General features: G+C 54.2%; 104 protein-coding genes and 1 pseudogene (1 of these 105 running past the window's edge). 62 read left to right on the top strand and 43 right to left on the bottom strand.

The genetic code is table 11. The features are described from left to right. Nucleotides 1–417: the 5' portion of a leucine-responsive transcriptional regulator Lrp gene (gene lrp, locus KP80_RS14395; RefSeq protein ID WP_000228473.1), read on the bottom strand. The gene continues 78 nt to the left of window position 1, outside the view; only the first 417 of its 495 coding nucleotides appear in the window; the start codon lies at nucleotides 415–417; its stop codon lies beyond the left edge, outside the window. Between the two features lie 551 nt (nucleotides 418–968). On the opposite strand from lrp, the gene trxB reads away from it, so the two are divergent. The 5 genes from trxB (at nucleotide 969) to infA (ending at nucleotide 6,790) form a co-directional block, all read left to right on the top strand. Next, entirely contained in the window at nucleotides 969–1,937 is a 969-nt protein-coding gene (gene trxB / locus KP80_RS14390) for a thioredoxin-disulfide reductase (protein ID WP_052284340.1), read from the top strand. Nucleotides 1,938–2,053: 116 nt separating this feature from the next. Then, complete coding sequence (gene cydD / locus KP80_RS14385) at nucleotides 2,054–3,820, top strand: heme ABC transporter permease/ATP-binding protein CydD (RefSeq protein ID WP_052284339.1); 1,767 nt, start codon at nucleotides 2,054–2,056, stop codon at nucleotides 3,818–3,820. Further along, the gene (gene cydC / locus KP80_RS14380; RefSeq protein ID WP_052284338.1) at nucleotides 3,821–5,542 is read left to right on the top strand and encodes a heme ABC transporter ATP-binding protein/permease CydC; all 1,722 of its coding nucleotides are present in this window, start codon (nucleotides 3,821–3,823) and stop codon (nucleotides 5,540–5,542) included. It begins immediately after the preceding gene. A 40-nt stretch (nucleotides 5,543–5,582) separates the two neighbouring features. Then, the gene (aat, locus tag KP80_RS14375) at nucleotides 5,583–6,287 is read left to right on the top strand and encodes a leucyl/phenylalanyl-tRNA--protein transferase (RefSeq protein ID WP_052284337.1); all 705 of its coding nucleotides are present in this window, start codon (nucleotides 5,583–5,585) and stop codon (nucleotides 6,285–6,287) included. A gap of 284 nt (nucleotides 6,288–6,571) precedes the next feature. Continuing rightward, entirely contained in the window at nucleotides 6,572–6,790 is a 219-nt protein-coding gene (gene infA / locus KP80_RS14370; RefSeq protein WP_002211347.1) for a translation initiation factor IF-1, read from the top strand. 156 nt (nucleotides 6,791–6,946) lie between these two features. On the opposite strand, the gene clpA is transcribed toward infA, so the two are convergent. Further along, complete coding sequence (clpA, locus tag KP80_RS14365; protein ID WP_052284336.1) at nucleotides 6,947–9,223, bottom strand: ATP-dependent Clp protease ATP-binding subunit ClpA; 2,277 nt, start codon at nucleotides 9,221–9,223, stop codon at nucleotides 6,947–6,949. 29 nt (nucleotides 9,224–9,252) lie between these two features. Further along, the gene (gene clpS, locus KP80_RS14360; RefSeq protein ID WP_052284335.1) at nucleotides 9,253–9,573 is read right to left on the bottom strand and encodes an ATP-dependent Clp protease adapter ClpS; all 321 of its coding nucleotides are present in this window, start codon (nucleotides 9,571–9,573) and stop codon (nucleotides 9,253–9,255) included. A gap of 396 nt (nucleotides 9,574–9,969) precedes the next feature. Here clpS and cspD point away from each other — a divergent pair, with 396 nt between their 5' ends. Beyond that, nucleotides 9,970–10,197, top strand: a complete 228-nt coding sequence (cspD, locus tag KP80_RS14355) for a cold shock-like protein CspD (RefSeq protein WP_052284334.1) — start codon at nucleotides 9,970–9,972, stop codon at nucleotides 10,195–10,197. Nucleotides 10,198–10,276: 79 nt separating this feature from the next. On the opposite strand, the gene macB is transcribed toward cspD, so the two are convergent. Together macB and macA are read right to left on the bottom strand one after the other, a co-directional pair. Next, the gene (gene macB / locus KP80_RS14350) at nucleotides 10,277–12,217 is read right to left on the bottom strand and encodes a macrolide ABC transporter ATP-binding protein/permease MacB (RefSeq protein ID WP_052284333.1); all 1,941 of its coding nucleotides are present in this window, start codon (nucleotides 12,215–12,217) and stop codon (nucleotides 10,277–10,279) included. Further along, complete coding sequence (gene macA / locus KP80_RS14345; protein ID WP_052284332.1) at nucleotides 12,214–13,329, bottom strand: macrolide transporter subunit MacA; 1,116 nt, start codon at nucleotides 13,327–13,329, stop codon at nucleotides 12,214–12,216. Before macA ends, macB begins: the two co-directional genes overlap by 4 nt. A 162-nt stretch (nucleotides 13,330–13,491) precedes the next feature. On the opposite strand from macA, the gene KP80_RS14340 reads away from it, so the two are divergent. After that, the gene (locus tag KP80_RS14340) at nucleotides 13,492–14,445 is read left to right on the top strand and encodes a VirK/YbjX family protein (protein WP_052284331.1); all 954 of its coding nucleotides are present in this window, start codon (nucleotides 13,492–13,494) and stop codon (nucleotides 14,443–14,445) included. A gap of 184 nt (nucleotides 14,446–14,629) precedes the next feature. Continuing rightward, nucleotides 14,630–15,586 carry a VirK/YbjX family protein gene (locus tag KP80_RS14335; RefSeq protein WP_052284330.1) on the top strand — a complete coding sequence of 319 codons (957 nt, stop codon included), beginning with the start codon at nucleotides 14,630–14,632 and terminating at the stop codon, nucleotides 15,584–15,586. Here KP80_RS14335 and KP80_RS14330 read toward each other — a convergent pair. Then, entirely contained in the window at nucleotides 15,583–17,241 is a 1,659-nt protein-coding gene (locus KP80_RS14330) for an ATP-dependent endonuclease (protein ID WP_052284329.1), read from the bottom strand. The genes KP80_RS14335 and KP80_RS14330 overlap by 4 nt on opposite strands. A gap of 372 nt (nucleotides 17,242–17,613) precedes the next feature. On the opposite strand from KP80_RS14330, the gene aqpZ reads away from it, so the two are divergent. The 4 genes from aqpZ to hcr all read left to right on the top strand — a co-directional run bounded on the left by aqpZ (nucleotide 17,614) and on the right by hcr (nucleotide 22,180). Continuing rightward, nucleotides 17,614–18,306 carry an aquaporin Z gene (aqpZ, locus tag KP80_RS14325; RefSeq protein WP_052284328.1) on the top strand — a complete coding sequence of 231 codons (693 nt, stop codon included), beginning with the start codon at nucleotides 17,614–17,616 and terminating at the stop codon, nucleotides 18,304–18,306. 197 nt (nucleotides 18,307–18,503) lie between these two features. After that, nucleotides 18,504–19,403 carry a lysine exporter LysO family protein gene (locus KP80_RS14320; RefSeq protein WP_052284327.1) on the top strand — a complete coding sequence of 300 codons (900 nt, stop codon included), beginning with the start codon at nucleotides 18,504–18,506 and terminating at the stop codon, nucleotides 19,401–19,403. A 145-nt stretch (nucleotides 19,404–19,548) separates the two neighbouring features. Next, nucleotides 19,549–21,201 (top strand): hydroxylamine reductase, encoded by a 1,653-nt coding sequence (gene hcp, locus KP80_RS14315; RefSeq protein ID WP_052284326.1) that lies wholly within the window; start codon nucleotides 19,549–19,551, stop codon nucleotides 21,199–21,201. A gap of 10 nt (nucleotides 21,202–21,211) precedes the next feature. Further along, the gene (gene hcr / locus KP80_RS14310) at nucleotides 21,212–22,180 is read left to right on the top strand and encodes an NADH oxidoreductase (RefSeq protein ID WP_052284325.1); all 969 of its coding nucleotides are present in this window, start codon (nucleotides 21,212–21,214) and stop codon (nucleotides 22,178–22,180) included. A gap of 79 nt (nucleotides 22,181–22,259) precedes the next feature. Here the strand turns inward: hcr and KP80_RS14305 are convergent, their stop codons facing one another. Beyond that, nucleotides 22,260–23,147 carry a LysR family transcriptional regulator gene (locus tag KP80_RS14305; protein WP_052284324.1) on the bottom strand — a complete coding sequence of 296 codons (888 nt, stop codon included), beginning with the start codon at nucleotides 23,145–23,147 and terminating at the stop codon, nucleotides 22,260–22,262. Between the two features lie 102 nt (nucleotides 23,148–23,249). Between KP80_RS14305 and KP80_RS14300 the strand changes: the two genes are divergently transcribed. Beyond that, complete coding sequence (locus KP80_RS14300) at nucleotides 23,250–24,227, top strand: saccharopine dehydrogenase NADP-binding domain-containing protein (protein WP_052284323.1); 978 nt, start codon at nucleotides 23,250–23,252, stop codon at nucleotides 24,225–24,227. A 47-nt stretch (nucleotides 24,228–24,274) separates the two neighbouring features. On the opposite strand, the gene KP80_RS14295 is transcribed toward KP80_RS14300, so the two are convergent. Further along, complete coding sequence (locus KP80_RS14295) at nucleotides 24,275–25,189, bottom strand: DMT family transporter (RefSeq protein WP_052284322.1); 915 nt, start codon at nucleotides 25,187–25,189, stop codon at nucleotides 24,275–24,277. Nucleotides 25,190–25,291: 102 nt separating this feature from the next. Between KP80_RS14295 and KP80_RS14290 the strand changes: the two genes are divergently transcribed. Further along, nucleotides 25,292–26,206: a LysR family transcriptional regulator gene (locus KP80_RS14290; protein WP_052284321.1), complete on the top strand. Its 915-nt coding sequence runs from the start codon at nucleotides 25,292–25,294 to the stop codon at nucleotides 26,204–26,206. Between the two features lie 63 nt (nucleotides 26,207–26,269). Here the strand turns inward: KP80_RS14290 and KP80_RS14285 are convergent, their stop codons facing one another. Further along, complete coding sequence (locus KP80_RS14285; RefSeq protein ID WP_052284320.1) at nucleotides 26,270–27,121, bottom strand: Vmh family MBL fold metallo-hydrolase; 852 nt, start codon at nucleotides 27,119–27,121, stop codon at nucleotides 26,270–26,272. A 124-nt stretch (nucleotides 27,122–27,245) separates the two neighbouring features. On the opposite strand from KP80_RS14285, the gene KP80_RS14280 reads away from it, so the two are divergent. Together KP80_RS14280 and KP80_RS23335 are read left to right on the top strand one after the other, a co-directional pair. Further along, nucleotides 27,246–28,127 carry a LysR family transcriptional regulator gene (locus KP80_RS14280; protein WP_052284319.1) on the top strand — a complete coding sequence of 294 codons (882 nt, stop codon included), beginning with the start codon at nucleotides 27,246–27,248 and terminating at the stop codon, nucleotides 28,125–28,127. A 103-nt stretch (nucleotides 28,128–28,230) separates the two neighbouring features. Continuing rightward, entirely contained in the window at nucleotides 28,231–28,761 is a 531-nt protein-coding gene (locus tag KP80_RS23335) for a hypothetical protein (protein ID WP_231625929.1), read from the top strand. A 209-nt stretch (nucleotides 28,762–28,970) separates the two neighbouring features. Here KP80_RS23335 and KP80_RS14270 read toward each other — a convergent pair whose 3' ends face one another. Then, nucleotides 28,971–29,405 carry a DoxX family protein gene (locus KP80_RS14270; protein ID WP_052284318.1) on the bottom strand — a complete coding sequence of 145 codons (435 nt, stop codon included), beginning with the start codon at nucleotides 29,403–29,405 and terminating at the stop codon, nucleotides 28,971–28,973. Between the two features lie 152 nt (nucleotides 29,406–29,557). On the opposite strand from KP80_RS14270, the gene poxB reads away from it, so the two are divergent. The 4 genes from poxB (at nucleotide 29,558) to KP80_RS14250 (ending at nucleotide 34,871) form a co-directional block, all read left to right on the top strand. Then, nucleotides 29,558–31,276 carry a ubiquinone-dependent pyruvate dehydrogenase gene (gene poxB, locus KP80_RS14265; protein WP_052284317.1) on the top strand — a complete coding sequence of 573 codons (1,719 nt, stop codon included), beginning with the start codon at nucleotides 29,558–29,560 and terminating at the stop codon, nucleotides 31,274–31,276. A gap of 39 nt (nucleotides 31,277–31,315) precedes the next feature. Then, the gene (gene ltaE, locus KP80_RS14260) at nucleotides 31,316–32,317 is read left to right on the top strand and encodes a low-specificity L-threonine aldolase (RefSeq protein ID WP_052284316.1); all 1,002 of its coding nucleotides are present in this window, start codon (nucleotides 31,316–31,318) and stop codon (nucleotides 32,315–32,317) included. A 10-nt stretch (nucleotides 32,318–32,327) separates the two neighbouring features. Next, nucleotides 32,328–33,770, top strand: a complete 1,443-nt coding sequence (locus KP80_RS14255) for an SDR family oxidoreductase (protein WP_052284315.1) — start codon at nucleotides 32,328–32,330, stop codon at nucleotides 33,768–33,770. A gap of 87 nt (nucleotides 33,771–33,857) precedes the next feature. Next, on the top strand, nucleotides 33,858–34,871 hold the full coding sequence (locus KP80_RS14250) for an NAD-dependent epimerase/dehydratase family protein (RefSeq protein WP_052284345.1): 1,014 nt from the start codon (nucleotides 33,858–33,860) through the stop codon (nucleotides 34,869–34,871). A gap of 2 nt (nucleotides 34,872–34,873) precedes the next feature. Here KP80_RS14250 and KP80_RS14245 read toward each other — a convergent pair whose 3' ends face one another. Together KP80_RS14245 and KP80_RS14240 are read right to left on the bottom strand one after the other, a co-directional pair. Next, nucleotides 34,874–35,713, bottom strand: coding sequence for an N-acetylmuramoyl-L-alanine amidase (locus KP80_RS14245; RefSeq protein WP_052284314.1), 840 nt, complete (start codon nucleotides 35,711–35,713; stop codon nucleotides 34,874–34,876). Continuing rightward, nucleotides 35,710–36,033: a heavy metal-binding domain-containing protein gene (locus tag KP80_RS14240; protein WP_052284313.1), complete on the bottom strand. Its 324-nt coding sequence runs from the start codon at nucleotides 36,031–36,033 to the stop codon at nucleotides 35,710–35,712. Before KP80_RS14240 ends, KP80_RS14245 begins: the two co-directional genes overlap by 4 nt. 170 nt (nucleotides 36,034–36,203) lie before the next feature. Between KP80_RS14240 and KP80_RS14235 the strand changes: the two genes are divergently transcribed. From KP80_RS14235 to artJ, 6 genes are all read left to right on the top strand, one after another. Further along, entirely contained in the window at nucleotides 36,204–36,719 is a 516-nt protein-coding gene (locus tag KP80_RS14235; RefSeq protein WP_052284312.1) for a lipoprotein, read from the top strand. 310 nt (nucleotides 36,720–37,029) lie between these two features. Continuing rightward, nucleotides 37,030–37,758 (top strand): arginine ABC transporter ATP-binding protein ArtP, encoded by a 729-nt coding sequence (artP, locus tag KP80_RS14230; protein WP_052284311.1) that lies wholly within the window; start codon nucleotides 37,030–37,032, stop codon nucleotides 37,756–37,758. A gap of 17 nt (nucleotides 37,759–37,775) precedes the next feature. After that, entirely contained in the window at nucleotides 37,776–38,507 is a 732-nt protein-coding gene (gene artI, locus KP80_RS14225; protein ID WP_052284310.1) for an arginine ABC transporter substrate-binding protein ArtI, read from the top strand. A gap of 6 nt (nucleotides 38,508–38,513) precedes the next feature. Further along, complete coding sequence (gene artQ, locus KP80_RS14220) at nucleotides 38,514–39,230, top strand: arginine ABC transporter permease ArtQ (RefSeq protein ID WP_052284309.1); 717 nt, start codon at nucleotides 38,514–38,516, stop codon at nucleotides 39,228–39,230. Beyond that, nucleotides 39,230–39,898, top strand: a complete 669-nt coding sequence (artM, locus tag KP80_RS14215) for an arginine ABC transporter permease ArtM (protein WP_052284308.1) — start codon at nucleotides 39,230–39,232, stop codon at nucleotides 39,896–39,898. The genes artQ and artM overlap by 1 nt, the downstream gene beginning before the upstream one ends. 173 nt (nucleotides 39,899–40,071) lie before the next feature. Next, nucleotides 40,072–40,803 (top strand): arginine ABC transporter substrate-binding protein ArtJ, encoded by a 732-nt coding sequence (artJ, locus tag KP80_RS14210; protein WP_052284307.1) that lies wholly within the window; start codon nucleotides 40,072–40,074, stop codon nucleotides 40,801–40,803. 42 nt (nucleotides 40,804–40,845) lie between these two features. Here the strand turns inward: artJ and KP80_RS14205 are convergent, their stop codons facing one another. Both KP80_RS14205 and KP80_RS14200 read right to left on the bottom strand, forming a co-directional pair. Continuing rightward, nucleotides 40,846–42,318 (bottom strand): sensor histidine kinase, encoded by a 1,473-nt coding sequence (locus KP80_RS14205; RefSeq protein ID WP_052284306.1) that lies wholly within the window; start codon nucleotides 42,316–42,318, stop codon nucleotides 40,846–40,848. Then, a complete protein-coding gene (locus KP80_RS14200) occupies nucleotides 42,315–43,037 on the bottom strand; it encodes a response regulator transcription factor (RefSeq protein WP_052284305.1) in 723 nt (240 codons plus the stop codon). Before KP80_RS14200 ends, KP80_RS14205 begins: the two co-directional genes overlap by 4 nt. Before the next feature lie 138 nt (nucleotides 43,038–43,175). Between KP80_RS14200 and KP80_RS14195 the strand changes: the two genes are divergently transcribed. Genes KP80_RS14195 through KP80_RS14185 form a run of 3 tightly spaced genes read left to right on the top strand, consistent with a single transcriptional unit; the run spans nucleotide 43,176 to nucleotide 44,880 of the window. Next, nucleotides 43,176–43,775, top strand: a complete 600-nt coding sequence (locus KP80_RS14195; RefSeq protein WP_052284304.1) for a cytochrome b/b6 domain-containing protein — start codon at nucleotides 43,176–43,178, stop codon at nucleotides 43,773–43,775. Between the two features lie 10 nt (nucleotides 43,776–43,785). Continuing rightward, nucleotides 43,786–44,556 (top strand): molybdopterin-dependent oxidoreductase, encoded by a 771-nt coding sequence (locus KP80_RS14190; protein ID WP_052284303.1) that lies wholly within the window; start codon nucleotides 43,786–43,788, stop codon nucleotides 44,554–44,556. A 30-nt stretch (nucleotides 44,557–44,586) separates the two neighbouring features. Next, a complete protein-coding gene (locus KP80_RS14185; RefSeq protein ID WP_052284302.1) occupies nucleotides 44,587–44,880 on the top strand; it encodes a pentapeptide MXKDX repeat protein in 294 nt (97 codons plus the stop codon). A 52-nt stretch (nucleotides 44,881–44,932) separates the two neighbouring features. Here the strand turns inward: KP80_RS14185 and rlmC are convergent, their stop codons facing one another. The 10 genes from rlmC to KP80_RS14135 form a co-directional block, all read right to left on the bottom strand. Beyond that, nucleotides 44,933–46,060 (bottom strand): 23S rRNA (uracil(747)-C(5))-methyltransferase RlmC, encoded by a 1,128-nt coding sequence (gene rlmC, locus KP80_RS14180; RefSeq protein ID WP_052284301.1) that lies wholly within the window; start codon nucleotides 46,058–46,060, stop codon nucleotides 44,933–44,935. Between the two features lie 42 nt (nucleotides 46,061–46,102). After that, entirely contained in the window at nucleotides 46,103–46,591 is a 489-nt protein-coding gene (locus tag KP80_RS14175; protein WP_052284300.1) for a YbjO family protein, read from the bottom strand. Nucleotides 46,592–46,651: 60 nt separating this feature from the next. Then, nucleotides 46,652–47,497 carry a putrescine ABC transporter permease PotI gene (gene potI, locus KP80_RS14170; protein WP_052284299.1) on the bottom strand — a complete coding sequence of 282 codons (846 nt, stop codon included), beginning with the start codon at nucleotides 47,495–47,497 and terminating at the stop codon, nucleotides 46,652–46,654. Further along, nucleotides 47,494–48,447 carry a putrescine ABC transporter permease PotH gene (gene potH / locus KP80_RS14165; RefSeq protein WP_052284298.1) on the bottom strand — a complete coding sequence of 318 codons (954 nt, stop codon included), beginning with the start codon at nucleotides 48,445–48,447 and terminating at the stop codon, nucleotides 47,494–47,496. The genes potI and potH overlap by 4 nt, the downstream gene beginning before the upstream one ends. A gap of 9 nt (nucleotides 48,448–48,456) precedes the next feature. Next, nucleotides 48,457–49,590, bottom strand: a complete 1,134-nt coding sequence (gene potG, locus KP80_RS14160; protein WP_052284297.1) for a putrescine ABC transporter ATP-binding subunit PotG — start codon at nucleotides 49,588–49,590, stop codon at nucleotides 48,457–48,459. A gap of 141 nt (nucleotides 49,591–49,731) precedes the next feature. Continuing rightward, nucleotides 49,732–50,844, bottom strand: coding sequence for a spermidine/putrescine ABC transporter substrate-binding protein PotF (gene potF / locus KP80_RS14155; RefSeq protein ID WP_052284296.1), 1,113 nt, complete (start codon nucleotides 50,842–50,844; stop codon nucleotides 49,732–49,734). 529 nt (nucleotides 50,845–51,373) lie between these two features. Further along, a complete protein-coding gene (locus KP80_RS14150) occupies nucleotides 51,374–51,853 on the bottom strand; it encodes a YbjN domain-containing protein (RefSeq protein ID WP_052284295.1) in 480 nt (159 codons plus the stop codon). A gap of 127 nt (nucleotides 51,854–51,980) precedes the next feature. Then, the gene (gene rimK / locus KP80_RS14145; RefSeq protein ID WP_052284294.1) at nucleotides 51,981–52,883 is read right to left on the bottom strand and encodes a 30S ribosomal protein S6--L-glutamate ligase; all 903 of its coding nucleotides are present in this window, start codon (nucleotides 52,881–52,883) and stop codon (nucleotides 51,981–51,983) included. A gap of 117 nt (nucleotides 52,884–53,000) precedes the next feature. Further along, nucleotides 53,001–53,723, bottom strand: a complete 723-nt coding sequence (gene nfsA, locus KP80_RS14140) for an oxygen-insensitive NADPH nitroreductase (RefSeq protein ID WP_052284293.1) — start codon at nucleotides 53,721–53,723, stop codon at nucleotides 53,001–53,003. Beyond that, nucleotides 53,707–53,985, bottom strand: a complete 279-nt coding sequence (locus KP80_RS14135; RefSeq protein ID WP_052284292.1) for a YbjC family protein — start codon at nucleotides 53,983–53,985, stop codon at nucleotides 53,707–53,709. Before KP80_RS14135 ends, nfsA begins: the two co-directional genes overlap by 17 nt. 209 nt (nucleotides 53,986–54,194) lie before the next feature. Here KP80_RS14135 and KP80_RS14130 point away from each other — a divergent pair, with 209 nt between their 5' ends. Continuing rightward, nucleotides 54,195–54,458 (top strand): GrxA family glutaredoxin, encoded by a 264-nt coding sequence (locus KP80_RS14130; RefSeq protein ID WP_052284291.1) that lies wholly within the window; start codon nucleotides 54,195–54,197, stop codon nucleotides 54,456–54,458. 21 nt (nucleotides 54,459–54,479) lie between these two features. Here the strand turns inward: KP80_RS14130 and KP80_RS14125 are convergent, their stop codons facing one another. Next, nucleotides 54,480–54,866 (bottom strand): inner membrane protein YbjM, encoded by a 387-nt coding sequence (locus tag KP80_RS14125; protein WP_052284290.1) that lies wholly within the window; start codon nucleotides 54,864–54,866, stop codon nucleotides 54,480–54,482. A gap of 275 nt (nucleotides 54,867–55,141) precedes the next feature. Between KP80_RS14125 and KP80_RS14120 the strand changes: the two genes are divergently transcribed. The 3 genes from KP80_RS14120 (at nucleotide 55,142) to bamE (ending at nucleotide 58,250) form a co-directional block, all read left to right on the top strand. Continuing rightward, entirely contained in the window at nucleotides 55,142–56,830 is a 1,689-nt protein-coding gene (locus KP80_RS14120; protein ID WP_052284289.1) for an aspartate:alanine antiporter, read from the top strand. Between the two features lie 345 nt (nucleotides 56,831–57,175). Beyond that, nucleotides 57,176–57,781 carry a GIY-YIG nuclease family protein gene (locus KP80_RS23330; protein WP_082221747.1) on the top strand — a complete coding sequence of 202 codons (606 nt, stop codon included), beginning with the start codon at nucleotides 57,176–57,178 and terminating at the stop codon, nucleotides 57,779–57,781. A gap of 157 nt (nucleotides 57,782–57,938) precedes the next feature. Then, nucleotides 57,939–58,250: an outer membrane protein assembly factor BamE domain-containing protein gene (gene bamE, locus KP80_RS14110; RefSeq protein WP_052284288.1), complete on the top strand. Its 312-nt coding sequence runs from the start codon at nucleotides 57,939–57,941 to the stop codon at nucleotides 58,248–58,250. 286 nt (nucleotides 58,251–58,536) lie between these two features. Here the strand turns inward: bamE and KP80_RS14105 are convergent, their stop codons facing one another. Then, entirely contained in the window at nucleotides 58,537–58,923 is a 387-nt protein-coding gene (locus KP80_RS14105) for a GFA family protein (protein WP_052284287.1), read from the bottom strand. A 42-nt stretch (nucleotides 58,924–58,965) separates the two neighbouring features. Then, entirely contained in the window at nucleotides 58,966–59,514 is a 549-nt protein-coding gene (locus KP80_RS14100) for a TetR/AcrR family transcriptional regulator (RefSeq protein ID WP_052284286.1), read from the bottom strand. On the opposite strand from KP80_RS14100, the gene KP80_RS14095 reads away from it, so the two are divergent. Together KP80_RS14095 and KP80_RS14090 are read left to right on the top strand one after the other, a co-directional pair. Next, a complete protein-coding gene (locus KP80_RS14095; protein WP_331456513.1) occupies nucleotides 59,440–60,798 on the top strand; it encodes an MFS transporter in 1,359 nt (452 codons plus the stop codon). The two genes, KP80_RS14100 and KP80_RS14095, sit on opposite strands and share 75 nt — an antisense overlap. Next, nucleotides 60,798–61,610, top strand: coding sequence for a Cof-type HAD-IIB family hydrolase (locus KP80_RS14090; protein ID WP_052284285.1), 813 nt, complete (start codon nucleotides 60,798–60,800; stop codon nucleotides 61,608–61,610). The genes KP80_RS14095 and KP80_RS14090 overlap by 1 nt, the downstream gene beginning before the upstream one ends. Before the next feature lie 51 nt (nucleotides 61,611–61,661). Here KP80_RS14090 and KP80_RS14085 read toward each other — a convergent pair whose 3' ends face one another. Then, nucleotides 61,662–62,897, bottom strand: coding sequence for an MFS transporter (locus tag KP80_RS14085; protein ID WP_052284284.1), 1,236 nt, complete (start codon nucleotides 62,895–62,897; stop codon nucleotides 61,662–61,664). Between the two features lie 273 nt (nucleotides 62,898–63,170). Between KP80_RS14085 and ybjG the strand changes: the two genes are divergently transcribed. From ybjG to KP80_RS14060, 5 genes are all read left to right on the top strand, one after another. Beyond that, entirely contained in the window at nucleotides 63,171–63,779 is a 609-nt protein-coding gene (gene ybjG / locus KP80_RS14080) for an undecaprenyl-diphosphate phosphatase (protein WP_052284283.1), read from the top strand. 325 nt (nucleotides 63,780–64,104) lie between these two features. Continuing rightward, the gene (locus tag KP80_RS14075) at nucleotides 64,105–65,655 is read left to right on the top strand and encodes a PTS sugar transporter subunit IIA (protein ID WP_052284282.1); all 1,551 of its coding nucleotides are present in this window, start codon (nucleotides 64,105–64,107) and stop codon (nucleotides 65,653–65,655) included. A gap of 27 nt (nucleotides 65,656–65,682) precedes the next feature. Then, a complete protein-coding gene (locus KP80_RS14070) occupies nucleotides 65,683–66,708 on the top strand; it encodes a PTS fructose transporter subunit IIC (protein ID WP_052284281.1) in 1,026 nt (341 codons plus the stop codon). 11 nt (nucleotides 66,709–66,719) lie between these two features. Then, nucleotides 66,720–67,577, top strand: coding sequence for a helix-turn-helix transcriptional regulator (locus KP80_RS14065; protein WP_052284280.1), 858 nt, complete (start codon nucleotides 66,720–66,722; stop codon nucleotides 67,575–67,577). Further along, nucleotides 67,574–67,960: a fructose PTS transporter subunit IIB gene (locus KP80_RS14060; RefSeq protein WP_052284279.1), complete on the top strand. Its 387-nt coding sequence runs from the start codon at nucleotides 67,574–67,576 to the stop codon at nucleotides 67,958–67,960. The genes KP80_RS14065 and KP80_RS14060 overlap by 4 nt, the downstream gene beginning before the upstream one ends. Before the next feature lies 1 nt (nucleotide 67,961). Here KP80_RS14060 and KP80_RS14055 read toward each other — a convergent pair whose 3' ends face one another. From KP80_RS14055 to KP80_RS14045, 3 genes are all read right to left on the bottom strand, one after another. Beyond that, nucleotides 67,962–68,696, bottom strand: coding sequence for a phosphatase (locus KP80_RS14055; RefSeq protein ID WP_052284278.1), 735 nt, complete (start codon nucleotides 68,694–68,696; stop codon nucleotides 67,962–67,964). Between the two features lie 169 nt (nucleotides 68,697–68,865). Further along, nucleotides 68,866–70,860 carry a transketolase gene (tkt, locus tag KP80_RS14050; protein WP_052284277.1) on the bottom strand — a complete coding sequence of 665 codons (1,995 nt, stop codon included), beginning with the start codon at nucleotides 70,858–70,860 and terminating at the stop codon, nucleotides 68,866–68,868. 13 nt (nucleotides 70,861–70,873) lie between these two features. Then, a complete protein-coding gene (locus KP80_RS14045) occupies nucleotides 70,874–71,527 on the bottom strand; it encodes an HAD-IA family hydrolase (RefSeq protein WP_052284276.1) in 654 nt (217 codons plus the stop codon). Nucleotides 71,528–71,825: 298 nt separating this feature from the next. On the opposite strand from KP80_RS14045, the gene ptsP reads away from it, so the two are divergent. The 6 genes from ptsP (at nucleotide 71,826) to deoR (ending at nucleotide 79,121) form a co-directional block, all read left to right on the top strand. Further along, the gene (ptsP, locus tag KP80_RS14040) at nucleotides 71,826–74,336 is read left to right on the top strand and encodes a phosphoenolpyruvate--protein phosphotransferase (RefSeq protein ID WP_052284275.1); all 2,511 of its coding nucleotides are present in this window, start codon (nucleotides 71,826–71,828) and stop codon (nucleotides 74,334–74,336) included. Between the two features lie 61 nt (nucleotides 74,337–74,397). After that, nucleotides 74,398–74,718, top strand: coding sequence for a PTS fructose transporter subunit IIB (locus tag KP80_RS14035; RefSeq protein ID WP_052284274.1), 321 nt, complete (start codon nucleotides 74,398–74,400; stop codon nucleotides 74,716–74,718). Nucleotides 74,719–74,886: 168 nt separating this feature from the next. Next, a complete protein-coding gene (locus KP80_RS14030) occupies nucleotides 74,887–75,990 on the top strand; it encodes a PTS fructose transporter subunit IIC (protein WP_052284273.1) in 1,104 nt (367 codons plus the stop codon). 9 nt (nucleotides 75,991–75,999) lie between these two features. Beyond that, nucleotides 76,000–77,253 carry a class II D-tagatose-bisphosphate aldolase non-catalytic subunit gene (locus KP80_RS14025; protein ID WP_052284272.1) on the top strand — a complete coding sequence of 418 codons (1,254 nt, stop codon included), beginning with the start codon at nucleotides 76,000–76,002 and terminating at the stop codon, nucleotides 77,251–77,253. 67 nt (nucleotides 77,254–77,320) lie between these two features. Further along, the gene (gene tal, locus KP80_RS14020) at nucleotides 77,321–78,271 is read left to right on the top strand and encodes a transaldolase (protein ID WP_052284271.1); all 951 of its coding nucleotides are present in this window, start codon (nucleotides 77,321–77,323) and stop codon (nucleotides 78,269–78,271) included. Between the two features lie 91 nt (nucleotides 78,272–78,362). Further along, the gene (gene deoR / locus KP80_RS14015; protein WP_052284270.1) at nucleotides 78,363–79,121 is read left to right on the top strand and encodes a DNA-binding transcriptional repressor DeoR; all 759 of its coding nucleotides are present in this window, start codon (nucleotides 78,363–78,365) and stop codon (nucleotides 79,119–79,121) included. 7 nt (nucleotides 79,122–79,128) lie between these two features. On the opposite strand, the gene dacC is transcribed toward deoR, so the two are convergent. Beyond that, nucleotides 79,129–80,331, bottom strand: coding sequence for a serine-type D-Ala-D-Ala carboxypeptidase (gene dacC / locus KP80_RS14010; protein WP_052284342.1), 1,203 nt, complete (start codon nucleotides 80,329–80,331; stop codon nucleotides 79,129–79,131). Nucleotides 80,332–80,564: 233 nt separating this feature from the next. On the opposite strand from dacC, the gene KP80_RS14005 reads away from it, so the two are divergent. After that, nucleotides 80,565–81,185, top strand: coding sequence for a glutathione S-transferase family protein (locus tag KP80_RS14005; RefSeq protein ID WP_052284269.1), 621 nt, complete (start codon nucleotides 80,565–80,567; stop codon nucleotides 81,183–81,185). Between the two features lie 5 nt (nucleotides 81,186–81,190). Here KP80_RS14005 and KP80_RS14000 read toward each other — a convergent pair whose 3' ends face one another. Further along, the gene (locus KP80_RS14000) at nucleotides 81,191–82,201 is read right to left on the bottom strand and encodes a LacI family DNA-binding transcriptional regulator (protein WP_052284268.1); all 1,011 of its coding nucleotides are present in this window, start codon (nucleotides 82,199–82,201) and stop codon (nucleotides 81,191–81,193) included. A 144-nt stretch (nucleotides 82,202–82,345) separates the two neighbouring features. Between KP80_RS14000 and KP80_RS13995 the strand changes: the two genes are divergently transcribed. Then, on the top strand, nucleotides 82,346–83,425 hold the full coding sequence (locus KP80_RS13995; RefSeq protein WP_052284267.1) for a cellulase family glycosylhydrolase: 1,080 nt from the start codon (nucleotides 82,346–82,348) through the stop codon (nucleotides 83,423–83,425). Between the two features lie 25 nt (nucleotides 83,426–83,450). Further along, nucleotides 83,451–84,737, top strand: coding sequence for an ABC transporter substrate-binding protein (locus tag KP80_RS13990; RefSeq protein ID WP_052284266.1), 1,287 nt, complete (start codon nucleotides 83,451–83,453; stop codon nucleotides 84,735–84,737). A 66-nt stretch (nucleotides 84,738–84,803) separates the two neighbouring features. Here KP80_RS13990 and KP80_RS13985 read toward each other — a convergent pair whose 3' ends face one another. Beyond that, entirely contained in the window at nucleotides 84,804–86,852 is a 2,049-nt protein-coding gene (locus KP80_RS13985; RefSeq protein WP_052284265.1) for a beta-galactosidase, read from the bottom strand. Nucleotides 86,853–87,084: 232 nt separating this feature from the next. Here KP80_RS13985 and KP80_RS13980 point away from each other — a divergent pair, with 232 nt between their 5' ends. Then, entirely contained in the window at nucleotides 87,085–88,167 is a 1,083-nt protein-coding gene (locus KP80_RS13980; RefSeq protein ID WP_052284264.1) for a LacI family DNA-binding transcriptional regulator, read from the top strand. A gap of 254 nt (nucleotides 88,168–88,421) precedes the next feature. After that, a complete protein-coding gene (locus KP80_RS13975) occupies nucleotides 88,422–89,663 on the top strand; it encodes an oligosaccharide MFS transporter (RefSeq protein WP_052284263.1) in 1,242 nt (413 codons plus the stop codon). Nucleotides 89,664–89,696: 33 nt separating this feature from the next. On the opposite strand, the gene KP80_RS13970 is transcribed toward KP80_RS13975, so the two are convergent. Further along, nucleotides 89,697–90,080: a biofilm formation regulator BssR gene (locus KP80_RS13970; protein WP_052284262.1), complete on the bottom strand. Its 384-nt coding sequence runs from the start codon at nucleotides 90,078–90,080 to the stop codon at nucleotides 89,697–89,699. 219 nt (nucleotides 90,081–90,299) lie between these two features. Between KP80_RS13970 and rimO the strand changes: the two genes are divergently transcribed. After that, nucleotides 90,300–91,613, top strand: coding sequence for a 30S ribosomal protein S12 methylthiotransferase RimO (gene rimO, locus KP80_RS13965; protein ID WP_052284261.1), 1,314 nt, complete (start codon nucleotides 90,300–90,302; stop codon nucleotides 91,611–91,613). Between the two features lie 83 nt (nucleotides 91,614–91,696). Here the strand turns inward: rimO and gsiD are convergent, their stop codons facing one another. From gsiD to iaaA, 5 genes are all read right to left on the bottom strand, one after another. Continuing rightward, nucleotides 91,697–92,608 carry a glutathione ABC transporter permease GsiD gene (gsiD, locus tag KP80_RS13960; protein ID WP_052284260.1) on the bottom strand — a complete coding sequence of 304 codons (912 nt, stop codon included), beginning with the start codon at nucleotides 92,606–92,608 and terminating at the stop codon, nucleotides 91,697–91,699. A gap of 1 nt (nucleotide 92,609) precedes the next feature. After that, entirely contained in the window at nucleotides 92,610–93,530 is a 921-nt protein-coding gene (gsiC, locus tag KP80_RS13955; RefSeq protein ID WP_052284259.1) for a glutathione ABC transporter permease GsiC, read from the bottom strand. Between the two features lie 51 nt (nucleotides 93,531–93,581). Next, on the bottom strand, nucleotides 93,582–95,120 hold the full coding sequence (gene gsiB, locus KP80_RS13950; RefSeq protein ID WP_052284258.1) for a glutathione ABC transporter substrate-binding protein GsiB: 1,539 nt from the start codon (nucleotides 95,118–95,120) through the stop codon (nucleotides 93,582–93,584). 91 nt (nucleotides 95,121–95,211) lie between these two features. Further along, nucleotides 95,212–97,074: a glutathione ABC transporter ATP-binding protein GsiA gene (gene gsiA / locus KP80_RS13945; RefSeq protein ID WP_052284257.1), complete on the bottom strand. Its 1,863-nt coding sequence runs from the start codon at nucleotides 97,072–97,074 to the stop codon at nucleotides 95,212–95,214. Nucleotides 97,075–97,085: 11 nt separating this feature from the next. Further along, a complete protein-coding gene (gene iaaA, locus KP80_RS13940; RefSeq protein ID WP_052284256.1) occupies nucleotides 97,086–98,024 on the bottom strand; it encodes a beta-aspartyl-peptidase in 939 nt (312 codons plus the stop codon). Between the two features lie 201 nt (nucleotides 98,025–98,225). On the opposite strand from iaaA, the gene moeA reads away from it, so the two are divergent. Then, nucleotides 98,226–99,461, top strand: a complete 1,236-nt coding sequence (gene moeA / locus KP80_RS13935) for a molybdopterin molybdotransferase MoeA (RefSeq protein ID WP_052284255.1) — start codon at nucleotides 98,226–98,228, stop codon at nucleotides 99,459–99,461. Then, on the top strand, nucleotides 99,461–100,222 hold the full coding sequence (moeB, locus tag KP80_RS13930) for a molybdopterin-synthase adenylyltransferase MoeB (protein WP_052284254.1): 762 nt from the start codon (nucleotides 99,461–99,463) through the stop codon (nucleotides 100,220–100,222). Before moeA ends, moeB begins: the two co-directional genes overlap by 1 nt. 45 nt (nucleotides 100,223–100,267) lie before the next feature. Here the strand turns inward: moeB and fsa are convergent, their stop codons facing one another. Then, entirely contained in the window at nucleotides 100,268–100,930 is a 663-nt protein-coding gene (gene fsa, locus KP80_RS13925) for a fructose-6-phosphate aldolase (RefSeq protein WP_052284253.1), read from the bottom strand. A 133-nt stretch (nucleotides 100,931–101,063) separates the two neighbouring features. Here fsa and KP80_RS13920 point away from each other — a divergent pair, with 133 nt between their 5' ends. The 4 genes from KP80_RS13920 (at nucleotide 101,064) to KP80_RS13905 (ending at nucleotide 106,821) form a co-directional block, all read left to right on the top strand. Next, a complete protein-coding gene (locus tag KP80_RS13920; RefSeq protein ID WP_052284252.1) occupies nucleotides 101,064–101,966 on the top strand; it encodes a glycyl-radical enzyme activating protein in 903 nt (300 codons plus the stop codon). A gap of 5 nt (nucleotides 101,967–101,971) precedes the next feature. Continuing rightward, on the top strand, nucleotides 101,972–104,404 hold the full coding sequence (locus KP80_RS13915) for a formate C-acetyltransferase/glycerol dehydratase family glycyl radical enzyme (protein ID WP_052284251.1): 2,433 nt from the start codon (nucleotides 101,972–101,974) through the stop codon (nucleotides 104,402–104,404). A gap of 141 nt (nucleotides 104,405–104,545) precedes the next feature. Continuing rightward, on the top strand, nucleotides 104,546–105,355 hold the full coding sequence (locus KP80_RS13910; protein ID WP_052284250.1) for a Cof-type HAD-IIB family hydrolase: 810 nt from the start codon (nucleotides 104,546–104,548) through the stop codon (nucleotides 105,353–105,355). A gap of 200 nt (nucleotides 105,356–105,555) precedes the next feature. Beyond that, nucleotides 105,556–106,821 carry a DUF1479 domain-containing protein gene (locus KP80_RS13905; protein ID WP_052284341.1) on the top strand — a complete coding sequence of 422 codons (1,266 nt, stop codon included), beginning with the start codon at nucleotides 105,556–105,558 and terminating at the stop codon, nucleotides 106,819–106,821. Here KP80_RS13905 and KP80_RS13900 read toward each other — a convergent pair. Beyond that, a complete protein-coding gene (locus tag KP80_RS13900) occupies nucleotides 106,788–107,891 on the bottom strand; it encodes a LacI family DNA-binding transcriptional regulator (RefSeq protein ID WP_052284249.1) in 1,104 nt (367 codons plus the stop codon). The genes KP80_RS13905 and KP80_RS13900 overlap by 34 nt on opposite strands. A 299-nt stretch (nucleotides 107,892–108,190) precedes the next feature. Here KP80_RS13900 and KP80_RS13895 point away from each other — a divergent pair, with 299 nt between their 5' ends. The 3 genes from KP80_RS13895 to KP80_RS13885 all read left to right on the top strand — a co-directional run bounded on the left by KP80_RS13895 (nucleotide 108,191) and on the right by KP80_RS13885 (nucleotide 112,254). Beyond that, nucleotides 108,191–109,492: an MFS transporter gene (locus KP80_RS13895; RefSeq protein ID WP_052284248.1), complete on the top strand. Its 1,302-nt coding sequence runs from the start codon at nucleotides 108,191–108,193 to the stop codon at nucleotides 109,490–109,492. A gap of 14 nt (nucleotides 109,493–109,506) precedes the next feature. After that, the gene (locus KP80_RS13890) at nucleotides 109,507–111,873 is read left to right on the top strand and encodes a TIM-barrel domain-containing protein (RefSeq protein WP_052284247.1); all 2,367 of its coding nucleotides are present in this window, start codon (nucleotides 109,507–109,509) and stop codon (nucleotides 111,871–111,873) included. 138 nt (nucleotides 111,874–112,011) lie between these two features. After that, nucleotides 112,012–112,254 (top strand): hypothetical protein, encoded by a 243-nt coding sequence (locus KP80_RS13885; RefSeq protein WP_052284246.1) that lies wholly within the window; start codon nucleotides 112,012–112,014, stop codon nucleotides 112,252–112,254. A gap of 575 nt (nucleotides 112,255–112,829) precedes the next feature. Here the strand turns inward: KP80_RS13885 and KP80_RS13880 are convergent. Further along, entirely contained in the window at nucleotides 112,830–114,425 is a 1,596-nt protein-coding gene (locus KP80_RS13880; protein ID WP_052284245.1) for an ABC-F family ATPase, read from the bottom strand. Nucleotides 114,426–114,642: 217 nt separating this feature from the next. Here KP80_RS13880 and KP80_RS13875 point away from each other — a divergent pair. Further along, nucleotides 114,643–115,284 (top strand): annotated as a pseudogene (locus tag KP80_RS13875) (L,D-transpeptidase family protein); the annotation flags it as partial. Nucleotides 115,285–115,343: the final 59 nt, after the last annotated feature.

Below are 115,343 nucleotides of genomic sequence, written 5' to 3'. Positions count from 1 at the left end.
AGGCAGGCGCAGCAGAGTTTCGCCGAGAAGCTTACGGTAGGCAGACATATCTGGTACACGGGTTTTCAACAGGTAGTCGAAATCACCGGAAACCAGGTGACACTCTTGAATTTCTTCAAGTTTTTGCACAGCGGTGTTAAATTGTTCAAACACATCCGGTGCACCACGATTCAGAGTAATCTCAACAAATACCAGCAGTGATGCGTCCAGATAATGCGGGTTCAGCAGCGCGGTATAGCCCTGAATAAACCCCTGTCGTTCCAGACGACGTACGCGCTCGAGGCACGGGGTCGGAGAAAGTCCTACTCTTTTGGAAAGCTCGACGTTCGAAATACGCCCATCTTTTTGCAGCTCATTCAGAATGTTGCGGTCGATGCGGTCGAGATCTTTGCCAGGGCGTTTTTTACTATCTACCATTATTATTGTCTCTCTGTATTCCTTCCCTACTCCTGTCTTGACTCTGTGTCACTTCACTGTTCAGAGCCTTATCCCTTTTTCAACACGCCGTTGTTGCTGCAACGACGCATATCCCAGGGTATGCGTATGAGAAGCCCCGGCGCCTCGCGGCCACTCTCCGACATCACGTATGATATCTGTCCACACCATACGTAGATTTCAGTGAACCGGGTAAAAATGGCATTTGCGTGCATGAAAATTCACCACACGCGAAACACTGCTTTTCTTCTTCCTTGAATGTTGTCGCAAAAGCACAGGGGATTGTCAAAGCAAAACATCTTTTTTTAGTACAACATGCCAGATATTCATTATCACCCGGGCTTGATTGACATGTAATCGTCTTATAATTCCGCAGCGTGCAGTAGAAATAGTTATATTTTTTGATGTTAAAATAAGCAATCAATCGGTCTATTCTATTACACATATCGTTAACAAAATCGCTGTGCTCTTTTTTTACGTCTACAAATTCCCTACAATCCAGACCAATGACTGCCAACAATTATGGGGATCTCATGGGCACGGCCAAACACAGTAAGCTGCTAATCCTTGGTTCTGGACCTGCGGGATACACCGCTGCGGTCTATGCTGCACGCGCAAACCTGCAACCGGTTCTGATTACCGGGCTGGAAAAAGGCGGTCAGTTGACCACCACGACCGAAGTGGAAAACTGGCCTGGCGATCCAAATGATCTGACCGGTCCACTGCTGATGGAGCGCATGCACGAGCATGCGACCAAATTTGATACCGAAATTATTTTCGATCACATCCACAGCGTTGACCTGCAGAACCGTCCGTTCCGCCTGACTGGCGACAGCGGCGAATACACCTGTGATGCTTTAATCATTGCCACCGGTGCTTCTGCCCGCTATCTGGGCCTGCCGTCTGAAGAAGCCTTTAAGGGCCGCGGCGTTTCCGCCTGCGCAACCTGCGATGGTTTCTTCTACCGCAACCAGAAAGTCGCGGTCATCGGCGGCGGCAACACGGCCGTTGAGGAAGCGCTGTATCTGTCTAACATCGCCTCAGAAGTGCACCTGATTCACCGTCGTGATTCATTCCGTGCGGAAAAAATTCTGATCAAGCGTCTGATGGATAAAGTGGAAAGCGGCAACATCGTCCTGCATACCAACCGTACGTTGGACGAAGTGACCGGCGATCAGATGGGCGTGAGCGGTCTGCGTCTGCGCGATACGCACAACACCGATACCGTTGAGTCTCTGGACGTTGCGGGTCTGTTTGTTGCCATCGGCCACAGCCCGAACACGGCAATTTTCCAGGGCCAACTGGAGCTGGAAAACGGCTACATCAAAGTGCAGTCCGGTATTCACGGTAACGCCACGCAAACCAGCATTCCTGGTGTCTTTGCTGCGGGCGACGTTATGGACCACATTTATCGTCAGGCAATCACCTCTGCGGGCACCGGCTGTATGGCCGCTCTGGACGCAGAACGCTACCTCGACGGTTTAGCTGACGCTTGCAAATAATCTTTACAAGTCAGTAACAAAAGTAAAAAAGGCGACGATAAGTCGCCTTTATTTTTTCTGCGATGTAACATTGCCGCGCCCGTAACTAAAACCATAAGCTACCTGCTAAGCGCCCAATGAATAAAAGTCGCCAACAAGAACTCACCCGCTGGCTCAAACAGCAAAGCGTAATTTCGCGCCGCTGGTTGATGATCTCCCGTCTGCTCGGCTTCGTCAGCGGCGTGCTGATTATTGGCCAGGCCTGGTTCCTCGCCCGAATTCTGCATCATATGATCATGGAGAATATTCCACGCGAAGCGCTGTTGATGCCGTTTATCCAACTGGTACTGATTTTTGTTCTCCGCGCATGGGTCGTTTGGTTACGTGAGCGCGTGGGCTTTCACGCCGGACAACAAATTCGTTTTGAAATTCGCCGTCAGGTGCTGGACCGCCTTCAGCAAGCCGGTCCAGCCTGGATTCAGGGAAAACCTGCCGGTAGCTGGGCGACGCTGATTCTTGAGCAAATTGACGATATGCACGACTACTACGCCCGCTACCTGCCGCAGATGGCGCTGGCTGCGTGCGTACCGCTGCTGATTGTCATGGCCATCTTCCCATCAAACTGGGCGGCTGCACTTATTCTTTTAGTCACTGCACCGCTGATCCCGCTGTTTATGGCGCTGGTTGGCATGGGTGCCGCCGATGCAAACCGCCGTAATTTCCTGGCATTGGCGCGCTTGAGCGGCCATTTCCTCGATCGCCTGCGCGGGATGGATACGCTGCGTATTTTTGGCCGTGGTGAAGCTGAAACAGAAAGCATTCGCGAAGCATCTCAGGATTTTCGTCATCGGACCATGGAAGTGCTGCGTCTTGCCTTCCTCTCCTCCGGCGTACTTGAATTCTTTACTTCGCTCTCTATCGCCCTGGTGGCGGTCTATTTTGGCTTCTCATACTTGGGCGAGCTGAACTTTGGTAGCTACAGTATGGCAGTCACGCTTTCTTCTGGCTTCCTGGCGTTGATTCTGGCTCCTGAGTTCTTCCAGCCGCTGCGTGATTTGGGCACCTTCTATCACGCCAAGGCTCAGGCGGTGGGCGCCGCCGACAGCTTGAAAACCTTTCTCGAAGCGCCGCTGGCGCATCCAGAGCAAGGCGAAAACGTACTGGAAACCAGTGAGCCGGTTACTCTGCGAGCGGAAAACCTGTTTATCACCTCGCCTGAAGGCAAAACACTGGTGGGTCCGCTGAACTTTACGCTCAATGCGGGGCAACGTGCGGTGCTTGTCGGGCAAAGCGGCTCGGGCAAAAGCTCATTACTCAATGCGCTGGCGGGTTTCCTGCCCTATAGCGGTTCTTTACAAATTAACGGCGTTGAACTTCGCCATCTCGACCCTGATAGCTGGCATCGACTGATGAGTTGGGTTGGCCAAAACCCACAGCTTCCGGCTGCGACCCTGCGCGAGAACGTGCTGTTAGGGAATCCAGATGCAAGTGAGCACCAACTGTTCAATGCTCTGGAAAAAGCGTGGGTGAACGAATTCCTGCCGCTACTTTCTGACGGCGTCGATACGGTAGTTGGCGAGCAGGCCGCTCGTTTATCCGTTGGTCAGGCACAGCGCGTGGCCGTTGCACGCGCCCTGATTTCCCCTTGTCGCCTGCTCCTGCTGGACGAACCTGCCGCCAGTCTCGACGCCCATAGCGAACAGCGCGTAATGCAGGCTCTGACCGATGCTTCCACCCAGCAGACTACGCTAATGGTCACCCACCAGTTGGAAGGATTGGCGGATTGGGACGTCATTTGGGTCATGGAGAATGGGCAAATTATCGAGCAAGGAACGTATCAACAGCTGGTCGATGCCAACGGCGTGTTTACCAGCCTGCTGGCCAATCGTCAGGAGGAAATTTAAATGCGCGCACTGTTACCTTATCTGGCGCTCTATAAACGCCATAAATGGCTGCTCAGCCTCGGCGTGATTCTGGCGATTGTCACCCTGTTAGCGAGTATTGGCTTACTAACCCTCTCCGGCTGGTTCTTGTCGGCTTCGGCGGTTGTTGGGTTTGCGGGCGCTTACAGTTTTAACTACATGCTCCCAGCTGCGGGTGTACGCGGCGCGGCAATTATTCGTACTGCGGGCCGCTACTTTGAGCGTCTGGTGAGCCACGACGCAACCTTCCGGGTACTGCAGCATCTGCGCGTCTTTACCTTCAGCAAACTACTGCCGCTCTCCCCCGCTGGGCTCGCCCGTTTTCGTCAGGGTGAACTGCTTAACCGCATGGTGGCGGATGTCGATACTCTCGACCACCTTTACCTGCGGGTCATTTCGCCGCTGATTGGCGCCCTGGTTGTCATTTTGGTTGTGACTGCCGGTCTGAGCATTCTCGATGTGTCTTTAGCGCTGACGCTCGGCGGCATTATGCTGGCCACGTTGTTGCTGTTGCCACCGCTATTTTATCGCGCGGGTAAGCCAACCGGTGAACAGCTCACCACGCTGCGCGGGCAGTATCGCCAACAGCTGACGGGCTGGCTGCAAGGCCAGGCTGAGCTGACTATTTTTAATGCCAGCCAGCGCTACCGTAAACAGATGGAACAGACCGAGCTGAACTGGCACGACGCCCAGCGCCGCCAGTCCGAGCTGACTGCGCTGTCCCAGGCGCTGATGCTGCTCATCGGCGGCGCAGCCGTGGTTGCGATGTTGTGGCTAGCAGCCGGCGGCGTTGGCGATAATATGCAGCCCGGCGCACTAATTGCCCTCTTCGTTTTCTGCGCATTGGCAGCCTTTGAAGCACTCGCTCCAGTAACTGGCGCATTCCAGCATTTAGGCCAGGTTATCGCCTCTGCCCTGCGCGTGAGTCAGATTATTGAACAGCAGCCAGAAGTCACATTCCCAACGCAAACCACCGTTGTACCGCAGCAGGTTGCACTCACTTTAGAGCAGGTCTCGTTCACCTATCCCGAACAATCACAGCCGGCACTGAGTAACCTCTCTCTGCGCATTAATGCGGGTGAGCATATCGCTATTCTTGGCCGCACCGGCTGCGGTAAATCAACGCTATTACAGCTGCTAACCCGCGCCTGGGATCCCCAGCAAGGCACCATTCAACTCAACGATATGTCGTTAAATCATATTGATGAGCCTACCCTGCGTCGCACCATGACTCTGGTTCCCCAGCGTGTACACCTATTCAGTGCCACGCTGCGTGACAACCTGCTGCTCGCAAACCCGCGTGCCAGCGATGAGGCGTTGAGCGACGTGCTCCGCCGCACTGGTCTGGAAAAACTGCTGGAAGATGCCGGCTTAAACAGCTGGCTGGGTGAAGGCGGACGCCAGCTTTCCGGCGGCGAGCTGCGCCGTCTAGGCATCGCCCGCGCGCTGTTGCACGATGCCCCACTGATGCTGCTGGATGAACCGACCGAAGGGTTAGACGCCACCACCGAAAGTCAAATCCTCGAATTGCTGGCGGAAGTCATGCGTGATAAAACGCTGCTGATGGTCACGCATCGCCTGCGTGGACTGGCGCGATTTAATCAGATAATTGTCATGGACAACGGGCAAATTATTGAGCAAGGTAATCATACAGAACTGCTGGCAAAACAAGGTCGTTACTACCAGTTTAAACAGCGTCTGTAGACTATGATTAGTTAACTTTGCTTCGTGAGGTCATCGCGGCATGCGCCTTGTCCAGCTTTCTCGACATTCGATAGCATTTCCCTCCCCCGAGGGCGCATTACGCGAACCAAATGGACTTCTGGCCTTAGGGGGCGATCTCGCCCCTGCACGTCTGCTGATGGCCTATCAGCGAGGGATCTTTCCGTGGTTTTCACCGGGCGACCCGATCCTTTGGTGGTCACCGGATCCCCGCGCGGTGCTGTGGCCCGAACAGTTCCATCTCAGCCGCAGTATGAAACGCTTCCATAAGACCTCTCCGTACCGGGTTACGCTCAACTATGCCTTCAGCCAGGTGATTGACGGCTGCGCGCAGGATCGCAACGAAGGCACCTGGATTACCACTAGCATCAGCCAAGCCTATCACCGCCTACATGAACTGGGTCACGCGCACTCGATCGAGGTGTGGCAAGATGACACGCTCGTAGGCGGCATGTACGGCGTTGCCATGGGCGAGCTGTTTTGCGGTGAGTCGATGTTCAGCCGCGCAGAGAACGCGTCTAAGACTGCGCTGTACGTCTTCTGTGAGGCATTTCGCCAGGCTGGCGGGAAATTAATAGATTGCCAGGTGCTTAATAGCCATACAGCTTCTCTTGGCGCGATGGAAATTCCCCGTCGTGACTATCTGGAATATCTGGATAATCTGAGAACCGGTTCACTCTCTGATAAATTCTGGGTCCCACGGCGCCTGTTTTCAGCCGAAACGTAAATGTTTTCAGCACAATTCCCATCAGGATGATATAATTGCCGACGAGAGTCGCTTCTGCCTTTTGCCCCGCCGCCGTTTGGGAATCATTCGAGTCAGATAACGCCCACGTTTATCCTGCTGTTTCCGGCCTGGTTTGCGCCCATCACATGAGTATCTTGTGTGGTGAAAGGGTGATGCGCAAAAACGACTTTCGCCGATTAAGACGGACAATTCTTTACTTACTTGATGAACTTCGGCATTATCTTGCCGGTTCAAATTACGGTAGTGATACCCCAGAGGATTAGATGGCCAAAGAAGACAATATTGAAATGCAGGGTACCGTACTTGATACGTTACCTAATACCATGTTCCGCGTAGAACTGGAAAACGGACACGTGGTGACTGCACATATCTCCGGTAAAATGCGCAAAAACTATATCCGCATCCTGACGGGCGACAAAGTGACTGTTGAGCTGACCCCGTACGACCTGAGCAAAGGCCGCATTGTCTTCCGTAGTCGCTAATAACCGCAGATAATGAGCGTCTGGCGCAACGTTCGCCGAGCGCTTTTTGCTGAATAATGCCTCGCTTATCGCGGGGCATTTTTTTGCCTGAAAATTGGGCATAAAAAAACCGGGCATTCAGGTGCCCGGTTTTTATTTACATACCGATATCAGCGGTTAATGTGCTGCTTCCGGTTTGTGCTTCTGTGCACTCTGGAAGTCGTAGGTCAGCTCGTTTTTCTCTTTATCGAGCGCTACCGTCACCTGGCCACCATCAACCAGCGAGCCAAACAACAGTTCGTTGGCGAGCGGTTTCTTCAGGTTATCCTGAATGACACGCGCCATTGGACGCGCGCCCATAGCTCGGTCGTAACCTTTTTCTGCCAGCCAATTACGAGCTTCCTGACTCACCTCCAGCGACACACCTTTCTGATCCAGCTGAACCTGCAGCTCGACGATGAATTTATCCACCACCTGATGGATAACGTCGGTCGACAGATGATCGAACCAGATAATGTTGTCCAGACGGTTACGGAACTCCGGCGTAAAGATCTTTTTGATCTCTTCCATCGCGTCGGTACTGTTGTCCTGATGGATAAGACCAATTGATTTACGCTCGGTTTCACGCACGCCGGCGTTGGTGGTCATCACCAGCACCACGTTACGGAAGTCTGCCTTACGCCCGTTGTTGTCGGTCAGCGTGCCGTTGTCCATCACCTGCAACAGCAGGTTAAAGACGTCCGGGTGTGCTTTTTCGATTTCATCCAGCAACAGCACCGCGTGCGGATGCTTGATAACCGCATCAGTTAGCAGACCACCCTGATCAAAACCAACATATCCCGGAGGCGCGCCAATCAGGCGGCTTACCGTATGGCGTTCCATATATTCGGACATATCGAAACGCAGCAGTTCAATGCCCATTGCTTTCGCCAGTTGGACGGTAACCTCCGTTTTACCCACCCCGGTAGGGCCAGCGAACAAGAACGAACCGACTGGACGATGCTCATGGCCAAGACCCGCACGGCTCATTTTGATGGCCTCAGTCAGTGCGTCAATCGCCTTATCCTGCCCGAACACCAGCATTTTCAGACGATTGCCAAGATTTTTCAGCGTATCGCGATCGCTCTGGGAAACGCTTTTCTCCGGAATACGCGCAATACGCGCAACCACGGATTCAATGTCCGCCACGTTGATCGTTTTCTTACGCTTGCTCACCGGCATCAGGCGCGCACGCGCACCCGCTTCGTCGATCACGTCAATCGCTTTATCCGGCAGATGACGGTCGTTGATGTATTTCACCGCCAGCTCAACAGCCGCACGCACCGCTTTCGCGGTATAGCGGACGTCGTGGTGCGCTTCATACTTCGGCTTCAGGCCGTTGAGGATCTGTACGGTCTCATCAACGGACGGTTCGGTAATATCAATTTTCTGGAAACGACGCGCCAGCGCCCTGTCCTTCTCAAAGATATTGCTGAATTCCTGGTAAGTGGTTGAACCCATCACCCGAATTTTGCCGCTGGAAAGCAGCGGTTTAATCAGGTTTGCCGCATCCACCTGACCACCCGACGCCGCGCCCGCACCGATGATAGTGTGGATCTCATCGATGAACAGAATGCTGTTGGTATCCTGTTCAAGCTGTTTGAGCAGCGCTTTAAAACGTTTTTCAAAATCACCGCGATATTTGGTTCCCGCCAGCAGTGAGCCAATATCCAGTGAGTAAATGGTGCAATCAGCCATGATTTCCGGCACGTCACCGCGGACGATACGCCATGCAAGGCCTTCGGCTATCGCTGTTTTCCCGACGCCAGACTCACCGACCAGCAGTGGGTTATTTTTGCGACGACGGCACAGAACCTGAATCGTGCGTTCCAGCTCTTTGTCGCGGCCAATCAGCGGGTCAATTCCCCCGACGCGAGCAAGCTGATTAAGGTTGGTGGTGAAGTTTTCCATACGATCCTCCCCGCCTGCTTGCTCTTCGTTAGACTGCTGGGTTCCGGAATCGGAAGGCTGGCTAGGCTCGTCTTTACGCGTGCCGTGAGAGATGAAGTTCACCACGTCAAGGCGGCTCACTTCATGTTTACGCAGAAGATACGCAGCCTGCGACTCCTGCTCGCTGAAAATCGCCACAAGGACGTTAGCACCGGTCACTTCGCTACGCCCGGATGACTGGACGTGGAAGACCGCGCGCTGAAGAACACGCTGGAAGCTGAGCGTCGGTTGTGTTTCACGCTCTTCTTCACTGACCGGCAGAACCGGCGTGGTTTGTTCGATGAAGGCTTCGAGTTCCTGACGCAGCGCCACCAGATCGACCGAGCACGCTTCCAGCGCTTCACGGGCGGATGGGTTGCTCAGCAGAGCCAGCAACAGATGCTCGACGGTCATAAACTCGTGACGGTGCTCGCGCGCTCTGGCGAAAGCCATGTTTAAACTGAGTTCCAGTTCTTGATTGAGCATTGGCACCTCCCCCAATTTTCATGCCTGTATCAGGCTTGTTCCAGCGTACACAACAGTGGATGCTCGTTATCCTTCGCGTATTGATTCACCATCGCTACTTTGGTTTCGGCGACTTCTGCCGTAAATACACCACAAATAGCTTTACCTTGATAGTGGACCGTTAGCATCAGTTGTGTTGCGCGTTCTACATCATAAGAAAAGAATTTTTGTAACACGTCAATAACAAACTCCATCGGAGTGTAATCATCATTGACCAATATCACTTTATACATCGACGGGGGTTTAAGCCCATCCTGAAGTTTGTCTGCCGTAAGCTGGTCGAAGTCCAGCCAGTCTCTGGTCTTACTCATTGTCAGTCATCATCGTCGGTGTCATCTATTGCTGCTGACGAGCCTGATTGCACGCTGGGATTGCAGGTGATTCACGGGATAGATAATGCTTTTCCCCTACTCCACCTTAACTCCATTCCCTGCGTATACAGCTCTTGAATTTACTGTAGATCATAGATAGCTATCACCTATAGTTGTCATTCGCGAACTCTGTCACATTCCCGTCAATAGCGTTAACTGCTTCAAATTTTGATGCATTTTCCGCCTCTAGCCCCCTTCAAACGCTTGACGCACTGTCCGAAATATCTAAATTGTACTGGCGAGAGTTGGTGAGCTTTTGTACAACTCCTGACTCCACCACCGGTTCATTCCATCTACTTATTAAACGTATAATAGAATTACGAAGGATGTCGAAGTATGGAAATGGGTACTGTTAAGTGGTTCAACAATGCTAAAGGGTTCGGTTTTATTTGCCCGGAAGGCGGTGGCGAGGACATCTTCGCCCATTACTCCACCATCCAGATGGATGGGTACAGAACATTAAAAGCTGGGCAATCCGTCCACTTTGATGTCCACGAGGGGCCGAAAGGCAACCACGCAAGCGTCATCATTCCCGTGGAAGCACAAGCAGAAACGGTCGCCTAGTTTACTGCCCCATTGTGTACATCCCGCTACCAAAATGCCAGTCCTTCTGACCGGCATTTTTTCATTTATTTTGCCGTCATTATTCTCGCGCCAGCGCATCTACCGGATCGAGCCGCGCGGCATTACGTGCCGGTAGCCAGCCGAAGAGTACGCCGGTTAGGGTTGAGCAAATAAACGCCGTCAACAGCGCCAGCGGTGAGAAGCCAATCTCCCAGCCCGGCAGAACCAGCTGCAACAGCAGTGCAATCATTAACGATAGCGTCACACCGAGTGCACCGCCGACCAGACACACGAGAATGGCCTCGATCAAAAACTGTTGTAACACGTTGCTCGCCCTGGCGCCTACCGCCATACGGATACCAATTTCTCGCGTCCGTTCAGTGACCGATACCAGCATGATATTCATCACGCCAATGCCGCCAACCACCAGGGAGATCACCGCCACCAGCGTTAAGAACAGCTGTAATGTATGTGTGGTGCGTTCCGCCGTTTTCAAGACGCTGTCCATGTTCCAGACAAAGAAATCTTTCTTACCGTGGCGAAGACTCAAAAGCCGGGTCAACTGCTGCTCAGCGAGCGCGCTGTCATAGCCCTCTTTAACCCTGACGGTTATTGAGTTCAGCCACGACTGGCCCATCACTCGCCCGGACATCGTTGAGTAAGGCAGCCAAACGCGCAGCACTTTGCTGCTGCCAAACATCGACTGTTTCTCATCCGCGACGCCAATCACCGTGGCGGGCGTATTCCCCACGAGAATAACCTCGCCGACCACACTGACCTTATTCGGAAACAGCTGACGCCGCGTGTTACTGTCCAGTACCACCACCTGCGAGCGTTCCGCAGCCTGAACGTCGTTGAAGGTATTCCCTTCGCTAAAGGTCATGCCATAGACGTTGAAATATTGCTGGCCAATCCCCTGTACGCTCGCGGCAACGTCGATATTGCCTGCGCGAATTCGCAGATTTTTTGACACCGATGGCGTGGCCGAACTGACCCATGACTGCTTTTCAATCGCCAGCAAATCGTCATATTTCAGCGACTGTTGGTACTGCGGATCGTCATCACCAAAGTCTTTCCCTGGATAGACGTCGATAGTGTTAGTACCGATGGCTCGAATATCAGCTAAGACCATCTGCTTCGCCGCATCGCCCACCACCACAATTGATACCACTGACGCGATACCGATAATAATCCCCAGCATGGTGAGCAGCGTACGCATCTTATTCGCCACCATCGCGCGCCACGCCATCGACAGCGCCTCGCGGAAGCTGTTGCTGAACTGCCGCCAACCGGAGACATCCTGAGCCGCAGGCGCTCGCGCCACCACGGCGCTTTCACCCGCTGGAGGATTACAGATAATTTCTCCGTCGCGAATCTCAATCACCCGTTCCGCCTGAGCCGCTACCAGCGGGTCGTGAGTCACGATGATGATCGTGTGTCCCTGCTCTTTGAGCTGATGAAGAATCGCCATCACCTCTTCACCAGAATGACTGTCCAGCGCACCAGTCGGCTCATCCGCCAGAATGACCTGACCGCCGTTCATCAGCGCACGCGCGATACTCACGCGCTGCTGCTGACCACCGGAGAGCTGGGATGGTGCATAATCCACCCGGTCCTGCATGCCCAAACGCTGTAAAAGCTGTTTTGCCCTTTCCAGCCGGGCCTTACGATCCATACCGGCGTATACCGCCGGGACTTCGACGTTTTGCGCGGCCGTCAGATGAGACAACAGGTGATAACGCTGGAAGATAAAACCGAAGTGCTCGCGCCTGAGCGCAGCCAACGCATCGCTATCCAGCGTTGCCACGTCCGTCCCTGCCACCCGGTAAGTGCCGCTGGTGGGTTTATCCAGACAACCGAGGATATTCATCAGCGTCGATTTACCCGAACCCGATGCCCCGACAATGGCCACCATTTCTCCGGCGTTAATCTGTAAGGTGATGCCCTTCAGCACCTCCACGCTGCCATCGCCGGAAGGATAACTACGTCGAATATCCGTTAGTTCAAGCAGTGCGGTCATTTCCCTGCTCCGGCTTTACCTTCACCAGTGATCACCTCATCGCCCGCTTCCAGCCCTTTCGCAATCTCGACGTCCGTATCGTTACGCGCGCCGATGACCACTTCACGCGTTTTCACGTCACCGTTACGCAGCAGACGCACGTTGTAGCGATTGTCGCCGACATTATCACCCAGCGCCGACAGTGGAATCGTCAGCACATCGTTCACGCCAGTCAATTGAATATGTACCTGCGCCGTCATCTCCAGACGCAGCACGCCCGTTGGGTTCGGCACTTCGAAACGCGCGTAATAGAAAATGGCGTCGTTAACCTTCTCCGGCGTCGGCAGAATATCTTTCAGCGTGCCTTCGTAACGCGTTAACGGGTCGCCCAATACGGTGAACCAGGCCTTCTGCCCGGGCTTTAAGAGAATGACGTCAGCCTCTGAAACCTGCGCTTTAACCAGCATCGTGCTGAGATCCGCAAGCGTCAGGATATTGGGTGCCTGTTGGGCGGCGATTACTGTCTGCCCCTGCAGAGTGGTAATTTGCGTCACTTCGCCACGCATAGGTGCAACGATGCGAGTGTAATCAAGGTTAGTTTTGGCCGTATCCAGTGAGGCCTGATTGCGTTTGATTTGCGCGTCGATAGTGCCTATTTGCGCCTTTTTGACCGCCATTTCGGTTGCTGCGGTATCCAGATCCTGACGGGAAACAGCCTGCGTTTTTGCCAGTTGCTGCTGACGAGAATAGGTGACGCTGGCCAGCTTCCATTCAGCTTCAGCCTGCTGGCGCTGCGCGTTGAGCTCCATGAGCGTCGCTTCAACTTCTTTAATCTGGTTCTCTGCTTGTTCGGGATCGATAACCCCCAACAGCTGATCTTTAACCACCTTGTCGCCGATATTGACTGACAGCGTTTTAAGCTGGCCGCTCACCTGTGCGCCGACATCAACTTTTCGCAGGGCATCAAGTTTACCGGTAGCCAGTACGCTTTGTTCAAGGGAACCTTTACGCACAATAAGCGTTTGGTAATTAGGCAACGGCGCATTGAGCGTTCGCCATACCGCAATAACCACAATTATTAAAATGGCAATAGCGAGCACGTACCGCTTTTTAAACTTTCCCTTGATGTTCATAAAAATCCTGAATTCCCCAGTTTATTCGACAGAATGGAAAAACTAACGTCAACAATAAGTAAACACATGAGTAATAATCCCCAGAATCTACCTGGTGATTGATATTTTGTTTAATATTCCGATTGTAAAATTTTGAAAAATTTTATATTTGGATCGTAGACCATGTCACAGCTTAGCGAAAATTCACCTGCGGATTCGCGCCAACTCACCAGCCTTGGGCTCTTTTTTAGCCTGTTTAGCGGCCAATGGCGACCAGGCGAATTCTGGAATAAACGCAGCTTTCGACGGAAGTTTATGCTGCGTTCCCTGCTGATGCCACGTTTAAGCCGTGAATGGATGGCCGAACTGTCCCAATGGTCAAATCTCAATACTCTGCTGGCACGCCAGCCGCGCCTTCCCGTGCGCCTGCATCGCCCGTATCTGGCGGTCAATTTTAGCCGTCACCAGGTGCTAGACGCGTTGCGCTATCACTATACGCTGTTGTCCGAGATCATGTCCGCAGAAGAGTTGTCTACCTACCTGAATACACAGGCTTTGCCGCTGGCTGCAATTGAAGGCAAAAATGGCGACCGGTTTACCTTCGAGCTGACTATGCAGGTCAATCTGGATAAGGAAGGCGATAGTACGATCCTGATGCGTAATAGCGATGGCGACGTTTTGGCAGAAATGACCTTTAGTCTTTTAGCCTTTGAGAGTAAGCGCACGCTGTTTATTGGCGGACTGCAGGGCGGTAAGTCTGACCTACCGCACGAGGCAATCCAAAGCGCCACCAAATCCTGTCATGGCCTGTTCCCTAAACGCTTAGTGATGGAAGCTGTATGTCGTTTTGCCGAGCGCCTGCGGGCGGAACAAATTCTCGCCGTCAGCAACGAGGCACATATTTTCCGCGGTGAACGTTACCAGGATAAGAATAAAAAAATACTGTCTGATTACGATACGTTTTGGACAGCCGTCGGCGGCGAATGCGACAAACAGGGGTATTTCCACCTGCCGATTCACATTGCCCGTAAGGATGAGTCCGAGATCGCCAGTAAAAAACGTGCTGAATATCGCCGCCGTTACCAGCTACTGGATGAGATTCAAAGACAAATGGAGACGCTATTTGCAACAAGATAGTTATCGATGGGCGCCGAGTCATCGGCGCTTAAAAAACAGACAAAAATAGTCATAATGAATTCTAAATAATTCATCAACAGAATGTTTTCTCCACAATTCCTCCACAATCTTTGCATTTGTTGAAATATCGTTGAGAGTACCGTTGATTAAATAGGCAAAACCTTCATTTAATGAGATTTTTCCTATGTCCAGCGTTGCCGAGCTTCAACTCTCTTCTGCCCCACAACCTGAATCGAGCTGGCAGCTTTTTAAACTGCTGACGACCGGCGCATTGAAGCCCGGCCGGGCCTGGAAAAATCCCGCCTATCGCCGTAAGTTCATGCTGCGTACGCTCGGCGCGCCGCGTATGACCAGTAAACTGCTGGCTAGCCTGACCCAACAGCCACAGTTAATGCAAATCCTCAATGTTCAGCCAGGCCTGCCTTGTCGACTGCACCGCCCATGGCTGTCAACGCATATGAGCCCTCAGCAAACAATCGACGCATTGTGCTGCCACTACCAGCAGATGCTCGATAAGCTTCCTGTCAACATTGCCAGTAGCTATCTGTCGGCCAATGGCGCGCAACTGGCGACCATCGAAGGGAAAGAAGGCCAGCGCTATCGCATTTACCTGGGCGCTGACGCGATGCTGGATAAAGAAGGTGAAGCCACGCTGACGTTTCGCGATGAAAACAATATCGTCCTGGCCGAATTAACCTTCACGCTGTGTCAGTATAACGGCCTTAGTACTTTCTTTATTGGTGGCCTACAGGGGGCGAAAGCCGATGTTCCTCATCAGCTTATTCAAGTGGCAACAAAAGCATGCCATGGCCTGTTTCCAAAACGTTTGGTGGTAGATGCGTTACTGACGGTCGGTGAAATGCTGTCGGTCGAACACGTTCGGGCGGTGAGTAATGAAACTCATATTTACCGCAGCCTGCGCTATCGCCGCAAAAAACGCGACAAACTGCATGCGGATTACAATAGCTTCTGGGAGTCACTGAGTGCGACGGTCGACATTGAAGGGGATTACATCCTGCCGTTAGCGCTACCGCGCAAAACAATGGAAGAAATTGCCAGTAAGAAGCGTGCTGAGTACCGCCGACGCTATGAACTGCTGGATGCGCTCCAGCAGCAAGTTGCCTTAACTATTCAGCGTTAATCAGCCTTCCCGCGCGCCAACCAGACGACGCGGGAAAACATCTTTTTCAGCAGTGGTGGCACGGCTTCCAGGCCGCGCCGCCCTGCTTCCATCGCCACCTCAATGGCGAGATCCGGCTTCGACGAACGGTGAATCGCTTTGGTGATCACCCGGCGCATGTTCATCGGTACATTCTCTGGAATCTGCGCAACGCGGTGATACACATTAGCGAATCCCTGCTTATACATGAAGTGCTCCATGTCGAGGGCGGGCAACGTCGTCAAATGATGACGCTCTAGCTCCCGGTCGTTATTGAGCACACCACGAACCGTGGCAGCATACTTTTTACCCGCTTCATCACCATCCACCAGCACGTGCCATTCAATCCCCATTCGCCGAGCAAATTTGATAAGCGGCTTCAGCCCGGATTGCGCAAATTCAATGACCTTAACCCCTTCAGCATCAAAATGATGACCGCATTGCCGGGCCAGCTCGTTGATGACCCAGGTCTCCGTCTCCCCCTCCACCAGCAGCCAGCAGCGGGCAAACAGCGAAGAAGCGCGATTAAAGCGGATATGGAAAGAGATGCGTCGACTATCTTCTGAATTCATCCCTTCCGGCCCGAGACGCCAGGCAGCGACGCGAGAGGACTCGCGCACCAGACGACAGACATTCTGCATCGGGGTCAACGACAACAGCTCACCGGAATTGGTGGTGGCAATGCGCTGGAGCGGCATCAGATTTAGCAGACTCCAGGCCACTGAAAGCATAATAGGATGTAGACGCGTTTCCGGGTCTTCCACCAACAGCAGCGGACGGGCGTCTTTATCCAGCCTGACCGTCCCTTTCGCCTGCAGAAGCGTGGAGAACATACCCAAAAGAATCACCCGATGATTACGTGCGCCAGGCTTATCGATCATCCGGTTGATCAAATCCAGATAGCGCCAGCTGCGCTGCTCATCATGCGATCGGCGACGCATCAAGCGCTGGATCGCAGGACCAGAACCCTGTTCGGAGAAGTAGTGTTCCAGCAGTTGTCCCATGGCTGCCAGCCCTTGACGGATCTGTCCGTCGCTGAGATTTTGCGGGCTGGTCACCAGTTCTCGAGACAAAAAATCCAGCTGGCGGGCGGTAATTTCAACATCCGAGACTGGCGGCACCGTACCGTTGCGAATACGGCGCATAAAACGGGCGTCGCGCAGACGCAGCACCGGCATCAGTCGAATCAACTCTCGCGCTCTGGCATCGATGTCATCGAGTTCTAGCGCCTGACCATCGCTATCAATAAAACTGCGCAACGTCAGCACGCTGCCATCGCCAGCAAGCTCGCCCTCAAGACGATAAAAAATACGCTGATAACCGTCATGACAAGCCGTCCAACAATCGGAAAGCCCACGGTAGCGACGCCCACGATATCGCCCCGGCTCATTTTCCCGGAAAGTCAGAATGATATGCAGATGATGTTCCCGACCTTCAATGTCACCCGGCGGAAACCAAAAATCGGAATGCACAAAATGGTACAGCCCCTCGTGCGGAGAAAGCAGCAACGTTAGCGCATCCAGCAGGCTTGATTTACCCCATGCGTTTTCGCCGATTAAAACGTTATTCTCTTCCAGCATTAACGATAAACGGTTAATGCCGCGAAACCCTGCAATCTCGGTGCGCTCAAGAAGCATAAATCCTCCGTAACACAGTAACGACCATCCTGCTTTATCGGCAGTATAGCGGCATGCTCTGCGCTTGACACCGCCATGGTGCCCGGATCCGGACCGTGTGTTGATTTAATAACCATTAAATGTAATAAAGTGCGCTCCTGGTCACCCTTACCCGATTATTCCGAAAATATTGCACTACACTCTAATTCGAAGAATAAATTGATTAAGGAATGACACCACATTGTTTTGCATCAAAGTTCACGTATTTATTTAACTGGTTAAGGGATGACGTTAGTTTTTAAAATAACGCGGACTATGCCTGCCCCCCTTTTTGGCAGGTATAAATTCTGTCGTCATCCTTTGTGACGATAATATTTTTGATTCGAGGTGGTTATGTTTAGAAAATTGGCTGCAGAGTTCTTCGGAACCTTCTGGCTGGTATTTGGTGGTTGCGGTAGCGCCGTTCTGGCTGCAGCATTCCCGGAATTAGGGATTGGTTTTGCAGGCGTCGCACTGGCGTTCGGTTTAACCGTTCTCACCATGGCTTATGCCGTAGGACACATTTCTGGCGGTCATTTCAACCCTGCGGTAACTTTGGGCCTGTGGGCCGGCGGTCGTTTCCCAGCTAAAGAAGTGATTGGCTATATTATTGCTCAGGTTGTTGGCGGTATTGTTGCAGCCGCTATTCTGTATCTGATTGCGAGCGGTAAAGCTGGCTTTGACGCAGCAGCCAGCGGTTTTGCATCTAACGGTTATGGTGAACATTCACCGGGCGGGTTCTCCATGCTCTCCGCTATCGTTATCGAAATCGTCCTGACCTGTGGCTTCCTGATTGTGATTCATGGTGCGACCGATAAAAACGCACCGGCTGGCTTCGCGCCAATTGCAATTGGTCTGGCACTGACCCTGATTCATCTGATCAGCATTCCTGTGACTAACACCTCCGTTAACCCGGCGCGTAGTACTGCGGTAGCTATCTTCCAGGGCGGTTGGGCACTGGATCAGCTGTGGCTGTTCTGGGTGATGCCAATCATCGGCGGTATCCTGGGTGGCGTTATCTATCGCACCCTGCTGGAAAAGAAATAACGTCTTACTGATTCTTATCGCCCGGATGGCATTACGCTGCGTCACTCCGGGACGACATGTCATCCAGAACTGGACGCACAATTCTTACGTAAAGGCTCGGGTCTCCCGGGCCTTTCTTTTTTTCGTGGCTTTACTCAGTATGTGGTTTTCGGTAGTGTCTCTGCGCTATTAAAATACTGCAAGGAACTGTGTCAGCCATGTTATCCGGATTGCTCATTATTCTGGTGCCGCTCATTATCGGCTACCTCATTCCTCTTAGCCATCGCGGCACACTTCGCCTCATAAATCGGCTGCTAAGCTGGATCGTGTATCTTATTCTCTTCTTTATGGGGATAAGCCTGGCATTTCTGGATAATTTAACCGCCAATCTGCTCGCTATTCTTCACTATTCCGCCATTAGCATTGTGGTTATTCTGGCTTGTAATACCGCAGCGCTGCTGTGGCTGGAAAAAATCCGTCCATGGGGCCATCCGCACCATCAGGAAAAATTACCTTCTCGCTTAGCCATGGCGCTGGAATCATTGAAACTGTGCTTTGTGGTTATTGCCGGATTCGTGCTAGGGCTGAGTGGTCTTTCTTTTTTACAGCACGCGACTGACGCCAGCGAATACACGCTAATATTCCTGCTATTCCTTGTTGGTATTCAGCTGCGAAATAGCGGCATGACGCTGCGACAAATTATTCTTAATCGTCGCGGTATGTTGATTGCTCTGGTTGTCGTCGCCAGCTCCATGGTGGCTGGCGTCATTAACGCCTTCCTGCTGGGCCTACCGATTAAAATCGGTCTGGCGATGGCCTCGGGTTTTGGCTGGTATTCGCTGTCAGGCATTCTGCTAACCGATGCCTATGGCCCGGTCATTGGCAGCGCTACCTTCTTTAACGATCTCGCGCGCGAGCTGGTGGCGATTATGCTGATTCCAGGTATGGTACGCCGCAGCCGCTCCACGGCACTCGGCCTGTGCGGTGCGACGTCCATGGACTTTACGCTGCCGGTATTGCAACGCTCCGGCGGCGTGGAAATGGTGCCTCCCGCTATCGTTCACGGCTTTATTCTCAGTCTGTTGGTGCCACTAATGATGGCCTTCTTCACCGCCTGATACCCCCAAGGCGGTAGCATCTGCTGCCGCCAAAATTGCGCTAAATCAACCTCCCTTTAAGTTGCACTAAAAATGCCTTTTCAAGGCTTACCTCCAGGCTTACCCTTAAACATGTATATTAAATATAACTTTAAAAGGTGTGACCATGTTTTGTGTGCAATGTGAACAAACCATCCGTACTCCGGCAGGGAACGGCTGCTCTTACGCACAGGGTATGTGCGGCAAGACCGCAGAAACGTCCGATCTGCAGGATCTGCTGATTGCCTCCCTGCAAGGTCTGTCCGCATGGGCGGTGAAAGCGCGTGAATACGGCATCATCAGCCACGACGTCGATAACTTCGCCCCGCGCGCGTTCTTCTCCACCCTGACCAACGTTAACTTCGACTCCCCACGTATTGTCGGCTATGCACGCCAGGCGATTGCGATGCGCGAAGCGCTGAAAGCACAGTGCCTGGCCGTCGACGCGAATGCCTCCGTCAGCAACCCAATGGCCGATTTGCAGCTGGTGAGCGACGATCTGGGCGCACTGCAGCAACAGGCTGCCGAATTCACGCCGAACAAAGACAAAGCCACCATCGGCGAGAACATTCTCGGCCTTCGCCTGCTTTGCCTGTACGGCCTGAAAGGCGCGGCGGCTTACATGGAGCACGCCCACGTTCTGGACCAGTACGACAACGAAATTTACGCTCAGTATCATAAGATTATGGCGTGGCTGGGCACCTGGCCTGCCGACATGAACGCTCTGCTGGAGTGCTCCATGGAAATCGGCCAGATGAACTTCAAAGTGATGAGCATTCTGGATGCCGGTGAAACCACCAAATACGGGCACCCAACGCCAACTCAGGTCAACGTGAAAGCCACCGAAGGCAAATGTATTCTGATCTCCGGTCACGACCTGAAAGACCTGTACAACCTGCTGGAACAAACCGAAGGCACCGGCGTTAACGTCTACACCCACGGTGAAATGCTGCCAGCCCACGGTTACCCTGAACTGCGTAAATTCAAACACCTGATCGGTAACTACGGCAGCGGCTGGCAGAACCAGCAGGTAGAGTTCGCCCGCTTCCCGGGTCCAATCGTGATGACTTCCAACTGCATCATCGACCCTACCGTAGGTGCTTACGACGACCGTATCTGGACGCGCAGCATCGTCGGCTGGCCAAACGTCAGCCACCTGGAAGGTGATGACTTCGGCCCGGTTATCGCCCAGGCACAGCAGATGGCGGGTTTCCCGTACAGCGAAATCCCACACCTGATCACCGTCGGTTTCGGCCGCCAGACTCTGCTGGGTGCGGCTGACTCGCTGATCGATCTGGTGAGCCGTGAAAAACTGCGCCACATCTTCCTCGTTGGCGGCTGCGACGGCGCACGCGGTGAACGTAACTACTTCACCGACTTCGCCACCAGCGTACCGGATGACTGCCTGATCCTGACCCTGGCCTGCGGTAAATACCGTTTCAACAAGCTGGAGTTCGGCGATATCGAAGGCCTGCCGCGTCTTATTGACGCCGGTCAGTGTAACGATGCTTACTCCGCGATCATTCTGGCTGTCACCCTGGCAGAAAAACTGGGCTGTGGCGTAAATGACCTGCCGCTGTCTCTGGTGCTTTCCTGGTTTGAACAAAAAGCGATTGTGATTCTGCTGACCCTGCTTTCTCTGGGCGTAAAAAACATCGTGACTGGCCCAACCGCACCGGGCTTCTTCACGCCAGACCTGCTGGCCGTTCTCAACGAGAAATTTGGTCTGCGTTCCGTGACCACCGTTGAAGAAGACATGAAGCAGCTGCTGAGCGCGTAAGGAGTAAAGAATGACAATGCCAACCCATCAGTGCCCATGGCGGATGCAGGTACATCACATCCATCAGGAAACGCCGGACGTATGGACAATTTCGTTGCTGTGCCACGATTATTATCCTTACCGCGCCGGGCAGTATGCACTGGTTAGCGTACGCAATTCGGCGGATACCCTGCGGGCTTACACCATTTCATCAACTCCGGGCGTTAGCGAGTACATCACGCTAACCGTTCGTCGGATTGACGACGGTGCCGGTTCACAGTGGTTAACCCGTGACGTGAAACGCGGCGATTACATCTGGCTATCCGATGCAATGGGTGATTTCACCTGTGAAGATAAAGCAGAAGATAAGTTCCTGATGCTGGCCGCTGGCTGCGGCGTGACGCCTATCATGTCGATGCGTCGCTGGTTGGCAAAATACCGCCCGCAGGCCGATGTGCAGGTTATCTTCAACGTTCGCTCACCTGCTGATGTGATTTTTGCCGAAGAATGGCGTCAATACCCGGTAACGCTGGTGGCGGAGAACAATGCCACTCATGGTTTTGTTTCCGGTCGCCTGAGCACCGCTCTGCTGCAAAGCGTGCCGGACCTGGCTTCCCGCACTGTGATGACCTGTGGCCCTGCGCCGTATATGGATCTGGTGGAAAAAGAGGTGAAAGCACTGGGCGTGACCCGCTTCTTTAAAGAGAAGTTCTTCACTCCCGTTGCTGAAGCGGCCTCGGCTGGCCTGAAGTTTACCAAACTGCAACCGGCAAAAGAGTTCTACGCGCCTGTTGGCACCACGTTGCTGGACGCGCTGGAAAGCAATCAGGTACCGGTTGTTGCGGCCTGTCGTGCGGGCGTGTGCGGCTGCTGTAAAACCAAAGTGGTTTCCGGCGAGTATACCGTCGACAGCACCATGACGCTGACCGACGCGGAAATTGCCGAAGGCTACGTGCTGGCCTGCTCCTGCCATCCACAAGGTGATTTAGTGCTGGCGTAATATCACGCAAAACATCAAAAGGCCGCCGGGCGATACCCGGTGGCCTTTTTTATTCTCAGAAAATGGCGTAAACCGGACGCTAGCGCTGCGCTTTTATATATTCAACAAACGCCTGAAATGCCGCCGAGGCAAATTTTCGGTTGGAATAGTAAAGATAGAAACCCGGCAGTTCCGGTAGCCAATCGTCGAGTAGCGAAATGAGTGCACCGCTGCGTATATAGGGTTCCGCCATTTCGTACAGTACATAGCTTATTCCCGCGCCCTCAAGCGCCAGGTTCAGCGCAATATCAAGATCGTTGACCTCAAGCATCCCCTTTACGCCGATCTCTATCCGTTCATTATCACGGCCAAACTGCCATTGGTAACGGCGGCCACCGGGGTAGCGAAACTGAATGCATGAGTGCAGCAAAAGGTCGTGGGGCCGTTCAGGTGCCGTGTGATGCTGGAGATACTCAGGGCTGGCGACCACCGCATAACGAATCGGCTTGCCCAGCGGAATGGAGATCATATCTTTCTCGATGAGCTCGCTTAGCCTAACGCCAGCATCGAACTCACTGCTGACAATATCAACCAGATGATCATCCTGGGTAATTTCAACCCTAACGTCAGGATACTTTTGAGTAAACCCTGCGACGAGGGGGGCGAGCCGATAGCGGCCGCCCAGCCTGACGGCATTGATCCGCAGGGTGCCTATCGGCGTGGTACGGAAATCATTAATCGCTTCTACCGCCGCCATAGCATCGGTAAATAACGGGGAAAGAGAGTCAAATAATTGCTGCCCGGCAGCGGTCAGTGAAACGCTGCGCGTGGTGCGATTAAATAAGCGGATCTTTAACCGCTCCTCAAGCTGGCGTATGGAGTGGCTCATTGCCGAGGATGTCACGCCCGCTGCCTCGGCCGCCAGCCGGAAACTGCGAAAAGTGGCGACCGCGATAAACGGTTCAAAGTCAGAAATTTTCGTTTTCATTACTGAATCAGGCTCATCAACCCGTCAAATTTAATGAGATTAATTAAAGCCTATTTATCCTCTAAAGTCTTGCTATCAGCAACATTGACCTGAGGAATGATAATGACAACGACACTCACACAGCACATTTTTATCGCCGGCGGCTACGGCATGATTGGCAGTAATCTGGCGAAACAGCTGCGAGCCCGTTTCCCGGAAGCTACATTAACCCTGGCAGGCCGCACGCCGCACAAAGGCGATGCGCTGGCGGCAACGCTGGGAAATACCCAAAGCGTCGCACTGGATTTGTTAAGTGGAGAGATTCCACCGCTTGCCGCCACGGCCCAGCTGATTATCAGCGCCGTCCCAGACCCAAAACATGCGCTTGGCGAATTTGCGATTCGCCATCATATCGCGTTTATCGATATCACCGTGGGCACCGCTGACGGCTATGCGCCGTTACTGAATATGGCTGTACGCCATCAACCCACCTCACCGGTAGTGCCATTGGGTTATTACGAAGCGGGTATGTTCTTGCCACTCGTGGATACACTGAGCCGTCAGTTTAGTGCTATCCATAGCGTGCGACTGACGGCCTTACACGATGCAGAAGATCCGATTGGCGCGGCAACCGAACAAGAATTAAATCAGGAAGCTGCTCCTGCATTTATTCGCGAGGATGGTGTCTGGCGCTACACCTCGGCGCCTGGGGAAATTAACCTTATCAGCGGCGAACGCGTCGAGACGGCGCCATTTGGCATTCTGGATGTCAGCGCGATTGCCGCAATGACCCAGGCTGAAAATATCCGGTTAGATGTAGCAATGGGGATTTCCGAAGGAAAACGAGAATCAGCAAAAGCGTCGGTAGAGCTGTACGTGGATATACAGGGCATCAATTTGTCCGGCGCTCCGGAAGCAAAACGCCTTGTTGCCTCCGACCCGCAGGGACAGGCCCACTTTACGGCGTTGGGGATTGTCACGGTGATCCAAGCCATGCAGGAACGCTCAGTCACTGGTTTTGTGCTGCCAGAACAGCTACTAAAAACCGACACCGCGCTCGCGGCGATGCAGCAGTCAGGCGTTGAATTGATTGAAGCCTAACCGCTGACCCATAGGGGACCACAGCCTTTTCTGTGCCCCCTCCGGGCTTAAGGCTGGCTGGCACTCAGCGTTCTTTCTGCCCGCTTACTGGAGCAAAGCGCAATGCCGCAAACAATCAACAGCGCGCTAACCAGATGAAACGAATGCAGCGGCACGCTTAGAAACAGCACGCTGAATAACCCACCGCTCAGCGGAATAATATGAGAAAAAACTTCTCCTCGCGTCGCCCCAATGGCCTGAATACCTTTATTCCACAGCAGATATGACAGCCACGAAGGAAAAATCACGAGATAAAGCAGGCCAATCACCACATCGCTACGGCTGAATTCAACCACAGCAGGCACGCCATTTTTTGCCATCGAAAAAATCAATATCGGGATGAGGACCACAGCGCCGATCGTCGCGCTGATCGCCACAAAGCCATTTCCGCCTACTTCGCGAGGCTTTACGCGAAGAAAAGCACAATACACCGCCCAACTCGCCGCCGAGCCCATGGTCCATAAGTCACCGCGGTTAAGATGTTTTAGCGTATCCAGATGCCATAAATCCCCCTGCATCACCAGCCAAATCACCCCAAGTGAGCTGATAATCACGCCACCGATATTCTGTGGTGATATTGTTTCTTTAAAGATGGTCTTATTAATTAACAACACTAAGGCTGGCGTAGTTGATAAATAAATAGCCGCATTAAGCGAAGAGGTGTATTGCAAACCAATATATAAAGTGAGTGGGAATAATACCTGACCAAATAAGGCCAAAAAAGTGATGATGTGGAAAGAACGTCGCATGGCACGCCACTGCTCGCCGACCTGCCGATGATAAAGCGCCATCAGCAGTATAGCGGTGAATACCCAACGGGCTGTAGATAATAATATAGGATCAACCAGGTTTACTAACAAATGCCCGACCACATAATTGCCGCCCCAAAAACACGCGGCCAGCGTGAGTAATAAATAAGGCATATCGCCCCCGTAAAATAACAGTGTTTTGTTATTAGTCAGGTTACTGCGCAGGGAATAGAGATGCTAATATAAAGTTTTGCTCTGCCGGTATCGTTTAAAACTATGATGTTTACTCTCAGGCAACTTGAATTTTACATCGCATTAGCAGAGACGTTGCAGGTATCGAAAGCTGCCAGCCGCTGTCACGTGTCGCAGTCCTCAATGACGGTAGCACTGCGCAATCTGGAAGAAGCGCTTAACGCCCAGCTCTTTTTACGCCAGCCAAAAGGGATCCAGCTCACCGTCGCCGGGGAGCGCTTTCTGGCCCATGCCCGTACTATTATCAGCAATAGCCATATTGCGCTGGAAGATTTACATCGCCAACCGGAAACCACGACTGGCAAAGTGCGTATAGGCATCGCCCAGACGCTTTCGGCTTATCTGCTACCCGAAATATTAAGCGACATTGAAAACCGTTTCCCCCTGCTGGAGATTGACTATGTCGAGGCCACTGCACCAGAGTTGCTCACCGCATTGCGCCAGCAGCAGGTTGATTTTTGCCTCCTGCTAACCTCCAATATTGAACACGATGACGCGCTTGAAGTTGAGACGTTCATTCGTTCACTGCGACAACTGTGGATTGCCCCGGGGCACGCGTTACTGAGCCAATCGGTTATCCGCCTACGGGATATCGAAAAACTGCCCTTTTTAATGCTGGAAACCGATCAATATCCCGCGGTGATAACCGAAGTCTGGCGGCGCGATGGCTATCAGCCCAACATTCACTTTCGCAGTAATTCCTTTGAAGCCGTACGCAGCCTTGTCGCTCAGGGCAATGGCATCACCCTCTTATCTGACCTGGTTTATCGCCCATGGTCGCTGAACGGCCAGCGCGTCATTCGTCGGACGGTTGAAGACTGCATCACCTATATGGATGTCGGTGTTGTGACCCACGCAGAGCAAGCGCTATCGGCCCCGGCCCAGAGGCTGAGGGATTTTCTGCGCTCTCTGATCGTCAGGCTGGAAGGGAAAAACTGATTTGTCACTTTATGAAGCACCACAGGGACTGCGCCCTGTGGTGCATGATCAGGCCCTACTCTGCTACCACTTCATCTCGCCTGTATTCACCTTCGCACTCAGTTCGAGCGAGCTCTCATCCGCCAGATTCGGGTAAGCCGCTTTCATCGCGCCAATTACGGCTTTTGAGCCTTTTTGCTGGCTCAGCGTCTGCTCAAACGTTTGCAAATAGCCATGGGTGAAAGCGATCGCCGCATCGCCAGCCGGACGCTCGCCCAGATAGTGCCCTGGAATCACCTGCTGCGGTTTGAGCGACTGCATTTCGCTTAAGACCTTCATCCAGCCCTGACGAATCGCCGGCGTTTGCGTATCGGCAGTCCAGACATGGATACCGGAAGCAATACCGGTGCCGCCCAAAATCGCTTTGTTCGACGGGATCCAAACATAAGCGGCATAATCGCCTGAATGTTTCAGTTCCAGCGGCTCACCATCGACGGTAAAACGGGTACTGTTCGTCGCCTGAGGAACAATAATTTTACCCGGAGCCCCCTCTTTCATCTGCGGGCCCCAAAAGGCCAGCTTGGCGTCCTTGGTCGTCTTGATATGGTCAACAACCGCCTGAGAAGCCACCACTTTGGCCTGCGGGAAAGCGTTCACCAGCGGCTCAAGGCCAAAATAGAAATCCGGATCGCCGGAGGTAATCACAATTTCTTTTAGCGTTTTGCCGCTGGCTTTAATCATCTGCACCAGCTTTTCACCATCTTTCACGCTGAACTGCGCATCAAACAGCACCGCTTCTTTTGGCCCGGAAACCAGCGTCGATGAAACCGGGAAAATGCCCTTCTCCTGTGGGTTGTAGACGTCAAGGTTGAGCGGAGCCGCCAATGCAGGTGCGGCAGCCAGCGACAAGACCAGTGATAGCGTTTTTACGTTCATGGCAATCCTTATTGATACAGCCGAGTTTGGCTTTCGATAACCGCCATTCTACGGATTTATACTTCTGCTAGAATTCCTGAAACAATACATGCAGTGTTTCGTAAAACGATCAAATAGGAACGCAATGGACAGGATAATGGCGGCAATCACCTACAACCGCATTTGTGAACTCGGTAGCCTTAGCGCCGCGGCCCGTTCGCTGTGTATCTCGCGTCCGATGGTGAGCCGCTATTTGGATGAGATGGAAAAATGGGCAGGCGCACGGCTGATACACCGCTCAACCCGACGGCTCACCATTACCCCCGCGGGAGAGAAAACGCTGGAGAAAACCCGCCAGCTGGCGCAGCTCTCGCAGGGTATTGAAGGGGATGCAACTCGCGTGACGCCATCCGGAACGCTACGTATCGCCTGTGCGCATTTTACAGCAACCCATCTGCTTGGGCCGGTTATCCCTGCTTTCCTGGCTCGCTATCCGGCCTTGCGGATTGAAGTCGATATCAACAACCATCCAGTAAGCCTGGTGGGTGAACGCATCGATCTGGCCATTCGCATCACCAATGAACCCGAACCGGGGGCTATCGCTCGCTATTTGGGGGCTTGCCAGTCGGTGTTGTGCGCCTCGCCGGGCTATCTTAAGCACGCGGGCGTACCGAGCACGATTGAAGATCTCGCACGATATAACTGCCTGCACTATAGCCGCTTTTCCGGGCAATCCTGGTCATTTCGCGATGCCGAAAAAGGGGCGATGTCGGTGGCGGTCAGCGGAAATTTCAGTGCTGGGATCTCCTCGCTGTTGTGCGATATGGCCGAAGCGGATGTCGGCCTGGCGATGGTGCCCGAAATCGAGGCGCGAGAGCGTCTGGGAAACGGTCGTTTGGTCCAGGTCTTGCCGCAGTTACAGCCTCAGCCGCTGGGGATTTACGGGCTCTATCAATCTCGCGACCACCAGCATGCGGCGCTGAGTTTATTGCTTGATACCTTGAAGCAGCATTTCACGGCCGCCTAAAAGTTGAGTCGCACCAGGTCAACAACGTGGCGTTTGGCGGGCATTTGCAGGCGGCAAGTGAGCTGCAATACTCTTTATGATAAGCAGGAAGAGAGTTAACCATATGAAAATCTATACAACTACGCCCGGCGGCGAGCTGATCTTGCACGACGGCAGCCGTATTGTCATTGAGTTTGAGCAGGGCCAAACGCTAGAACTGGCGGGTAGCCCGCAGTCTTTAGCCGCCGAAATTCCCGATGGCATTGAGATCTGGGGAGGCAGAATACCGACTGAAACGTCTACCGATGTTGTCACCTCGCGACTGAACATCACGCCAACGGCAGCAAACGGTATCACCGTGTCGCCGCACAATGAGAACACACCCCACTCAGCTGTCGTGGCGATATCTATTGCTGATGAAGATGGCCGCCTGACACCGATACAAAACAAAAAAGTCGTGCTGGCGCTCGCTAACGGAAAAACCGTTGAAGTGATGGAAGATTACGGCCAAAAAGGTCTGCTGATTTGGGGAGGGTGCGAGCCGAATCCGGATCTTCCCTTTGAAGAGATTAAGGCCAGAACCGAATGTCTTGGTCTGTATCCTATCGCCGCCAATGTGGTGCATGTCTTTGCCTATAAACTGGCTAGCGAATAAAAGGTATTCATCGTAAAAATACGACTTATCAGTGATATAAAACCCAGTCAGTGGCTTAACACCGTTCACTTGAGCAAAGTGATTAGGGGAAACGCCGGGATTTGGTTCCCGGAGGGACGCCAAACCCGGTGGTCGCCCCGGGTATCTCAATCTTAAACTCACGGTGTTAAGCCACTGACTGGGTTTCGACTCATTCGTCGACAAAGAAACTAGCGCCAGGCGGAATTGCCACCCAGCGCATACTTCCCACCGCCGATAAAGGCAATTGCCAGCGCCGCAACAAAGAAATACACCAGGCTCTCAATCGCCCATGCCCCGGTTTTTTCCAGCGCAGCGGTTTCACCCAGCCCAACCATCAGCCACGCCACTATCATGGTAAAGGCCAGCACCAGTGCCGCCGGGCGAGTCAGTATGCCGAGAATCAGCAAAATTGGCGCAACCACTTCACCCACCAGCACGCCGTAGGCGATGAATCCTGGCAGCCCTTTTGCCACCAGCATTGCACTGATGCCATCAACGCCGCCAATCAGCTTGTGCAGCCCGTGAAACAACATCAAACCACCCACCGCAAGACGCAGCAGCAGCTTGCCAAAATCCTCATGCGACAGCATACGGTTTACCGTATTTAACAATGTTGTAATCATTTGAATAATTTCCCTGTTTATCCCCGTAGAACACCACGTTACTTGTTCTTATCACGTAAATATACCTGCTGAAAATAAGGGGATTCAGCCTGCGAAACGACGAGATTCATCTAAACTTGTAACCGGTATCACATTTAAGGAGATGGAAAACCATGAAACAGACCGTAGCCAATTACATTGCCAAAACCCTTGAACAAGCCGGAGTCAAACGAATTTGGGGAGTGACGGGAGACTCCCTCAACGGGCTCAGCGACAGCCTGAACCGGATGGGCACCATTGCGTGGATGCCCACTCGACACGAAGAAGTCGCCGCCTTCGCCGCCGGTGCCGAAGCACAGCTGACGGGCGAACTGGCGGTGTGCGCCGGTTCCTGCGGACCGGGAAACCTGCATTTAATCAACGGGCTGTTCGACTGCCACCGCAACCACGTTCCTGTTCTGGCTATTGCCGCACATATTCCATCGAGCGAAATCGGCAGTGGCTATTTTCAGGAGACCCACCCGCAGGAGCTGTTCCGCGAATGCAGCCACTACTGCGAGCTGGTTTCATCCCCGGATCAGATCCCACAGGTGCTGGCGATTGCCATGCGCAAAGCCGTCTTAAATCGCGGCGTCTCGGTGGTGGTGTTGCCGGGTGACGTGGCGCTGAAAGCGGCACCAGAAAGCGCAAGCACAAATTGGTACCCTGCGCCACAGCCTGTCGTCACGCCCGCACAGAGCGAGTTAGAAAAACTGGCCGAGAAACTCAAATCATCCAGTAATATTACTTTATTGTGCGGCAGCGGCTGCGCGGGTGCACATACCGAGCTCACTGCTTTCGCCGAGAAGCTGAAATCCCCTATCGTTCACGCCCTGCGCGGCAAAGAGCATGTCGAGTACGATAACCCGTATGACGTCGGGATGACCGGGCTTATCGGCTTCTCCTCCGGCTTCCACGCGATGATGAATGCCGATACCCTGATTCTGCTCGGCACCCAGTTCCCCTATCGCCCATTCTATCCGACGGAAAGCACCATCATTCAAATCGATATCAACCCTGCCAGCATCGGCGCACACAGCAAGGTCGATATGGCGCTAATTGGCGATGTCAAAGCCACGCTCGCCGCACTGCTACCGCTGCTGGAAGAGAAAACCGATCGCCGCTTCCTTGATAAAGCGCTGGAGCACTATCGCAGCGCGCGCAAGGGGCTGGATGATTTAGCCACCGCCAGTGACAAAGTGATTCACCCACAGTATCTGGCGCAGCAAATCAGCCGCTTCGCCGACGATGACGCTATCTTTACCTGCGATGTCGGGACGCCGACGGTGTGGGCCGCACGTTACTTACAGATGAACGGCAAGCGCCGTCTGCTCGGCTCGTTCAACCACGGTTCGATGGCCAACGCCATGCCGCAGGCGCTGGGCGCTCAAGCCACCCACCCAGACCGTCAGGTGGTAGCGATGTGCGGCGACGGCGGCTTTAGTATGCTGATGGGTGATTTTTTATCGGTGGCACAGATGAAGCTGCCGGTCAAAATCGTGGTCTTCAACAATAGCGTACTGGGTTTTGTCGCCATGGAGATGAAAGCCGGCGGTTATCTCACCGACGGTACTGAGCTACATGACACCAACTTTGCCCGGATCGCTGAAGCCTGCGGCATTCCCGGTATTCGCGTCGAAAAAGCGGCTGACGTCGATGAAGCGCTGCAGCGCGCCTTTAGCATCGATGGCCCGGTGCTTATCGACGTGGTGGTAGCGAAAGAAGAGTTAGCCATGCCGCCACAGGTCAAACTGGAGCAGGCCAAGGGCTTTAGCCTGTACATGCTGCGCGCCATCATCAACGGGCGCGGCGATGAAGTTATCGAACTGGCGAAAACCAACTGGCTCAGGTAAAAAGGATGGCATTGTTCTGAGTTTAAAAAGGAAAATGCCGTGATTGATTTACGTAGTGATACCGTAACCCGCCCGACGCGCGCCATGCTTGATGAGATGGTCGCCGCGCCGGTCGGTGATGATGTCTATGGCGATGACCCCACCGTTAACGCCCTGCAACAGTACGCCGCCGAGTTGGCTGGTAAAGAGGCGGCGCTGTTTCTACCCACCGGAACCCAGGCCAACCTGGTGGCGCTGCTAAGCCACTGTGAACGCGGCGAAGAGTATATCGTTGGCCAGGGCGCACATAACTATTTGTATGAAGCAGGCGGCGCGGCGGTGCTGGGCAGCATCCAGCCGCAGCCGATTGATGCGGCTTCTGATGGCACTCTACCACTGGATAAAGTAGCGGCCAAAATCAAAGCTGACGATATCCACTTCGCCCGCACCAAACTGTTGAGCATTGAAAATACCCACAACGGCAAAGTCCTGCCGCAGGCCTATCTGAAAGAAGCCTGGGATTTCACCCGCGAGCGCGGTCTGGCGCTGCACGTCGACGGCGCGCGCATTTTTAACGCCCTCGTCGCCTACGGCTGTGAGTTAAAAGAGATTGCCCAATATTGCGACTCTTTCACCATCTGTCTCTCTAAAGGTCTCGGCACGCCGGTCGGCTCCCTGCTGGTGGGCAACCGTGATTACATCAAACGTGCTAACCGCTGGCGTAAAATGACCGGCGGCGGCATGCGTCAGGCCGGTTTCCTCGCCGCTGCCGGGCTGTATGCGCTGAAAAACAACGTCGCCCGTCTGCAAGACGATCACGACAACGCGGCATGGCTTGCAGAACAGCTGCGCGAGATTGGCGCCGATGTGATGCGCCATGACACCAATATGCTGTTTGTTCGCGTAGGCGATACAAACGCCGCAGCGCTCGGCGAGTTCATGCAGCAGCGCGGCGTGCTGATTAACGCTTCGCCAATCGTCCGCCTGGTGACGCATCTGGACGTCAATCGTCAGCAGCTTGCTGAGGTTGTCAGCCACTGGAAAGCATTTTTAGCCCGCTAAGGAGCCCGATGTGTCACAGTCTATTCTGGTTTTTGGCGCCAGCGGCTATATCGGCCAGCATCTGGTCACCGAATTAAGCCAGCGCGGCTATACCGTGCGGGCTGTGGCACGTCGCATTGAACGGCTGCAAAAACTCCAACTGCCGGGGGTCACCTGCCATTCGGTAGATCTGGAGAAAAACAGTGATTTTTCCGCGCTGCTGGACGGCGTTGATACGGTCTACTATCTGGTACACGGTATGGGCGAGAGTGCCGATTTTATCGCCCATGAACGCCGGGTGGCTGAGAACGTGCGCAACGCGCTGCGCAAAACACCAGTCAAGCAGCTGATTTTTCTGAGCTCGCTGCAGGCACCCGCCCACGAGCAGTCCGCACATTTACGCGCCCGTCAGCTTACCGCCGATATCCTGCGCGACGCCGGTGTGCCGGTGAGTGAACTGCGTGCAGGCATTATCGTCGGTGCCGGTTCAGCGGCTTTTGAGGTGATGCGCGACATGGTCTACAACCTGCCGGTGCTGACGCCGCCGCGCTGGGTCCGCTCACGCACCACCCCTATCGCACTGGAAAACCTGCTGGTTTACCTGGTTGAATTGCTCAATCATCCTTCGCCTGAGCATCGTGTCTTTGAAGCCGCCGGCCCGGAAGAGCTCACCTATCAACAGCAGTTTGAACACTTTATGCGAGTTAGCGGCCGCCATCGCCTGCTTATCCCGATCCCCTTCCCCACCAGCTGGATTTCGGTGTGGTTTCTGAATGTCATTACCTCAGTACCGCCGACGATCGCCAAGGCGCTGATCCAGGGGTTGAAACACGATCTATTGGCAGACGATCGCGAGCTGCGCGCGCTGATCCCACAAACGTTGATCCCATTCGACGAAGCGGTGCGCCGCACCCTGGAAGAAGAGAAAAAGCTGGCCAACTCCAGCGACTGGGGTTATGACGCCCAGGCATTTGCCCGCTGGCGCCCGGAGTACGGTTTTTTTGCCAAACAGGCGGGCTTCACCGTCCATACGTCAGCAAGCCTCGCATCGCTGTGGGCCGTGGTTAACCAACTCGGCGGCAAAGAGGGCTACTTCTTCGGCAATATTCTGTGGAAAACGCGTGCGGCGATGGATTTGCTGGTCGGCCATCGGCTGGCCAAAGGCCGCCCTGAGCACGCGCTGCTGCAAACCGGTGATATGGTGGATAGCTGGAAGGTGATTATCGTCGAACCGGAAAAAGCGCTCACCTTGCTGTTCGGCATGAAAGCGCCAGGGCTGGGCCGCCTGAGCTTTACGATGGTCGATAAAGGCAGTCATCGCGAACTTGATGTTCGCGCCTGGTGGCATCCGCACGGTATGCCAGGATTACTCTACTGGCTGTTGATGATCCCCGCGCATCTATTCATTTTTCGCGGGATGGCGCGGCGAATTATTCGCCTCGCAGAAGAAGACACAGGAAAAAACGCGCATTAACCCTTTTTCGTCTTAGTTTCCCATTGCATACGAGTGAAATAAACGGAAGAATGCGCACGAAACTCTTTTTTAACACTGTGGATGATTATGAAGGTACTGGTCACCGGCGCCACCAGCGGTTTAGGCAGAAATGCAGTTGAATATCTGCGCAGCAGGGGCATTAGCGTCAGAGCAAGCGGTCGCAACGAAGCGATGGGCAAACTGCTGGAAAAAATGGGCGCCGAGTTCGTCCATGCTGACCTAACCGAACTGGTTTCTTCACAAGCCAAAGTGATGCTGGCAGGCGTCGACACCCTATGGCACTGCTCAAGCTTTACCTCGCCGTGGGGCACGCAGGCTGCGTTTGATTTGGCCAACGTCCGTGCCACCCGCCGTCTTGGCGAATGGGCCGTCGCCTGGGGTGTACGCAACTTCATCCATATTTCTTCGCCTTCTCTGTACTTCGACTATCACCATCACCGGGATATCAAAGAAGACTTCCGTCCGCACCGTTTCGCTAACGAATTCGCCCGCAGCAAAGCCGCCAGCGAAGAGGTGATTCAGCTGCTGGCGCAGGCGAACCCCAACACGCGCTTTACCATTCTTCGTCCGCAGAGCGTTTTTGGCCCACATGATAAAGTGTTTATTCCACGCCTGGCGCAGATGATGCATCACTACGGTAGCGTGCTGCTGCCACGCGGCGGTCATGCGATGGTGGATATGACCTACTATGAGAATGCCGTCCACGCGATGTGGCTCGCCAGCCAGCCGCGCTGCGACGACCTACCGTCCGGCCGGGCCTACAACATCACCAACGGTGAACCGCGCACGCTGCGCAGCATCGTTGAACGACTGATTGACGAGTTGGATATTTCCTGTCGGATCCGCTCTGTTCCTTATCCAATGCTGGACATGATTGCCCGTAGCATGGAGCGTTTTGGTGATAAAAAGTCAAAAGAGCCATCGCTGACCCACTACGGCGTTTCAAAGCTGAACTTCGATTTTACGCTGGACATCAGCCGCGCACGGGAAGAGCTAGGCTATGAGCCTATCGTTTCGCTCGACGACGGTATTATTCGTACCGCCGCCTGGCTTGAAGATCACGGTAAACTGCCCCGCTAGTTTTATCCCTGACCGTATTTTTCCAGCAGCGCTTCCGCAATCGCCTGCGTTTCGGCATCTGCGACGCCGTCCCAGCGCGCCGGACGGAAGTGCATCTGGAAGGCAGCAATCACACGAATCTGCTGCATACGGGTCATCCCCGGCTTCACCTCGTAACCGTAGCGCCCCAGTAAATCAAGCAGATTGATGGTCGACACCGGCGTATTAGGCGCGCGTCCATTCAGGTAAAACACGACTCGATGAGCATCTGGCCATGCGCCAATCCCCTGCTGCGCCAGCGACTGCCACGGAAACAGTGGGCCGGGATCGTCTTTACGCTGCGGCGCAATATCCGCATGCGCCACCACGTTCTGCGGCTCGATGTTGTAGCGCTTGATAATGTCTTTAGCCAGTGGGACCAGCGCCTGAATTTGCGCCGGCTCGAACGGCGTAAAGAAACGGGTACCGTCCGATTTTTTCCAGCCAGGATTTTCCAGCTCGATACCGACCGAGGTGTCATTGATGCGTGTTGCCCCCCGCCAGAAGCTAACCCCAGCATGCCAGGCCAGCTCCGACTCCGGCACCAGTTGCCAGATCTTAGGTTTGCCACGCATCAGCGGCGGCACGGAAGGAATCAGATAATGGACGCTCACCTGGCTGCCGGTGAGCGTGGTCAGCGAGCCGTCAAAATCATCTGCCGTATAGTGCAATACCAGCAATTTGACTCGTGGATACGCCGCCGGGGCTGAACGACTGCGGTCGAGAACGTAACCAGGCTTCTCGACCACCGCTTTTTTCTCTTCTTTACTGGCACACCCTGCCAACAAAACTGCCAGCATAAAAACCGTCAGAAAACGTTTCATCTGCGCGTTTTAACCGCCGTTCCGCTTACGCTGACCATCAGCATGCTGCTGTCTTTACCCACGGTTTCGTAGTCAATATCAATACCCACTACCGCGTCAGCGCCCAGCGCTTTTGCCTGCTCGCCCAGCTCTTTAAAAGCAATTTCGCGCGCTTTGCGCAGCTCTTTCTCATACGCTCCGGAACGGCCGCCGACGATGTCGCGGATACCGGCAAAAAAATCACGAAAGATATTCGCCCCAAGAATGGCTTCCCCGGTCACTACGCCGCAATACTCGACGATGGCTTGCCCTTCAAGGGTGGGGGTCGTGGAAAATTGCATTACCTGCTCCTTCTTTAACGTTCAATGTCTTAGCTCTCAGCGCTAAACGCATTATCGGACCGATACGCTATGCTTGAAAAGGGAATACTCCATAATCGTATACATAAATCGCGCCCGCTGCATGGCGGCGCCAGGGCGATTAATGCCGGGACTGCACACAAGGAACTATTATGCGCTATACCAACCTTGCCTTTCTTCTTCCAGCCGCGCTGCTGCTCAGCGCCTGTACAACCGTTACACCCGCTTATAAAGATATGGGAACCCGCAGCGGACCGTGCGTAGAAGGCGGCCCGGATACCGTGGCACAGAAGTTTTATGATTTCCAAATCCAGCACCGGACCTTTGACTACGCCGTGCTGCGCCCGTATCTCAGCGATGGGCTCGCTAAACTGCTCAACGACAGCAGCCAGGACGCCAGTACACGGGCGTTGCTGCAGTCCAGCCTTTTCTCCAGCAGTACAACGCCACCGGATAGCGCCAGCGTCGACAGCGCATCAACTATTCCGAACACCGACGCCCGCAACATCCCGCTACGCGTAGCGTTAAAACAGGGTAGTCAAAGCTGGAAGGATGAAGTGCTGATGGTGCGTGAAGGCCAGTGCTGGGCGGTTGATGACGTGCGCTATCTGGGCAACAACACCCACGCTCCGGCGGGCACATTGCGCCAATCTCTCGAGAAACGTTAATTAGCTGTTAACAAATTCTGCTTAACCGGTTATTCCGGCAAAATGTCTGGCATTCCCTCTGGAATGCCGACATTTATTCCCTGCCCCCACCCCGACCGTTATTTTGTGCTAACTTTATAAGAAAAGTTGGTTTATATTTAAGTTTTAACGCACAAATATTGCATAACTATTCTGTCAAAGGTACTATTTGCGGCCTCAATTGCTGATAATTCCTCTATGGCTGATACCTTCAGCGGGGATGAGTAAAGCGGCAGCAGAGTAAGCACCTGGCGTTTCCAGGGCGAGGACAACATATTCGTGACGGGTATCAATGAGCATTAAATTAGACGGCATTAACTGCTTTTATGGCGCACATCAGGCGCTGTTCGACATCACGCTGCAGTGCCCTGAAGGCGAAACGCTGGTGCTGCTTGGCCCAAGCGGCGCGGGTAAAAGCTCACTGCTGCGCGTGCTGAATCTGCTGGAGATGCCAAAATCTGGCACCCTGGCGATTGCGGGTAACCATTTTGATTTTGCTAAAACCCCGTCAGACAAAGCGATTCGCGAACTGCGTCAAAACGTGGGTATGGTTTTCCAGCAATATAACCTCTGGCCGCATCTGACGGTGGTACAAAACCTGATTGAAGCCCCTTGCCGCGTGCTGGGTCTGAGCAAAGATCAGGCGATGGCCCGTGCAGAAAAACTGCTGGAGCGTTTACGCCTCAAACCGTTTAGCGACCGTTTCCCTCTGCATCTTTCCGGTGGCCAGCAGCAGCGTGTGGCGATTGCCCGTGCGTTGATGATGGAGCCGCAGGTTCTGCTGTTCGATGAACCGACTGCGGCCCTCGACCCGGAAATTACCGCCCAGATCGTCAGCATTATTCACGAACTGGCGGAAACCAACATTACCCAGGTTATCGTCACCCACGAAGTCGAAGTGGCGCGTAAAACGGCCAGCCGCGTGGTGTACATGGAAAACGGCTATATCGTCGAACAAGGCGATGAAAGCTGCTTTACCAGCCCACAGACGGATGCATTTAGAAGTTATCTTTCTCACTGAGATTCAGGACAATGACTATGAAAAAAATACTGATTGCCGCGCTGCTCGCTAGCGTCAGCCTCTCCGCTGCCGCCGCCCAAACTATTCGTTTTGCAACGGAAGCCTCCTACCCTCCATTTGAGTCGGTCGATGCCAATAACCAGATCGTCGGCTTTGACGTGGATCTGGCTAACGCGCTGTGCAAAGAAATTGATGCCACCTGTACCTTCAGCAATCAGTCTTTCGATAGCCTGATCCCAAGCCTGAAATTCCGCCGTATCGACGCGGTGATGGCCGGCATGGATATCACGCCTGAGCGTGAGAAACAGGTTCTGTTCACCACGCCGTATTACGACAACTCCGCGCTGTTTGTCGGTGTGAAAGGCAAATTCACCGATGTTTCCCAGCTGAAAGGCAAAAAAGTCGGCGTGCAGAACGGCACCACGCACCAGAAATTCATCATGGATAAACATCCAGAAATCACCACCGTGCCTTACGACAGCTATCAGAACGCCAAACTGGATCTGCAGAATGGCCGCATCGATGGCGTATTTGGTGATACTGCGGTTGTGACCGAATGGCTGACGGCTAATGACAAGCTGGCCGCTGTGGGCGATAAAGTCACCGATAAAGACTACTTCGGCACCGGCCTGGGTATTGCTGTCCGTCAGGGCAACACCGAGCTGCAGCAGAAATTCAACGCTGCGCTGGAAAAAGTGAAGAAAGATGGGACGTACGCCACCATCTACGCTAAATGGTTCCAGAAGTAAGACTTGATGAACGAAATGTTTCCTTTAGCAAGCGCCGCCGGCATGACCGTCGGCCTTGCCGTTTGTGCACTGGTCATCGGGCTGGCGCTGGCGATGTTCTTTGCGGTATGGGAGTCAGTCAAATGGCGTCCTATCGCATGGACGGGCTCGGCGCTAGTTACCGTGCTGCGCGGCCTGCCGGAAATTCTGGTGGTGCTGTTTATCTATTTTGGCTCCTCTCAGCTACTGCTGACGCTGTCCGACGGTTTCACGATTAACCTCGGTTTCGTGCAGATTCCGGTGCAGATGCAGATCGAAAACTTCGATGTCAGCCCGTTCCTGTGCGGCGTTATCGCCCTTTCCCTGCTCTACGCCGCCTATGCCTCGCAAACGCTGCGCGGTGCGCTGAAAGCGGTACCGGTAGGTCAGTGGGAATCCGGCCAGGCGCTGGGGTTGTCGAAAAGCGCAATCTTCTTCCGCCTGGTGATGCCGCAGATGTGGCGCCACGCGCTGCCGGGGCTGGGCAACCAGTGGCTAGTGCTGCTGAAGGATACCGCGCTGGTGTCGCTGATTAGCGTGAACGATTTGATGCTGCAAACCAAAAGCATCGCTACGCGAACTCAGGAACCGTTTACCTGGTACATCGTCGCGGCGGCCATTTATCTGGTGATCACGCTGTTAAGCCAGTACATCCTCAAACGCATTGACCTGCGTACCACTCGCTTTGAACGGAGACCAGGCTGATGCTCGAGTATTTACCGGAGCTAATGAAAGGGCTGCACACCAGCCTGACGTTAACCGTGGCTTCCATCGTGGTGGCGCTGGTGCTGTCGCTGATTTTCACCATCATTCTGACGTTGAAAACGCCGGTGGTGGTGTGGCTGGTTCGCGCTTATATCACTCTGTTCACCGGCACCCCGCTGCTGGTGCAGATCTTCCTGATTTACTACGGCCCGGGCCAGTTCCCGTCGTTGCAGAATTATCCGGTGGTGTGGCATCTGCTGTCTGAACCGTGGCTGTGCGCCATGATTGCACTGTCGCTTAACAGCGCAGCCTACACCACGCAGCTGTTCTACGGCGCAATTCGGGCGATCCCGGAAGGCCAATGGCAGTCCTGTAGTTCACTGGGGATGAGCAAGAAAGATACGCTGGCGATCCTGCTGCCGTACGCGCTCAAACGCGCGCTCTCTTCTTACTCCAATGAAGTGGTGCTGGTGTTCAAAAGTACCTCACTGGCCTATACCATCACGCTGATGGAAGTGATGGGCCATGGGCAGCTGTTGTACGGGCGTACTTACGATGTGATGGTCTTCGGTGCAGCTGGTTTGGTCTACCTTATCGTCAACGGCCTGCTGACGCTGCTGATGCGCTTAATCGAACGTAAAGCACTGGCCTTCGAGCATCGCAATTAATTTTGCATAATTAAGAATAATGAAAACGGATAAGTCGCTGGCTTATCCGTTTTTTTTTGCAACAAACAAAATATTTACTCAGCTATATTGCATATAAATTCACACAGTGGCATTGTAGCTCCATGCCACACGCAGGGCAGCATCCAACAAGTCAGACAGACAGGAGCACATCCATGAAAAAATTAGTATTGGCCGCCTTACTCGCCACCGTTGCCGCAGGCGCTCAAGCCGCAGAGAAAATCAGCTTTGGCGTTTCCGCGACCTATCCTCCATTTGAATCAATGGATGCAAACAACAAGATTGTTGGCTTCGATATCGATCTGGCAACCGCGCTGTGCAAACAGATGCAGGCTGAATGTACCTTTACCAACCACGCGTTCGACAGCCTGATCCCAGCGTTGAAATTCAAAAAATACGATGCGGTGATTTCCGGTATGGATATCACGCCGGAACGTAGCAAACAGGTTTCCTTCACCGACGCCTACTACGCCAACTCCGCGCTGGTTATCGCTAAAAAAGGCGAGTTCAAAAGTTTTGAAGATCTGAAAGGCAAACGTATCGGGATGGAAAACGGGACGACCCACCAGAAATACCTGATGGATAAGCACCCGGAAGTGAAAACCGTGGCCTATGACAGCTACCAGAACGCGATTATTGACCTGAAGAACGGCCGTATCGATGGCGTATTTGGTGATACCGCCGTGGTGAATGAGTGGCTGAAAACCAACCCGCAGCTGGGTGCGGCGACGCCGAAAGTAACCGATGCGCAGTACTTCGGTACCGGCCTCGGCATCGCGGTTCGTCCGGACAACAAAGCGCTGCTGGAAAAACTTAACGGCGCGCTGAAAGCGATTAAAGCCGATGGCACCTATCAGAAAATCAGCGACCAGTGGTTCCCACAGTAAGTGAAAATACCCCGCAGGCATCGCGCCGAGCGGGGTTTCTTTTTACAGTGGGACAAAGAAGCGGAAACAGGCTCCTGCGGACGCTTCCATCAACCGAATCCCCCCGCCATGCAGTTCCAGCATTCTTCGTACAATCAGTAAACCCAAACCACCGCGATTTTCCCGCACGCTCTGCGGGTTCAGCGCCGACGGCCGCTGGAATAACTGATCGCGCAGTTCCTGCTCTACACCCGGCCCACTGTCTGCCACTTCTACCTGCAGCTGTGTCCCTTCCTGCCAGACGCGTAGTGCAATAGTTCCACCAACCGGCGTATGGCGCACGGCGTTATCCAGCAGATTGGTCACCACCCGCTCCATCATTGAGACATCGGCCAGCACCTGCGGCAAGCCGCGAGGCATATCGACCTGAAGCTTCAACTGCCGGGTTTCAATTGCCAAATCGAATTTCTGCGCCACGTCTTGAATCAGCTCGCCAATGGCAAAACGCTCCAGCTGCGGCTTAATCCCACCGTGTTCGAGCTTCGCCAACTCAAAAAGCTGCTGCGATAAATGGCGAACCTTATGTCCTTGCCGCAGCGCAATCGCCAGGTATTGCCGGTTATCGGCAGGCGACAGCGTGTCAGCCTTCATTGACAGCGTTTCCAGATACCCCAGCAGTGAAGTCAGCGGCGTGCGTAAATCATGGGAGATATTGGCGATAAATTCGCGGCGCTGCCGGTCGCTGTCGGAAAGCTGATCCCATTGGTTGGCAATTTTGCGCGCCAGTTCGATAAAGGTATTACGCAAAATCGCCACTTCATTAGCCGGATGGCTTTCTGGCTCCTGCTGCGCCAGCTGCTTAATCGCACTGATGCTGTCCTGATCCAGCCCACGGACATCGGCGGTCAGCTTCTTCACCGGACGCGTCACCCAATACCAGACGGTCATGCCCGCCAGCAGACCAAACAGCGCAACCAGAAGCAGTGACCACGTGAGCGTGCTCCACAACGTTTCGCGCCATGCGGTATCGGCCAGCGCGTTAAGATCTTCCCCCTGCAAAATAATGTACAGATAACAGTGAAGTTCACCGTTGAGGCGCACTGGTGCAACGCTAAAGACCTTTTGCTTATCGATGCTGCGCGGATCATCGCCGTAAACCGGCCAGGCAGCGCCTGAGAGAAAGGCTTGCAGCGGCGCAACGGCAATGGTCTGCCGCTTCAAATGACCGGCTGGCGCGGCATCGGCCAGCAGCTGGCCTTCCGGTGAAACCAAATACAGCTCGACGCTGGGATTGAGCGTCATCAGGCGGTCAAACAACGTTTTGAGCGTCTGCCGATTCACATTACCCTGCGCATCCAACAGCGGTTCGCTTTTGACAATTTGCTGTGCCAGCCCTGCCGACAGCCGCTGCACCATCGCATTACCGTACTGACTACTGCTATAGAGCTGCACGCTGCACACCGCCACGGCACACAGCAGCAAAATAGAGGTGAACACCAGCGTTAAGCGCTGGCTAAGACTCAATCGACGGATCATAGTGCAGACTCCGTTTTTTCAGTCGCAAACTTATAGCCTTTACCCCACACGGTCAGAATGATTTCGGGTTCAGCGGGATCGCGCTCAATCTTAATCCGCAGACGGTTGATGTGGGTGTTGACGGTATGCTCATAGCCTTCATGCTGATAGCCCCACACCCGGTCGAGCAGTGACAGGCGGGAAAAGACCTCGCCAGGATGACGCGCAAACCAGTACAGCAGGTCGAATTCGCGCGGCGTCAGTTCCACCGGCTCACCGCGCAGACGCACTTCTCGCGACAGCGGTTCGATGTCGAGGCCGTGGCAGGATATCGAGCCGCTTTCCAGGCGGATGTTTTGCCCCATCGCCTCCTGACGGCGGAACAGCGCCTTGACCCTGGCAATCAACTCCAGCACGGAAAAGGGCTTTGGCAAATAATCGTCGGCCCCCATCTCTAGCCCCAAAACGCGATGCGTTTCGCTGGTACGCGCGCTGATAATAATCACCGGCAGATAGCGCGTCATTTGGCGGATGCGACGGCAAATCTCCAGCCCGTCCACGCCCGGCAGCATTAAATCGAGGATCACGGCGTCCCAGCTCTGTTTTTCAAGCTGCACCAGTGCCTGATTGCCATCGGCTTCATGCACTATCTGATAGCCTTCATCCTGCAAGTTCAATCGCAGCAGGGTGGCGATGTCCTGGTCGTCTTCCACCAGCAGTATTTTCTTTGCGCTATTCATCACTTTTCACCGACAGTCTTTTCTCAAGCTTAACGCAGGCAGCCGCGGCAAGTTATCACATTTTATTTAAACTTCCGTGAGGATCTGGTGATAGGAAACCGCGCAAGCTGTGGACATGTCATTCACGGAGAGCCGGCCATGTCCGCATCGCGTCCTGCAAACATTCACCCACTGTGGCTTCGCTGCTGCCACTGGGTTAACGCTATCGCCATCGCCGGTATGCTGTTTAGCGGCTGGCGCATCTATAACGCTTCCCCGCTGTTTGATTTTACGTTTCCGGCGAGCCTCACGCTCGGCGGCTGGCTTGGCGGCGCATTACAGTGGCATTTCGCCATGATGTGGGTGCTGGGAATCAATGCATTGGTCTATTTGACGCTCGGCACGATCACCGGCCGTTTTCGCCGCAAATTCTTCCCACTATCACTTCGCGAGCTTATCCATGACCTGTATCAGGCGCTGCGCGGCAAGCTACAGCACGCCGATCTTAGCCACTACAACGCAGTGCAAAAACTCGCTTACTTAGGCGTGATTCTGCTGGGCATCGGGCTGGTGCTGTCCGGTCTGGTGCTGTGGAAATCGGTGCAGTTTCCGCTGCTGCGGGAGCTGCTCGGCGGTTACGACGCCGCCCGCTACATCCACTTCTTCTGTATGAGTGCGATGGGTCTGTTTGTGGTGATTCACCTGCTGATGGTTTTACTGGTGCCGCGCACTCTACTCGCCATGCTGCGCGGACGCTAAGGACAACAAGATGAAAAAACCGACCTTTCTTTCCGCCAGCGATTCACATTATTTGGTTAAGGACGCAGAAAAGTTGCTGAGCCCAGACCGCCGACGCCTGTTGCGTCAGGGTTTAACGCTCGGGGGCATCATGATGCTCACCGGCTGTGATATTAGCGACAACGAAAGCGTAGAGACGGCGCTGTCCCGCATGTCCCGCTTTAACGACCGCGTACAGGGGTTCCTGTTCAGCGACCGCGATCTAGCACCGGAATACAGCGAGTCGCAAATCACGCGGCCCTTCCCGTTTAACGCCTTCTATGGCCCAGAAGATATCCCGAAAGTGGATGGACGTGATTACCAACTGGAGATCCGCGGTCTGGTGCAGACGACGAAAAGCTGGACGCTGCCAGAGCTTTATCACATGCAGCAGGTTAGCCAAATCACCCGCCATATCTGCGTCGAGGGTTGGAGCGCCATCGGCAAATGGGGCGGCGTGCCTTTCCGCCAATTCCTGGGGCTGATTGGCGCCGATAAACGCGCCAAATATGTCAGCTTCCGCTGCGCGGATGATTACTACACCAGCATCGATATGGCTACCGCGCTCCATCCCCAGACGCTGTTGGCCTTAACCTGGGATAACCGCATTTTGCCTCCCGAGTACGGCTACCCAATGAAAATCCGTATTCCGACCAAACTCGGATACAAAAACCCGAAGCACGTTTTATCTATCGAAATCACCAATCGTTTCCCGGGCGGTTACTGGGAAGACCAGGGCTACAACTGGTTTGGTGGAAGTTAATACCCAAAACATAAATGATGAGGAAATACCATGAAAAAGATGATGATTGCCGCTGCCGCTCTGTCTGCCCTGTTTATGGTGAACGTCCAGGCCGCCGACAGCATGAGCAAAGATGCGATGAAGAAAGACGGTATGGCGATGTCTCACGATGGCATGGCTAAAGACGGCATGGCGAAACCACACGACAAAATGTGTAAAGACGGCATGTGTAAGGATGGGATGACCAAAAACGGCATGCACAAAGACGGCATGAAAAAGGACAAGATGGGAAAAATGGATAACATGGCGAAAGACGGGATGAAAAAAGACGCCATGAGTCAATAAGCCCTACGTGATAACCCGGCGGCCTTTGGCTTGCCGGGCTGTCATCACCACGTTAGTTACGCACTAACAGCGTCAGCACTTCATAATGCGCCGTGTGTGGGAACATATCGAACAGCTGTACCCGTTCCACGCGGTATCCCCTCAGGTGGGCGAAATCCTTCGCCATGGTCTGCGCATTGCAGCTGGAGTAAACGATGTACTCCGGAGCCATCTCGCTCAGATAGTCACACAGCGCTTTGCCAATCCCACGACGCGGCGGGTTCACCAACACCAACTGCGGAACTTCGCCCTGTGCGGTAGCAAACTGGGTCGAATCCAGCGCCTGGAAATGCAGTTTGTCGAGCCCCAACTGTGCCGCCGACTGTTTGGCGCAGGCAATGGCCTCTGGGGCAATTTCAATTCCGGTGAGCGTCATCTCCGGCGTGGCGCAGTGCAGGCCAAAACCGCCAACGCCACAGAACAGATCCCACATATGGTTGACCGGCAGCGCCCTCACCCAGTCACGCGCCGTCGCGTACAGCGCGCTGGCTACGGTAGGGTTGGTCTGGAAGAAGCTCTGAGGACGGATCCACAGCGGCACGCCATTAAAGGTTTCCGCCAGCGCCTGCTGCTCGGTAAAGAAAATTTCCTGCTCGCCTTCCATGATAGCCATATGCACCGGCTGAATATTCGCGGTGATCACTTTGAGCTGCGGCAGTTGCGCCTGCAGCCACGGCAGCGCCGCGCGCAGTTGTGCCAGTTTGTCCTGCGAGCGCAGCACGAAGCGCAGCATCATACCGCCGTTCTGCTGGCTTTCGGTGAGCAGCAGATACTTGAGCTCGCCGCGCTTGCGCGCCACGTTGTAGGGCGTCAGCCCGGCGCGGGCGATAAACGGCTTTAGAACGGCAAATACGGGCGCAAAGCTCTCTGGATAGAGTGGACAATCGGTAAGGTCTTCTGGAGTGCCATCGCGATGCAGCATGCCGAGCAGCGGTTTTTCTACGCTCCCGCTGACCACCATTTTAGCTTTATTGCGAAAGCCCTGTTCCGGGCCGCAGACGGGTGCGCACCAGTCGCCGACGGCAAAATCCGCCAGCAGCGTCTGGAGATCGGCCATTTTGGCCGCAAGTTGCTCGCTAATCGGTCGCTCAATCCACTGACATGAACGACAACGTTCGGCATCATAAAGTGCGCACTGCATACAAAGACCTTCACAAAAACGGGGGCGTGGATTGTATCACCGTTATTGTAAGCGGAAAAATCGCCGCGAGGTGGAGGGAACAAATAGCAGGAATAAAACCAGCAAATCCGGCATTTTTTGCATCACCAGCGAACGAAAAATTTCCCGTTTGGACTCCCCGGCAATACTGAACAGCTCCGGGTAACCGTAGCCGAGCGAAGCGGCCCACAGATAGCTGGCGGCAATCACCTGAGTGAGTAAGTAAACCCAACGCGCCCAGTTTCGTCCTTTCACCAGCGAAAACGCGCAGCCAATCTCGACAAAAACCAGGATCAGACTGCTCAGAAACACCAGCGTCAGCGTCCAGGTCTGTACGCTGCGATGAATAAAATCGCCAATACCGGCAAACCCCAACAGGTTTAAGATCATCAACAGATCGAGGCAGCGGATTAAAATAATCGCGAGCGCAGCCACCTGCACGATAGCAGGAACATTCAAACGGGCATGCGACCGACGAGTTCGAGTAAACAATTCCAATGTATTGCCTTCCATGAAAACGATGCCGCGAACGTTCGCGGCATCGACTGCATATCCGTATCGATTTTAAGTGGATTATCCGCGTCTTGCACGCTGGATATCGCGTACCCGTTGTTTTTCTGCGCGCGCCATCAGATACCAGGCGATTAATCCGACAATTCCGACGACGCCAAGTATCAGCGACGCCAGGGCGTTAATCTCCGGATTCACCCCCATACGTACGCTGGAGAAGACCAGCATCGGCAAGGTGGTGGCACCGGGCCCCGATACGAAGCTAGCAATAACAAGATCGTCGAGCGATAGCGTAAAGGCCAGCAGCCAGCCAGAGATCACCGCAGGCATAATCATTGGCAGCGTAATGATGAAAAAGACCTTCAGCGGCGTGGCACCGAGATCCATCGCCGCCTCTTCAATCGAATGATCAATTTCACGCAAACGCGAGGAGATCACAACGGCGACATAGGCGGTACAGAACGTTACGTGCGCCAGCCAAATGGTGAGCATCCCACGATCCGCCGGCCAGCCGATGGCGTGCGCCAGCGCTACGAACAGCAGTAGCAGCGAAAGCCCGGTGATCACGTCCGGCATAACCAATGGTGCGGTGATCATAAAGGCAAAACCGTTTGACCCACGGAAGCGTCCAAAGCGCACCATCACCATCGCCGCAATCGTGCCAAGAATCGCCGCCATCGTTGCCGCCGCAGCAGCAATGGTCAGACTCAGCCCCACTGCGCTCATCATCGCGTCATCGCGGAACAGTTCGCCGTACCAGCGCGTTGACCAGCCCGCCCACACGGTCACCAGCTTCGAGCTGTTGAACGAGTAGATAACCAGCATCAGCATGGGGGCGTAGAGGAACGTAAACCCAATCACCAGAATCAGGATGCGCCACGGCGAGCGCACGACCGGTAAGTTATTCATCCGTGATCCCCCATCTGTTTCTGCTGATATTTGTGGAACCACATGATCGGGACGATCAGCAGCAACAGCATGACGATCGCCACCGCCGAGGCCACCGGCCAGTCGCGGTTATTGAAGAACTCCTGCCACAGCACGCGGCCGATCATGATGCTATCCGGGCCGCCCAGCAGTTCCGGGATCACGAACTCCCCTACCGCCGGGATAAATACCAGCATCGACCCGGCGATAATCCCGCCTTTGGTGAGCGGCACAATCACACTGAAGAAAGTTTTCAGCGGGCGCGCACCGAGATCCAGCGACGCCTCAACCAGCGAGTAATCAATACGGGTCAATGCGGTGTAGATAGGCAGCACCATAAACGGCAGATAGGCGTAAACAATCCCGATATACACCGCAAGGTTGGTGTGCAGAATAGTCAGCGGCTGGTCAATAACGCCCAGCCACATCAGGAAGTTATTCAGCACGCCGTTATTTTTCAAAATCCCCATCCAGGCATAGACGCGAATCAGAAACGAGGTCCACGACGGCAGGATCACCAACAGCAGCAGGATATTACGGGTCGACGGTTTGCTGTGTGCAACCGCCCAGGCCAACGGATAGCCAAGCAGCAGACAGCAAATGGTCGAGATAGCTGCGACCTGTAGCGACTGGAGATAAGCTTCAAAATAGAGCGGATCGTCGGTCAGCTGCAGGAAGTTGCCAAAGTTCAGCGTCAGGCTCAGTTGGCCATCCGCCCATTCCATTAGGTCGGTATACGGTGGAATGGCCCGCGCCATTTCGGCGAGGCTGATTTTAAAGACAATCAGGAACGGCAGTAAGAACAGTAAAATCAGCCAGATATACGGCATCGCAATGACCAGCTTGCGGCCATGTTTCATGTTGATGCGCGCCAGCCATAGGGCCAGGCCGCCCGGCTTGTGCGGGCGAGCCGGTGGTTCATAAATACTCATCGCCCCTCCTTAAACCGTCAGTACCACACAGCTGTCGGCGTGCCAGCACAGACGTACTTCATCCCCCCAGGTCGGCAACCCTTTCTGGTAGCGATGCTCGTTCTGTAACTGAGCGCTGATCATCTGGCCGCTCTGCAGCCGCACGTGGTAGATAGAGAGATCGCCCAGATAGGCGATGTGCACCACTTCACCGACGGCAAAGTTATAGCCATCGGCCGGCGGCTCGTCACAAAGCATAATTTTTTCAGGACGCAGCGCCACGTAGACTGGAACGTTATCAACCACCGAGGCGTCGGGATCGACTTTGAGCGGATGCACCAGCCCCGGCGATTCAATCACCAGGCCATCTTCCTGACGCTCTTTTAATAGCCCCTCGAAGACGTTGACTGAACCGATAAATTCGGCGCTGTAGCGCGTCGTTGGGTGCTCATAAATCTCTTCCGGCTCGCCGATTTGCACGAACTTGCCGCGGTTCATAATGGCGATACGTCCGGCCATGGTCATGGCTTCTTCCTGGTCGTGGGTCACCATCACGCAGGTCACGCCAACGCGCTCCAGGATATCCACCACTTCCAACTGCATCCGGTCACGCAGCTTTTTATCCAGCGCGCCCATTGGTTCATCCAGCAGCAGCAACTTGGGCCGCTTTGCCAGGCTTCGCGCCAACGCCACGCGCTGACGCTGACCGCCAGAAAGCTGGTGTGGTTTACGTTTGGCGAATTCCTGCATATGCACCAGCGCCAGCATTTCGCTCACGCGAGCCGTGATTTCAGCTTTCGGCAGTTTGTCCTGCTTCAAACCAAAGGCAATGTTTTGTTCGACGGTCATGTGCGGGAAGAGCGCATAGGACTGGAACATCATATTAATTGGGCGTAAATACGGCGGTACCTGCGCTAGGTCGACGCCGTCCAGCACAATCTGTCCGGCGGTCGGCTGTTCAAACCCTGCCAGCATACGCAACAGCGTCGACTTACCGCAGCCGGAAGCGCCCAGCAGGGCAAAGATTTCGCCTTTATAAATGGTGAGGTTAACGTCATCGACCGCGTGCTGACCGTCAAACGATTTGGTCAGGTTACGGATTTCCAGCAGCGGGGTAAGCGCTTTGCGAGTTTTCGCCTGTGGGCGGGGAATAGCGTCGTTCAATCTGGTGCTCTCCGGCAAAAAACAAATATCGATATGACCCGGTTGTCACATCAACCCCTGGCAACCGGCCGGGCGGCCGGTTGCCAGATTGGGGCAGCTGCACTGCCCCGGTGCATGTCCATCACCTTTTAGGTGATGGAATTATTTCCCGCTTTTTACTTTCGTCCATGCGCGCGTTCTGACGCGGTCAATTTTTGGATCCTGGACTTTCAGCGTAAACAGCTTGGCGAAGACGTCAGCCGGTGGATAAATTGCCGGGTTATCGCGAACCTCAGCGCTCACCAGCGGGGTCGATGCTTTATTACCGTTGGCATAGAACACGTGATCGCTGATATGAGCGATAACGTCTGGGCGCATCAGATAGTTGAGGAACTGATAGGCTTCATCTTTATTTTTGGCATCTGCCGGCATCGCGAAGACATCAAAGAATGCCAGGGCGCCCTCTTTCGGAATGAAGTAAGAAACGTTCACGCCGTTCTTCGCCTCTTTCGCACGGTTCGCCGCCTGCCAGACATCACCCGCCCAGCCGATGGCCACGCAGATATCGCCGTTGGCAAGATCGTTAATGTATTGCGAAGAGTGGAAGTAGCGAATGTTTGGACGCAGCTTCAGCAGCAGATCGGTCGCCGGGCCGGTGTAATCATCGGCTTTAGTACTGTTCGGATCTTTGCCTAAATAGTTAAGCACGGTGGCAAAAATCTCTTCCGGTGCATCGAGGAATGAGACACCGCAGCTTTTCAGCTTCTCCAGGTTTTCTGGCTTCATCACCAGATCCCAGCTGTTCAGCGGCACGTCTTTGCCCAGCACCGCTTTGACTTTATCAACGTTATAACCAATACCGGTGGTCGCCCACAGATAAGGCAGCGCGTATTTGTTGTCCGGGTCGTGACGAGCCACCAGCTTCAGCACATCCGGGTCGAGGTTTTTCCAGTTTGGCAGCTTGCTCTTATCCAGCGGCTGGAAGACGCCAGCGGTCAGCTGACGCTCAAGGAAACTTGCCGAAGGCACCACCAGGTCAAAGCCGGTGCTGCCGGCCATCAGCTTGCCTTCCAGCACTTCGTTGGAGTCGAATACGTCGTACACGACTTTAATCCCGGTCTCTTTTTCAAAATTTGCCACGGTGTCCGGCGCAATATAGTCAGACCAGTTATAGACATGCAGCGTTTTTTGTTCTGCAGCGAGCACGCTTGCCGAGGCAGCCATCAGCGCACCCGTCACCAGACCTGTTAACCATTTTTTATTCAAGGCGGCCATATCTCTTATCCTTCTCGTCGCCCGTTAACAAACGGACTAAATATACGCAATTTAGAGTATGCAGAAATCATGCATATTATTTCGGACCATACCCAAAATAATTCGAGTTGCATGAAGGCGGCCAGGGAGTGAATCCCCAGGAGCGTACATGAGTACGTGACTGGGGTGAACGCGCGCAGCCAACGCACAGGCAACTTGAAGTATGACGGGTATATATGAGAGAGAAGAGACCGGGCTCCCCTACAATCATTGCTCGCAACACCGATGCAAGAATCTCGCCAACAATGATTATTGTTAGCAATACAGAGGGGGCATCGATATGTCGCAAGAATAACTGTAGCCCGGGTCAGAGGCTATAGGTCAGTGTAAAAAACGCCTTTTATCAATTTTTTATGCAAGATCACTCTATCTGATAAGCCAAAAGCGGCAATCAGGTAGTGAAAGAATCTTTAAAATTAGGTTAATAACAGAATAAAAGAATGTGATACGCAGCCACTATGGCAGTGACTGCGCTATTTCGCGGGCTGGATTAGTGAAGAAAATGGTATTGAATATCTTCCGGCGGCTGTTCAGCCTCTTCGGCCTTGTACAGCAGGTCGTGCGCGGAGGCCTCAAGAATCACCATGGAGACCTGCTCTTCACTTTGCTGCACAAACGAGGCGAACTGTTCGAACGTCACCCCAACGGATGCGGATAAAGACTGGCAAACCACCAGTTTTGGCAGATTATCATCCTGCATATCGAGAAACGCTTTTACGGTCAGCGAACTGGCGTTAATCGCCGAGAGATCGGCCCCCAGCGCCAGCAGCGCAGAAGGTTTGACCTCGGCCAACGCGGAGAACAGCACGACGTTATCCATGAGATCGATTTTGGCATCGAAGATGCCTTCAAAATTTTGCATATGCGGCAGGTGCAGCGCCTGACAGGTGTCGCACTCAAAAAAGCTCATGCCCATTTCGTCGAGCCACTGACGTAACGTATCCAGACTCGGGACGACGAGAGAATCCATATTGCCTATGACCTCATGCAGTAAAATAACAACTCAGAAAAACAAACTACCGGGCGCAGGCCCGGTATAAGTACGATTTTAGCGCACAGTCTACGCAAAAATGGCTGTGCATACCACGATAGACGTACTATCCGCCGATTTTCAGGCAAAAGCCGGGGTGTGCCTGGCGCTCGATCCACTCGATCATTTTGCCCGCAATATCGACTCCGGTGGTGGTTTCCACCCCTTCCAGCCCCGGTGAAGCGTTTACTTCCATTACCAGCGGACCGCGATTGGCGCGTAAAATATCAACGCCAGCCACATCAAGCCCCAGCGTTTGCGCGGCTTTCACCGCGATTTCTCGCTCGGCTGGAGTGATGTTGGCGACGGTCGCCACGCCGCCGCGATGCAGGTTCGAGCGGAAATCGCCGTCCTTTGCCCGCCGTTCAATCGCCGCAACGACCTCATTCCCCACAACTAAACAGCGGATATCACAGCCTTTGGCTTCTTTGATGTACTCCTGAACCAGGATATGGGCATTCAGGCCGCGAAACGCATCCACGACGCTTTCCGCCGCCTGCCGCGTTTCCGCCAGTACCACGCCAATACCCTGAGTCCCTTCCACCAGTTTCACCACCAGCGGTGCACCACCCACCATATCGATAAGATCGCTGGTATCGTCCGGCGAATGGGCAATGCCGGTGACGGGAAGATCGATGCCCTGGCGCGCCAGCAGCTGCAAAGAACGCAGCTTATCGCGGGCACGGGTAATGGCCACCGATTCGTTTAGCGGATAGCTTCCCAGCATTTCGAACTGGCGCAGCGCAGCCATACCATAGTAGGTAATCGCCGAACCAATACGCGGGATCACTGCGTCGAAGTGCGGCAGTTGCTGCCCTTTGTAATGAATGGACGACGCCGCAGGGTTAATGTTCATGTAGCAAGAAAGCGGATCGAGCACTTCAACAATATGCCCCCGGCGCTTGGCTGCCTCACGCAGACGCTTGCACGAATAGAGCGTTCCATCCCGGGACAAAATGGCAATTTTCACCCTTTACCTCTCCAGAAGACCTTAAAAAAGCCGACTTATGATACCGCGCCCACTGAACTGACGGCATGCGCCCGAACACAATTTCAGGCTTTCGCTACGCCGGTTATCCGTGCTCTATCAGCACGTTGCCCATCCCTGTTTATGCAGGTAGTCGAGAATAAACGGCCGATTCTCTTTGATGAGCGTACGACGAATATGGTCGCTCCAGGTATCCCGGCGCGCGTTGGTGCTGCGCGACAGATAATATTGCGCCAGCTGTTCGTCATAGCGATCCAGCTCCGCCTTATCGAGTGGCTGATAGTGGTTTTCATGAACCAGCAGCGTAGCCGGCAAACGTGGCTTGAGATCCGGCTGACTGGCCGGCCAGCCGAGGCACAGGCCAAACAGCGGCAGGACGTGTTTTGGCAAGCCGAGCAGATCCGTGACCTGCTGGATATTGTTACGCAGGCCGCCAATGTACACGCCGCCAAGACCCAGCGACTCCGCCGCGGTCAGCGCATTTTGCGCCATCAACGATGTATCCACCACGCCCAATAGCAGCTGTTCAGCCAGCCCTAATTGTGCGTCCGGGCAAATTTCCAGGTGCCGGTTAAAATCAGCGCAGAACACCCAAAACTCAGCCGCTTGCGCCACGTGGGCCTGGCCGCCAGTCAGCTCGACCAACTGTGCACGCATCGCTTTATCGGTGATGCGGATGATGGAAGTGCACTGCAAAAAGCTGGAACTTGACGTTGCCTGCGCGCTGGCGATGATCGCGTTGCGCTGCTCGTCGGTAATAGGTTCGTCGGTAAACTGGCGAATGGAGCGATGGTTAAGCAGAACCTCAATGGTCGGTGTCATCTTTATTTTCCTTTTTACGCGGCAGGTCAGGATTCATCAACTGCGGGGCGACCGTACGGGCAATGCCCCAGAAAAGTACCGCCGCGGCGGGCAGCATCAGCGCAATACCCACAAAAATCATCACCACCGCCGCCAGCGGGCTGGCGAAAGGGTCAGGCAATGTGACGTATTGATTGAGCGACAGCCACGCTGCCGCCAGCACAACCATGCCAATCGCCTCGAGTATCAACACGCTTTTCGGGAGTGCTCCGAGCGAACGCATACTTTTCCTCCAGTGAACCTGTACCGCATTTTCTTACGCTATTGACGACGAGTATAACGGCAAGCCTGCAAAAAATATTTAGCCAAACATAGCCTGGATGAATCGTAATAACAGGCAAAACCTTCTTTCCCCTTTATCCACCGCGCGGCATGATAAGCGCCATTCGCCGAGAGGCACATTGATTAGTCCGCTCGTTTAAGGAGAGACATATGTTTACCGTTATTTTTGGTCGTCCTGGCTGCCCTTACTGTGTTCGTGCAAAAGAGCTGGCGGAGAAACTGACTCAGGAGCGTGACGATTTTAACTACCGTTACGTCGACATTCATGCGGAAGGCATCACCAAAGCCGATCTGGAAAAAACGGTGGGTAAACCGGTTGAAACCGTGCCACAGATTTTTGTCGATCAGCAGCACATCGGCGGATGTACAGATTTTGAAGCCTGGGCGAAAGAAAACCTCGGCCTGTTTGCTTAAGAACGATTCCAGCGCCCGCTTTTACAGCGGGCGTTTTCCTTCCCGGCGTTTGTCACCCAACAGTGAACTGACGAACAAAAAGCACAGCGCCCCCAGCGCACACCAAAAGATAGCGCTGAATAACCACGCCATCTCCTGCCACAATGAACGATCGCTAATAAAGAAAACGCGCGTCATCAACAGACACAATGGTGCGGCCAGAATGGCACCCAGCAGCGGACGCATCACCCGACGGCGCGAGGAAATAAAGCTGGAAACGACGCCAGGAATCAAAAAAAACAACAAACCCAGCTCAGGCGTACCGGATGCACGAAAAGCGCCCTTCACCTGTAAAACCAGTGAACAAAAAACCACAATAAATAAGATGAAGCAGCAAATTATACCTGCCCAACCGCGTTCATTTTTCACACGCTTCTCCTGAAAAATCTCTCTATCGAAATCCAGACTTCGTCTTTTCAGACGCCCAGTCAGATAAAGTCATTGGCTTTCCATGCCAAAACACTTCTGTGCTAAAAGCGATTGTTACTAGCAGTAGCTGCCAGGAACGATTAAACTATCGTCCGCTATTTTCTGGTTATTCTGCGGGTACAGGATAGCAGCACACATGCCATAGCCCTTGGTCAACAGTAGACCAAATAGCCATTCCTTTCAACACGTTACTGGTAAACAATAAGTTAGACTCCGTGAATATAAACGTCGCAGATTTGTTAAACGGGAATTACATCCTGTTATTATTCGTGGTATTAGCGCTGGGGCTTTGCCTCGGTAAATTACGTCTGGGCTCTATCCAACTTGGTAATTCCATTGGCGTTTTAGTGGTTTCTCTCTTATTAGGGCAGCAACACTTCAGTATTAACACCGAAGCCCTTAACCTGGGCTTTATGCTGTTTATTTTTTGCGTCGGCGTAGAAGCAGGACCCAACTTTTTTTCTATTTTCTTCCGCGACGGCAAGAATTATCTGATGCTCGGTCTGGTGATGGTTGGCAGTGCGCTGCTGATTGCCCTCGGACTCGGTAAGCTATTTGGCTGGGATATCGGTCTGACGGCCGGTTTGCTGGCAGGCTCGATGACATCGACCCCGGTGCTGGTTGGCGCGGGCGATACGCTACGCCACTCAGGCATGGAAGCCGGTCTGCTAGCGCAGGCGCAGGATCACCTCAGCCTCGGTTATGCATTAACATACCTGATTGGTCTGGTTAGCCTGATTGTTGCCGCGCGTTATATGCCTAAGTTCCAGCATCAGGATCTGCAAACCAGCGCCCAGCAAATCGCGCGCGAGCGCGGTCTGGACACCGACACCAATCGTAAAGTCTATCTGCCGGTGATCCGCGCCTATCGCGTTGGCCCGGAACTGGTGGCCTGGGCCGACGGTAAAAATCTGCGCGAGCTGGGCATCTATCGCCAGACCGGGTGCTATATCGAACGTATCCGTCGTAACGGTATCCTTGCCAACCCAGACGGCGACGCGGTGCTGCAAATGGGCGATGAGATTTCGCTGGTAGGCTATCCGGACGCACATGCGCGCCTCGACCCAAGCTTCCGTAACGGTAAAGAGGTTTTCGACCGCGATCTGCTGGATATGCGTATCGTCACCGAAGAGATTGTGGTCAAAAACCACAATGTTGTTGGCCGCCGCCTGGCGCAGCTGAAGCTGACCGACCACGGTTGCTTCCTGAACCGCGTGATTCGCAGCCAGATTGAGATGCCGATTGACGACAACATTGTGCTCAACAAAGGTGACGTACTGCAGGTGAGCGGCGACGCGCGCCGCGTGAAAACCGTCGCCGACCGCATCGGCTTCGTCTCGATCCACAGCCAGGTGACCGACCTTCTGGCTTTCTGCGCCTTCTTTATTGTAGGCCTGATGATCGGCATGATCACCTTCCAGTTTAGCAACTTCAATTTCGGCGTCGGCAATGCAGCCGGCCTGCTGTTCGCCGGTATCATGCTGGGCTTCCTGCGTGCCAACCACCCAACTTTCGGTTACATCCCGCAGGGTGCGCTGAATATGGTGAAAGAATTTGGTCTGATGGTGTTTATGGCTGGCGTTGGCCTGAGCGCCGGTAGCGGCATCGGTAACGGTCTCGGCGTGGTCGGTGGGCAAATGCTGGTCGCCGGATTGTTCGTCAGCCTGATCCCGGTCGTTATCTGCTTCTTGTTCGGTGCATACATTCTGCGAATGAACCGCGCACTGCTGTTCGGGGCGATTATGGGGGCACGTACCTGCGCACCGGCCATGGAAATTATCAGCGACACCGCGCGCAGTAACATTCCTGCGCTCGGCTACGCAGGCACCTACGCTATCGCTAACGTATTGTTAACATTGGCCGGTACGTTGATTATCATCATCTGGCCAGGGCTCGGCGGCTAGCCTTGCTCGGGGAAAAACAAAGAAAAGAAAAATAATTTTGCGCAACGCAGAACTTTTTGACCGGGCGCAAGTCTTAATTAGTGCCACTGCTTTTCTTTGATGTCCCCATTTTGTGGAGCCCATCAACCCCGCCATCTTTGGTTCAAGGTTGATGGGTTTTTTGTTGCCTAAAATTCAGAACTGTTCGAATCAGCCAGCCAGATCTCCCCTCTAAACTCCGTAATAAAGCATCCATCTCCCTGCTAAACCTGACTTTAAACATTCACTCCATACACGCATTTGAGATATGACATTCCCCTCATCTATCGAATAAAATCAAACAAACAGTGATAGTGAGGATTAGGTATGTTTGCGTTTTACCCTGAAAAAACCTATGGCAGAGCAGAGGTAATGAGCAGGCTAACACCCGTTCCTGCGACAAATGGTGTGTACTTTTGGTGGTTTAAAGAGATACCTGGCGGTGTGCCAACCGATGAATGTATTGAAAAAGATGGCTATACCCTACTTTATGTCGGTATCTCACCCGATAAAAAGGGCAAACCCAACAGCAAAGCCAATCTCAAAACACGTATCAAAACCCATTACAGCGGTAATGCTGAGGGTTCAACGCTTCGGCGAACACTCGGGATCTTACTTGCGGCAGAAAGCCATTTCCCCCTTCGCCGCGTCGGCTCAGGAACCAGAACCACCTTCACACATGCCGGAGAACAATGGCTGGATAGCTGGATGGAACAAAACGCGAAAGTGCATTGGGTTGCGCACAATGAGCCCTGGGTTCTGGAAGAAAGCCTGATAAGCAGCATCGCGTTACCATTAAATATCCAGGGGAACGCCCACGCCTTTAAACCTTTGCTTTCCGCGATGCGGAGTAAAGCCATGGCAGAGGCGAAACGACTGGAGATTGCTGACGAGTCAGGTTACAGCAGACGATTGAAAAAACCCGTTGCTTAACACCAGTCCTGATATCGATACAGCTCAAGTGAGTGCTATCGACTCGCCAGATACCAACAAATACCAGGTACAATCAGTGCATACTTTGGCGTGTGATCAATATTGAATAAAGAGAATTCGAAAATAATAACTGCTCGTAATCCATTGAGAATTAAAAATGTATTTAAAAAAACTGGTGATGATTGGCTGCGTCGTTGCAATGTTAGCGGGATGTACCACTGGCGAGAAAATTCACAATGTTCAGGTTGGTATGACCAAACAGCAGGTTATTGATTTGTTGGGAACGCCAGACGGTGATTCAGTTAAAGGAAGTACCGAACAAATTCAGTACAGCAACCGGTTGGTATCTGGCTGGGGATGGGATAAGGGTGATTACTACGTTACCTTTGAGAACGGAAAAGTAACTTCATACGGTAGTGGCGAAATCCGCAGTGCGGGCGCACCAGTCAAAGGCATTGTTGTATTTTAATCTAAACAACTCGAGTTCCAGCTAAGTGACGAGAACGGGTATCTCTGCGCCGTAATTGTCACTTTCATCCCCTTAACACACTCATCTTATGCTCCGCCTTACATTTATACCTCTAACTTTCACTGCCTCGCTAAGCTGGCAGCATAAACGACCTCACCTACACGTAAGCCTCCGGGCATATTGCAGCGGCTAGCTCATTTCTGACATCCAGAATATGCACGTGTGCGCGGTTGTGCGCGGTAACGACCAGAAGCATCAATTTTACATCTGAGACAAAATCCCCCCCTCACCCCCCATCCGGCAAAATCTCGCGCCACCACTGCGGTTTCATATCCTCGAACGAATGAAAGAGGGGCGCAAAGGTCTCGCTCTGATTTTGATTAAATACCCCGCTCAGCAGCGCAATCATTGGGCCGTCATCAATCGCACCCAGCGAGCTGCCGCACTGTGGGCAGAAAGCGCGGCTGGAAACATCAGACGAACGCCAGGTGGCAGGCCGTCCGCCCTCGCCCGTCCACTGGACATCGTCGGCGGCAAACTCCAGCCATACTACAGTCTGGCCGCCAGTGTGCTTTTGGCAGAGGTCGCATGAACAACTGTGGACGTTGGTGGGATTCATGGCAGTAAAGGTGATGCGGCCGCACAGGCAGCCGCCGGATAATGCTGTCGTCATCGCAACGCCTCGGCAAAAGAGTTTGCCTAAGCGTATACGCTTTTACGCACTCTCTCCCGCAATCCGCCCTACCATTTTTCGGATATCCTCGCGCGCCAGTGGCTGGCGATCGGTGACAAAATGCAGCGTCATCCCCTCGATAAACGCGTCGAGCGCGCGGGCGGTGACCGGATCGAACCACTGCTCTAAGGTTTGCTGGCTGCGGCGCATCCAGTTTTGCAGTACCGCCTTCAGCGATGGCGTACTGCTGGCAAGCGCATAGAGTTGATACATCAGAGTCATATTTTTCGGCGTGGTGACCTGGCTGCTGAAAATCAGCTCCGCCACTGCATCGCAGGCGCCGTCAACGGTAGTCACGCCAGCAAAAAAACCGGTGTACTCTTCCGACATTCGCGCGGTGAAGATACCAAAGGCTTCGCCCAACAGCGCTTCGATACCGTCGAAATAGTAGGTCATTGAGCCTAATGGAACATCAGCGCAGCTGGCGATTTTGCGGTGCGTGACCGCACTAATCCCATGGATGGCGATGGTTTCGAGGGTCGCATCAATAATACGCGCACGACGCTGCGGGTCATTCGGTCGACGAGCCATAACTCTCCTCTTTCAGGTTATGTACAAATGTACACAACCTTGTTAGTGTTGTCTGCACACTTTCCGACCCGATTTGAATGGATGACAACGTTAACCTCCCGTAAAGCCCTGCAACTGCGGATGTGGGCACTCTTTATGTTCTTCTTTTTACCCGGTTTATTGATGGCCTCCTGGGCCACGCGTACTCCGGCAATCCGCGATATTTTGTCCGTTTCTACCGCCGAAATGGGCATCGTACTCTTTGGCCTGTCGATTGGTTCAATGAGCGGCATCCTTTGTTCGGCCTTTTTAGTGAAACGATTCGGTACCCGCGCCGTCATCCGTACCACCATGTCATGCGCTTTAGTTGGCATGATGATCCTAAGCCTGGCGCTGTATCTCAGCTCCGCGTGGGTCTTTGCCTTTGGTCTGGCGATATTCGGCGCCAGCTTCGGCTCGGCGGAAGTTGCGATTAACGTCGAAGGCGCTGCGGTTGAGCGCGAAATGAAAAAAACCGTGCTGCCGATGATGCACGGCTTCTACAGCTTCGGCACCCTGGTCGGCGCAGGCGTTGGCATGGCAGTGACCGCTTTCGGCCTGCCGGCAATGTGGCATATTCTGGTCGCCGCGCTGATTGGCATTGCTCCCATCGCCATCGCTATCAAAGCCATTCCGGACGGTACCGGACGCAACGAGGCCGAGAACGCACAGCATCAGGAAAAAGGCGTGCCGTTCTGGCGCGACGGGCAGTTGATGCTGATTGGCGTGGTGGTGCTGGCGATGGCCTTTGCCGAAGGCTCCGCGAACGACTGGCTGCCGCTATTGATGGTTGACGGCCACGGCTTTAGCCCCACTTCCGGCTCGCTGATTTATGCCGGCTTTACGCTGGGCATGACAGTCGGCCGATTCACCGGCGGCTGGTTTATTGACCGCTACAGCCGCGTCACCGTGGTTCGTGCCAGCGCGCTGATGGGCGCATTGGGCATTGCCCTGATAATCTTTGTCGACAGCCCGTGGGTTGCAGGGGTGTCGGTTATTCTGTGGGGCCTGGGCGCATCGCTTGGTTTCCCACTGACCATTTCCGCTGCCAGCGACACCGGCCCGGATGCCCCTACCCGCGTGAGCGTTGTTGCCACCACCGGGTATCTGGCGTTCCTGGTAGGGCCGCCGCTGCTCGGCTTCCTCGGCGAACATTACGGTCTGCGCAGCGCAATGCTGGCCGTACTGGCGCTGGTCCTGATTGCCGCGATAGTCGCGAAAGCGGTGGCTAAACCCGAACCCCGCGCTGTAATGGAGAATCACTAATGAGCGTTAAATTGATCGCCGTAGACATGGATGGCACGTTCCTGAACGATAAGAAAACGTACAACCGCGAGCGTTTTCGTCAGCAGTATCAACAGATGAAAGAACAGCAGATTCGTTTCGTGGTTGCTAGCGGTAACCAGTATTACCAGTTAGCCTCTTTCTTCCCGGAAATCGTCGAGGAAATTGCCTTCGTAGCCGAAAACGGCGGCTGGGTGCGTGATGCAGGCGAAGATGTCTATAACTGCTCAATGCCGCGCGACCACTTCCAGCAGATTGTCGATTTCCTGCTAACCCGTCCGGAAATTGAGATTATCGCCTGTGGTAAAGCCAGCGCCTATACGCTGAAAAGTTATGATTCGCATTTCCATCAGATTGCTGAGCATTACTATCACCGCATCGAACTGGTGGATAATTTCGACAATATTGATGACACCATTCTGAAGTTCGCCCTGAATATTCCTGATGACAAAGTCCCGCAGATGCAAACCACGCTGGATGCTAAACTCGGCCATTTGCTGACGGCGGTGACCACCGGCCACGGCAGTATCGACCTGATAATTCCGGGCGTCCATAAAGCGCACGGCCTGCGTTTATTGCAGGATCGCTGGGGTATTGCTGATCATGAAGTGGTCGCGTTCGGCGACAGCGGGAATGATATTGAGATGGTAAAACAGGCCGGATACGGCTTTGCCATGGCTAACGCCGCCGAGGCGGTAAAAGCGGTCGCGGGCTATCATGCGCCGCATAATAATGAGGAAGGCGTATTAGCTATCATTGATAAAGCACTGAAGGGCGAAGCGCCGTTTGCCTGACGGAACACCGGGCTACTGCGGTAGCCCGGTCCTACTTAGCGCCTGTCGGTATTACTCTGGCTGTAAGCCGCTGCCGACGCGTTTATCGCGCAGGAACATCACCACCAGCCCCAGCCACAGCACGCCGCCCGCCAGATTAAACAGGCTGAACAGGCCAATGCCGCCCAGCTGATAGCTGTGTTTGCTCAGCTCAATGCCCACCGTGAAGATAAGCATTTGCAGCATCCCCATCGCCGCCGAGACCGTGCCTTTACTCATGTCGCTGGCAAACAGCGTCAGACGCACCAGCCCCGCGTTCGCAAGACCAATCCCAAAGGCGTAAAAGCTAAGCCCCGCGGTCATCCACAGATAGGCGTGAGAAGACACCACCGTCGCCGCAGCCGCCAGAATCAAACCGAACATAATCGGATAACCACCGGCAATAATCAGTTCTCGGACCGTGCGGCGTGAGGTCAAACGCGCCAACACGAGGTTACCGAGGATCAGCGCGCCGAAAATTGGCACCTGCAGCAGACCATATTCGTAGCTGCTGGCTTTCTCGCCGCTGATAATAATCACCGGTGATTGGGCAATCCACGCCAGCAGCGGCAGGCTGACAAACCCTGTCGCCAGCGCGCCGGCCACAAAGCGGCCATTTTTCAGGACTTCGCGATAGTCGCGACCCAGCGCCTTTAATGAAAGCGATTCGCCTAAACGGGTCGCCGTTTCGGGCATCGACTTGAACAGCCCAACATAAGAGATGGCTGCCAGTAAAGCAAACAGCACAAACATGCTCTCCCAGCGCGCAAGATGGATCCATGCCGCGCCGACGAGTGGCCCTAACAGCGGTGCAATCAGCGCAACGTTGGCCATCAATGCCGTTATCTTGATGCAGGTCGCCTCATCGAACGACTCCTGAATGGCCGCATAGCCTACCGCGCCGATAAAGCACAGGCTCACCCCCTGTAAAAAACGCAGGAAAGTAAACTGCTCGATATTTTGCACCAAGAGCGTCGCCAGACAGGTGACGATAAACCAGATAATGCCGGTGAGCATCACAGGACGGCGGCCGATACGGTCCGACAGCGGCCCCAGCAGCCACTGCAGGAACATACCGCCCGCCAGATACGCGGTCATGGAGGTTGGAACCCACTCGTCGCCGGCATTAAATTCTTGCACGACCGCCAGCATCCCCGGCTGGATCATATCGTTGGCTATATAGGTGGAAAACTCGTAGAGCACGAGGCAAAGCGGGAACAGAATTGCCTTACGCCCCAAGCGTTTCCGGGAAGAAGTGGAAGTATCCATTTGACTCGCATCCGTCATAAAAACGCGCAAGTTTAATCAATGCACGGTAGTGGTGATAGTTAATTATCACGCAGCTTAACGATTTCGCACAAATTGATGTCGTTAAGATTTGCTTAAGGTTGCGCGCGTTATACTCTACGCCACTTGTTGCACCACCTTATTTTCCAGAGAGTTGTCTGTTAGTGACAGGATTCAGACAATACTGGTTTACCATCCTGGCATGGTTTTTTAAGGTGGCCGTCATAAAACCGTCATCTTTTAAGCCGGAACGTTATGCTGGAAAATCTCAATAACACGCTGTTTTTACTTATCAACGCCACCCCAGCCTCAGCGCAGTGGGAAATTTCGTTGGCGACATTCCTTGCCAAGGACCTGATTCTTATCGTTCCCCTGCTGGCTGCCGCCATGTGGCTATGGGGTGAACGTCGGCAAGTACATGCGCAGCGTCATCTGGTGGTCAAAGTGGCGCTGGCTATTGCGGTGAGCCTGACTCTCTCGTGGACAATTGGGCAGTTGTTCCCGCACGAAAGGCCGTTTGTCGCCAACATTGGCTACAACTTCCTGCCGCATGCGCCGGATAACTCTTTCCCGAGCGATCACGGTACGGTGATATTCACCTTCGCGCTGGCGTTCCTGTTCTGGCATCGCCTGTGGTCCGGGCTGGTATTAATGGCCATCGGTGTCGCCATCGCCTGGTCCCGCGTTTACCTTGGCGTGCACTGGCCGATGGACATGCTCGGCGGCTTCCTGTGCGGTATTGTCGGTTGCATGGTGGCGCAGATGCTATGGCATTTCATCGGCGCCCGCGTCTACCCGCGTTTGCAGCAGGTTTACCGCCTGATGTTCTCGCTGCCCATCCGTAAAGGTTGGGTACGCGGCTAACGACGGCATAAAGTGACCGCCCTGCAAAGGGCGGTTTTCCGCTACCCACTCCACCCCTGAAATTTGTGACCAACATCGCAAACTTCTCACCTCAAAATGAAATTCCTATCTTTTTAAAAAACAGTCATATAGCCGAAAGTTTCGCATAGGTGAAATATGACAAACATCACAAATTCACAATCAGGTCACTATTTTTAAGTAAAGGTCACTTTTTTACTATATGAACCCCTGATGGTTCGGTAAAAAATATTGGGGATCGCATTACCCCCTTTACTCAAGCCGTCGCGTAACCCGATATCCCCTCGTTACGCGCTCAGGAGTCATCATGGCGAAGGAAATCACCTATCACTGCACATTAAACGAGGGGATCCACGCCAGGCCCGCCGGGCACATTGCGCGCCTGTGTAATACCTATCAGTGCGACATAGTCTGGCAAAACAACCGAACCGGCATTGTCGGCAGCGCTAAAAATGCTCTCTCACTGGTGGCCACCGATACCTTACCCGGCGATGACTGTCAGATTATCTTTCGTGGGCCGGACAGCGACAATGCGGCTACCGCGCTGGAAGATCTCTTTGTGCATCTTCCCGATGTCAGCAACGTGACTGAACCGACACCTGGACACCTCCCGCGCTGGCTGGAGGAGCTAAATCCGCAGCACCAGCTTGGTATCTGTATTCATGATGGTATCGCTATCGCGCCGCCGGCATTTATCTCCGGCCTGCGCTTTGAGGACCTTCTGGCGCAATGCCCACAGCAGTGTCAACGCGTTGAACAAGAACAGCAGGCGTTTAACCACGCGCTGGAAACGCTGCGTCAGGAAAAAACAGCCGCGCTCACGCTCACTCAAGGTATCGAACACGATTTACTGGAAGCCCATCTGGCGTTTATCACCGATGTAGAATTTCACAGCAGTATTGACGACTATCTCCAGCAGGGTATGAACGGCTGGTTAGCCGTCGTCCATGCAGCAATGGACTATAGCGCCCAGTTGCAACGGTCGGCGAGTCGCTATATTCAACAGAGAACGCTGGATATTCTCGATATTGCCATCCAGATATTACGGACAATGGATAATACCCATCCACTGTTACAAGGGATTCCTGCACTTACCGCGCCTGCCGTGGTTTTTGCCAGCGCGCTGACGCCCAGCCAACTTTTAGCGATTCCGCGCGAAAAGCTGGCGGGACTGGTGCTCTCCCACACCGGACAGCACTCGCACACCGCCATTCTCGCCAGCGCGCTGGGAATACCGACGGTGGCAGATATTGAGCTTTTCAGCACAGCGTCGGCTAAACCGCACCGGGTCATCCTCGATGCCGGTTACGGCATTTTGATAACCGAGGTCAATGAGCGGCTTCTGCGCGGCTATCGCCAGGAAATCGCCGTACAGAGGCAAAAAAAACAGCAACATACGCCCCGAACCGCAGATCGCTCCCTGCTAACGCCTGCGTTGATCCAGTGGGATCTCGATGCAGAAGATAAAAACGAAACGATCAAAAAAATGGTGGATCATCTCTGGCTCTCGCAGCGCACCACTTCGCGCGAAAAACTGTGCCGGGATATCTGGGCACGGGAAACCCCCTTCCCCACCGTAGTTGGCTCAGGCTTTGCCATTCCACACGCGCGTACGTCCGCGGTGGAGAACTCAACCATCAGCATTGCCCGCTTAAGTCAGCCCGTCGCTTGGGGGGGCGTGCAGGTTGATACGGTATTCATGCTCTCCATCAGCGAGAGCGCCGCTGAAAACGAGCATATGCGCTATTTCTCAACCCTTGCCCGTATGTTGATGAACGATGAATTTGTCGCCAAAGCCCAAGCGACCACATCGCCGAATGCGCTCTACGATCTGATTTTCAGCACCCTGGCGCTCTAGGCCGCCCAACCCTGCAACGAGGCCGGTATGTTAAAACTATTAAAAAATACCAAGCGGCATTTTATGACTGGCGTGTCATACATGGTGCCTTTTGTCGTCGCAGGCGGCGTACTTCTGGCCCTGGCGGTGATGTTCAATGATCACGCCGCTGTACCAGAAAGCGGTTTTTTGAAAGCAATGTCGCAAATCGGTATGGCGGGTCTGACGTTGTTTATTCCCATTCTGGCTGGATTTATCGCCTGGTCGATGGTCGATAAACCCGGCATTGCTCCCGGCGCTATCGGCGGGCTGATGGCCTATCAAATGGGAGCCGGTTTCTTAGGCGGGATGCTGGCCGGTATCATCGCCGGATTGGTTGTCTGGCTGTTGCTCGCTGCTATTGCACGCCTGAAAATCCCTGTATTTCTACGCATGGTGCTGCCCATTTTTATTATTCCGCTCATCGGCACTTTCGTCACCGGCATGGCGGTCTACTACATTATTGGCGACCCCATTGCCGGGATGATGAAGTGGCTCAGCGGCTGGCTCGCCAATATGCAGGGCGTTTCGTTTATTATTCTCGGCGGTATTTTGGGCTGCATGATTGCCGTCGACATGGGCGGCCCGATGAACAAAACCGCCTTCTTCTTTGCCGTTGCGCTGATCTCAACCAATCCGCAATTGATGGCAGCGGTGGCCGCCGCCGACTGTACGCCACCGCTCGGGCTGGCCTTAGCCACCTTCATGTTCAAAGGCATTTTCAACGACGTCGAACGTGAGGCGGGAAAACCCGCAGTCATTATGGGCTTTATGGGGATAACCGAAGGTGCCATTCCCTTTGCCGCTGCCGATCCTGTTCGTGTCATCCCCGCAATTATGCTCGGCAGCGCAGTGGCGGCAATTTCATCGCTATGGTTTGGCGCAACGAATGCCGCGCCCTGGGGTGGGCTGATTGTACTCCCTGTCGTGAGCAACCATTTTGGCTATATCGTTTCGATCATTGCCGGCACGCTCACCACGGCTATCGCGGTGAAAGTACTGAAAACCGTCGTCAAAACCCAGGATGCGCAATAAGGACACAGAGCATGGCCGCCTTTATACAGTCAATTTTGAGCGAGTTTAGCGCCCAGTGTGCGACCACCGACAGCGTGCTGGTCGCCAGCGGTGACGCCCAGCCGCCAGTGATGGCCTACCATCTGCACGTCCCACGCATCGAGCTCACGGTAAAAGGTGCCTTGAATATGCTGCTGCCAAAAGGCAGCGACCGAATCATCAAATGCGAGCGCACGGTGGGGACCATTACCTACATTCCCGCTAACAGCTGGAACTCACCGCAGTGGGAAAGCCCGGTTATCTGTATGTCGATTGTTTTCTGGAAGCAGGATGTCGGTTTCAGTATCAGCAACTGGGACGGCACGCAGTTTAAAGAGGTAGAAAAATTTAACCTGCAAAACTCCAGCAGCACGGTACGCGACCGCCTGCTTGAGCTGGCGGAGTCATTAGCCTGGGCGCAGGATAAGACCAGCGAAACCTTTGCCCATATCGTCTATGCCCTACTAAACGATCTGCTTTATCAGGTGGCCGAAGGCATGAACAACCCTCGCGGGCTGTTCTCTCTGCTGGACGAAATTAAAAGCCACATCGATAGCCACTATCATCAGCAGATTAGCCGCGAAAGCGTGGCGGAAACCTTTAATATTTCGCCAGGCTATCTTTCACGCCTGTTTTCCCGAGAGTCAGATGTGAAGTTTAACGAGTACCTGAAGCTTGCCCGGATCTCGCGTTCAAAAACGCTGCTGACTCACTCTACGATGAAGATAAATGAGGTCGCAGAAAAGTGCGGATTCACGGACACCAACTATTTTTGCAAAGTGTTCCGGGACATCAACGATTGTACGCCGCTTGAATACCGGCGTAAGAACAAGGGAGCAAACTTGTCATGACACGCAGCGCTAAAGATGATGTTCAACCCTTTTCCAGCGACCGCAACCTGCATATTGTGGCCGTGACCGCCTGCGCGACCGGCGTCGCGCATACCTACATGGCCGCCGAACAGCTGGAAAAGCTGGCGAAACTTTATCGTTTTTCAATCAAAATCGAGACTCAGGGCGTATTGGGGATGAAAAATGAGATAACCGAGAAAGACCTCCTCGACGCCGAGCTAACCATTATCGCTTCCGATATCACCATCAATAACCCAACCCGTTTCGAGGGCTGTCGGATCCTCAACGTGTGTATCAACTCACTACTGCTCAAACCAGCTGAGGTGATCTCAGCAATCCGCAAGTCGCTGAATCTGCCGCGTGGCAACGTTATCGACCTCTAACCTACAGCTCATCAAACTCCACAATTCGTTCGCCGCCACGTCGCTCCAGGAATGCCAAAACCTGGCGCGGTGTGGTGTTTAACACCCGCGAGAGTGGGAACTCGCTTTCTCTCAACAGATGCTGACATGCGCTGAAGTCTCCCAGCGAAAAGGCGCTGTGAGAATCGGTCCCCAGCGATAGCAGCCCACCGGCATCCCGAACGGCAGCCACAATCTTGCGGCAGTTACCTTCACTTCCCCGACGGGAAAGGAGAAATGAGGCGTTATTCACCTCCAGCGCCACCTCATATTCGCGAGCAGCAGCAACCACCGCAGGAATATCAATCGGATATTCAGGATTTCCCGGATGGCTGATGATATGTACGTTGCCGCTGACAATGACCGCGATCATTGCCTCCGTATTGGTCACGATATCGGCTGGGGCAAAAACCTGCTTGTGGAATCCAGCGATAATCAGATCCAGCGCACCCCGCATTTTATCGCTGCAGTCGGTCTCGCCACCCGTTTTAATGTTGGCTTCAATACCACGCAGGATCCCGATACCATCCACCACCCTAGGCAAGATACGCATATTATTAAAGTGGAATGGGTGAGGCGCATCGACCATCTCCGGCCCATGATCGGTAATGGCAATCAGGCGAATCTGCTTGCGCGCCGCGGCGGCAATATAGTCATGGATCGTACTGTAAGCGTGGGTACTGGCCACGGTATGCAGATGAAGATCGACGTTGAACATTGGGTCTCCCTGTATGAATAAGGTCCCTTTTTGGGTAACACCGTAAGTTTAAGATTGAGATAACCGGGCCGACCATCGGGTTTGGTGTCCCTCCGCAAACCAAATCCTGATGCTTCCCCTCATCACTTTGCCTAAGTAAACGGTGTTACCCTTTTCGGAGCCAGATTTATTACGCTAACAACGCTTTCGCCTCGCGAACGACGCGCTCTGCAGTCATGCCGAAACTTTCATAGAGCTGCTCCGCAGGAGCGGATTCTCCGAAGCTCTGCATACCGACAATGGCCCCGTTAAGACCGGTATACTTAAACCAGTAGTCGGTTATTCCGGCTTCCACCGCAACGCGCGCGGTCACCGCTTTCGGCAGTACCGATTCCCGATAAGCTACGTCCTGCTTATCAAAGCGGTCGGTACAAGGCATCGATACCACCCGCGCGCGCACTCCCTCTGCGGTGAGTGTGTTCCAGGCCGCTATTGCCAGCTCAACTTCCGACCCCGTCGCAATCAGGATCACCTGAGGTTCCCCCTCGCACGCCTTCAGCACATAGGCACCACGTGCAATATCCTTAACCTGCTGCAAGGTGCGTTCCGGTTGAGTCAAATTCTGCCGGGATAAAATGAGCGCAGTTGGCCCATCATCACGTTCAACACCCTGCTGCCAGGCCACGGCGGTTTCAACCTGACAGCAGGGGCGCCAGACGCTTAAGTTTGGCGTCAGACGAAGAGAGGCCGTTTGCTCAACCGGCTGATGGGTTGGGCCGTCTTCACCAAGGCCAATGGAATCATGGGTATAGACCATCACGTGGCGCTGCTTCATCAGTGCCGCCATCCGCACAGCGTTGCGAGCGTACTCAACAAACATCAGGAACGTCGAGGTGTAGGGCAAGAAACCACCATGTAGCGCAATGCCATTTGCAATAGCGGTCATACCAAATTCACGCACACCGTAGTGGATGTAATTGCCCGCCGGCTGCTCGTTGATGGGCTGTGAGCCTGACCACAATGTCAGATTACTGGGTGCCAGATCGGCGGAACCACCAAGAAACTCAGGTAGCAGCGGGCCAAAGGCTTCAATGGTATTTTGCGAGGCTTTACGGCTGGCGATTTTGGCAGGCTTCGCCTGTAACCGCTCAATCAAGACCTGCGCGTGGGCACTAAAATTCGTGGGGAGATCGCCGCGTAGGCGACGCGTGAGCTCCACCGCCTCTTGCGGATAAACATCTTCGTAGCGAGAAAACATCACCTGCCACGCTGACTCTTTCGCGTCACCGGCTTCTTTGGCATCCCAGTTCGCATAAATTTCCGCGGGGATTTCAAACGGTCCATACGGCCACTTCAGGGCATCACGCGTCGCGGCTATTTCTGCTTCACCGAGCGGCGCGCCGTGCACATCGTGGGTGCCCGCTTTGTTAGGTGAACCGAAACCAATCACCGTTTTACACATCAACAAAGACGGTTTATCACTGACCGCGCGTGCGGTGTTGATCGCCCGCTGGATTGCCTCAGCATCATGCCCGTCAACATCGCGTACCACATGCCAGCCGTATGCCTCAAAGCGTTTGGCGGTGTCATCGGTAAACCAGCCCTCCACGTGGCCATCTATCGAAATACCGTTATCATCATAAAACGCCAGCAGTTTACCCAGCTTTAAGGTTCCTGCGAGGGAGCAAACTTCATGGGAAATTCCCTCCATCATGCAGCCATCACCCATGAATACATAGGTAAAGTGATCGATGATTTCGTGATTCGGGCGATTAAACTGTGCCGCCAGCGTTTTCTCGGCAATTGCCATACCAACCGCATTCGCAATCCCTTGCCCCAGAGGGCCGGTGGTGGTTTCAACGCCTGCGGTATAACCCACCTCCGGATGTCCCGGCGTTTTCGAGTGCAATTGGCGGAAGTTTTGCAGCTCGCTAAGCGGTAAATCGTAGCCGGTGAGATGCAGCAGGCTGTAAATCAGCATCGAGCCATGGCCATTAGAGAGCACAAAGCGGTCGCGGTTGGCCCAACCAGGGTTGTTCGGGTTATGGTGAAGAAAATCGCGCCACAGCACTTCCGCAATATCCGCCATCCCCATCGGCGCGCCGGGATGGCCGGACTTTGCCCGCTGCACGGCATCAATGCTGAGAAAGCGAATCGCATTCGCCAGGGTCTTTCTTGAGATCATCACTAACTCCATTTTAAAGCTGAAGGAAAAATTCGGTCGCGCCCTTAGGCCTAACGCTGACATTCTGATAGTGCGGAATCGTGGCGAAGGTCTCTAAATCATGAACCCCGGCCTGCGGTGTGAGGACTTCAACAACCACGCTTTGTGCCGCCTGCGCCGACAGCAGCCCGGCATGAGAATCTTCAAATACCACGCACTGGGAGACTGGAATGTTCAAGCGTTTCGCCCCCAGCAGGAAGGGTTCCGGATGCGGTTTGCCATAGGTAATATCTTCACTGGTTACCAGCACATCCGGAAACGGAAGCCCCGCATGCTGGATACGTGCAGAGGCCACCTTTAGCGATCCCGAAGTGACGATACCCCATGGCACATCGAGCGCATTCAGTTGCCGGAGAAATGCCGCAGCGCCCGGTACCGCGGTTATCCCCTGCGCATGGTTTGCTTCGTACTCTTCAAGCGCGAGAAACTCCTGCGTAATCACCGCTTCGCTAGCGTCGGGCATAAAATGACGTAGGGTGCTTAGCGCCGGTTTACCGTGCAAATAATGGCGTACAGCCTGCGCACTAAAGCCTTTGCGAACAGCCCACGCACTCCATGACGCTTCTACAAAATCCAATGAATTGACTAGCGTGCCGTCTAAGTCAAATAACAGCCCTCGAAAATGCATATATTTCGCCTTCTGAACCCATCAACATGCTTTATTTCTAGCGCAGTAGCGGCACGGCGATAAATATAACAAATGTCTTTTTAATAGTAATTTCGTTACCCGACAGGAATTAATCATCATTTAAATATATTTTTATGATTTCGGTCACAAAATAAATACCAGGCTTTTATTTTCAAGAAAACATCACTTTTTTTCTATTCAAACTCAATCGCCAACGGTCAAGGATATATACAAGACATGCAGGCAACGTCCTGCAAACAAAATTAGCCCGCAGTCGCATCACGTTTTGGGAGTGGTTATGTCGGAATTAATGACTTATCAGTGTGAACTTAAGGATGGAATCCACGCTCGACCGGCTGGACACATCGAGCGTCTTTGTAACACCTTTCAGTCCGAAGTGTGCTGGAAGAATATCCGCACCGGGCTTGAAGGCAGTGCCAAAAGTGCCCTCTCACTCGTCGCTACCGATACGCTACTTAACGACAACTGTGAAATTACCGTTTGCGGTACGGATGCGGCGCAAGCGGTGCAAAAACTGGGTTCACTGCTTAAAAAACTGCCGCAATTTGAAGTAACGAAAATGGAAGAGACGCAGGCACCATCAGGTTATCTTCCTCGTTCTCTACGCGAAACGCAGCCCGACTACATTCAGGGTATTCGCATCAGCGGTGGCGTCGCCATTGCCCGTCCATTGGTCGTCCAGACCCTGACGTTTGACGACATGATGGCGCGTGCACCGATGAAAACCCGCATCGCGGCCGAGGAAAAAGAGGCCTTGAAAACCGGTATAGAAGCACTCAAACAAGCCAGACTGGATGCACTCGAAAACAAGGTTGGCGTTGAGCACGATATTATCCAGGCACATTTATCGATTATTACCGACTCATCATTCCAAAATGCCATCATCCATTATATCGACAACGGTGAAAATAGCTGGCGGGCCGTAGTACTTGCAGCAATGGATTTTTGCGAAGTCCTTAACCGTTCTTCCAGTAAATATATTAAAGAAAGAACGCTGGATGTTTTAGATATTACCGGGCAGATGCTAACTACGCTGTACGGTGAAAACTCACTTCCACAAAACGGCCTTATCCTTACTACACCGTCGATTATCTTTGCCGATAGCCTGACGCCGAGCCAATTCCTGAGTCTTGATAAACAGCTGCTGGCAGGGATCGTGCTCTCCGCCACCGGACAGACCTCGCATACCGCGATTCTTGCCCGTTCTCTTGGTATCCCTACGTTAACCAATATCCCATTTGCCACGCTCAATCTCGATTCCCAGCGGGAGATTATCATCGACGGCTCCCCTGGTATTTTGGTGATATCCCCTAATAGCCAGGTGCTCCGTTATTACCGCAATGAAATGGCGGTGCAGAAAACCATGCAGCAGCAAATGCTGGCCAACGTCCATCAGCGGGCCGCTACCGCCGATGGCCATCACCTGGAAATTGCTGCCAATATTGCCAGCTTTGAAGAGGCCAACGCAGCGTTCACAAATGGCGCGGAGGGCATTGGTCTTTTCCGTACCGAAATGTCCTTTATGGACCGGGAAACTCCGCCAGATTACGCTGAGCTTACGGATCTCTACACCCGCGTCGTACTTCACGCTAACGGTAAGCCGGTTATCTTCCGCACCTTTGATATCGGCGGTGATAAACCTGTCGACTACCTTCAGCTAGGCGAAGAGGAAAACCCATTCCTCGGCTACCGCGCGGTGCGTACCTATCCCCGCTACCGCGATCTTTTCGCCATGCAGATAAAAGCCATCCTCAGCGCCTCTGCCGTCGGCAATGCCAGAATCATGATCCCGATGATTGCCAGCGTGGAGGAAGTTCTCTGGTGCCGTGAAGTGCTGGAGTCCGTCAAACAAACCCTACGCGACGAGTCTCTCCCTTTTGACGATGCCATTTCGCTGGGCGTGATGCTGGAAGTCCCGTCGGTGATCTTCACCATTCCTGAGATTGCCGAACATGTTGATTTCTTTAGCGTCGGTAGCAACGACCTGACACAGTACTTCTTCGCCGCCGACCGCGGTAACACGCAGGTCGAGGGGGTGTACGACAACTTTGCGCCATCATTTTTACGCGCCCTTCAGCTGGCCATCGATGAAGTACATCGCGCGGGCAAATGGATTGGTCTGTGCGGTGAGCTAGGGGCCAGCAAAGACTTTCTTCCGCTGCTCGTCGGAATGGGTTTTGACGAACTCAGTATGAGCAGCACCGCCATTCCAGGCGTCAAGCACGCGCTGCGTGAGATGAATTTTGCCCAGTGCCAGCAGTTGGCGCAACAGACGCTTGCCCTTACCCGTTCCAGTGATGTGAAGACAGTGCTAAAAAATCCGTCGGTAAAAGCCAGCAGCAAGAAACCGATCATCGCGCCGGAATTTATTCTCTTCCACCTCGATGTCGCCGACAAAAACGAGGCGATTAAACGGATGACCGACAATCTCTGGCTACAGCACCGCACCGATAGTCGAGAGCACCTGTGCGATGATATCTGGACTCGTGAAGACTCTTTCTCTACCGCCGTCGGCTACGGTTTTGCTATTCCGCATACCAAGTCCGACCATATTACCGATTCCACCATTAGCATGGCGACGCTGGAGAACCCCATTACCTGGGGCGACCAGCAGGTGGAAACCATCTTTATGCTTACGGTCAGCAAATCGGCCGAACCTAACGAACATATGAAATATTTCTCTACGCTCGCCCGAAAACTGATGAAAGAGGATTTCCGTAATGAAATAAAAAATGCCGATAGCGTTGACGTACTCTACAACCTGATGACCAGAACTTTAGACGTATAAATTCAAGGTCAAATATTAGTTTTAAATAAAATAGCCAAAATAAAAAATTCAGGAGTCACTCATGAAAATTGTCGGAGTTGCTGCATGTATTACCGGTGTTGCTCATACCTATATGGCGCAAGAAGCCATAGAACAGGAATGTAAAAAAAGGGGCTACGACGTAAAAGTTGAAACCCAAGGCGGTATGGGTATTGAGAATGAATTAAGCGAAGAAGAAATTGCAGACGCTGATGTCGTTATTCTGGCAATTGCCATCGGTATTGAAGGCGTCGAGCGTTTTGAAGAAAAAGAAGATGCGGGGCTGGTTATTTCACTCAACCCTGCCGAAGTCGTCCGCGATCCGGCTGCCATTATTGACCGCGCAGAGAAGTTGGCGAGCTAATTAAACGCCCTTCCCGGGTTTATTTCGGCATCCGGGTAGGGGAATACAACGTAATTCAATTTCTATCCGCCCGTTATTTTTATCACCAGATAATAAGGTCTGGGGAATGGCTACAGCCCAATTTAGGCCAGCGACCAATAAAAAATAGGGGCGTCAGGAGGATAAAATATGTCGGATAAAATGAAAGCCGTTAAGGATGACCTGGTCAAAGCGTTCAGCACCGGCGTCTCCTATATGATGCCGGTGGTGGTGGTCGGCGGGATCTGTCTGGCCCTGTCGCTGGTCGGCGGTGAGCCGGTCGCAGGCAAAGGAATGGTGGTCACCAACCCGTTCTTATTAAACCTCGGCGCTATCGGTAGCGCCGGTTTGGGGATGATGATACCGGTCCTTGCTGCCTATATTTCTTACTCTATCGCAGGCAAACCAGGCCTGACCCCGGGGCTGATTACCGGTTTTATGGCCAGCACCCCGCTTGGTGCCGATCACGTCGTAACCGGGTTCCTCGGTGCCATGCTGCTCGGGATTCTTAGTGGCTATGTCGCCAAATGGGTGAAAACCTGGAAGGTAGGCAAAGCGCTGATGCCGGTCATGCCGATTCTGATTATCCCCATCGTGTCGACCTGCCTTGTTGGCATGCTCTACCTGTACGTGCTGATTGGTCCAATTGGTGCCGCCATGAAATGGTTGGTATCCATGCTCTCCAATATGCAGGGCAGCAGCGGCATCGTGCTGGGCTTAATTCTTGGTGCCATGGCGGCATTTGATATGGGTGGCCCGGTGAATAAAACCGCCACCGCGTTTACCCTGGCATTGATGGCCGAAGGGATTTATGGCCCGAACGGTGCTTACCGTATCGCCTGCGCCATTCCACCGCTGGGTATTGCCCTCTCCACCTTTATTTCTCAGCGTAAATGGGCTGAGGATGAAAAACGTATGGGTACTTCCGCCGCCTTTATGGGCCTTATCGGAATTACCGAAGGCGCAATTCCATTCGCGGTGAAAAACCTCAAGACCGTTCTGCCTTCAATTATTATCGGCAGCGCCGTCGGTGCAGGTCTGGCAATGGTTCATGGCGTTGAGTCCATGGTTCCTCACGGTGGATTAATTGCCATCGCCGGTGTGAATAAAGCCCCACTATGGTACGTCCTCGACATGCTTATTGGCGTCATTGTCACCGCCATCTGTCTACATATATTGCGTCCAAATATTAGCGAGCCGGTTAAAAAAACCGACGCTAAAAAAACTGTCACTTCAGATATGAATAAAGCCTAAGGAGTTATCATGAAAAATACCATGAAGCAGTACGTTGATTATATCGTTAAGGGTGGTAAGTCCACGATGCTGGGTATTGGCCCAATGTCTCCGGCACTTATTCAGGCTTGTTTCGAATTAGGTAAAGAAAAAGATCTGCCGCTGATGTTTATCGCCAGTCGCAACCAGGTCGACGCCGACGAATTTGGCGCAGGCTATGTGAATAACTGGGATCAGTTCCGCTTCGCCGCCGACCTGAAAGCCATGGCAGATAAAGTCGGTTTTGACGGTGACTACTTCCTCTGCCGCGACCACGGTGGCCCATGGCAGCGCGATAAAGAACGTAAAGATCATATTCCGGAAGCCCAGGCGATGGAACTGGCACGCCGCTCTTATCAAATTGACATGGATGCCGGCTTCGATCTGTTGCACATCGACCCAACCAAAGACCCGTATGTGATGGGCAAAGTGATTGATATTGAGCTGGTGTTAAGCCGTACCGTTGAACTTATTCGTTTCTGTGAAGAGTACCGTAAGAAGAATAACCTGAAAGAATTCTTCTACGAAGTCGGTACAGAAGAGACCAACGGTGGCCTAACCGATATCAGCGCCTATGAAGCTTTTATCGTTGAGCTGAACAAACGCCTGAACAACGAAGGACTGCCGCAGCCTCTGTTTATCGTTGGCCAGACCGGCACCCTGACGCGTTTGACCAAAAACGTTGGCCACTTCAACGACAAGCAATCAGCAGAGTTGTCAGCCATCAGCACCCGCTACGGCGTCGGTTTGAAAGAGCACAACGGCGATTATCTGCCGGATGAAATTCTGCTCAAACATCCGGGGCTTGGGATCACCGCGATGAACGTTGCGCCCGCCTACGGCACCATTGAGACCCGCGCCTATTTGAAGCTGGCAGAAGTGGAAAAAGATCTGGCAGCCAAAGGCTTTATTAAATCCGCTTCAGATTTGAAAACCGTGCTGACCCGCGAGTGCGTCCTGAGCCATAAGTGGGAAAAATGGATGACCGACGAGCATAAAAACAAGTCTGAAGAACAAATCTTTAGCGAGCCTGCGCTGCTCAAAGAAATCCTCGAACTTAGCGGTCACTACAACTACGAAAAACCACCGGTAGTGAAAGAAATGCAGACCATGTTTACCAATCTGAAATCCTTCGGCGTTGAACCTGAGCGCTACGTGGTTAACAAAATTAAAGACATGATTCAGAACGAAGCCGAGTGTTTTAACATGCCGGGTCTGACCACCCGCGTTGCTCAGGCCAAATAATTAAACGCCAATAATAAGGAGAGGGCCCCTCCTTATTATTTAAACCGAACACAATTAGGTACAGGTTATGAATCAGCTTGAACAGTTAAAGCAGCGCACCATTATTGTTGCTGACAGCGGGGATATTGACAGCATCATGGCTTATCAGCCAGAAGATGCCACCACCAACCCTTCACTTATTTATAAAGCGGCGCAGCTCCCGCAGTATCAGAACCTGATAAAAGAGACCGCGGCTACCGTGAAATCTCGCTACGAGGCAACCCAAATAGCCGCCTCAACGATTGCTGACCATCTGGCAGTCAGCATTGGTGCTTTGATCCTAAAAAGCATCCCGGGACGCATTTCCACCGAAGTCGACGCCCGTCTTTCTTATGACACCGAAGCCAGTATCCGCAAAGCGCGGGAATTAATCGACCTGTATGCCGAGCAAGGCGTGGGGAAAGAGCGCGTGTTGATTAAACTTGCCGCCACCTGGCAGGGTATTCGCGCCGCCGAAGTGCTGGAAAAAGAGGGGATTAATTGTAACCTGACCCTGCTCTTTTCCTTCGCTCAGGCTCGCGCCTGTGCCGACGCCGGCGTCTTTTTAATCTCACCGTTTGTCGGACGAATTTCCGACTGGTACAAGAAAAGTCATCCCGAAACGGTCTATACCGTTGAGAACGATCCCGGCGTGGAATCGGTTCGCGCGATCTATCGTTTCTACAAAACGTACGGCTATCAGACCGTGGTGATGGGCGCCAGCTTCCGCACCCCGGAGCAGGTTTTAGCGCTAAACGGCTGCGACCGCCTCACCGTTTCACCACAGCTTTTAGCGCAGCTACAGCAGCGCGACGCACAAGTTGCGGTACAACTTGAAAAACCGAGCGAACTGCAGCCCAAGCCTGCAGCGATGAGCGAAGGCGAGTTTTACTGGGCGCACAATCAGGATGCGATGGCGGTAGAAAAGCTCGCCGAAGGCATTCGTCTGTTTGCCGTTGACCAAAACAGCCTGGAGGCGCTGCTTACTGAATATCTTTGAGCTTCGTGAAGCCTTTGCGAAGTTGCCGCTCGCAGGTAAAATGACGCGTTGACCCCGGTATCCTTGCCGGGGCATTTCCGCTAGAGGATCTATGGAAACACGACGCGACGAACGAATTGGCCAGCTCATTCAGGCACTGAAACGTAGCGATAAGCTGCATTTAAAAGAAGCGGCAGCGCTGCTTGGCGTTTCCGAAATGACGATTCGTCGCGACCTCAACAGCGAAAGCGGCCCGGTTGTTCTGCTGGGTGGCTACGTGGTGCTGGAACCGCGCAGCGTGCCTCATTACTTGTTAAGCGATCAGAAAACCCGTCTGGTGGATGAAAAGAAGCTGGCGGCCCGCCATGCGGCAAAACTGCTAAAAGCGCATCAGATGGCCTTCTTCGACTGCGGCACCACCACGCCGTGGATTATTGACGCCATTGATAATGAACTGCCGTTTACTGCCGTCTGCTATTCGCTCAATACCTTCCTCGCTCTCCAGGACAAACCCAACTGTCGCCCGATTCTCTGCGGCGGCGAGTTTCACGCCAGCAACGCCATTTTTAAGCCGATCAGCGAACAGGACACGCTTTCGCACCTGTGCCCGGATATCGCCTTCTACTCCGCGGCGGGGATTGATATTGAAATGGGAGCAACCTGTTTTAACCTCGAAGAACTGCCAGTGAAGCACTGGGCGATGCGCCAGGCGCGCTATCATGTGTTGGTGGCGGATCACAGCAAATTTGGCAAAGTGCGTCCGGCGCGGATGGGGGATTTAACCCGTTTTGATGTGATTGCCAGCGACACCTGTCCGGACGACGAACTGGTGGCACTGGCAAAACAGCAGCAAATTTCGCTGCTGTATTAAGACGTTATCAGGAGAACCAGCCGCCGAACCACTCGTGGAACTTCATCAGTACGAAGTCCATCATGCGGCTGAAGAACCCGCCCTCTTCGACCGCTTCCATCACAATCAGCGGGCGCTGTTCGATGGTTTTATCATTAAGCTTAAAGTCGATGGTGCCCACCACCTGCCCTTTGGTCAACGGCGCGGTTAGCTGCGGCTGAGTCAAGGTATAGCTGGCTTTCAGATTCTTCAACTGTCCGCGAGGGATGGTCACCGAACCTGCTTCCCCGGCGCCCAGTTTCACTTCGCTGGTATCACCGTACCAAACGCGCTGGCTGATAAAGGTCGCATCCGGTTTAATCGGGGTTACGGTTTCATAGAAACGGAAGCCCCAGGTCAGCAGTTTTTCCGACTCGTTAAAACGCACGCGGTCGCTTTTGGTCCCCAGCACCACGGCAATCAGGCGCATATCGCCCTGGGTTGCGGATGACACCAGGTTGTAGCCTGCGCCCGCCGTGGTCCCGGTTTTCACGCCATCAACGTTCAGGTTAGAGCTCCACAGCAGACGGTTGCGGTTAGGCTGGCGAATGTTGTTGAAGGTGAACTCTTTCTCTTTATGTACCGCGTACTCTTCCGGCACATCGTGAATCATCGCGCGGGTCAGCAGCGCCATATCGCGCGCGGTGCTGTACTGTCCCGGCGCATCTAAGCCGTGAACGGTTTTGAAGGTGGTGTTGGTCAGGCCGATTTTTTGCGCATAGCCATTCATCAGGCTCACGAAGGAATCCTGGCTACCGGCAACGTAGTCGGCAATGGCGATACTCGCGTCATTACCCGACTGAATGATCACCCCTTTATTGAGGTTTTCAACCGATACCTGCTCACCCGGTTTCAGGAACATCACTGAAGAGCCACGCAGCGCCGGGTTACCGGTCGCCCAAGCGTCACGGCCAATGGTGACCATATCCGGCAGTTTAATTTTTCCCGCTTTGAGCGCCTGGCCGACCACATAGCTGGTCATAATCTTGGTCAAACTCGCCGGGTCGAGCTTCTCGTCCGCATTGCCCTCGGTCAGCACCTTGCCGCTGGCATAATCCATTAAAATAAACGCACGAGCATCAATCGATGGCGCATCAGGGAGCTGATCCGCTGCCTGCACCGCCGGTGCGACTACCAGTAAAAGCGCGGAGCCTGCCAACAGGCTCCGAAAGGCGTTAGTGTTACACATCATAAAAGCCACCCAAGTATCCATTCCCAAAAACACGCCACCACAGTAACCGTACTGCATCAGGCGGTGAGTAATAACGTAGAAACTCTCTTAAAGAAACAGTGAGTTGGTAAAGTTTTTTAAGTTTACGCAAGATCCCCGCCTTGTGCTGAAAACCTGACATTTTTTTTGATCATGATTGCGTAACCGTTAACTTTCGCTCACAGTAAATTTCCGCTAAACAATCAGGAGTGGTTATGGTTACGCTGTGGGGACGCAATAACTCAACGAACGTGAAGAAAGTACGCTGGACGCTGGCCGAACTGGGGCTGCCTTATGAGCAAATTATGGCGGGTCAGGCATTCGGGGTGAACAGCGACGCAGCCTACCTGGCGCTGAATCCCAATGGCCTGGTGCCGATGCTCAAAGACGGCGACGACGTGCTGTGGGAATCAAACTCTATCGTCCGTTATCTGGCAGCGCAGTATGGCGCACAGACGTTATGGCAGGCCTCGCCCATTGTACGGGCGAAAAGCGAGAAATGGATGGACTGGGCTAATGAGACCCTCTCACCTGTGCATCGCAAAATCCTGTTCGGGCTGGTGAGAACCCCGGTTGAACAGCGCAATATGGCAGAGATTGAGGCGGCGATTGCCGCTTGTGAACCGCTGCTGGAGATTCTCGATAACGCCCTGGCGACGCAGACCTGGCTTTCCGGCGATAAATTTGGCGTAGGTGATATTGCCGTGGCGCCGTTTGTCTACAACCTGCTGGAAACGGTCAAAACCTGGCAATCTCGGCCAAATCTGGCACGCTGGTATCAGCAGCTCGCCGACCGCCCGGCCTTCCGCGACGTGGTGATGATCCCAGTCTCCTGATCCCTTCAGGTGCGCTGGCTACTGCCACGCACCTGCAGTTTTCCCACCAGCCGAATATGCGCCGACGCGTCGTCGCCATCGCATAAATAGCTCACCGCCATCCGTCCCAGTTCATTATAGGCAAGCTGTACGCTGGTTAGCGCAGGTGTTAACTGATGCGCGATCCGCTGATCATCATAACCGCACACCAATACTTCACCGGGAATCGACAGATTGAGCGTCGCCAGCGCCTGATAGCAGCCGAGCGTCATCCAGTCACTCGCGCAGAAAATCGCCTGCGGTGGCTGCGGTAGACGCATCAGCTCAAGCGTGGCGTGATAAGTAGCGTTCAGCGACCAATCGGTCTGCTTAATGAGCGTTTCATCGATTTCAATTCCGGCCTGCTCGAGCGTTTGTCGGTAGCCTTCCAAACGCAGAACGCTGGCGTCCATCCACTCGTCGCCCATGATATGCGCGATACGCGTCACGCCCTGCGCAAGCAGATGATTGACTATCTGGCAGGCGTTGGCGCGATCGTCAGGCAGAAAGGTCGGTAGCAGCGGCCGGTTGGGATCGTACTGATTCAGCAGCACCACCGGTTTTTTCAACAAGGATTCAAACGGGGAAAAATCAAACGCTCGGGTTACCGGGCTCGCCAACACCACACCGGCACAGTTGCGGGTATTGAGCTGGCGCAGGATCTGCTCGGCCATCTGCATATCATCGCCGTAGTCGTAAACGGTCAGCAGCATATCGCGCTGCCAGGCGGTACTGCTGGCTTCGCTGATGGCATCAGCAAACGGATCATAGTTCGGTGTACCGCACAGCAACAGCGCAATCTCCTCCTGCCCATCCGGGCGATGGGGCACGATAATTTTCTGATAGCCCAGCGCCGTCGCGGCGGCATACACCCGCTCGCGCGTGGCATCACTGAGACGAATCGCCCGACTATTATTGAGCACCAATGAGACCGTGGCCTGAGAAACACCGGCTTCCCTGGCGATATCACTCATCGTTATCTTATTTTTTTTTGGCATGTTTGCTCCTTGTCGCTGCCGACTATAGCACAGATATCTTTGGCTTTTTTTGTGAACAACTCAGCATATTGATCGTATGCCGATTGCGTCTATCCCCTTCGATAATAAATATTAGCTAATAATTATTAGCAATGGAGATCAATGATGCACTCGCAATGGAGCGAATCCCAGGCGCAGGCCTGGTATCAACAGCACGGTTGGGCCTGCGGATTTAATTATCTTCCGCACAGCGCGGTGAACTGGACTGAAATGTGGCAAGCCGAGACCTTTGATGCCGCCACTATCGACCAGGAGCTTGGCTGGGCGCATGACTATGGCTATAACGCCCTGCGTACCAATCTGCCGTTTATCGTCTGGGAGGCTGACCGCGATGGGTTGCTCAAACGTATCGATACCTTCCTGGCGCTGGCGGATAAGCACCAGATTCAGGTGATGCTGACGCTGATGGACGATTGTGCTTTTTCTGGCGATGAACCCTATCTTGGGCCACAAAAGCCACCGCGCGACGGCGTGCATAACAGTCAGGCGGCTGCCAGCCCCGGGCGCGCTATGGTGATGGACCCGAGCCAGTGGCCGCGCATCGAAGCCTACGTCCGCGACGTGTTGACGCAGTTTAAACATGATCCTCGCATTACGATTTGGGATCTCTATAACGAACCGGGCAATCGCGGGATCAACCTCTCGCCGACAGAATCAACGGAGTATGACATCGCGCTGGAAGCCTTCGCCCTGGAACTGATGGTTGCCACCTTTGGCTGGGCGCGCGACGTCGGTCCAAGCCAGCCGCTGACCGTCGGTGCCTGGCATATTGACTATCAACACTACGGCGCGCTGGAGCATCCCATCGATATTGCCGCACTCAACCTTTCGGACGTGATTAGCTACCACAACTACAACAACGCCACCCGCCAGCTTGGTGTGTTGGAAAATCTGGCCCAGCGTAACCGCCCGGTACTGTGTACTGAATGGCTGGCTCGCCATATGGACTGCGGGTTTCGCGAACAGCTTCCGCTGTTTTGCGCGTTTGAGACCGGCTGCTACCAATGGGGGCTGGTACAGGGCAAAACCCAGACCTGGATCCCATGGACCAGCGTTAACAGAGACCATCCCGCCCCACAGTCGCTCTGGTTCCACGATGTTCTGACCCCAGAGGGAAAACCGTGGTGCGAGCAGGAAATGCAGCTAGTGAAAAGCCTGACACACTCTCGTCAGCGTCGCCGCTAGTCATTACTACACGGAGGATTCATCCATGAAAAAGTCGATTTTGTTCCTGCTTACCTGCTGCAGTTTCAGCGCCATGCCTATCGCGCACAGCGCCGATCAGGTGGAACTCCGTTTTGCCTGGTGGGGGGGTAAAGCCCGTAACCAGGCGACCTTAAAGGCGCTGGATGCCTTTGAGGCCAAATACCCCAACATCAAGGTGAAGGCCGAGTACACCGGCTGGGACGGTTTTTACTCGCGCCTGACGACGCAAATCAACAGCAATACCGAAGCCGATGTGATGCAAACCAACTGGAACTGGCTGACGCTGCTGTCTAAAAGCGGCGACGGTTTTTACGATCTCAATAAACTCAGCCAGCCGATTGGTCTCGATCAATTCTCCCCAGCGGCTCTCGCCAGCACCACGGTCAACGGCAAAGTTAACGCCATTCCGGTTTCCGCCAACGTGATGCTGTTCTATTACAACGCTGCCACCTGGAACAAGGCGGGCGTAGCGCTGCCGAAAAGCTGGGACGAACTGTTAAAAGCCGGCCCGGTATTTAAAGAAAAGCTCGGCGATAACTACTTCCCGCTGATTCTGACCGAACAGGATTCGCTGCTGCTACTGAACTCCTATGTTTATCAGGGCAATCAAAAACCGATGGTTGACGAGAAAACGCGTAAGCTTGGCTGGAACCATGCGGATCTGGTGGAAGCCTTTACCTTCTATCGCAAATTAGTCGACGCCCATACGGTGCCAGACGCCAAAACCATGGCGTCGTTTGGTAAAGGCGTGGCCTACGAAATGAAGCCGTGGCTCAACGGCGAATGGGGTGGCATCTATAACTGGAACGTCCTGTATACCGCCGAATCGCAGAATCTTAAGAACCCATCGGATCTGGTGATGGGCGACTACCCGATGCGCGAAGGGGCAAAAGACGCCGGGCAGTTTAATAAGACCGCGCTGATGTTCTCGATCAGCAAAAATACGCGCCATCCGCAGGAAGCGGCGATGCTGATTAATTTCCTGATGAGCGAGAAAGAAGGCGTCGAACCGGTTGGGTTGGAGCGAGGCGTGCCGCTAAGCCAGGCCGGAGAGAAAATTCTGCGCGATGCCGGTGAGCTCAAAGATAGCGATCCGGTGCTTGCCGGGCTACTGCAATCAGCCTCACTACCGAATAAATCGAAAACCCTGCCGTATCTGGAAGATCCACAGTTTATCGCCCTGTTTGTCGCCGCATTGCAAAATATTGATTACGGCAAAGAGACGATTGACCGGGCCGCGACCACCTTCGAAGAGCAGGCCAATCGAATTTTGCGCCGGATTATGCGCTAACAGTACGTCCTCATAAATGCTGCAGCCCGGGAGACGAATTGATTGTCGCCCGGGCTGCACTAAACTCTACAACGCCCGCGTCAAGACCTCGCAGCCCCACGGTGCCAGCGCCAGCTGTTTTTCCACTTTCTCACCGGATACGGCATTGTGGAAGACGTCGGTGAAGACGATGGTCTGTTCGCAATCGGTATAGTTCTGCACAAACACCCACTCCCATTCCCCATCGGTTCGGCACGTAGCGACGACGCCGGTCGGCAATTTTGTATTCAAGGCTTGTGGCAATTTCAGCGACTCAACCAACATACTCGCGAATGCGTTGTGGAAGTCATCATCGTTGCGCGATGCGATATAGAACGCTTTACCTTTGCCAAACCGATGTTGAGTCAGCGCCGGGTAACCGGCATAAAAATCCTCGCTATAGCACGCCAGCACTTCGGCCCCTTCTGGATGAATGATTTCGCACAGTTCGCGAGCGCGCCAACTGCCCTGCAGGCCGCTGTCCGGCAGCGCTTCAACGCCATTACTTTGTTCATCAGTCAGGCAATCAATCTCCTCGGCCCATACGCCGAGCAGCGGACGTAACGGCCCTGGAAAACCACCGAGATGGCAAAGATCGCTTTCGTTGACGATCCCGGTCCAGTAGGTCGCAACAAAATTGCCGCCCTCACGGACAAAAGCTTCCGCTCGTTCGGCAAAGCCGTCACGCACCATATAGAGCATCGGCGCAATCACCAGTTGATAGCCGCTAAGATCGCTATCAGCGTTAATCACATCGACGGCAATCCCCCGCTCCCAGAACGGACGATAGTGATCGACCACCGTTTGTTCGTAATGAATGCCGCAGTTGCGCGGGCCGGCAGCATCGTTCACCGCCCAACGGTTTTCCCAATCAAAAATAATGGCGACTTTAGCCTGCGTTTTTGTGCCCACTACCGGGCTAAGCGCTGCGAGCATTTCCCCTAACTGCGAGACTTCGCGCCCGGTGCGCGTATTGAGATGCCCAACATGATCGATAACTGAACCGTGGAATTTTTCAATCGCCCCGCGGCTTTTACGCCACTGGAAATACTGCACCGCGTCGGCACCGTGAGCGACGGCCTGTAATGACGAGAGAATATGCATTCCCGGCTTTTTAAGCTTACTGGTTGGCTGCCAACAGGTTTGACCCGGAGAGGACTCCATCAATACAAACGGTTTGTCCTTTAAAGTGCGCATCAGATCATGGTACATCGCCGTTTTACACGCCACCGCACGCTCATCGTCCTGCTTGTGCCACATCGGATAGCTGTCCCAGCTGACAAAATCGACCACATCCTTTAGCTGCCAGTAGTCGTAATCATTGAAATACCACATGAAATTGGTCGTTGCCGGCAGTTCCGGGCGTTCAGCTTTCAGGGGTGCGACTTCATTTTGGTAGAACGCCTTCACCTGAGAGGTGACAAAACGCCGCCAGTCGAGGTTCAGTCCGTGATTCGAGGTTTCCCCCTGCGGCGCCGGGGATTCAATTTGCGACCAGTCGCTGTAGGTATGGCTCCAGAAACCGGTCCACCAGGCATGATTAAGTGCATCCAGCGTTTGATAGCGCGCCTGTAGCCAAACGCGGAAATCCTGCTGGCAGCGATCACAATGACACTCGCCGCCGTATTCATTGCTGATATGCCAGCCCAGTACCGCAGGGTGATGAGCATAATGCTGGGCCAGTTTCTGATTGATTAGCGTCACCTTTTGCTGGTAGACAGGTGAGGAAAGACAGTGGTTATGGCGACCACCGTGCAGTGCCTTAACACGTGCCGCGTTAACGCGCAGAGTTTCCGGGTAGCGCGCCGCCAGCCACGCTGGTTTACCGCCGCTCGGGGTTGCCAGGAACACAGAGATCCCACCGTCGTGGAGCTTATCCAGCACGTTATCCATCCAGCCAAAAGTAAACTCACCCTCGGCAGGCTCGAGCGCCGACCAGCTAAAGATCCCCACCGACATGATGTTACAACCCGCCTGCTGCATCATGGCGATGTCCTGTTCCAGGATCCCCGGCACGTGCAGCCACTGTTCAGGGTTATAGTCCGCGCCGTGCAGAAGCCAGGGGGCAGCAGGGTTAATTGGCAGATGCTTGTCCATGTCGGTTCCCTTATGTCACATAAAGACAAAAAATGTTATTCGTTCACAATATGTGGTTTTCTACGCGCTTCGGCCCCGCGACCGCAACCCGTGTCGGCATAAAATGTGATCACCAACGCGTTTTAGGCCATTTATCGGACAAAAATCCCCATGCGCCCCCTCCCGCCCACGCTTAGGTGACACGTCCGACAATCGCTCGGGTATACTGGAACAAATTTTTGATGGGGCGAGTATGAAAACCAAAGCAGCAACTCTCGCGGATGTGGCGCGCCATGCCGATGTGTCGTATCAGACGGTCTCCCGCGTGCTTAACAATTCCGCCAATGTATCGGCCAAAACGCGGAAGAAAATCGAACAGGCGATTGCCGAACTGAAGTACGTTCCTAACCGCGTCGCCCAGCAGCTGGTGGGGAAAGAGAGTAAAACGCTGGGCCTGGTCACCACCTCGCTGGCGCTGCATGCCCCGTCCCAAATTGCCGCCTCGGTGAAGAAATATGCCGGTGAACAGGGTTATCAGGTGCTGATTGCAATGATTGATGACGCCAGCGACAGCAGTATTCAAGCCGCCATCAACGAACTCAAATCCCAGCGCGTCGAGCGCGTGATTGTTAACGCCCCGCTCGAAACACCGCTGGCAGAAAGTCTGGTCGACGAGAACCCGGACGTACTGTGCCTGTTTCTCGACGTTGACCCCTACAGCTCCGTGTTCAACGTGACATTCAACCCGGCGGAAGGCGCACGCGCCAGCGTGAAGCACCTGTACGATCTTGGCCATCGTCAGTTTTGCCTGCTTTCTGGTCCAGAGCATTCAGTCCCCGCCCGTCTGCGTTTAAACACCTGGCGCGATACGTTGGCTTCCTATCAGCTTAATCCGCTGGCGGTGCACTATGGGCAGTGGGATGCGCAAAGCGGCTATCTTGCAACGCTTCAAATGCTGCGCGAGACCCCGCAGGCCACGGCTCTGCTGATCGCCAATGACCAAATGGCGCTGGGTGCGCTGAGCGCATTACATCAGCAAAAACGCAAAATTCCGCAGGATATTTCACTCATTGGCTACGACGATACCTACGAGAGCGCATTCTTTGAGCCGGCATTAACCACCGTGGCAATAGACTTTGATCTACAAGGAAAAATGGCCGTTCAGCAGTTGCTTCAGTCGGCAGAATCGCCGCTATCATCCCGCGCTTCTACCATCCTGCCGAGTCGTCTGGTGGTGCGAAATTCCGCTGGCCCACTGAATAATCCAGAAACCGATCTGTTGAGCATTGCCGAGCAGCTGCGATCGTTGGCGGACAAATTGACACCGAAAATTTAGAAAAGTCATACGTTCTCATAAATCAATAAGTGATCGTTATCGCTAAATGCAGCTAAAACCCGCACACATCTGTGAAATAAATCACAATTAACCGCCATGGTCATTGCTTGCTCATGGCGTTCAGATGTCAGATTAAAACAGAAATTGTTAACGTATGACATTTTTACAACGAGACATACCAAAACAATATTCAGTGGGCACAAGCAATCGCTTTGTGCCAAGGGGATGGCCTGATATTTGATGAGGATGTGGCGATGCTACTACCCGGCAAACGTAATTATATTCTGCTCAGCATATTCGATTTTCTCTACCTGTTCGCCTGGTCGGCAACCATGGCGTTCTTTGTTATCTGGACCACGCAGCATCTGGGGATCAGCGCGACGCAAACCGGGCTGCTCTATGCCACTAACGCCTTTATCGCCCTGTTGATGCAGCCGTTTTTTGGCTTCATCTCCGATAAATTTGGCCTGAAAAAACAGCTCATCTGGATTATCCTCGCCCTTCTTCTGCCGGTCGGCCCGTTCTTTATCTACGTTTATGCCCCGCTGTTGGTTCATAGCTTCTGGCTCGGCGCGATTCTCGGCGGGATTTACCTCGGCGTTATCTTTAACTCCGGCTGCGGAGTCATTGACTCGTACATCGATAAAATCTCCCGTCGTTATAGCTTTGAGTATGGCCGGGTGCGCATGTGGGGATCGCTGGGTTGGGCGGCGGCGGCGTGGATCGTGGGTAAATATATCGACACCCTGCCTAACCTCTCCTTCTGGCTGGCGAGCTGCGCAATCATCGTGGCGGCGCTGTGTTTTATGATGACCAAAATCGAGCTGACCGACGCGGAAATTCAAAAGACCAATTCGCTGAAAGTGGTTCACGCGCTGGAGCTGGCGAAAAATGGCCAGTTCTGGATGCTGCTGATTTTTACCCTGTTCGTCACGCAGATTTACGACACTTACGACCAACAATTTGCCCAGTATTTCTCCATGCAGTTCCCGACCAAAGAGGAAGGCAACCACTGGTACGGGATTTTGGCATCCATTCAGGTGTGCGGTGAGACACTATTCCTGTGCCTGATGCCGTGGTTTGTTAACCGTACCGGGGCCAAATGGGCACTGGTCATTGCCGGGACAATTATGTCGGTACGCATTGCCGGTTCCGCCATTCAGCTCGGGCCGGTATGGATCGCAGCCGTCAAAATGCTGCACGCCATCGAAAAACCGTTGATTCTGGTTTCGGTGTTTAAATTCATCTCCGCCAATTTCGACAACAAACTGCTGTCAACGGTCTACCTGCTGGTGCTGTTCGTCGCCTCTATCGCGACCGCCATCTATTCACCGATTGCCGGTTACCTGTACGACACTATCGGCTTTGCCGACACCTACCTGATTCTAGGCGCAATTGCCGGGTTCTTTACCCTCGTGTCGGTATTTACACTGCGGGATTCGCGCGTGGACAAACCTGTCGCTGCACAGCCACAGGGGTCAACCATCGCGGGATAATTATGACAGGGGGGACGAATGTCCCCCCTGATTTTAGACGAGCGTCATCGACGAATCGGCGTCCAGCTTCTCAATACTTTTGGCCAACGCGGCCAGGCAACGATCGAGAGTCACGACATTAACCGCAATATAAGACGGGCAGTCGTAGCGCCCGCTCATTAGACAGACCGCAGCAGAAGCAACCGCTTCGCCCGCCTGCCGAAAAAATTCCAGTTCCGTTGGCGAACAATCGCGTTTTAGCGGTATGACGCTACCGCGCAATGCACTACACAATTCGAGCAGGTTAGTACGCAAATGATCGTTTTCACCGACTGACATATACCCCTTTGCCTTTCGTAGCTGCAAATAGGCATCAAGGTCAATTCGCGCGTTGATGAGCTGGCCCACCAGCTGGCGTTTCAGTTTGCTTTCCGTCATGCATTTACCTCCCTTGCCACCCATTGGCCCTTTCATTATGAGGTTAATTAACGAACAGCATTCTGCGCGATATCAATAAATCATCATTAGCAACAATTTTAACAACGCAACAACTTTGCCGGATACCGCTAAACGCGCAACGTAGCAGTAGAGAGTCAACGTAAAGCCGTGTAGAATCGCCCGGTTTTTCTTTTCTGTTTACTTTGTGAGCGTACTAGCATGCAACAACCGCGAATTGGATTCGTCTCCCTGGGCTGCCCAAAAAACCTGGTGGATTCCGAACGTATCCTGACCGAACTGCGTACCGAAGGTTATGACGTAGTGCCGAGTTACGATGATGCCGATATGGTTATCGTCAATACCTGTGGTTTCATCGACAGCGCAGTCCAGGAGTCCCTGGAAGCCATCGGTGAAGCGCTGAAAGAAAACGGCAAGGTGATTGTGACCGGCTGCCTGGGTGCCAAAGAAGATCAAATTCGCGAAGTGCACCCAAAGGTTCTGGAAATCACCGGCCCACACAGCTACGAGCAGGTTCTGGAGCACGTTCACCACTACGCACCAAAACCACAGCATAACCCGTTCCTGAGCCTGGTGCCGGAACAGGGCGTGAAGCTGACGCCGCGCCACTACGCCTATCTGAAAATTTCCGAAGGCTGTAACCACCGCTGTGCATTCTGCATCATCCCATCGATGCGTGGCGATCTGGTCAGCCGTCCGATTGGCGAAGTGCTGGCGGAAGCCAAGCGCCTGGTCGACGCCGGCGTGAAAGAGATTCTGGTGATCTCGCAGGACACCTCCGCCTACGGCGTAGACGTCAAACACCGCACCGGTTTCCACAACGGCGAGCCGGTTAAAACCAGCATGGAAAGCCTGTGCGAGCAGCTGTCTAAGCTCGGCGTGTGGGTACGTTTGCACTACGTTTATCCGTATCCACACGTGGACAACGTCATCCCGCTGATGGCCGAAGGTAAAATCCTGCCGTACCTGGATATCCCGCTGCAGCACGCCAGCCCGCGTATTCTCAAACTGATGAAACGCCCAGGCTCCGTTGACCGCCAGCTGGCACGTATCAAACAGTGGCGCGAAATCTGCCCAGAATTGACGCTGCGTTCGACCTTTATCGTCGGCTTCCCGGGTGAAACGGAAGAAGATTTCCAGATGCTGCTCGACTTCCTGAAAGAAGCCCGCCTCGACCGCGTTGGCTGCTTCCAGTACAGCCCGGTTGACGGCGCGTCGGCAAACGACCTGCCAGACCAGGTACCAGACGACGTAAAAGAAGAACGCTGGAACCGCTTCATGCAGCTGCAGCAGCAGATCTCCGCTGAACGCCTGCAGGAAAAAGTGGGCCGCGAAATTCTGGTGATGATTGACGAAGTTGATGAAGAAGGCGCCATTGGCCGCAGCATGGCCGACGCCCCGGAAATCGACGGAGCGGTCTACCTGAATGGCGAAACCAAGGTGAAACCGGGTGATGTGGTCCGCGTGAAAGTCGAAAACGCGGACGAATATGACCTGTGGGGTAGCCGGGTTTAAGGCAATGCCTCATAACGGTAGGTCAGCTTCTCTGGTCTACCGTTCTACCCGGTGGCGTCATGCGCCGCCGGGTATTCTTCTCCCTACCCCTTCAGCTTCGGATCCAGCGCATCGCGCAGGCCGTCACCCAGCAAATTAAACGCCAGCACCGTCAGGAAAATCGCCAGCGCCGGGAATATCGCCACGTGTGGCGCAATCACCATATCCGCACGCGCTTCGTTCAACATCGCGCCCCACTCTGGCGTCGGCGGCTGCGCGCCGAGGCCGAGAAACGACAGGCTGGCAGCGGAGATTATCGATACGCCGATACGCATGGTGAAATAGACCACAATCGATGACACCGTGCCGGGCAGAATATGCTGGAACAAAATGACGCTATCGCTGGCGCCGATGCTGCGCGCTGACTCGATAAAAGTCTGCTGCTTAAGCACCAGCGTGTTGCCTCGCACCAGACGCGCAAATGCCGGGACGGAGAAAATCGCCACCGCGATAATGACGTTGGTCATACCGCTGCCCATAATCGCCACCACTGCAATCGCCAGCAGGATACCGGGGAAGGCAAACAGCACATCGCAGATACGCATAATGATGCGGTCCCACCAGCCTTCGTAGTAGCCTGCCAGCAGGCCCAGCACCGTACCAATCACCGAGCCAATCAGTACTGCAAATACGCCCGCGGTCAGGGAGATTTGCGCGCCCACCAGCACCCGGCTGAAGATGTCGCGGCCCAGCGAATCAACGCCAAACCAGTGGATCAGCGACGGTCCCTCGTTCAGGCGGTCGTAGTCAAAATAGTTTTCAGCGTCAAACGGCGCAATCCACGGCGCCACCACTGCCACGCCAATCAGCAACAGCACAAAAATGCCCGAGACCATCGCCACTGGCTGCTGGCGGAAACGCCGCCAAAACTCGCGCCACGGCGTGCGTTGCTTACCCGTTTCCAGCACCGGCATCGCATTGAGTGCAGCCTGCCTGCGCCAATTCAATAATCGCACGTTATTTATACCTGATAGCCGGGTTAATGGCGGCGTACAGCACGTCCACCACTAAATTGATAAGAATAAACTCCAGTGAAAACAGCAGCACTTCGGCCTGAATGACCGGGTAGTCGCGCATCTCCACCGAATCGACCAGCAGGCGTCCGAGCCCCGGCCAGTTAAACACTTTTTCAACCACAATCGAGCCACCGAGCAGGAAGCCAAACTGTAAGCCCATCATGGTGACCACCGGGATCATCGCGTTGCGAAGCCCGTGTTTGAGCACCACCACTTTTTCGCTCACCCCTTTGGCACGCGCGGTGCGCATGTAGTCTTCGTTCAGCACATCAACAAACGAGGCGCGGGTAAAACGCGCCATCACCGACGCCACGGCCGCACCCAGCGTTATCGACGGCAAAATGTAGTGCTGCCAACTGTCGGCGCCCACGGTGGGCAGCCATCCCAGCTCGACGGAAAAGATCTGCATCAGCAGCATCCCGAGCGCAAACGCCGGGAAGGAGATGCCGGTAACGGCCAGCGCCATGCCTAAACGATCCGGCCAGCGATTGCGCCAGACGGCGGCAGCAATACCGGCGGCCATGCCAAACAGCACCGCCCAGACCATGCTGGCTAGCGTTAACCATAACGTGGGGAGAAAACGGCTGGCGATCTCTTCTGACACCGGTCGGCGAGACACCATCGAAGTACCAAAATCACCCTGCACCGCGTGGCTGATATAGTGCCAGAACTGCACGTACAGCGGCTGATCCAACCCCAGCTGCTGGCGCACCATCGCAATCACCTGCGCGTCAGCTTCCGGCCCGGCAATCAATCGCGCCGGGTCGCCGGGTAGCATATGAACAAATAAAAACACCAGCACGGCCACGATAAACAGCGTGGGAATGAGGCCGAACAGGCGTTTAATTACATAGTTGAGCATGACTCTCCTTGCCGTGGGATCCCTGCTTTATCACAAAGCAGGGAACCTCACTTACTTCAAATCCGCATCGTCAAAGCTAAAACCGGTGTCCGGCATAATATAGAAGCCAGACAAAGACTTGCTGTGCGCCGAGACCAGTTTTTCCACCACCAGCGGCACCCACGGCGACTCTTTCCAGATAATATCCTGGGCTTCTTTGTACAGGCGCGCTTTTTCCTTCGCGTCGGTGGTTTGCAGCGCCGCCGTCAGGTCTTTATCGACCTGCGGATTGCCGTAGAACGCGGTATTGAACTGGGTTGGTGGCCAGTTAGAGGAAGCGAACAGCGGCGATAGCGCCCAGTCGGCTTCGCCGGTTGATGCCGACCAGCCGGTGTAGAACATCCGCACGCCGCTCTCTTTTTGCCCTTTGGCCTCTACCTCTGCCGCACGCTGCCCAGCGTCCATCGCCGTCACCTGCGCTTTAATGCCAATCTGCGCCAGCTGTTGCTGGGTAAATTGCAGCACCTTCTGCGCGGTGCTGTGGTTATGCGATGACCACAGCGTAGTGCTAAACCCGTTCGGGTAGCCCGCCTCTTTTAACAGTTCGCGCGCTTTAGCCGGGTCGTACGGCCACGGCTGATACTGCTGCGCGTAAGCGATAGACGGTGGCACCACGCCGGTGGCTGGCGTCGCGTAGCCCGCAAATGCCACCTTCACCAGCGCCTGGCGGTTAATGGCATAGTTGATGGCTTCGCGGACTTTTGGATTATCAAACGGTTTTTGCGTCACGTTCATGCTGATGTAGCGCTGCATGATGGACGGGCTCGCCACCAGCTCAAGCTGGCTGTTTTTCGCCAGCAACGCAGCCTGCTCGTAAGGGATCGGGAAAGCGAACTGCGCTTCACCGGTTTGCAGCATTGCCGCACGGGTATTGTTGTCGACCACCGGACGCCAGGTGATAGAGTCCAATTTCGGCAGCCCTTTTTGCCAGTAGTTGGCAAATTTGCTGACCTTCACAAAATCGGTCTGGTTCCAGGTATCAAGCTGATACGGCCCGGTTCCCACCGGATGGAAACCAATTTCATTACCGTATTTTTTCAGCGCTGCGGGCGAAATCATCGCCGTTGCCGGGTGGGCGAGGATATTGATAAACGCCGAGAACGGCTGTTTTAAGGTGATTTTCACCGTGCTGGCGTCCACCGCGTCGGTCTTATCAATATTCTTGTACAGGTTGTAGCGCTTGAGATGACTTTCCGGGTTGCTGGCGCGGTCGAGGTTTATCTTCACCGCCTCGGCATTAAAGTCGGTACCGTCCTGGAATTTCACCCCTTGACGCAGCTTAATGGTATAGACCTTGCCATCGTCGGACACGGTGTAGCTTTCCGCCAGCACGTTTTGCAGCTTCATCTCTTTATCAAGACCGAACAACCCCTGATAGAAGGATTTCGCCACCGCCTGCGACAGTGTGTCATTAGCGTCATAGGGATCCAGCGTGGTGAAGTTAGAACCCACCGCTACCACCACATCTTTTGCCGCGAACGCGGGAGAGGCGGCAAGCGCGGAGGCTACCCCCAGTGCAACCAGCCATTTACGTGAAATGCGTTGTGTCATGTTGTCCCCTGCCTGTCGTTTTATTATCGATTTCAGCCCGTTATCCATCCAATGTGCAGCACAAGACCGCCATGCAGTCATGCCACTTGGGTTATTTCGGGTCTCTCAGCGCACTGCTTACTGGCTCCCGAGCCACATAGTGACCCGGCGAGATCTGTTGCAAACTCACGGGTTCGATCTCTTCACCCCGTTTATAAATATTCCCCGGCAGCTCATCCGACAGCAGCACGCGCTGCGGGCGACGATGTGCAGGATCGGCCACCGGCACCGCGGCAAGCAGCTTGCGGGTATACGGATGCTGCGGATTTTCAAAGATAGCCCGCCGCGGGCCGATTTCCACAATCCGCCCGCGGTACATCACCGCCACGCGATGGCTGATGCGTTCGACCACCGCCATATCATGGGAAATAAACAAAAATGCGATACCCATTTCCCGCTGTAGTGAGAGCAGCAGATTGATTATCTGCGCGCGAATAGAAACATCCAACGCCGAGACGGACTCATCGGCAATCACCACTTTTGGCTCTAGCGCCAGTGCGCGAGCGATACAGATGCGTTGACGCTGACCGCCAGAGAACTCATGCGGATAGCGCCACGCATGTTCCGGCAGCAGCCCCACGCGCTGTAAAAGCCACTCGACGCGCTGTTGGAGCGCCTCGCCCTCCAGAACCCCGTGAATACGCAGCGGCTCCATAATCGAGAAACCGACCGTATGCCGTGGGTCTAGGGAAGCAAATGGGTCCTGGAAAATAAACTGAATATCGCGGCGCAGCGGCTGAAGCTGATTGGTGCGAAGCGTATCAATGCGCTCGCCGTTGAAAGTGATGGTGCCACTTTGTGACTCCACCAGCCGCAGCAGCGCACGACCGGTGGTGGATTTACCGCAGCCTGACTCCCCCACCAGCGACAGCGTTTCCCCCGGCCAGAGATCAAAACTGACGTTTTCCACCGCGTGCACTTCGCGGGTCACGCGATTGAGCAGCCCGCCACGCAGTGGAAAACGCGCCACCAGGTCACGAACCTGGAGAATCGGTTTGCCTTCCACGACCGTATTTTGTCGCTGTGGCTCAATGTTTGGCGCATTCAGCTCAGGGAAACTTTTGGGATAATCGCTACCGCGCATAGCGCCCAGCCGGGGAACCGCTGCCAGCAGGCGTTGGGTATAGGCGTGCTGCGGGGCGGTAAAAATCTGCTCGACGCTACCGGTTTCCACCGCTTTCCCCTGGTGCATGACCAGCACCCGGTCGGCGATTTCTGCCACCACGCCCATGTCGTGAGTGATAAAAATCACCCCCATCGACATCTCTTTTTGCAGCACATCGATAAGCTGGAGGATTTGCGCCTGAATGGTGACATCCAGCGCGGTCGTCGGCTCATCGGCGATTAACACCGCCGGACGGCACGACAGTGCCATGGCGATCATCACCCGCTGTCGCATCCCGCCGGAGAGCTGATGCGGATAGCGCGACAGCATAGTCTGCGCTTCCGGAATGCGCACTTTATCGAGCATTCTTTTCGCCTCGGCCAGCGCCTCTTCGCGCCCCAGCCTCTGATGCAGACGAATTGACTCGGCAATCTGCTCGCCAATGGTGAATACCGGATTCAGTGAGGTCATCGGCTCCTGGAAAATCATTGCCACATCGGCCCCGCGGATGCCGCGCATCTGTGTGGGCGTCTGCTCCAGCAAATCGACCACTTCACGGCTGCGACGCCGCAGTAGCATCTGTTCGCAGGCTACCTGCCCGCTCGACTGCTCCAGCAGGCGCATCAACGCCAGCGCCGTCACCGATTTTCCCGAGCCCGACTCGCCAACAATCGCCAGCGTTTCGCCACGATTCAGGTGAAATGAGAGCTGGTGTACGACGCCAACGGACTGTTTATCCTGACGAAAGGCGACGTTCAGGTTCTGAACGCTCAGCACCTGAGAAACAGCAAGCTCATCGGAATGCGGCACGATAACTCCTTCTATTCCTTGTAAATACCAATGGTTGGCGTATCACCGGCGTAGGCCCAGGCGCGATACATTCCTTCACTGTTAAACGGCAGCACCACGTTACCCTCGCGATCGATGGCAATCAGGCCTCCGCTGCCGCCGAGCGCCGGAAGTTTTTCCATCACCACCCGTTCGCAGGCTTCAAGCAGGCTGAGATTGCCATATTCCATTAGGGCGGCGATATCATAGGCCGCCAGCGTACGAATAAAGACTTCGCCGGTGCCAGTACAGGAGACGGCAACGCTGGCGTTATTGGCGTAGCATCCCGCGCCAACCAACGGGGTATCGCCAACCCGGCCCGGTAATTTATTGGTCATTCCCCCGGTAGAGGTCGCCGCCGCGAGGTTACCGTCAAAATCCAGCGCCACAGCACCCACGGTGCCCATTTTTTGGCGTTCATCCAGCGGTGCGTCATGGTCGATAATAAATTCGCCGTGGCTACGGGCTTCCACCAACTGCTGAAAACGCATATCGGTGGAGAAGAGTGAATTATTCACCCGCTCCATCCCTTCGGCTTCGGCAAAAGCTTCAGCGCCTTCACCCATCATCATCACGTGCGGGCTTTTATCCAGCACCAGCCGCGCAGCCAGCACCGGGTTACGCAGATGTTTCACTCCAGCAACGGCGCCTGCCTCCAGCGAATTACCGTCCATCACGCAGGCGTCAAGTTCGTGGGTTTCTGCGGCGGTGAATACGGAACCGATACCGGCGTTAAACAGCGGGCACTCCTCCAGCAGGCGTACAGCTTCAGTAACCGCATCCAGCGCGCTCGCGCCGGATTCCAGCATTTTCTGCGCGCTTTCGACGATGTCAGACAGCGCTGTCACGTACTCGTGCTCTTTTTGCGCTGACATCTGCTGGCGACTTATCGCCCCCGCTCCACCGTGAATCGCAATGACTGCCTTGCCCATTCGCTATCCCTTAGATCATTTTATTTATAAATATCATTATAGTGGCTCTGCTCCTATATCAATTTTGAATATAGAAAGAGCATCCGGAAATCATGAGTGAAATCCTGCAAGCTGCAGACTGTACACCACAGGTGGCATACAGTCTGCGGGGCTTTTCTGCCATAATGTGCGCATTCGAACGTTTCCCGCAGGAGTTTACCCATGGATTTTACCGCCGGATTGATACCGCTTGATACCGCGCTGACGCAGATGCTAAACCAGATAACCCCGCTGCACGACAGCGAATCGGTGCCGCTGCTGCAGGCGTTTGGCCGCATTACCGCCAGCGATATCACCTCCCCACTGGATGTACCGGGCTTTGATAACTCGGCGATGGATGGCTACGCGGTGCGTCTGGCCGATATTGCCGCACAAACGCCGTTGGCAGTCGCCGGGAAAGCATTTGCCGGGCAGCCGTTCCACGGTGAATGGCCAGCGGGCACCTGTATTCGCATTATGACCGGCGCACCGGTTCCCCCAGGCTGCGACGCGGTGGTGATGCAGGAAGAGACCGAGCAAACTGAGGCGGGTATCCGTTTTGTTGCCAATGTGAAGCCGGGGCAAAATATTCGCCTGCGTGGTGAAGACATTGCCAACGGTGCGGTGGTATTCCCTGCGGGAACGCGTCTGACGGTGGCCGAATTACCGGTACTGGCTTCGCTCGGCATTGCTGAAGTCAGCGTGGTGCGCAAAATTCGCGTCGCGCTGTTCTCCACCGGCGACGAACTCCAGCTGCCGGGTCAGCCGCTGGGTGACGGACAAATCTACGATACCAACCGCCTGGCAGTACATCTGATGCTCGAGCAGCTCGGTTGTGAAGTCATTAACCTCGGCATTATTCGTGATGACCCGGAACAGCTGCGTCAGACCTTTATCGAAGCCGATAAGTTGGCCGACGTGGTGATTAGCTCCGGTGGCGTTTCCGTTGGCGAAGCGGACTACACCAAAACCATCCTCGATGAACTGGGTGAAATCAGCTTCTGGAAACTGGCGATTAAACCCGGCAAACCGTTCGCTTTTGGCAAACTGAGCCACAGCTGGTTCTGCGGCCTGCCGGGCAACCCTGTCTCTGCCGCACTCACGTTCTATCAGCTGGTGCAGCCACTGCTGGCAAAATTGAGCGCCGGTAGCGCCGCCACTCAGGCACCGCGCCTGCGGGTGCGCACCACCGACGTGCTGAAAAAATCCCCAGGCCGTCTCGATTTCCAGCGCGGCCTGCTGACCCGTAACGAAAACGGCGAGCTCACCGTCGCGACGACCGGTCATCAGGGGTCGCATATCTTCAGCTCCTTTAGCCAGGGCAACTGCTTTATCGTGCTGGAGCGTGAGCGCGGTCGCGTCGAAGCGGGTGAATGGGTGGAAGTTGAGCCATTCAACCATCTGCTGGGTGGCCTGTAATGGCCGTGGAGCTTAGCGATAGCGAGATGCTGCGCTACAACCGGCAAATCATCCTGCGCGATTTTGACTTTGACGGTCAGGAAAAGCTGAAGGCTTCACGGGTGCTGGTTGTCGGGCTGGGCGGTCTAGGCTGCGCGGCGGCGCAGTATCTGGCAGCGGCAGGTATCGGTCAGATGACGCTGCTGGATTTTGACACCGTTGCGCTCTCCAACCTACAACGCCAAACGCTGCACAGCGATGCCACTATCGGCCAGCCGAAGGTGGACTCAGCGCGCGAGGCGCTGGCACGGATTAACCCGCACGTTGATCTCGTGGCGGTCAATGCACTGCTCGAAGAAGAAGCGCTGTCGGCGCTGATCGCTGAGCATGATCTGGTGCTCGACTGTACCGACAACGTGGCTATCCGCAACCAGCTTAACCGTGGCTGCTTCCAGCATAAAAAACCACTGGTTTCTGGGGCGGCGATTCGCATGGAAGGACAGATTTCGGTCTTTACCTATCAGCAAGGTGAGCCCTGCTACCGCTGCCTGAGCCGTCTGTTCGGGGAAAATGCCTTAACCTGCGTCGAAGCGGGCGTGATGTCGCCATTAGTCGGGGTGATCGGCGCGATGCAGGCAATGGAGGCAATTAAAGTGCTGGCCCATTACGGTACCCCGGCGGCGGGAAAACTGGTGATGTATGATGCGATGCGCTGCCAGTTCAGAGAAATGAAGCTGATGCGTAACCCTACCTGTGACGTGTGCGGCCAACCTTCGGCCTAACAACGCGTTTTCCCTCTCCTTTGCGGAGAGGGAAAACCAATCCGTTTACAGCGACGTACGACCAAACGCCGTTTGCCAATCCTGTTCAAACTTCGCCACCGCGGCATCCACCGCCGGGCTGCTGATTAGCTGTTGCGCCACGTCCAGCGGCAGCGTAATCGACTGACAACCCGCCAGCAGGCAATCCAGCGCCTGGCGCGGCGTTTTAAAGCTCGCCGCCAGTACTTTTGCCTGCGGCGCATGCAGAGCCAGCAGATCCTGTAATTCACATACGGTTTGAATACCGTTGCCGCCCTGCGCATCAAGACGATTGACATACGGCGCCACATATTCGGCCCCCGCCAGCGCGGAGAGCAGCCCCTGCGACGCGCCATACACGGCAGTTCCTAAGGTCGGAATACCTTCAGCAGACAGCAATTTAATCGCTGCCAGCCCTTCGGCCGTCACCGGAATCTTCACCACCAGATCTGGAATAATCGCCCGCAGCTTGTGTGCATCCGCCACCATACCGTCGGCGGTGGTCGCCATCACCTGGGCAAATAAACGCCCTTTGCCACCCATCGCATCCAATAACTCAGGCAGTAACGCGTCCAGCGGCTTCTTGCCTGCCGCCACGATGCTGGGATTGGTCGTCACGCCCGCCAGCGGAAATATGCGTGCCAGCGTCTTTACCGCTGCGACGTCTGAAGTGTCGAGATAGAGTTCCATGATGTGTCCTTAAACCGTGATATTGAGCATGGAATAACACTACCACAGCAAAACCTCCTCCGAAGTTGACGCACATCAAGATAACTTTCATTCGAAAGTATTTTAATCTTTATACGAAAGATGAGGAGTGCCTATGATTTTCAACATTCAGCGCTATTCCACCCATGATGGCCCAGGTATCCGCACCGTGGTCTTCCTGAAGGGCTGCTCGCTCGGCTGCCGCTGGTGCCAGAACCCGGAAAGCCGCGCGCGTGAACAGGACCTGTTGTTCGATCCGCGTCTGTGTCTTGACGGTTGCGATCTGTGCCAGAAAGCCGCCCCGGCGGTGATTGAGCGGGTGATAAGCGGTCTGGTTATTCACCGCGAAAAGCTGAATGCGGATGTACTGCACACCCTTAAAGAATGCTGCCCTACTCAGGCACTGACCGTCTGCGGCGAAGAAAAATCCGCCGACGAGATTATGGCCACCGTACTGCGCGATAAGTCGTTCTACGAACGCAGCGGCGGCGGTATGACGCTCTCCGGCGGCGAGCCGTTTATGAACCCGGAGTTGGCACTCCAGCTCCTGAAAAGCGCGCATGACAGCGGTATCCACACGGCGGTTGAAACCTGCCTGCACGTGCCGTGGCGCTACCTGGAACCAGCGCTGCCTTACATCGACCTGTTCCTCGCCGACTTAAAGCACGTGGACGACGCGCGCTTTAAAGAGTGGACCGACGGTTCCGCCAAACGCGTACTCGAGAACCTGAAACGTCTGTCGGCTGCAGGGAAAAAAATCACCCTGCGCGTCCCGCTGATTCAGGGTTTTAACGCCGACGAAGCGTCAATTAAAGCGATTACCGATTTTGCCGCCGAGCAGCTTTCCGGCGTGCGCGATATCCATTTTCTGCCTTACCACACGCTGGGCATCAATAAATATGCGCTGCTCGGCCAACCCTACTTTGCACCCGATAAGCCGCTGAACGACCTGGCGCTGTTGGATTTTGCCCAGCAGTACGCCCATGAAAATGGGTTAACGGCGACACTACGAGGATAAAACTGATGACTACGCTGACTCTCGATAAATTAACCGCCCGCATTCAGTCCCATAAAAACGCGCTGGTGCATATCGTTAAGCCGCCGGTGTGTACCGAACGTGCGCGCCACTATACCGAAGCCTATCAGCAGCACATGGATAAACCGATCCCGGTGCGTCGCGCGCTGGCGCTGGCTCATCACCTGGCGGAACGTACCATTTGGATCAAACATGACGAGCTGATCATCGGCAACCAGGCCTGCGAAGTTCGCGCCGCGCCGATTTTCCCGGAATATACCGTCAGTTGGATTGAAAAAGAGATCGATGATTTGGCCGACCGTCCGGGTGCAGGGTTTGCGGTAAGCGAAGAGAACAAGCGCGTGCTGCATGAAGTGTGCCCATGGTGGCGCGGCCAGACCGTACAGGATCGCTGCTACGGGATGTTTACCGATGAGCAAAAAGCGCTGCTGGCCACTGGCATCATCAAAGCCGAAGGCAATATGACCTCCGGCGACGCCCATCTGGCGGTGAACTTCCCGTTGCTGCTGGAAAAAGGCCTCGACGGGATGCGCGCTAAAGTTGCTGAACGCCGCACCCGTATTAATCTCACCGTGCTTGACGATCTGCACGGCGATCAGTTCCTGAAAGCAATTGATATCGTGCTCGACGCGGTGAGCTTGCACATCGTGCGCTTCGCCGAACTGGCTCGTCAAATGGCTGCTGAAGAGATCCGTGAAAGCCGCCGCGACGAGCTGCTGGCGATGGCGGAGAACTGCGATGTGATTGCCCACCAGCCGCCAAAAACGTTCTGGCAGGCGCTGCAGCTGAGCTACTTCATCCAACTGATTCTGCAAATTGAGTCTAACGGCCACTCGGTATCGTTTGGCCGTATGGACCAGTACCTCTATCCGTTCTACCGCCGTGACGTTGAGCTTGAGCAGTCGCTGGGGCGTGAGCATGCCATCGAGCTGCTGCACAGCTGCTGGCTGAAGCTACTGGAAGTGAACAAAATTCGCTCCGGTTCCCACTCGAAAGCCTCTGCGGGCAGCCCGCTGTATCAAAACGTCACTATCGGCGGCCAGAAGCGAGTGAATGGAGAAGCGCAGGACGCGGTCAACCCGCTCTCCTACGCCATTCTTGAGTCCTGCGGTCGTCTGCGTTCCACCCAGCCAAACCTGAGCGTGCGCTACCATGCGGGAATGAGTAACGACTTCCTCGACGCCTGCGTACAGGTCATTCGCTGCGGCTTCGGGATGCCGGCTTTTAACAACGATGAAATCGTGATCCCAGAATTCATCAAGCTGGGCGTAGAGCCAGAAGACGCTTACGACTATGCAGCGATCGGTTGTATCGAAACCGCCGTCGGCGGAAAGTGGGGCTACCGCTGCACCGGCATGAGCTTTATCAACTTCGCCCGCGTGATGCTAGCGGCGATGGAAGGCGGCCGCGACGCCACCAGCGGCCAGGTGTTCCTGCCGCAGGAGCACGCGCTGTCGAAAGGCAACTTTGCTAACTTCGAGCAGATGCTCGCGGATTGGGATAGCCAGATTCGTTACTACACCCGAAAGTCGATTGAGATTGAATACGTCGTTGACACCATGCTGGAAGAGAACGTGCACGATATTCTCTGCTCGGCGCTGGTGGATGACTGTATTGAGCGAGCGAAGAGTATCAAGCAAGGCGGCGCGAAATACGACTGGGTGTCTGGCCTGCAGGTCGGGATCGCCAACCTCGGCAACAGTCTGGCGGCGGTGAAAAAACTGGTCTTCGATCAGGGCATCATTGGTCAACAGGAGCTGGCAAAAGCGCTGGCGGAAGATTACGACGGCCTGACCCACGAACAGCTGCGTCAGCGCTTAATCAACGGTGCGCCAAAGTATGGCAACGATGATGATAGCGTTGACATCCTGTTGGCTCGCGCTTACCAGACCTATATCGACGAGTTGAAGCAGTATCACAACCCGCGCTACGGCCGAGGCCCGATTGGTGGTAACTACTACGCAGGGACCTCGTCCATTTCGGCCAACGTGCCGTTCGGCGCGCAAACCATGGCCACGCCGGACGGGCGCAAAGCGAAAACGCCGCTGGCGGAAGGCGCAAGCCCGGCGTCCGGAACCGACCATCTGGGCCCAACGGCGGTCATCAGCTCCGTCGGTAAGCTGCCAACGTCGGCGATTCTCGGCGGTGTGCTGTTAAACCAGAAGCTGAACCCGGCGACACTGGAAAACGAGAGCGATAAGCAAAAACTAATGGCGCTGCTGCGCACCTTCTTCGAGGTGCATAAAGGCTGGCACATTCAGTACAACATCGTGTCGCGCGAAACGCTGCTTGAAGCGAAGAAACATCCGGATCAGTACCGGGACCTGGTGGTCCGCGTCGCAGGCTACTCTGCCTTCTTCACCGCGCTGTCGCCGGATGCGCAGGACGATATCATCGCCCGTACCGAGCATACGCTGTAGCGTATGCTCCCCCTTGCCCCTCTCTCTTCCTGGAGAGGGGGCAAATCGCCCCGCTTTTCTTTCGAATGAAATTAAATTTGTGCTTTAGCTCACATTGTAATTAAATTGCTGCTGGCCGGATTTACCCCAGGAGCATCCCGTATGACCGTTAAAGTTATCGTCACTGATATGGACGGAACTTTTCTTAATGACGCCAAGACCTACGACCGTTCGCGGTTCCTGGCGCAGTTTGAACAGCTTCAGCAGCGTGGCATTGAATTCGTCGTCGCCAGCGGCAACCAGTACTATCAGCTCATCACTTTCTTCCCTGAGATACGCGACAGGATTTCCTACGTCGCTGAAAACGGTGCGCTGGTATACGAACACGGCCAGGAACTGTTCCACGGCGAGTTGACCCGCCACGAGTCGCAAACGGTATTCACCGAATTACTCAAAGATCCGCAGCTCAAGTTTGTCGCCTGTGGCCTTGAAAGCGCCTACATCAGCGATAGCGCACCAGACGAACTCGTGACGCTGATGTCCAAGCACTACTACCGCCTAAAACGCGTGGCGAACTATCACGATATTGACGACAAAATCTTTAAATTTTCGCTGAATTTGCCGGACAGCGAGATCCCCGAACTGGTGGATAAACTGCACGTGTCGCTCGATGGCATAATGAAGCCGGTAACCAGTGGCTTTGGTTTTGTTGACCTGATTATCCCCGGTCTGCATAAAGCCAACGGTATCAGCCTTCTGCTCAAACGCTGGCAGGTTTCCCCGCAGGAGTGCGTGGCGATTGGCGACAGCGACAACGACGCGGAAATGCTGAAGCTGGTGAAATACTCCTTTGCCATGGATAACGCGGCGGCACGCATTAAAGAGATCGCCCACTATCGCACCGATGACAATAACCACCACGGTGCGCTGAACGTGATTCAAGCCGTGCTGGACGGCACAAAGCCCTTCTGATTTTATCCCTACGCAGAGTGAATTAACGCAGCACCACCGGGCACATCGCCGGGTGGTGGCGTTACCTTATCTTTTCCGCCGCGCCTCGTATTTTTCCGTCATGACACCCGCTTAAAATTTAAACTTGCATTAACTTTATTTTAACTTAGAGTATCACCTGTAATGACTTTTACTTTCGAATGAAAGATTGCGAGGTTGATATGCCGATTACCTTTACCCACGAAACGCTGCCCGCCGACCCAAATGCGGCCATTCGTCAAATGAAACAGGCGCTACGCGCGCAGATTGGCGATGTACAAGCGGCGTTCGACCGCTTGAGCACCACGATTGAAGCGCGCGTGGCGGAGATTAATTCCCTGAAGGCGCAGGGACAGTCGGTCTGGCCGATGATTCCGTTCGCGGATATCGCAGAGGGGAAGATAGGCGATGCAACCCGTGCAGAGGTCAAACGCCGCGGCTGTGCGGTCATTAAAGGCCACTTCCCGCGCGAACAGGCGCTGGCGTGGGATCGTTCAATGCTCGATTATCTCGATCTCAACCGTTTCGACGATGTCTATAAAGGCCCCGGCGACACCTTCTTCGGCTCACTCGACGCCTCGCGCCCGGAGATCTACCCGATCTACTGGTCACAGGCGCAGATGCAGGCGCGGCAAAGTGAGCCAATGGCGCAGGCACAGTCATTTTTAAACCGCCTATGGCAGGTAGAAAGCGAAGGCCGGCAGTGGTTTAACCCGGACATCAGCGTGATTTATCCGGACCGCATTCGCCGCCGCCCGCCGGGAACCACCTCGAAAGGGCTGGGCGCGCATACCGACTCCGGCGCGCTCGAACGCTGGCTGCTGCCGGCCTATCAGCAGGTCTTCGCCAGCGTCTTTAACGGCAACGTCGAGCAGTACGATCCGTGGAATGCGGCGCATCGCACCGAAGTCGAAGAGTATACGGTGGATAACACCACTAAATGCTCGGTGTTCCGCACCTTCCAGGGCTGGACGGCGCTGTCAGATATGATCCCTGACCAAGGGCTGCTACACGTGGTGCCAATCCCGGAAGCCATGGCCTACGTGCTGCTGCGTCCGCTGCTCGACGATGTACCGGATGACGAACTGTGCGGCGTGGCACCGGGCAAAGTACTGCCGATTTCCGAGAGGTGGCACCCGCTGTTAATTAGCGCCCTGACCTCAATCCCGGCGCTGGAAGCCGGTGATTCCGTCTGGTGGCACTGCGATGTCATTCACTCTGTCGCCCCGGTGGAAAACCAGCAGGGCTGGGGCAACGTGATGTACATTCCCGCCGCACCGATGTGCGCCAAAAACCTTGCCTATGCGCATAAGGTGAAAGCGGCGCTGGAGCGCGGTGCGTCGCCGGGGGACTTCCCGCGTGAAGACTACGAAGCCAACTGGCAAGGCCGTTTTACCCTGGCCGATCTCAATATTCACGGCAAGCGCGCGCTGGGTATCGACGTCTGATTACCGTATAACCCTTCGCGTTCCACGGCGGAGTGCCCTTTTCCTGGACGCACCCGCCGTACCGATTCCCGAACCGCCAAACGGCCATGCAGCAGCAGCGAACCGACCGGCGCATCAGGGCGAATCAAACGCTGCTGCAGCATCTGCACGGCTTCAATACCCAACTCATCGCGCGGCACATGGACGGCAGTCAGCGGGACATCTTCAATCGCCGCAAGGTTAAACCCGTCGATGCTCATCACCGACACATCCTGCGGCACGCGCAGACCACGCTGGCTAAGCGCATTGATGGTGCCGGCCGCCATAAAATCACCGCCCACCAGAAACGCCGTCGGCATTGCCCGTCCGTTCAGCTCATCCAGCCACTGCCCCACTTTTTCCTGCGCTTCTTTCGCGCTAAAGCTGCTGATGTTAAGTAAATCACGCTCGTGTTCAAATACCAGGTTGTGCTGCCGCCACGACTCTTTCACCCCGGCTAATCGCTGTTCCATGGTGTAACGACGCAGGCACATCACGTTCATCACCTCGCGGTGCCCCATCTCGAACAGGTAGCGGGCGGCAAATGCGCCAATCATCCGGTGATCCGGAGCGATCGCCGGGAGGCGCATCCTCTCATCGCGGCAGTTGATCAACACGCAGGGTTTGCCAAGATCGGCCGCCAGATCGTGAATATGCGGATCGTCGATACCCAGCAGGATCGCGGCCTGGGTTTCCGCTTCATTCATCCGTGCCAGGAAGAGCGCTGGATCGCTGTCATTCTCCTCCAGTGGGCAGTAGCGCAGACGTACTTCATGCGCGGAAAGCGCCTTGGTGATGCTCTGGATCACGCGGTAGTAGAAGATATCCGAACGCTCATCAAACGCCCGCGGTGGCGCAAAGATAATCAGGTTATTCAGCAGCATACGTCCAGCGGCCAGGCCGTCCATCACCCCTAATTCACGAGCACAGGCCAATACCTGTTCGCGCGCCCGCGCGCTGGTATTGGCCTTCCCCGCCAGAACCCGCGAAACCGTGCTGGCGGAAAGCCCCGTACGCTGGGCAATTTCCGCAATTTTCAGCTTCTTTTCCATTTTGTGATCCGCATCTAATTCAGAAATGAAAGAATTTTCATGACCTAAAAACCGCAATTTTTCTGGCCTTAAGTACCTATACGCAATGTATATCAGCCGCTCATGAAAAAACGTGCATAAAACCTACTTTTCTCAATTTTTGTTCTCCCCTACTGTGAATTGGTAGAACAACTTCCATACAAGAATGATGGAAGGTCGTAGAAATAAAATAAATAAATATCAATAAATTAAAAAAAGTGGTGTGACAACTCTCCACGGAGTTGCCCCACCGTTCCCTACATCTTCTTGTGGAGATCCCTATGAGTCAGGGTATCAATAACGATATGGCCGTGAGTAAACCGCGCCGGATAGTCAAAAACTTACGCTGGTGGGTACTGGTCCTCTTTTTACTGGGCGTGACCGTCAACTACATCACCCGTAACTCGCTGGGGATCCTCGCCCCAGAACTGAAAACCAGCCTCGGCATCACCACCGAACAGTATTCGTGGATTGTGGGCGCATTCCAGCTGGCCTATACCTTGTTCCAGCCGTTGTGCGGCTGGTTGATTGACGTTATCGGCCTCAAACTTGGTTTTATGATTTGTGCCGGTCTTTGGGCGTTAACCTGCTTGCTGCACGCTGGCGCTGGAAACTGGCTGCATCTGGCAATTCTGCGCTTCTTTATGGGCGGTGCAGAGGCGGCTGCAACCCCGGCCAACGCCAAAACCATCGGCGAGTGGTTCCCAAAATCCGAACGTCCGGTGGCCGCTGGTTGGGCAGGCGTCGGCTTCTCGATTGGTGCAATGCTGGCGCCGCCAATTATCTACTTCGCGCATGCATCGTTCGGCTGGCAGGGTGCGTTTATGTTTACCGGCGTGCTGGCGGCCGCGTGGGTGGTGCTGTGGTGGGCGTTCTACCATAACCCGGATAAACACCCGAACCTGAGTAAAGAAGAGCTGGAATTCATTCGTCAGGATAATGAACCACCGGCGGTGAAATTACCGTTCCTCACCGCGCTGAAAACCGTCGGCAAGAACAAGCGTTTTTACGGTATCGCAATCCCAGCATTTATGGCTGAACCGGCATGGGCAGTGATGAGCTTCTGGGTGCCGCTATACCTCTCCAAAGCCTACGGCATGGACCTGAAGCAGATTGCCCTCTTCGCCTGGCTGCCGTTCCTGGCCGCCGACCTTGGCAGCGTTGCTAGCGGTTACTTGACCAAACTGTATGTTCGCCTGTTCGGCTGCTCCCGCGTGAACTCCATTGTGGCGTCCTCGGTCAGCGGCGCGTTCCTGATGATCTCCCTTGCGGCAATGGCCTTCACCAATAACCCGTATGTCGCCATTGCACTGATTTCCATTGGCGGTTTCGGTCACCAGATTATCTCCTGCATGCTCAGCGCCCTGGTGGTGGAGTCCTTTGACAAAGGCCAGATGGCGACCGTCAACGGCATGCGTGGATCCGCGGCGTGGATCGCCAGCTTCGCTTTCTCCCTGATTATCGGCGTTACCGCCGACAAGATTGGCTTCAACCCATTATTCATCGCCATGGGCTTCTTTGACCTGATTGGCGCTTGCTTCCTGGTCACCTTTATTGCTGAACGTCGCGCAAAACGCGCCTGAGAGTGGATGTAAACATGAAAACGCTGAAAAACTGGACCCTGCAAAAACAGTCAACCCATCACGTCGAGCTGAGCGTTGATGGCCAGCACACGCTGTGTCTGTACGTACTGGAAGAGAATCTGTTTCGCGTGCTGTTGAAACGCAAAGGCGAGCTGGCGCTGAATCGCACCTGGAGTATCGCACCACAGCAGGATGTTCCGTGGGAAGGCCGAGACCGTGAAGATCTCAGCGGTTTTACCCTGCCTGGCTGGACGCTCAATCAGCAGGATGACACCCTTGTGGTGGCAACCGAATCCCTGCGCGCGACCGTCCACCAGCCGCTGTGGATTGAGTGGCACTACCGCAATGCCGAGGGCGAATGGCAGCCGCTGGTCAATGACCGTCCAACCAGCGCTTATCTGGTCAATGCCCACGGCGACGGTGTGGCTCACTACCAAAGCCGTCGTAAAGATGAGCGTTTCTACGGCCTGGGCGATAAAGCGGGTGACCTGCAGCGCGGCGGCAAACGTTACGAGATGCGTAACCTTGATGCCATGGGCTATAACGCGGTAAGCACTGACCCGCTGTATAAGCATATTCCGTTCACCATCACCCGCCGTGACGATGTGAGCTTCGGTCTGTTTTACGATAACCTCAGCAGCTGCTGGCTGGATCTGGGGAATGAAATCGATAACTACCACACCGCCTACCGCCGCTGGCAGGCCGAAGCCGGCGATATCGATTACTACCTGTTTACCGGCGAACGCGTGCTGGATGTCACCAAGGCGTTCGTCCGCCTGACCGGCAAAACCCTGTTTGGGCCGAAATGGAGCCTTGGTTACAGCGGTTCGACCATGCATTACACCGATGCGCCGGATGCACAAAATCAGCTGATGAACTTCATTCGTCTTTGTGATGAACACGCAATTCCGTGCGACTCATTCCAGCTCTCCTCCGGCTATACCTCGATCAACGGCAAGCGCTACGTGTTCAACTGGAACTACGACAAAGTGCCGCAGCCGAAGGTGATGAGCCAGGCGTTCCACGATGCGGGCCTGCATCTGGCGGCTAACATCAAGCCGTGCCTGCTACAGGATCACCCACGCTACGGCGAAGTCGCCGAGGGTGGGCTCTTTATCCGCGATTCAGAAAGTGACGGCCCTGAACGTTCCAGCTTCTGGGATGATGAAGGTTCACACCTCGACTTCACCAACCCGAAAACCGTGGCCTGGTGGCAGGAAGGCGTGACCCAGCAGCTGCTAGAGCAAGACATCGACTCCACCTGGAACGATAATAACGAGTTTGAAGTGTGGGACGGCGAAGCGCGCTGCTACGGCTTTGGCAACGAAATTGCTATCAAGCACATTCGCCCGGTCATGCCGCTGCTGATGATTCGCGCCTCGCTGGAAGCCCAGCAGCGTTTTGCACCGAACAAGCGCCCGTACCTGATTTCCCGTTCCGGCTGCGCCGGGATGCAGCGCTACGTGCAAACCTGGAGCGGCGATAACCGCACCAACTGGGACACCCTGCGCTACAACATCCGTATGGGTCTGGGGATGAGCCTTTCCGGGCTATATAACCTGGGTCATGACGTTGGTGGCTTCTCCGGCGATAAACCGGATCCGGAACTGTTTGTACGCTGGGTGCAAAACGGGGTCATGCACCCGCGCTTTACCATCCACTCATGGAACGATGATCATACGGTCAACGAACCGTGGATGTATCCGGCCATCACGCCGTGCATTCGCGAGGCCATTGAGCTGCGCTATCGCCTGATGCCGTACCTCTACACCTTGCTGTGGCAGGCACACGTTGATGATGAGCCGATGCTGCGCCCAACCTTCCTCGATCACGAGCACGATGAGAACACCTTCGGTGAGTGCGATGACTTCCTGCTGGGACGTGACCTGCTGGTCGCCAGCGTGGTTGAACAGGGCCAGCGCCAACGCCCGGTATGGCTGCCTGACAATGAACACGGCTGGTACGATTTCTATACCGGTGAATGGTTCTCCGGCGGTCAAAACATCGTGATTGATGCACCGCTGGAGAAACTGCCGCTGCTGGTGCGTGCGGGTGCAGGTTTGCCGCTCAGCGAGCGCATCGCCTATGTTAACGCTGCCGAAGATAATAGCCGTGAACTCAAGCTGTTCCCGGTGAAAGGCGTCGGTTCAACCCGCGGCCAGCTGTTTGAGGATGACGGCGAATCCTGGGGTTACCAGGAAGGTAACGCGCTATGGCTGGATTGGGAGATGGTCTGCACCGGCGGTACCATCGACCTTAAAGTGAAAGCTCGCGGGGATTACCATCCGGCGTGGCAAGCGCTGAAAGTCACTCTGCCGGCGGGTGAGAAACGCCAGCTGTTGATTAACGGCGTTGCCACCAGCGAGTGGGTTCGGAACTAAGTCCTTTGCCCGTTAAGCCTGGATAAAGCTGTTTATTGTCCAGCTGTAACAAAGTACGCCATGTGTGTAACAGCACATGGCGTTTTTTATGGCGCAAAGATAACGTAGGAGTGCCCTTCAACTCGTGGAAGACCGACAATGAAAGCATTAACCGTTCTTGCTGTTGCGCTGGTTCTGAGTTCAACGAGCGCGCTGGCTTTTCAGGAGAAGCCGTCACCCGAAGCCGTTGCTGCCAGCGCGACGGTAAAAACCACTGCGCTTAGCCGTTTTTCAGCGGATGAGAATGATGGTTCGATTGCCCAGGTTTATAGCCCTGGCACCTTTAGTAACAACACCTATACCGCAAACGGCTACCCGGTTCCTGTCCCTCATCATCATTAATGCCTAATGCGTTGCTACCCGCCGTTTCCCTCCTGAATGAAACGGCATCGTGTACCGATGGCGACAGCACATCGTCGCCATCAATAACCCAGCCAGGCAATTCAGTGTGTTGATGAGTTTCTCCCCCGTCCCCAAAGCCCCGCATAGCGATCCGCAAACCAACGGACAATAGCGTACCGCCAGGATTTAGGTTGACGCGACGATCTACGACGGCAATGTGACAGGCACTCCTGAACCACCTCATGACGGGTAATATTCCTCAACACTTTTAGGCCGAGATATTCCATCTCCGTATCGCTGCGCATCTGGCTTATCGTCACATAGAAAACGGCACCGCGCTGCCGAACCTGATAGCAATAAAAGGTCTGTTCGTCCGCACTGGTGTAAAACGTAAATTCCTGCATCGCGCGATCCCCTCGTACATCAATAGGGGTCATTCTTCACAAAATTGTGCAGGAAATATGGGGCGAAAAAGGAGTTGTCAGCATGTTGCCGATAAATTGAAGAATGTGAAAAAAGCAGACGGGGAGAATCATGTCTCCGGTGCGGTCATCCCGCACCGGAGGGAGCACAACTTAGTTGTCGATGCCTTTGCTGCGCAGGTAATCTTCGTAGTTACCGGTGAAGTCAACCACGCGCTCAGGCGTAATTTCAATCACGCGGGTCGCCAGCGAGCTCACGAACTCACGGTCGTGGGAAACGAAGATCAGGGTGCCCTGATACATTTCCAGCGCCATGTTCAGCGATTCGATAGATTCCATATCCAGGTGGTTGGTAGGTTCATCCATCACCAGAATGTTCGGTTTCTGCATCATCAGCTTACCGAACAGCATACGGCCCTTCTCACCACCGGAGAGTACTTTCGCCGGTTTTTTGATATCGTCCTGGCTGAACAGCAGGCGCCCCAGGAAACCACGAACCACCTGCTCATCGTCGCCTTCCTGTTTCCACTGGCTCATCCAGTCAAACACGGTCAGGTCGTTATCGAAATCTTCCGCGTGATCCTGCGCGTAGTAGCCAATTTGCGCATTTTCAGACCATTTCACGGTGCCGTGATCGGCTTCCAGCTCACCTACCAGCGTTTTCAGCATGGTGGTTTTACCCACGCCGTTCGCACCGAGGATGGCAAGCTTTTCGCCCACTTCCAGCAGCAGGTTAACGTTCTTAAACAGCGGACCGTTATCAAAGCCTTTGGTAAGCTCTTCCACCGCCAGCGCGTTACGGAACAGTTTCTTGTCCTGTTCAAAACGAATGAACGGGTTCTGACGACTGGAGGCTTTGACTTCATCCAGTTTGATTTTGTCGATCTGGCGAGCTCGCGAGGTGGCCTGACGAGATTTAGAGGCGTTAGCGCTAAAGCGGCTCACGAAGGATTGCAGGTCTGCAATCTGGGCTTTTTTCTTGGCGTTATCCGCCAGCAGACGTTCACGCGCCTGCGTTGCAGCCGTCATGTATTCGTCGTAGTTGCCAGGGTAAACGCGCAGTTCGCCGTAGTCCAGATCCGCCATGTGGGTGCAGACCATGTTCAGGAAGTGACGGTCGTGCGAGATGATGATCATGGTGCTGTCGCGCTCGTTAAGCGTCTGCTCCAGCCAGCGAATGGTGTCGATGTCCAGGTTGTTCGTTGGTTCATCGAGCAGCAGGATGTCTGGGTTAGAGAACAGCGCCTGCGCCAGCAGCACACGCAGTTTCCAGCCTGGAGCGACTTCGCTCATCAGACCGTAATGCTGTTCAACGGGAATCCCCACGCCCAGCAGCAGTTCACCCGCTCGGGCTTCCGCAGAATAACCGTCCATTTCACCGTAGAGCACTTCAAGATCGGCCACTTTGTAGCCATCTTCTTCACTCATTTCAGCCAGACCGTAGATGCGGTCACGCTCTTGTTTCACTTCCCACAGCTCACCGTGACCCATAATCACCGTATCCAGCACGGTGAACTCTTCAAAGGCGAACTGATCCTGGCGCAGCTTACCGATGCGTTCGTTTGGATCGATGGAGACGTTGCCCAGCGTCGGTTCTAAGTCGCCGCCGAGAATTTTCATAAAGGTTGATTTGCCGCTCCCGTTAGCGCCAATCAGGCCGTAACGGTTGCCGCCGCCAAATTTGACGGAGATATTTTCGAACAGCGGCTTACTGCCAAACTGCATGGTAACGTTGCTGGTAACTAACACGGGAGTATCCTGAAGAATGTGACAAACCGCCTATTGTGCCACAATTCCGAATAAAAAGCGCCCGCCATCGCAAGACGCTAAACTGTAACTGAAGTGAAAAAAATGTGATTTAGTACACATCCGAATTCCCTGCGGCAAGGAATGCACATATAATGCGCTCCTACCAACAGGCTGAATTCCTAAACAACCGCCGTAAGGCACTGATACCTCGCACAACATGAACATGAAATTAAAAACGATTTTCGCTGCAGCGCTTGCTGTCGTGGGCTTCTGTAATTCGGCATCCGCGGTGACGTATCCGCTGCCGACCAACGGCAGCCGCATTGTCGGTCAGAACCAGGTTATCACCATTCCTGACGACAATAAGCAACCACTGGAATACTTCGCGGCCCAGTATCAGATGGGTTTGTCCAACATGCTGGAAGCTAACCCTGGCGTGGATACCTATCTGCCAAAGGGCGGCACCGTGCTGAATATTCCTCAGCAGCTGATCCTGCCGGATACCGTGCATGAAGGTATTGTGATTAACAGCGCAGAGATGCGTCTGTACTACTATCCGAAGGGCACCAACACCGTTATCGTGCTGCCAATTGGTATCGGCCAGCTGGGCAAAGATACGCCTATCAACTGGACCACCAAGGTAGAACGTAAGAAAGCCGGTCCAACCTGGACACCAACGGCGAAAATGCACGCAGAATACATCGCTGCGGGTAACCCACTGCCAGCCGTTGTACCTGCCGGCCCGGATAACCCAATGGGTCTGTACGCGCTGTACATCGGCCGTCTGTACGCCATTCACGGCACCAACGCCAACTTCGGTATCGGCCTGCGCGTAAGCCACGGTTGCGTACGTCTACGTCTGTCTCTTATACACATCTGACGCTCCTGTCTCTTATACACATCTGACGCTGCCGACGA

This window comes from Kluyvera genomosp. 1 (genome assembly GCF_001266615.1).
Classification (GTDB): domain Bacteria; phylum Pseudomonadota; class Gammaproteobacteria; order Enterobacterales; family Enterobacteriaceae; genus Kluyvera; species Kluyvera cryocrescens_A.
Note: the sequence above shows the minus strand (reverse complement) of the source record. Positions and strands in the feature narration are given on the sequence as shown.

Excerpts from the sequence above, each read along its gene's own strand:
- trxB (WP_052284340.1), top strand. The coding sequence starts at position 969 with ATGGGCACGGCCAAACACAGTAAGCTGCTAATCCTTGGTTCTGGACCT.
- cydD (WP_052284339.1), top strand. The coding sequence starts at position 2,054 with ATGAATAAAAGTCGCCAACAAGAACTCACCCGCTGGCTCAAACAGCAA.
- cydC (WP_052284338.1), top strand. The coding sequence starts at position 3,821 with ATGCGCGCACTGTTACCTTATCTGGCGCTCTATAAACGCCATAAATGG.
- aat (WP_052284337.1), top strand. The coding sequence starts at position 5,583 with ATGCGCCTTGTCCAGCTTTCTCGACATTCGATAGCATTTCCCTCCCCC.
- infA (WP_002211347.1), top strand. The coding sequence starts at position 6,572 with ATGGCCAAAGAAGACAATATTGAAATGCAGGGTACCGTACTTGATACG.
- clpA (WP_052284336.1), bottom strand. The coding sequence starts at position 9,223 with ATGCTCAATCAAGAACTGGAACTCAGTTTAAACATGGCTTTCGCCAGA.
- clpS (WP_052284335.1), bottom strand. The coding sequence starts at position 9,573 with ATGAGTAAGACCAGAGACTGGCTGGACTTCGACCAGCTTACGGCAGAC.
- cspD (WP_052284334.1), top strand. The coding sequence starts at position 9,970 with ATGGAAATGGGTACTGTTAAGTGGTTCAACAATGCTAAAGGGTTCGGT.
- macB (WP_052284333.1), bottom strand. The coding sequence starts at position 12,217 with ATGACCGCACTGCTTGAACTAACGGATATTCGACGTAGTTATCCTTCC.
- macA (WP_052284332.1), bottom strand. The coding sequence starts at position 13,329 with ATGAACATCAAGGGAAAGTTTAAAAAGCGGTACGTGCTCGCTATTGCC.
- KP80_RS14340 (WP_052284331.1), top strand. The coding sequence starts at position 13,492 with ATGTCACAGCTTAGCGAAAATTCACCTGCGGATTCGCGCCAACTCACC.
- KP80_RS14335 (WP_052284330.1), top strand. The coding sequence starts at position 14,630 with ATGTCCAGCGTTGCCGAGCTTCAACTCTCTTCTGCCCCACAACCTGAA.
- KP80_RS14330 (WP_052284329.1), bottom strand. The coding sequence starts at position 17,241 with ATGCTTCTTGAGCGCACCGAGATTGCAGGGTTTCGCGGCATTAACCGT.
- aqpZ (WP_052284328.1), top strand. The coding sequence starts at position 17,614 with ATGTTTAGAAAATTGGCTGCAGAGTTCTTCGGAACCTTCTGGCTGGTA.
- KP80_RS14320 (WP_052284327.1), top strand. The coding sequence starts at position 18,504 with ATGTTATCCGGATTGCTCATTATTCTGGTGCCGCTCATTATCGGCTAC.
- hcp (WP_052284326.1), top strand. The coding sequence starts at position 19,549 with ATGTTTTGTGTGCAATGTGAACAAACCATCCGTACTCCGGCAGGGAAC.
- hcr (WP_052284325.1), top strand. The coding sequence starts at position 21,212 with ATGACAATGCCAACCCATCAGTGCCCATGGCGGATGCAGGTACATCAC.
- KP80_RS14305 (WP_052284324.1), bottom strand. The coding sequence starts at position 23,147 with ATGAAAACGAAAATTTCTGACTTTGAACCGTTTATCGCGGTCGCCACT.
- KP80_RS14300 (WP_052284323.1), top strand. The coding sequence starts at position 23,250 with ATGACAACGACACTCACACAGCACATTTTTATCGCCGGCGGCTACGGC.
- KP80_RS14295 (WP_052284322.1), bottom strand. The coding sequence starts at position 25,189 with ATGCCTTATTTATTACTCACGCTGGCCGCGTGTTTTTGGGGCGGCAAT.
- KP80_RS14290 (WP_052284321.1), top strand. The coding sequence starts at position 25,292 with ATGATGTTTACTCTCAGGCAACTTGAATTTTACATCGCATTAGCAGAG.
- KP80_RS14285 (WP_052284320.1), bottom strand. The coding sequence starts at position 27,121 with ATGAACGTAAAAACGCTATCACTGGTCTTGTCGCTGGCTGCCGCACCT.
- KP80_RS14280 (WP_052284319.1), top strand. The coding sequence starts at position 27,246 with ATGGACAGGATAATGGCGGCAATCACCTACAACCGCATTTGTGAACTC.
- KP80_RS23335 (WP_231625929.1), top strand. The coding sequence starts at position 28,231 with ATGAAAATCTATACAACTACGCCCGGCGGCGAGCTGATCTTGCACGAC.
- KP80_RS14270 (WP_052284318.1), bottom strand. The coding sequence starts at position 29,405 with ATGATTACAACATTGTTAAATACGGTAAACCGTATGCTGTCGCATGAG.
- poxB (WP_052284317.1), top strand. The coding sequence starts at position 29,558 with ATGAAACAGACCGTAGCCAATTACATTGCCAAAACCCTTGAACAAGCC.
- KP80_RS14250 (WP_052284345.1), top strand. The coding sequence starts at position 33,858 with ATGAAGGTACTGGTCACCGGCGCCACCAGCGGTTTAGGCAGAAATGCA.
- KP80_RS14245 (WP_052284314.1), bottom strand. The coding sequence starts at position 35,713 with ATGAAACGTTTTCTGACGGTTTTTATGCTGGCAGTTTTGTTGGCAGGG.
- KP80_RS14240 (WP_052284313.1), bottom strand. The coding sequence starts at position 36,033 with ATGCAATTTTCCACGACCCCCACCCTTGAAGGGCAAGCCATCGTCGAG.
- KP80_RS14235 (WP_052284312.1), top strand. The coding sequence starts at position 36,204 with ATGCGCTATACCAACCTTGCCTTTCTTCTTCCAGCCGCGCTGCTGCTC.
- artP (WP_052284311.1), top strand. The coding sequence starts at position 37,030 with ATGAGCATTAAATTAGACGGCATTAACTGCTTTTATGGCGCACATCAG.
- artI (WP_052284310.1), top strand. The coding sequence starts at position 37,776 with ATGAAAAAAATACTGATTGCCGCGCTGCTCGCTAGCGTCAGCCTCTCC.
- artQ (WP_052284309.1), top strand. The coding sequence starts at position 38,514 with ATGAACGAAATGTTTCCTTTAGCAAGCGCCGCCGGCATGACCGTCGGC.
- artM (WP_052284308.1), top strand. The coding sequence starts at position 39,230 with ATGCTCGAGTATTTACCGGAGCTAATGAAAGGGCTGCACACCAGCCTG.
- artJ (WP_052284307.1), top strand. The coding sequence starts at position 40,072 with ATGAAAAAATTAGTATTGGCCGCCTTACTCGCCACCGTTGCCGCAGGC.
- KP80_RS14205 (WP_052284306.1), bottom strand. The coding sequence starts at position 42,318 with ATGATCCGTCGATTGAGTCTTAGCCAGCGCTTAACGCTGGTGTTCACC.
- KP80_RS14200 (WP_052284305.1), bottom strand. The coding sequence starts at position 43,037 with ATGAATAGCGCAAAGAAAATACTGCTGGTGGAAGACGACCAGGACATC.
- KP80_RS14195 (WP_052284304.1), top strand. The coding sequence starts at position 43,176 with ATGTCCGCATCGCGTCCTGCAAACATTCACCCACTGTGGCTTCGCTGC.
- KP80_RS14190 (WP_052284303.1), top strand. The coding sequence starts at position 43,786 with ATGAAAAAACCGACCTTTCTTTCCGCCAGCGATTCACATTATTTGGTT.
- KP80_RS14185 (WP_052284302.1), top strand. The coding sequence starts at position 44,587 with ATGAAAAAGATGATGATTGCCGCTGCCGCTCTGTCTGCCCTGTTTATG.
- rlmC (WP_052284301.1), bottom strand. The coding sequence starts at position 46,060 with ATGCAGTGCGCACTTTATGATGCCGAACGTTGTCGTTCATGTCAGTGG.
- KP80_RS14175 (WP_052284300.1), bottom strand. The coding sequence starts at position 46,591 with ATGGAAGGCAATACATTGGAATTGTTTACTCGAACTCGTCGGTCGCAT.
- potI (WP_052284299.1), bottom strand. The coding sequence starts at position 47,497 with ATGAATAACTTACCGGTCGTGCGCTCGCCGTGGCGCATCCTGATTCTG.
- potH (WP_052284298.1), bottom strand. The coding sequence starts at position 48,447 with ATGAGTATTTATGAACCACCGGCTCGCCCGCACAAGCCGGGCGGCCTG.
- potF (WP_052284296.1), bottom strand. The coding sequence starts at position 50,844 with ATGGCCGCCTTGAATAAAAAATGGTTAACAGGTCTGGTGACGGGTGCG.
- KP80_RS14150 (WP_052284295.1), bottom strand. The coding sequence starts at position 51,853 with ATGGATTCTCTCGTCGTCCCGAGTCTGGATACGTTACGTCAGTGGCTC.
- nfsA (WP_052284293.1), bottom strand. The coding sequence starts at position 53,723 with ATGACACCGACCATTGAGGTTCTGCTTAACCATCGCTCCATTCGCCAG.
- KP80_RS14135 (WP_052284292.1), bottom strand. The coding sequence starts at position 53,985 with ATGCGTTCGCTCGGAGCACTCCCGAAAAGCGTGTTGATACTCGAGGCG.
- KP80_RS14130 (WP_052284291.1), top strand. The coding sequence starts at position 54,195 with ATGTTTACCGTTATTTTTGGTCGTCCTGGCTGCCCTTACTGTGTTCGT.
- KP80_RS23330 (WP_082221747.1), top strand. The coding sequence starts at position 57,176 with ATGTTTGCGTTTTACCCTGAAAAAACCTATGGCAGAGCAGAGGTAATG.
- bamE (WP_052284288.1), top strand. The coding sequence starts at position 57,939 with ATGTATTTAAAAAAACTGGTGATGATTGGCTGCGTCGTTGCAATGTTA.
- KP80_RS14105 (WP_052284287.1), bottom strand. The coding sequence starts at position 58,923 with ATGACGACAGCATTATCCGGCGGCTGCCTGTGCGGCCGCATCACCTTT.
- KP80_RS14095 (WP_331456513.1), top strand. The coding sequence starts at position 59,440 with ATGGATGGCGATGGTTTCGAGGGTCGCATCAATAATACGCGCACGACG.
- KP80_RS14100 (WP_052284286.1), bottom strand. The coding sequence starts at position 59,514 with ATGGCTCGTCGACCGAATGACCCGCAGCGTCGTGCGCGTATTATTGAT.
- KP80_RS14090 (WP_052284285.1), top strand. The coding sequence starts at position 60,798 with ATGAGCGTTAAATTGATCGCCGTAGACATGGATGGCACGTTCCTGAAC.
- KP80_RS14085 (WP_052284284.1), bottom strand. The coding sequence starts at position 62,897 with ATGGATACTTCCACTTCTTCCCGGAAACGCTTGGGGCGTAAGGCAATT.
- ybjG (WP_052284283.1), top strand. The coding sequence starts at position 63,171 with ATGCTGGAAAATCTCAATAACACGCTGTTTTTACTTATCAACGCCACC.
- KP80_RS14075 (WP_052284282.1), top strand. The coding sequence starts at position 64,105 with ATGGCGAAGGAAATCACCTATCACTGCACATTAAACGAGGGGATCCAC.
- KP80_RS14070 (WP_052284281.1), top strand. The coding sequence starts at position 65,683 with ATGTTAAAACTATTAAAAAATACCAAGCGGCATTTTATGACTGGCGTG.
- KP80_RS14065 (WP_052284280.1), top strand. The coding sequence starts at position 66,720 with ATGGCCGCCTTTATACAGTCAATTTTGAGCGAGTTTAGCGCCCAGTGT.
- KP80_RS14060 (WP_052284279.1), top strand. The coding sequence starts at position 67,574 with ATGACACGCAGCGCTAAAGATGATGTTCAACCCTTTTCCAGCGACCGC.
- KP80_RS14055 (WP_052284278.1), bottom strand. The coding sequence starts at position 68,696 with ATGTTCAACGTCGATCTTCATCTGCATACCGTGGCCAGTACCCACGCT.
- tkt (WP_052284277.1), bottom strand. The coding sequence starts at position 70,860 with ATGATCTCAAGAAAGACCCTGGCGAATGCGATTCGCTTTCTCAGCATT.
- KP80_RS14045 (WP_052284276.1), bottom strand. The coding sequence starts at position 71,527 with ATGCATTTTCGAGGGCTGTTATTTGACTTAGACGGCACGCTAGTCAAT.
- ptsP (WP_052284275.1), top strand. The coding sequence starts at position 71,826 with ATGTCGGAATTAATGACTTATCAGTGTGAACTTAAGGATGGAATCCAC.
- KP80_RS14035 (WP_052284274.1), top strand. The coding sequence starts at position 74,398 with ATGAAAATTGTCGGAGTTGCTGCATGTATTACCGGTGTTGCTCATACC.
- KP80_RS14030 (WP_052284273.1), top strand. The coding sequence starts at position 74,887 with ATGTCGGATAAAATGAAAGCCGTTAAGGATGACCTGGTCAAAGCGTTC.
- KP80_RS14025 (WP_052284272.1), top strand. The coding sequence starts at position 76,000 with ATGAAAAATACCATGAAGCAGTACGTTGATTATATCGTTAAGGGTGGT.
- tal (WP_052284271.1), top strand. The coding sequence starts at position 77,321 with ATGAATCAGCTTGAACAGTTAAAGCAGCGCACCATTATTGTTGCTGAC.
- deoR (WP_052284270.1), top strand. The coding sequence starts at position 78,363 with ATGGAAACACGACGCGACGAACGAATTGGCCAGCTCATTCAGGCACTG.
- dacC (WP_052284342.1), bottom strand. The coding sequence starts at position 80,331 with ATGATGTGTAACACTAACGCCTTTCGGAGCCTGTTGGCAGGCTCCGCG.
- KP80_RS14005 (WP_052284269.1), top strand. The coding sequence starts at position 80,565 with ATGGTTACGCTGTGGGGACGCAATAACTCAACGAACGTGAAGAAAGTA.
- KP80_RS14000 (WP_052284268.1), bottom strand. The coding sequence starts at position 82,201 with ATGCCAAAAAAAAATAAGATAACGATGAGTGATATCGCCAGGGAAGCC.
- KP80_RS13995 (WP_052284267.1), top strand. The coding sequence starts at position 82,346 with ATGCACTCGCAATGGAGCGAATCCCAGGCGCAGGCCTGGTATCAACAG.
- KP80_RS13990 (WP_052284266.1), top strand. The coding sequence starts at position 83,451 with ATGAAAAAGTCGATTTTGTTCCTGCTTACCTGCTGCAGTTTCAGCGCC.
- KP80_RS13985 (WP_052284265.1), bottom strand. The coding sequence starts at position 86,852 with ATGGACAAGCATCTGCCAATTAACCCTGCTGCCCCCTGGCTTCTGCAC.
- KP80_RS13980 (WP_052284264.1), top strand. The coding sequence starts at position 87,085 with ATGAAAACCAAAGCAGCAACTCTCGCGGATGTGGCGCGCCATGCCGAT.
- KP80_RS13975 (WP_052284263.1), top strand. The coding sequence starts at position 88,422 with ATGCTACTACCCGGCAAACGTAATTATATTCTGCTCAGCATATTCGAT.
- KP80_RS13970 (WP_052284262.1), bottom strand. The coding sequence starts at position 90,080 with ATGACGGAAAGCAAACTGAAACGCCAGCTGGTGGGCCAGCTCATCAAC.
- rimO (WP_052284261.1), top strand. The coding sequence starts at position 90,300 with ATGCAACAACCGCGAATTGGATTCGTCTCCCTGGGCTGCCCAAAAAAC.
- gsiC (WP_052284259.1), bottom strand. The coding sequence starts at position 93,530 with ATGCTCAACTATGTAATTAAACGCCTGTTCGGCCTCATTCCCACGCTG.
- gsiB (WP_052284258.1), bottom strand. The coding sequence starts at position 95,120 with ATGACACAACGCATTTCACGTAAATGGCTGGTTGCACTGGGGGTAGCC.
- iaaA (WP_052284256.1), bottom strand. The coding sequence starts at position 98,024 with ATGGGCAAGGCAGTCATTGCGATTCACGGTGGAGCGGGGGCGATAAGT.
- moeA (WP_052284255.1), top strand. The coding sequence starts at position 98,226 with ATGGATTTTACCGCCGGATTGATACCGCTTGATACCGCGCTGACGCAG.
- moeB (WP_052284254.1), top strand. The coding sequence starts at position 99,461 with ATGGCCGTGGAGCTTAGCGATAGCGAGATGCTGCGCTACAACCGGCAA.
- fsa (WP_052284253.1), bottom strand. The coding sequence starts at position 100,930 with ATGGAACTCTATCTCGACACTTCAGACGTCGCAGCGGTAAAGACGCTG.
- KP80_RS13920 (WP_052284252.1), top strand. The coding sequence starts at position 101,064 with ATGATTTTCAACATTCAGCGCTATTCCACCCATGATGGCCCAGGTATC.
- KP80_RS13915 (WP_052284251.1), top strand. The coding sequence starts at position 101,972 with ATGACTACGCTGACTCTCGATAAATTAACCGCCCGCATTCAGTCCCAT.
- KP80_RS13910 (WP_052284250.1), top strand. The coding sequence starts at position 104,546 with ATGACCGTTAAAGTTATCGTCACTGATATGGACGGAACTTTTCTTAAT.
- KP80_RS13905 (WP_052284341.1), top strand. The coding sequence starts at position 105,556 with ATGCCGATTACCTTTACCCACGAAACGCTGCCCGCCGACCCAAATGCG.
- KP80_RS13900 (WP_052284249.1), bottom strand. The coding sequence starts at position 107,891 with ATGGAAAAGAAGCTGAAAATTGCGGAAATTGCCCAGCGTACGGGGCTT.
- KP80_RS13895 (WP_052284248.1), top strand. The coding sequence starts at position 108,191 with ATGAGTCAGGGTATCAATAACGATATGGCCGTGAGTAAACCGCGCCGG.
- KP80_RS13890 (WP_052284247.1), top strand. The coding sequence starts at position 109,507 with ATGAAAACGCTGAAAAACTGGACCCTGCAAAAACAGTCAACCCATCAC.
- KP80_RS13885 (WP_052284246.1), top strand. The coding sequence starts at position 112,012 with ATGAAAGCATTAACCGTTCTTGCTGTTGCGCTGGTTCTGAGTTCAACG.